A 115,343-nucleotide genomic window follows, 5' to 3' on the forward strand; every position below is an offset into this window, starting at 1 on the left:
CAGCAGAATGACCATCCGTGCCCGGGGCCGGTCTTTCCTGGCACTCATTCTCTCCCCAGAAGCCCCGCTGAAGGACTGGCTGGCCGGACTGGATGAGCATATGAGGCGCGCCGCCGGATTCTTCAACCGCCAGCCCGTCATTCTGGACCTCAGCCTGCTGGATGAAAATACGGAAGGACTGGCCGGTTTCCAGCAGGAACTGCGCCAGCGCCATATCCATCTGATCGGCATTGAGGGGGGAGATCGCCACTGGGCAGCCCTCCAGTCATGGGAGTGGCCCATCGAACTCCAGGGCGGGCGCCCGAGCGGGCCCGTGAACCTGCCCGATGGCGAAGAGCCGCAGGCGGCCGAGCCCGCCACTGCGAACCTGAGCGAACCGCTCATCATCAACCGGGTCGTACGCTCTGGCCAGTCCATCCAGAATCCCGATGGGGACGTCATCGTGCTGGGGGCCGTCTCCTCTGGTGCGGAGATCATTGCCGGTGGGTCCATCCACGTTTACGGGCCGTTGCGCGGGCGGGCCATTGCCGGGGTGGACGGCCATCCCCAGGCCCGCATCTACACCGCCAAGATGGAGGCCGAACTGCTCGCCATTGACGGTTTCTACATGGTGGCCGAAGAAATGCCGGAAGACTCCGTGGGGAAAGCCGCACAGGTCTATCTGGAACAGGAACGGCTGAATGTGACTCCCCTTCAGGCAGGGACTGTCAAAATATGACTTTTTCCTTTTTTGAAAAAAGAAAACTGCCCACTTGTGATACAGAATGTCTTATCAATGCTTAATCATCACTGTAGAGTATGAAGCAACAAGGTAAGGTTCCCTTTTACTGAACCTTAATCATCTGCAATAATGTCCACAAATAAGGCTCATGAGCCGACTGCGGGAAAGCTGAAAATTTCATGGCAAAGATCGTTGTTGTTACATCCGGCAAAGGGGGCGTTGGCAAAACGACAACAACAGCCGCCCTTGGGGCCGCCTTGGCGCGAAGCGGACAGAATGTGGCTGTGGTCGACTTTGACGTCGGGCTCCGCAACCTGGACCTCATCATGGGGGTCGAACGGCGGGTCGTGTTCGACCTGATCAACGTCATCCAGGGGGAAGCCACACTCCATCAGGCCCTGATCCGTGACAAGCGCTGTGATACCCTGTCCATCCTGCCGGCCTCCCAGACCCGGGACAAGGACGCCCTGACAAGCGAGGGCATAGAACGGGTGATGAACGAGCTGCGGGAGCGCTTCGACTGGATCCTCTGTGACAGCCCAGCCGGCATTGAGCGCGGGGCCCAGCTGGCCATGCATCATGCCGACCACGCCGTGATCGTCACCAATCCGGAAGTCAGCTCCGTCCGTGACTCTGACCGCATCATCGGTATGCTCGACAGCCAGACAGCCCGGGCACAGAAAGGTGAGACGGTCGAGAAGCACCTGCTCCTGACACGCTATGACCCGAGCCGGGCCTCCCGTGGTGAGATGCTGAGTGTTGAAGATGTCGTGGGCATCCTCTCCCTGCCCCTGCTTGGCGTCATTCCCGAAAGCGAAGATGTCCTCAAGGCCTCCAACGTCGGGGCTCCGGTCACTTTTGCCTCCCCGGAGAGCGTCCCTGCCCTGGCCTATTTCGAAGCCGTGGCCCGCCTGGAAGGCAAGGACATCCCCGTCACCATCCCGACCGAAAAACGTGGTCTGTTCGACCGCATCTTCAAAAAGAGGGGATCATGAGTTTTCTGGACAGCTTCTTTTCCCGGAAACGCCCCGAGGCAAGCAGCAATGTAGCACGGGACCGGCTGCAGATCCTGCTGGCGCATGAGCGGCAGGCGCAGGAAGGTGGGGACTCAACCCTCCTCCGGACTCTCCATGCTGAAATCCTTGAAGTTCTGGCACGTCATGTCTCCATTGATGAAGACAATGTGCAGATCAAGATGGATCGGGGGCAGAAATGCTCCAAGCTGGAGATCGACATCCAGGTCCCGCAGAGTGGCCTGCGGGCGCAGGTTTCCACCATGACTCCCAATGAGGACCTGTAGTACTCCCTTTCCCTTGACCAGACCTTGTGCGGGGCCTGCCCCGCCACTGTCTCCCTATGCCTGACAGGGATGCTGCCAGGCCGGTTTCTGCAGTCTTCGCTGCTCCGCTCCCCAGAGGAGCTTTTTTTGTCCCATAATGAACGATTCATCATAGTTCATTATGTGTCCAGGACAGCACAGTACGGCGCCTTTCATGCAACAGGTGCCCTGTCACACCCTCTCTCCCATGGTCTTGAAGACGACTGTTCTATATCAGACAGGCGCATAGATGTTTCTATTTTTCACTATGAAGAATAGGAGTTTGCCCGGATGATCCCCCGTGTGCAAGGTCCTGCTTCACCTGCTGGAAAGTTGGTCTCTGATGCGTTCCCTGCCTCCTTCACGTCGCCTGACTACCCTCCCCTCCCTGCTTGGCATCGGGCTGGGCTGCATGACGGCTCTATCCTCCCAGGTCAAGGCGGCAACCAGAGACCAGACCGTGGCACCGGCACAGGAAAAAATATCTGCCACAGGAAAGCCCAAACCCATCACCAGGCGGCAGGCCACCACCCCGTTGCGTCAGAAACACGTCCAGCAGGTGCCCGGCGGAACGGAAACACTCATCGTCACAGGGACACGGGAGATCGGGAAAAAGGCCCGTGATTCCATTGCACCCATTGATGTCGTCTCCAGCCGGCAGCTCACCAGTACCGGCCAGCCAACCCTGAGAGATGCCATGCAGCTCCTGCTGCCATCCCTCACCGTCCCCACAGGCGGCTTTGATGCAGGCGCCCTGACGGATTCCATCAGCCTGAGGGGACTGAGCTCCAATGAGACGCTGATCCTCGTCAATGGGCACAGGCGGCACACCACGGCCAACATCTATGCCGATTCCGGGCCGCAGCAGGGCACGACCCCGACCGACATCGACATGATCCCCCTCTCTGCCATCGATCACATCGAAGTGCTGCGAGATGGTGCCTCGGCCCAGTACGGATCGGATGCCATTGCCGGGGTGGTGAACATCATCCTCAAGAAGCAGGATCACGGACTGACGATCCGGTCCAACAGCGGCATCACCAGCAAGGGAGACGGCTACCAGCAGGGCATCTTCATTGATGGCGGGGCCTCCTTCGGGGAGGACCGTGGCTTCATCCATGTCAGTGGCGACCTCGTGCATCAGGACCACAGCTTCCGCTCCGGACCGGACAGCCGGACCGGAACAACCATCAACAAGATCCTGAGCCAGCCGGAACAGACCCGGGAGTCCGTAGCCATCAATGCAGGCTATGACATCACCAACACGCTCCAGCTCTACAGCACGGCCACCTATGCCCACCGCCATGCGGAGGCCTTCCAGAATTACCGTCTGCCCTCATCCCTTGCCAGCACACCCGGTTACGCCGCCATCTACCCGGACGGCTATTCCCCCCTCCAGACGCTGGAAGAAAATGATTTTGAAATCACGGCAGGGCTGAAAGGCCGTCTGGCAGGCTGGCACTGGGACCTGTCCAGCACGTACGGGCGGGATTTCGACAATATCGGCCTGAAGAATGACGCCAACAAGGCCCTTCCCGCCTCCGCCCTGCAAACCACCTACAACAGGGTGCAGGGCTTCAATGACACGCAGTGGAACAACGAACTGAACCTGAACAGGAAGCTCAATCTGTCCTTCTGGCCCCACAGCATCAATCTCGCCGGAGGGGCCGGATACCGTTATGAAGCCTACTCCATTGCTGAAGGCTCCAGTGCCAGTACCTATGGCGGCGGCACCAGCCTGGCCCTCGCCGGAACAAGCCCCCGCAGTGCGGGCAACTCCAACCGTGACGTGGTCTCCGGTTATGTCGACATTTCCACCCATCTGACAAAGCACTGGCAGCTGGACATGGCCGGACGGTACGAACATTACACCGATGTCGGCAACACGCAGACCGGCAAGATTTCCACCCGTTATGACGTGTCAAGGAGGCTTGCCTTCCGGGGGACATTCAGCAACGGCTTCCACGCTCCCACACTGGCGCAGGAACATTATTCCGCCCTGACCCTCTCCCCGACCGTGGCCCGTGGGCTGGTGGCCGCCACCTCTCCCGGAGCCCTGGCCAGCGGGGCCCAGCGTCTGAAACCAGAGCAGAGCACGAATGTGGAAGGGGGCATCATTGCCGAACCCTTCAAAGGGCTGCATGTCACGACCGATTTCTACCAGATCGACCTGCGGGGCCGCATCCTGCCCGGGAACAACCTCTATGGTGTGGAAGCCGCCAACATTCTGGCAGCCAACGGCATCACCGACCTGCCCGCCAACATCACGAACAACAATCTGTCCACCCAGTGGTTTGCCAATGTGGCGAACACCCGCACGCAGGGCATGGACATGACCATCACCTACACCACGAAACTGCGCCACGCCGGGCGCATCAACTGGGATGCCGCCATCAACCTGAACCGCACCAGACTGCGCCATCAGGCGACCCGCAGCGACGGCACGCCGGTCCTCAACGCCCCCAGCCGGGCCTACATCACGACTGCGTATCCCCGCAGCAAGATCATCTTTGGTGGCACATGGGTATCCCCGGCGCATCGCTGGGCCGTTGCCCTGCATGAAATCCGGTACGGGCAGACAACCTCCGCCCTGACCTATTACCGGAACAACAATACCTCAACGGCCTCGACCACCAACTACCTCCAGTTCCATAACAGACCGAAATGGACGACCAATCTTTCGGTGACGTACAACATCAACAAAATCTGGAGTACAACACTGGGCGGGAACAACATCTTCGCCGCCTTCCCCAGCAAGGTGCCCCATGGCAACCGTTATCTGGGAGCCGCCAAATACTACCTGAGCACATCCCAGCTCGGCATCAATGGCGGCTACTATTATCTGGACGTGTCAGCCCACTTCTGAAAAGTGGGCCAGACGGTCACATCTCGGCCCATGTCCGCAGCAGGTTGTGATACACGTTGGTCAGCCGCAGGACCTCCGCATCCTTGGGGCCGTGGCTCTGGGTCAGGGCCATGATGCTCTGGTCAAGGTCGAACAGGATGGACCGGTGCTCCTGCGAGCGGATGACGGACTGCGCCCAGAAAAAAGACCCCCAGCGGCTGCCCCGTGTCACCGGAGTGACCGTATGCAGGGCCGTGGTGGGATAGACAATCATGTCCCCCGCAGGCAGGCGCACCCGCTTTTCCTCTGAAGGCCCATGAAGGACCAGCTCGCCCCCGTCATATTCATCAAGATCGGAAATGAAAAGCGTGCTGGACACGTCCGTACGGATGCGGTGCCCCGTACCGGGAATGGGCCGCAGGGCGTTATCGACATGCGCCCCGAAATTCATCCCCACATCATAACGGTTGAATAGCGGCGGCACGAGACGCAGGGGCAGCACGGCACTGTTATAGAGCGGGTTCGTGCCCAGCTTGCGCAGGACAAACGTGGAGAGCTCCTTCCCCAGCGGGCTGTCTGGAGCGATCTGAAGATTGTTCTTCACACTGCCAGACTGTGACCCGGCTGTTCCCCGGCCATCCACCCATTCTCCCGCGGCCAGACGGGACCGCAGGTCAGCCAGCTCTTCTGCCGAGAGAACTCCCGGAATATGCAACATCATGAGATCATGCCTTTCAGGCAGGCCAGCAGCCCCGCCACCTACAGGAAAAGGAGCAGACAGACCTGCCTACTCCATGTGAAACCTTCACACCATCATCCACCGGTTTCAAGACCGGACATGCAGAAGGCATGGCCGGCCCCGACACTCAGTAATCCATGGTCAGACGGCCAAGGAATGTCCGCCCCGGTGCGGGCGTGGCATAGCCGCTGAAGAGACTGTTGTAGTTCAGCCGATTGGCCAGATTGTACCCGTTGAGAGAGACCTGCCAGTGCCGCCCGAAATGATGGGAAATGACGGTGTCAAAATCCACATTGGCAGGCACTTTGGAGGTGTTGTCATTATCCAGATACACTTTCTGACGCCATGTCAGACCACCACCGATGGTGAAGTTCCACGGCGTACCGGGGAAGGCCTCATAGGCGGACCAGAGGGTCGCCTGATTGTGCGGCACGTACTGGATCTGGTTATGCATCCGCCCGCCACCATTGGAGGACGTCTTCGGGTCATACAGGGCGTAAGTGGCCGTGATGTTCCAGCCCGGCAGGATCATGCCACCAAGGGAGAGTTCCATGCCCTGGTTGCGCTGCTGGGCACCCGTGTTGATGGTGGAGTTGGAGACCGGGTCTGTCGTCAGGGCATTGCTCTTGTCCAGACGGAAAAGCGAGATGGTGGCCCCCAGGCGGTCATGCAGCAGACTGAACTTGCTGCCGACCTCATACAGGCGGGCACGCTGCGGGCGTGTATCCACGGTTCCCTTTGATCCCGGCCGGACCGGCACGGCCCCGCTGGTCACATACATGCCCGTCGGTGTGGTGGAGCTGGCATAGGTGAAATAGACCGTCTGCCACTTCGTCGGTGTCAGCACAAGGCTGGCCGTCGGGTTGAAGGTATTTGTCGTCTGCGGGAAGCTCCTGTCCGGGTTGTTCGGCAGTTCGGACAGGCCGGACGTCCGGTAGTTGCTCTGCCAACGGTCCCAGCGGAACCCGCCCTTGATGGACGCCCAGTTCGTCAGCCATATCTGGTCATACAGGAAAATGCCCGTGTCGAACCCATACCCGCGGCTGTTCGGCTTCTTGCCGATACCGGCAATATTGGGCATGGAATTGGCCTGTGCGGAGACACGGCGCACCATCGCATCCGGCACATTGTGCGGGTCTGGATACAGCATGTTGGCGGTCGGCACCGCCTTGGTGAGGGAAGCCCCCTCATAGGTGTCCTGATGACGGGAATCATGGACATATTCCATGTCAAACCCTGTCACGACCTGATGCCTCAGAAAACCTGTCTTGAAGTCGGCCTGCAAGGAGGCGACGTCCTGGAAGGACCAGCTGTTCTGCTTGTAGGGCAGCGGCACGCTCCCGTTGGTGTTGCGGGTGATCACACCGGCACCGTAATTGCCACTGTTCAGCGCATTGACGCACTTCGTGCCGCACTGCACCTTGGAGGCCTCAAAGTCACGGCTGTACTCACCGAAGCGCAGATCATTGTGGAATGTCAGATGATCGTTGAAGATGTGCTTCAGGCGCAGCGTCTCCATCGTGTCATCGGTATGATTATGGTCCTGCTGCTTGCCGTACCAGTTCTGCCGGGGCACGCCATATTCCGAGATCGGCCGCCCATAGGCGGACCCACGGGCCTTGACGACCGGCATCCCGTAATCCGGGATGCTGTTGTCCGTCTCATGCATCACCTGAAGCACGACGGTCGTCTTCGTCCCCAGTCCGAAGGCCACGGATGGCGCAATGCCCCAGCGATGATCCCAGACATGGTCCCGCCCGACCACATTGTTGGACGCCCCCAGCCCTTCCAGACGGAAGGCCGTGGTGTCGTTGATCCGCTTGTTCACATCCACCGTGCCACGGAAATAATCCGCTGACCCGCCACTGAAATCCACGTTGTAATGGTCGTTGACCGTCGGCGTCTTCGTCACGACATTGATAGCACCACCGGTCGTTCCGTTACCGAAAACCTGTGAGGACGGCCCCTTGATGACATTGACGGAATCATAGTTGAAGCTGTCACGGGAATAGACGCCGAAGTCCCGCAGGCCATCTTCGTAGATGTCATTCTGTGCCGGGAACCCACGGATGAGAAACTGGTCCCCGTTGAGACCACCGGCCCCTTCCCCGACGGAAGCCGTGATGCCGGGGACGTTGCGCAGGGCCTCATCCAGAGACTTCGCATTCTGCTGCTTGATCAGTTCCCGGGGAACGACATCAATGGTCTGCGGCGTGTGCATGACATCCTGCGGCATACGCCCCATGTCGTTGCCTGCATGCATCGTGTTGAACGGATGACCGATGACATGGATACGCTCCACCTGCGTTGCCTGCACACCATCCTGTGCCGCCCGGGATGCAGATGTTCCGGCTGTTGTCTGTTCCGCATGTGTTCCATCTGATGTGGCAACGCCATCCTGATGCAGGGCTGTTGTGTCAGCAGCATAGGCCCCCCCAGCGACACCACCCAGTGTCAGGACAGCCGAAGCCGGCTTGAGGCATTGATGGATAAAACGACTCATACAAAGGTGCTCCACATCAGGGTAATACGACCTCCACCAAGGAGAGACACCTTCCATAGATGATAATTATTCTCAGTTTCAAACCATAAAAATCATACCAAATCGTTTACAGATAAGATTGTGTCTTAATTGCCACAATATGACACACCATTACCATAATGGCTGTTTCCTGCTGTTTTTCAGCATGTTGCTACCTCCACCCCCATGTCGTGAACAGGTATTCCCGATTATTTCTTAGAACTGACAGGATAAACCGAACACAAAAACAAGAGCCCGTTGCCCAGCCCCAATGCGGAGCCATACCTTCAGGCCGGACAGTATGTCCGGCCTGAAAAAACAGCTCAGTAATCCATGGTCAGACGGCCAAGGAATGTCCGCCCCGGTGCAGGGGTAGAATAGCCACTGAAGAGCGTGTTGTAGTTCAGCCGGTTGGCCAGATTGTATCCGTTGAGAGAGACCTGCCAGTGCCGCCCGAAATGATGGGAAATGACGGTGTCAAAATCCACGTTGGCGGGCACCTTGGAGGTATTGTTGTTATCCAGATACACACCCTGCCGCCATGTCAGCCCCCCACCGATCGTGAAGTTCCATGGCAGGTTGGGGAAGGCCTCATAAGCGGACCAGAGAGTCGCCTGATTATGCGGCACGTACTGGATCTGATTATGCATGGGCCCGCCATTGTTGGAAGATGTTTTCGGATCATACAGCGCATAAGTGGCTGTGATGTTCCAACCCGTCAGGATCATCCCCCCGAGGGAGAGTTCCATGCCCTGGTTGCGCTGCTGGGCCCCCGTGTTGATGGTGGAGTTGGAGACCGGGTCTGTCGTCAGGGCATTGTCCTTGTCCAGACGGAAGAGCGAGATGGTGGCCCCCAGGCGGTCATGCAACAGGCTGAACTTGCTGCCGACCTCATACAGGCGGGCATGCTGTGGCCGGTTATCCACCGTTCCTCCATTCTTGCCCGGCCGGACCGGCACGGCCCCGCTGGTCACATACATGCCCGTTGGTGTGGTGGAGCTGGCATAGGTGAAATAGATCGTCTGCCAGCTGGTCGGTGTCAGCACGAGGCTGGCCGTCGGGTTGAAGGTATTCTTCGTCTGCGGGAAACGCTTGTCCTCATTCGGGACGGGGCGGTTTTTCTCATTCAGGGTCGTCTCTGGCCCACCTGTTACGGTGTACCCACTCTGCCAGCGGTCCCAACGGAACCCGCCCTTGATGGACGCCCAGTTTGTCAGCCAGATCTGGTCATACAGGAAGATGCCCGTATCAAACCCATAACCATGATTGTCCGGCTTTCTGCCCAGCCCGGCAATGTACGGCATGCTCTTCGGATTCTCCCCTCCCGGCACACGACGGGCCTGTGCATCCGTTACCTCATGCGGATTGGGATAGAGCAGATTGGCCGCAGGAATGGTCCCGGCATAGACGTCCTGATGACGGGAATCATGGACATATTCCATGTCAAACCCTGTCACGACCTGATGCCGGAGAGACCATGTCTTGAAGTCGGCCTGCAGGGACGCAACGTCCTGGAAGGACCAGCTGTTCTGCTTGTAGGGCAGCGGCACACTGTTGCCCGGCGTCGTGCGATTGACCAGCCCCTTGCCAAAATCACCGCCATTGATCGCATCAATACAGCCAGCCCGGCACACGACCTTCGAAGCTTCAAAATTACGGCTGTATTCACCGAAGCGCAGATCATTGTGGAAGGTGAAATGCCGATTGAAAACATGCTTCAGCCGCAATGTTTCCATCGTGTCGTCGGTGTGATTATGGTCCTGCTGCTTGCCAAAGAAATTGTGCCGCGGCACGCCATATTCAGACAAAGGCCGCCCATAAGCCGACCACTTTGTCTTGATGACCGGCATCCCGAAATCTGGCACGCTGTTATCTGTCTGGTGCATCACCTGAAGAACAACGGTCGTCTTCGTCCCCAGCCCGAAGGCCACGGAAGGCGCAATGCCCCAGCGATGATCCCAGACATGGTCCCGACCCACCACATTGTTGGACGCTCCCATGCCTTCCAGACGGAAGGCCGTCCTGTTATTGATGGTCTTGTTCACATCCACCGTGCCACGGAAATAATCCGCTGACCCGCCACTGAAATCCACGTTGTAATGGTCATTGGCCATCGGCGTCTTCGTCACGACATTGATGGCACCGCCAGTCGTTCCGTTACCGAAAACCTGTGAAGACGGCCCCTTGATGACATTGACGGAATCATAATTGAAGCTGTCACGAGCGTAGACACCGAAGTCCCGCAGGCCATCTTCGTAGATGTCATTCTGTGCCGGGAACCCACGGATGAGAAACTGGTCCCCATTCAGGCCGCCAGCCCCTTCCCCGACGGAAGCCGTGATGCCGGGGACGTTGCGCAGGGCCTCATCCAGAGACTTCACGTTCTGCTGCTTGATCAGTTCCCGAGGGACGACATCAATGGTCTGCGGCGTGTGCATGACATCCTGCGGCAGACGCCCCATGTCGTTGCCTGCATGCATCGTGTTGAACGGATGACCGATGACATGGATGCGCTCCACCTGCGTCGCCTGCACGCCCTGCGTCTGGGCATCATTGACAGAAGGCGCTGGTGTCGTCGTTTCCTGCCCTGTTGGCGTGCTTTCTTCCTGATGGGAGGCAGAAGCAGCTAAAGCCCCCCCTGCCATGCTCCCTAAAGTCAGCACCGCTGAGACCGGTTTTAGACATTGATGGATAAAACGACTCATGGAAACAACCTTTGTCCTGAAAGGGTCACGCACATCCCCAGCGGGATAGCCGCTCATAAATGCGACTAATTCTTAATTTTAACTTTAAGAAATTGTTGTCCTTTGCAGAAATTTGATAAATGTGTCGTAAAAAACACATTTATTTTAATCTTTTGTTTATTATCTATAAGACAGACACAGTTCCTCTCATGATTTTTGTTAATATTTAAACAATTAAATATTAACCATTGCGATCTCCCATAAAAAAAACTGCGCCTTCCCAAACGGGAAAGGCGCAGAATCCAGCAGATGATCCGTGTCTGAAGGGTAGATCAGTAATCCATGCTCAACCGCCCAAGGAAGGCCCGCCCCGGAGCCGGTGTTACCCGGTTCGTGAAGAGTGAGTTGTAGTTGAGACGGTTGGACAGGTTGTAGGCATTCAACGACACGACCCAGTGCCGGTTGATGCGGTGCGAGATGTAGGAATCGAACTCCACGTTGGCGGGCACCTTCGCCGTGTTGGCAAGGTCCAGATACACGCCCTGCCGCCATGTCAGCCCCCCACCGATGGTGAAGTTCCAGAGCTTGCCGGGAAAGGCTTCATAAGCAGACCACAGCGTCGCCTGATTGTGCGGCACGTACTGGATGTTCCGGCCATGATTGGGACCGGACATCACCCGCGGGTCATACAGGGCATATGTGGCCGTCACGTTCCAGCCCGGCAGGATCATGCCTCCCAGGGACAGTTCCAGCCCCTGGTTGCGTTCCTTCACACCCGTGGCCAGTACCTGCCCGGCGACCGGGTCCGTCGTCAGGGCATTGCTCTTGTCCAGCCGGAAGAGCGAGATCGTGGCCCCGAGACGGTCATGCAGCAGGCTCATCTTGGACCCCACCTCATAGAGCTGGGAGCGTTCAGGCTGGGTGGCCACCTGCCCGTTCACGGGGCGGATCGGCAGGGCACCGTTGGTCACATACATGCCCATCGGCGTCGTGGAGCTTGCATAGGTGAAGTAGAAGGTCTGCCAGCTATTGGGCGTGATCAGCAGGCTGGCCGTCGGATTGATGACGCCCTTCGTGTCATGATAATCCAACGCCGCAGACGGCGCCTTGCCCAACGGGCCACGGGCCGCCGCACTCTCCTGCCCGTCCGCTCCCCATGTCCTGTACATGGTCTGCCAGCGGTCCCAGCGCAGCCCACCCTTGGCGGACAGCCACTTGGTGAACCAGATCTGGTCATACAGGAAAAGACCCGTATCGAATCCATAGCCACGGGAATCCGGCCGCCCCAGACTGTAATTGGTGTTCTTCCAGCAGTTTCCGGAATCCGCCCGGCAGGTCGCATAACCATAATCGTCACGCTGCGGATGGTAGGTGTTCTGCCACGGAATGGCCCGGTGGGCACCCACGGCATCATACGCATACTGGCGGCGGGAATCCTGCACATATTCCATGTCGAATCCCGTCACGACCTGATGGCGCAGGAATCCCGTATTGAAGTCCGCCTGCAGGGAGGCCACGTCCTGAAAGGACCAGCTGGACTGCTTGTACGGCATCGGCCCGCCATTGAGGCCCACACCGGCAGCCGGATCGACCTTCTTGTACCCCGGATTGTATATCTGCATCTCGGAGCAGGACGCGTTGACACATTGCGGCGTGGAGGCCGCAAAGTCCCGGCTGTATTCACCGAAGCGCAGGTCATTGTGAAACGTGAAATGACGGTTGAAGACATGCTTCAGCCGCAATGTCTCCATCGTGTCATCGCTGTTGTCATGGTCCTGCGTCTTGCCGTACCAGTTGCCCCGGCGCACACCGAGAGACGACTGCTCCGTGATGGGATGGCCCTTGACGACCGGCACGCCATAATCCGGCACGTTGCGGGAGGTCTGGTGCATCACCTGCAACACAACCGTCGTTTTCGTGCCGATACCAAAAGCGATGGACGGTGCAATACCCCAGCGGTGGGAATAGGCGTAATCACGTCCCACCACGTCATTGGAATTTCCCATGCCCTCCAGACGGAAGGCCGAAGTATTCCCGATGCGTTTGTTCACATCCACCGTGCCACGGTAGAAATTCCCCGACCCACCACTGAAATCGGCTCCGTAATGATCCTTCAGTGTCGGGGTTTTAGTGATGATATTGATGGCCCCACCTGTCGTTCCGTTACCGAACACCTCGGAGGACGGCCCCTTGATGACATTGACGGAATCCTGAAAGAAACTGTCACGGGTATAAACCCCAAAATCCCGCAAACCATCTTCATAAATGTCATTTTGCGCCGGGAAGCCACGGATGAGGAACTGGTCGCCACTCATTCCTCCAGCCCCTTCCCCCACGGAAGAGGTGATACCGGGAACATTCTTCAGGGCTTCCTCAAGCGATTTTGCATTCTGCTGCTTGATGAGCTCCCGGGGGATGACATCGATCGTCTGGGCCGTGTGCATGACATCCTGCGGCATCCGGCCCATGTCGTTGCTGGCATGCATCGTGTTGAACGGGTGGCCGATGACATGAATCTGCTCAACCCCCTTGGCCTGAATTCCTCTGGAATCATCTGTTCCATCTGCAGGAGACGTTACATCCTGGGCAACCCTGTTTGCCGCTCCCGGCTCTGCATGGGCACTCCCTACAACACCCCCCATTGTCAGAACTGCAGATAACGGCCTGAGACCACTACGGATGAAACGACTCATATATACCACCAGAAAAACAACATTATTCAGAAGCCGTTCTAGGTGATAATAATTATTATTATATAATAAAGTTTAATTTAAAGATCGGACACACACCCTTCCTCACCAACAGAAGAATGGCAGGAAACTCATGTTTTTTCTAAAAAAAAGCAGATGGGAACAGTCAATGAAACCAGTCACATAGGCACAGTGAAAGGTATATCCTATTATAGGAATTAATTTATTTTATTCCCGATCAAAAGAACGGGGATGACACAGCCTGACAAGGTGACGGCGACAGAGCAGATCATCCGGGGCCCCGCTCTGCTTGCAGGCCAGCTCCAGCTCCTGCGTTGCCTCCGCTGCCTGGGAGAGAGCAACCTGAGACCAGCGCCTCATGCCCGCCAGAAAAGCATCCTTGTGACGAAAAAAGACAGGTGGCTTCAGGGCAGCCATGGCCTCCTGCCGGGACTGTCCCTCCTGCACCAGAAAAAACGCCCGCTGGAAGCGCTCCAGCACGGACAGTGTCACACGGGCAAAAGCAACAGGGCTGGCCCCATCCCCCATGGCCCGCTCAAACGCCCGGTCAGCCTCCAGCCGGTTCCCCGCCAGGGCCGCATACACCGCATCATCAAGGGACGCCTGCCCCGAATCCCCCACGCAGGCCTGGACGTCATCAACGGTCAGGGTGCTACCCGGCTCACCGTAAAGACGCAGTTTTTCCACTTCACTACGGACCAGCGTCCGATCATGCCCCAGATGACCGAGCAGCCACGCCATGCCATCACGATCCAGCCGGATATCATCTTCCGCCAGAATATCGCTCACCGTCCGGGCAAGGTTGCGCCCTTCCTCCGGATAACACCCGATGGACGCCACCTGCCTGTGTTTTTCTGCAAACTGCCGCAGCTTGGAGCGACTTCCCAATCCCGGCCCTTCCAGAACGACCAATGTATCGCTCTGATGCTCCAGAAGGGATTTCAGCTGGCCAAGAGCGCCATCCTGCACACCACGCAACCAGACAGCACGCCGCCCCCCTGTCAGGGACAGGGCCAGAGCCTCCTCCTCCAGCCTGTCCTGCTCTTCCGCTTCCAGCCGGGCCAGACGAAACGGGTCATCCAGATCATCCAGTATGGTCTGGACAGCCTCCCTCGCCCGCTCACGGATCAACCCGCCATCATCTCCGTGGAGAAGAATCACACGCCAGCTGCCAGCCTCCTTCAGAGTCTGCCTGGCAGCCTGCGTCTTGATCTTCACAGACCGTTATCCTCTTCGTCCTCCAGATTCCGGCTGTCCTCACCCGTCCATGTGGAGGCGTTGTTGCTGCTGCGCCCCGTTGCATTGGCTGGGAAGCCATCAACACCAATATAGCGCATGTCCGTCCGCTGCGTGCCGGGCAGACGGTCCAGATAGGGATCACGCCCCGGACGGATGGACTTCTCCTCTCCCAGAGACTGATGCGCCCGGAACCAGACAGCCACCTGCATGGTGATGTCATGCGCCAGGCTTTCCCCGATCCGTTTGTAAAGCGTTTCGTTATTGAGCGTCTGGGCAAAATACTGCTCAATATTCATGTTGAAGCCGTCCAGAGTGCGGGCATAGCCCCGTGCCAGCACCTTGCTGGTATCCCCGACACGATAAAGCCGCCAGTCAGCCCAGCCAACACCACGGGTACGACCCGAGGTATTGTCCTGATGGATATCGATCGACTCCAGAGAAGCCGTGGCATTCACACGCAGGATGTACCCCTCCGGCCGTTCGGGCCCATCCCCCGCCATTTCCTTTTGCAGGCCAAGGCGCAGCTCCTGCCCGAAACGGGTCGGAATGTTCGCTACATAAACATCCTTCAGCTGGGCATTGACGGCAGCATCCTTCTGCCCAGCCTGCCTGCCATAAAGTGGCTGGAAACCACACGCTCCCAGACTGGCAAGCCCGACCCCGGCCAGCAGGATGCCAAGGCCCCGGCGAGCCACTTTCTTCATCCGGGAGTTTCCGTTCATCCAGCCTCTCCCGCTCAGCCCGCTACCACAAAATTGACGATCCGGTTCGGCACATGGATCTCCTTGACGACCCGTCTGCCTTCCAGCGCTTTCGCCACATTCGGCTCGGCCCTGGCCTGTGCCAGCACAGTCTCCTTCGCCTCATCAGGGGCGCAGGTGATCGTACCACGCAGCTTGCCCAGCACCTGCACGGCAATGGTCACCTTCTTCACCGCCAGCAGGCTCTCATCCGCTTCCGGCCAGCTCCGCTCCACCACCATCGGGCCTTCCGGCTCCAGCAGCAGCATCAGCTCCTCGGCCAGATGCGGCATCATGGGAGAGACCAGCATGGCCAGAACATGGGCGGCCTCACGGCGGGCGGCAGGCAGGCCCTCACCATCCCGGCCCTCAGCCTCACCCAGCGCAGAGGACAGCTCATGCAAACGGGCCACGGCCACATTCGGCGTGAACCCTTCCAGAGCCTCCGTCACGGCGGCAATGGTGCGGTGCGTCACCTGCCGCAGCTCCTCCCCGGCAGCCCCGTGGGCGGCATCCGCTCCATCCCTTGCCGCAACGGTCTGAACCTGCCGGTAGAGACGCTGCATGAAGCGCCCGGACGCTGCCACACCAGCTGCTGTCCATTCCATGTCACGCTCCGGCGGGCTGTCGGACAGGACAAACCAGCGGGCCGTGTCGGCACCGTAACGTTCAATGATCTCCACCGGAGACACCGTGTTGCGCTTGGACTTGGACATCTTCTCCGAACGTCCGACCGTCACGGGATTGCCGTTGTCCTTGCGGACCACCTGATCCCCACGCTGCTCGACCTCATCCGGGTACAGCCACTGGGTACCATCCCGGTAGCTCTCATGCGTGACCATGCCCTGCGTGAACAGCCCGGCAAATGGCTCGCTGACATCCAGATGTCCCGTCTTCTTCATCGCCCGGGTGAAGAACCGGGCATAAAGCAGATGGAGGATGGCGTGCTCGATACCGCCGATATACTGGTCCACGGCCAACCAGCCATCAGCCGCCTTGCGATCAGTTGGCGTTGCGGCCTTTGGTGCCGTGAAACGGGCGAAATACCATGAGCTGTCCACGAACGTGTCGCAGGTATCGGTCTCACGCCGTGCAGCTGCACCGCATTTCGGGCAGGAGACGTGCTTCCATGTCGGATGGTGGTCGAGCGGATTGCCCGGCCTGTCAAACGTGACATCCTCCGGCAGCGTCACCGGCAACTGATCTTCCGGCACAGGGACAGCACCGCAGGACTCGCAATAAATGATGGGAATCGGGCAGCCCCAATACCGCTGACGGGAAATGCCCCAGTCCCGCAGGCGCCAGTTGGTCACGCCACGGCCAACGCCCAACTCTTCCACCCGCTCGATGGCAGCCCGGATGGCCTCTTTCGTACTCTTCCCGCTCAGGAAGCCGGAATTGTAGAGCGTGGCCTCACCCGTAACGGCCTTCTTGCCGACGCTGAAGCTGGCTTCCTCTTCCCCTGCAGGCAGCAGGACGGAAGGAACGTCCAGTCCATATTTGCGGGCAAAGTCCAGATCGCGCTGGTCGCCACAGGGGCAGCCGAACACCGCACCCGTGCCATATTCCGTCAGCACGAAATTGGCGATCCAGACCGGAGCCGTCTGTTCCGGGTTCAGCGGATTCACCACACGCAGCCCGGTATCGAAACCACGCTTCTCCATCGTGCTCAGGGCTTCTTCAGACGTGCCAACACGCTGACATTCTTCAATGAAGCCCTGCGCTTCCGGGTTGTCCGCCGCAATCCTGCGGGCCAGCGGATGATCCGCCGCAATACCGATGAAGCTCAGACCGAACAGCGTGTCAGGCCGTGTGGTGAAGACCTCGATGGAATCCTCATCCACGTCATAACCCTGCGGCGGGTTATGCAGGCTGAAACGGACCCGGGCCCCCTCGGAACGGCCAATCCAGCGCTCCTGCATGGTGCGGACACGCTCCGGCCACTTGTCCAGCTCCTTCAGCCCCTCCAGCAGAGGCTCGGCAAAATCAGTGATCTTGAGGAACCACTGGGAGAGCGTCTTCTTCTCCACCAGCGCACCGGACCGCCAGCCACGGCCATCGACCACCTGCTCGTTGGCCAGCACGGTCTGGTCCACCGGGTCCCAGTTGACAGACGAATCACGTCGTTCCACCAGCCCGGCAGCCAGCATGTCGAGGAACAGCTTCTGCTGCTGGCCGTAATAGTCTGGCAGACAGGTCGCAATCTCACGCTTCCAGTCCAGCGAGAAACCGAGCCGCTGGAGCGTCCCCCGCATGGTGGCGATGTTCTGGAGGGTCCATTTGCCCGGATGCACGCCCCGCTCCCGTGCGGCATTTTCTGCCGGCAGGCCGAAAGCATCCCAGCCCATCGGGTGCAGCACGGCATAGCCACGGGCACGCTTGTACCGGGCCACCACATCGCCCAGCGTGTAATTGCGCACATGCCCGACATGCAGCTGCCCAGACGGATAGGGGAACATCTCCAGCACGTAATATTTCGGTCTGTCGGCCGGGGGCACGTCCGGCACATGGAAGATGTCGGCCTCCGCCCACCGGGCCTGCCAGTGGGGCTCACGGGCGTGGAAGTCGAAACTGGAGGAGTCAGAAACGTTGCTGGCTGTCATGTCACTCATCGGATTATGTTATTTCCCACCGCCGTTTTCGGCACGCAGCTGCCGGGCCCTCTCCAGAATACGGGCCGTGATATCCGCCGCCGTATTGGGAGCAGCCGGGGTATCCTGCCACTCTCCCCCATTGATGCGTGTCTGGCGGAAGACGCTCAGCCGGATGGCATCCGACCGCAGGCGACGGTCCAGCACATAGGCCGCAATCTTGAAACGCTCATCCTGCGTCCCCGGGGGCTGGTACCAGTCTGTCAGGATGACACCCCCTTGGGCATCGGCAGAGGCCATGGGCATGAAAGAAAGCGTATCGATCGCCCCCCGCCAGAGATAGGCATTCACCCCACCACGGAGCTGGTCATCACCACCCTGTGCGCCACGGTCCACACCCAGCAGATGGTTGCGGGGCAGCGTCAGCGAGGACGGATCCCTTGGCTTGCCACCACAGCCCGCCAGCCCCCCGACAGCCATCACCGCCAGCAGCGACAGTACCATGGGGCGGCGCAGGCTGCACCGGAGAATGGAAGAACGGGATACTGGGCGGGATGATGAAAGGAACATGGGCAAACCTGCAAAGGCCGTGCCAGGGCCGGTCTTGAACAAGGCTTCCAGCATGGCAGGGGTGGAAGCATCAACTGTCAGAACAGGTCCTTCATATCGTGTTCACCCTCACAGGCCAAGGGACATGGTACGATGACAGGCTTGCGAAACCGTAAAAAAAGCGCTAGCTAAGCGTTGCGTGTCCGCGTAGCTCAGCAGGATAGAGCACAGGATTCCTAAGATAATTGGGCACCGGGATGGCAAACCGCCCGGTGAATTCGCTCAAATTCGGGGAACGCTAACGCCCTCATCAGGCCAGGCCAATCCCGAGCCAAGCCTGCCCATACGGGCAGGAAGGTGTAGAGACTGTACGGGCGACACCATGGCAGGCATAAGCCTGTGGTGAAGAGACAGTCCAGACCACGAACGGCCCTGGTACGGGTTCCGGCGGCGAAAGCCGAAGTGGCATGAATCCTGGGGTCGAGGGTTCGAATCCCCCCGCGGACACCACGCAGCACCGATAACAACCGTACTGCCGATGGAATGACAGCAGGGAAAACCCCATGACCCAGAGAGACCTCGAGGCCCTGCGGACTTTCCAGGAATGGTTTGTCTCTCTTGCCGGCCCGGGCCTGATGCGTGTTCCCCTTCATCAGCCCACCTGCCAGAGAGACGGAATGGTCGCCATTACCCTGTACCGGCGCAATGGCTATCAGGCTGAACTGGGCTACATTCCACAAGGCAGGCGATACGCCATCTCCTTCCCTGAGGGGCAATATGCCCTCCTGTCCTTTCTTGGTGGATCGTTTGACTGTGATCCCTCCACCGTACCGGGTTTCCCAGACCCGGCTGGCCGGGCCTACCTGCCAGACAGGTTTCTGGAGCAGACAGGGCCTGATACCCACGCCCCGCAGATGGAACAGGTACACCCATGCCTGTCACTATCCACAGACATACGCACCATTGCCCTGACCAACGGTGCGCCCAGCCGGGTCGTGTTTTCATCACCCGAGGGAGATGGCGTTGTCCTTCTCTTCAGTTTTTACAAAGAAGGAGAGATGGCCAGCACTATCCGGCAACTGCACATGATCGCGGAAAAAGGACCCTGATTCTTCTGGCATTTCGTAACATGATGATTTATAATTGGTTAAAATTACCCGCCGCCAACAGACGCTGAGGGGCACTATCCGCCATGGCCACCTACTCCTATAACTCCAGCTACGACAATCTGAAAGCCATCGGAACCAACCAGGTTACTGGAAAAAGGAACTGGACCTTTATCCTGGGCGGCAACACGACCAGCACCACACAGGCACAGAGCAAACTCAACAATATTTACGTAGCCGGGACCGGTGGTCTTGGAAACAACATCTCGAACTCCCTCGCCTATGTCTATCAGAATACCCTGAACAACGGTATCGCCGTAAATGGCGGCTCTCTGGCTGCCGTCGGAAAAGTCGGTATCCTCTCGGGCGCCACAGCCCTTTCCGGAGCGTCCATCGAAGCTGTGGGGCAGGGAACCGTTCTGAATGGCATTGTCGGCTCGTCAGGGGCCGTCTTCGCAGGGGCTGTCACTCTCGCCCGCACCGACCCGAATGCGCCTTACGTCAACGGACCCGGCACGGCCATCAATCCCAGCGTCGGCTCTGGTGGATATGCGCTCGTAGGCGGTGGGGCCGCCGACTTCATCGTCAAAGGCTTCCAGGTCAACGGATCGGGTGGCCTCATGGTTGGCGGGACATTCAATCCTGGCAGCCTCTACGGAATTGGTAATGGGGGAACGGGAACCGGAGGCACCATCTTCGGCAGTCAGTCCGTTTTCTCCAACGGGCTCTCACAAAACCAGATCTTTGTCGGTAACAATGCTTTGCAGACAGTTGTCAGCAATGGTCTTTCCTCCAAAGCGACCATCATAGGCGGGACGCTTCTCAATTCCGGTGGAACCACATCCGGTGCCACGATCAGCAGTGGCGGGCAGATACGCATCACCGGCGGAACCTACGTCACCTGGCTGAATGCAGGCTATCAGAGCGTGACTGGCAGTTACGGGCTGGGGACCTCCTATGACGACACCATCACCTCCGGTGGCACGGAGGTGGTCGGCAGTGACGGAACCGTGTACCGCTCCGTCCTTTCCTCCGGGGCGGTCGGGACCATCCTCGGTGGAGGGACCTCCCTCTCTGCCAACATCGCCGGGGGAACGGAGACTGTCAGTTCCGGTGGTATCCTCAGCACAGGAACTGTCAGCAATAACGGTTCCATTTTTGTCTCTTCAGGGGGCTATGCCTCCAGCGTGGACATCAGCCAGGGTTATGCTGAGGTCACATCCGGAGGCATCGGCTCCGAATTCTCTGCCAGCAATGGCGGCACCATCCAGATTGATGGTGGCGCTTCAGTCAGCCATCCTGTCGTAAATAGCGGTGGTACCCTGACCATTGCCTCTGGTGCCGTCATTTCCAACGGGGCAACCATCAATGCCAGCCCCGATACCAGCATCGTTTTCCCTTCCGGGGCGACAGCGGACTATGTCGTGACCAACAATGGCACGACCCTCATCACTCCCGGGGCCACAATCCTCAACAATGTCGTGTACGCTACCGGTAGTGGTACAACCCTCCTTTCGGGCTCCGGTGCCACCATCGGGACGGCCCTTGCCGGGTTCAACCCCAACAGCAGCCTGGCCAGCCGCGGGACCATCGCTGTCAGCAACGGAGGTGTTCTCTCTGCTGCCACGGTCCAGCTGGGTGGGGCTGTCATTCTCGGCTCTGGCGGGACAGTTGGTGGTACTCTCAGCCTCCTCGGGGGGACGGGCTCGTTCCTCTCCGGCGGCAAGATGGATACCACCACGCCGTTGCAGGTTTCAGGCATCAGCACTTCCGTGCCCATGGGGACATGGGTTGGAGCACCGCTCAACACAGTAACATTTGGTGCCGCCCTTTATGTCGACTCCGGCTACAATTTCACGGAGATTGACGTTGGCAGCAAAGCCACAGCCACCATCAACGGAGGTACTGTCGGTACCTTCACGATCGGCAGCGGTGGGACCGACACCATTACAGGCGGGGCATCTGTCACGTCTCTTGCGGCTACAAGCGGGCTGAGCACCATCTCCGGCGGAACTGTCGACAGTTTCACGGCCACAGGAGGGACCAACAATCTCGCCGCCGGGGCCTCCATCAATACGTTCAACGTCACAGGCGGTGTCAACAGCATTGGTTCTGGCGTGCTGGTCAACACGCTCAGCGCTGGCCCGGGGGCATCCCTCGCCCTCGCCAGTGGGGCGTCCGTCTCCAATGTCACGCTCAATGGCGTCAACCTCACCGTCCCTCAGGACGGAGCAGGGATCACGCTTCTTTCTGCCCTCAATGGGGCTACGAGCATCATCAGTTCCGGCGCCCGGATCGACAGCGTCTTCCTCTCATCCGGTAAGGCAACTGTCACCTCCGGGGCCTTCATCAGCCGCCTGACCATCATGAGTGGCGCCTCTGGCGTTCTGAACTCGGGAGCTTCCGTCCAGCATGTCGAGGTAGCCAATGGCGGCTGGGTCAGCGGGGCCCGCATCGCCAACAACAGTGAACTGGCTGTTTCCTCCGGCGGGACAGCTCTTCAGACACTTGTCACCTTCGATGCCGGTACGGGGCAGCATTCTGGCGCCTCCTATACCATGGTCCAATCCGGCGGGACCCTCTCCGGGGCCTCCATTATCGGGGCTTCCGGGGCCAGCAGCAGCAACAATCTGGGGGGACTGCTGACTGTGGCCTCCGGGGCGGTGCTTCTCAACACGTCCATGGGCTATAACGCCCGCATCAAGGTGGATGGGCTGAAATACAGCAATTCCGGGAAGGTGACCATCAGGAATGGTACTCTGACAGTTACAGAAAATGGGCAGACCTGGGCGGTCGGTCTCCAGGGCAATTATGACGCCACCGGATTCGTTCTGAATGACGATGGACAGGGCAACACCATCATCGCCTATCAGAAATGCTTCCTGGCAGGCAGCATGATCCGCACCCCCAAAGGCGAAAAAGCCGTGGAGCGCCTGCGCAAGGGCGAACAGATCAATGTCTTTGTGGATGGCCGGGAAGAGATCCGTGACATCACGGCTGTCATCCAGCGTCGTGCCCGTGTCAACACATCCAGACCTGAAGACATGGCTGGCTGGTCTGTTCTCATCGCCAAGGATGCCTTTGGTGAGGGGCTGCCCAACAAGGACCTTTCCGTCACGCCAGAGCACTGCTTCTACTTTGAGGGCCGCTTTGTCCCTGCCCGTATGCTCGTCAACGGCACGTCCATCCGGTATGATCACAGTCAGGTTGAATACGATTATTACCACGTGCAGACGGAACCGCACTCTGTCATCTGGGCCAATGGTGTCCTGACGGAAAGCTGGCTGGATACGGATGAAGAAGATCTGTACAAACCGGAAGACGATTCCTCGGAAGATACCCTGAAGCTGGCAGAGCGTCATCAGCTCAACTGGGACGACCACGCCGCTGCGCCGCTGGATGTCTCCCAGACTTTCGTAAAGCCGCTACATGACAGATTTGCCGCACGGGCCGTTGAACTCGGCATTGCCAAGGCCGGGACGTCGCACGGTACGCCGCATGACGGCATGACAGCCGATCCTGCTCCCTATATCCGTCTGCCAGACGGGCGGACCATCCGGCCTCAGCGGCATGAAGCCGGGCGCTACCTCTTTGCCCTCCCGGCACATGCCCGCCAGGTCACGCTGGGCTCCCGGACATTCCGGCCCTCTGAGAGTATCGGCCCACACGTGGATGACCGACGTGAGCTCGGTATTCTGGTCGGGCAGGTCTCCCTCTGGGTTGGCGAGAAGGAGCACATCATCACCCGCCATCTGACAGAAAAGAACCTGAAAGGCTGGGATGTCATTGAAGCCGGTCCCCATCGCTGGACGCAGGGTGAAGCAGAGCTTCTCCTGCATGATGCCCCCGCTGCCAGTGTTGGCCAGAACATGCTCAGCATTGAAGTACAGGCTGGCGGCCCCTACCGGCAGGTCTGACCACACCCCGGGGAAGCAGGATGGTTTCCCCGGGCTCCAAAACGTCATAGGCTGTTTCATCGCTTTCCAACGCAGGACTTGATGGCAGCCCATGACAACAGGCCTTTTCCTGACAATCATAGAAGCCATCCTGCCCATACTGGTCACGCTCGGGCTGGGTTATCTGGCAGCATGGCGGCGGGATTTTGATTCCCATCAGGCGGGTGTCCTCATCCGCCTTGTCATGCTTTATGCCCTGCCGCTGGCCCTCTTGGCCTCCATTCTCAGCACTCCACGGGAGCGGGTCCTCTCTGCGGGCCCGCTGGCTGGGCTGATCCTTGTTGCCATGCTGGGCGTGTATGTCGTCCTCTTTGCCATCCTGCGCTGGGGGCTGGGACGCCGACAGGGAGAAGCAGCCCTGATCACCATGACCGTGACAGGCCCTTCTGTTCCCTTCATCGGGATTCCTGTTCTTGGGCAGCTCTTTGGCCCAACCAGCGCCGTTCCCATTTCCGTCGCTTCGCTCATCATGAATCTCTGCCAGATTCCGCTGACACTGATCCTGATGAATCACGACCAGCAGCGCCAACAACGGCAGCAACAGGATGCCGAAACAAACCCCACATGGCAGACCACGCTACGAGAGCTGGGGGGCCATCTGCTCCATTCCTGCCGGGAACCCGTCGTCTGGGCGCCGATGCTGGCCTTCCTGATGGTTCTGGCCAATATTCACCTGCCCCTCCCCCTCAAAAGTTCACTCCAGCTGCTGGGACACGCCACGGGCGGCACGGCGCTGTTTGCCTCCGGGGTTGTCCTCTGCGCCCGGCAGGTCCGCTTCAGCCTGCCTGTAGGACTCATGGTGCTGGGCCGAAATGTCCTTATCCCTCTTGGTGTCTGCATGCTGGCCTTTGTCTGGCACCTTCCCTCTCTGACCTTGCAGGAAGGTGTCCTCGCCATGGCCATGCCCAGCGCTGCCATGAATGTCATTCTCGCCATGCGCTATCACATGATGGAGCGTGAAATCGCCTCGGTCCTTTTTTTCGGTACGATCAGCTCCATATTGACTCTGGCATTCTTCATATGGCTGACAAACGCATGACAGATTCATCCTCCTTTCCTTCATTTCTTTTTGTCTGCACCGGCAATATCTGCCGTTCTCCTCTGGCAGAGCTGGCCATGCGCCGGGAGGCGGAACAGCGCGGCCTGATGGTCGACATTGATTCCGCTGGCACGGGGAACTGGCATGAAGGCGACCGGCCTGACCCCCGTGCCCGTGCCACGGCACGGCGCCATGGTCTGGATGGCAACCAGCTCCGGGCCCGCCAGGTCAGGACCGTGGATTTTGACCGCTTCGACCATATCATCGCACTGGACCGGTCCCACCTTGCTGCCCTGAAAAAGCTTCAGCCTGCTGGTAGCAAGGCCCATGTCAGCCTTCTGCTGGATCATGTTTCCGGTCGGCAGGGGGATGATGTGGTCGACCCCTATTACGGTCCTGAAGAAAGCTTTGAAACTACGTGGCGGGATGTTGAAGCGGGCTGCAAGGCTCTGGCTGCCCGCTTTCTGGACAGACCTTCCACCTGCTAGGCAGCGGTCAGGTTGGACCTGATCCCCGCCTGCTCCCCACCTCTTGAAAGTGCGCATCATGACGGCAACACCAAAGACACAGCAGCATCTTCTCCTGCTGGAACCGCTCCCGGAACCCACACTGGCAACGCTGGGGGAACATTTCGTCATCCATCACTTCAGCACCATGGATGAACTAAAAAAAATCGCACCGGAAATCCGGGCCATTGCCACGGGCGGGTCCTATGGTGTGGCACCGGAGGTCATGGCCGCCCTCCCCCACCTGGAGATCATCGCCGTCAATGGCGTCGGGCTGGACAGGATTGACCTTGCAGAAGCCAGGAGGCGGCATATCCGGGTTACCGTCACCACGGACATTTCCACCAATGACGTGGCCGACATGGCCATGCTCCTCCTGCTGTCCCTGAAGCGGAATCTCAGAAGCAATGAGCAGTTCCTGCTGAATGGCAGCTGGGCGGCTGGGAAACTGCCCCCTCTGGCTCATTCTCTCAATGGTCGGAAACTGGGAATCGCCGGTTTCGGTCGCATCGGTCAGGCCGTAGCCCGGCGGGCACAGGCCAGCAACATGGAGGTCGCCTACTTCAACCCCCACCCCCGTGAAGGCAGCCCTCTGACTTTTGAACCCAGCCTTGAAAAACTGGCCGCATGGGCGGATGTGCTCGTCATCACCCTTCCTGCCACTGCTGCCACAAAACATATCGTCAATGCCGACATACTGGCAGCACTTGGCAAGGATGGTGTGTTGGTCAACACAGCCCGGGGCAGCGTGATTGATGAAGAAGCCCTGCTGGCCGCCCTGAAGGACAGGACGATCGCCGGGGCGGGGCTGGATGTCTTCCAGAATGAACCGACCATCAATCCGGCTTTTTCCACGCTGGACAATGTCGTGCTCCAGCCCCATCAGGCCTCCGCCACCATCGAGACACGGCTGGCCATGGGGCAGAACATCATCGACAACCTGCTGGCTCACTTCAGCGGGAAACCCCTGCTTACACCAGCCTGCTGACCCCTACGAAACATTACAGCCCGGGCCCCGTCAGACGGGTACCCGGGCTGCAAAATTCACCCTGCTGGAGCAGGCAGGCTCAGAACCATTCCTTGCGGTTCTGTACATAGATCCGATAAAAATCTTCATCAGATTTTGTCAGGTAAATCACTCCCTCGATGAAGGCGATCAACCCGATGATGACGGGAGGGAGCACCAGAATACACCCCAGAACCGACACCAGCAGCATGATCAGACCTGCCCGGGTGTATCCCAGATAAAATTTGTGGATGCCCAGCCCACCCAGAAAGAGGGCCAGAATTCCGGCAGCCGTTTTGGACTTGCCACCCACCTCTTCAAAGAGATTTCCTGCTGGCGTCTGGCCAGACCCGGGCACGATGAAAATGGACAGGGCCTCATCACCCTGCACATCAAAATCGACAACTGCACCATTCTTCAGGAAGGCACCTTCAGAGCCGAAGCTGGCCCCCTTGAAAGAGTAACGTTTTTCATCGTTCCCGCTAATGATGCCCTCACCATTGCGTATATCGTAGTTCAGGATCGTCCCGCGCATCTCATGTCTCCATCTTTACTGATTGGCCAAAACATTAAAATGAATTCGATCAGACATAAAGGAACATTTCTGTCAGAATTCCTCCCCAGACAGAAAATTGCTCCACTGGTATTTAAAAAGTAATGATTTATTCAGCAAACTGTTCCGCAATGATCCGTTCGGACAGGCTGTGATCAGGATCGAAAAGAAGCGTCACCTTCTTTTCATCGTCCAGCCTGACGATGACCTCACTCACGTCACGGATCTCCTCAGGCCCGGCCACAGCCGAAGCGGGACGTTTGTCCGTGTCATAAAGCGTAAAACGGACTGTCACGCCTGCAGGCAGGAGAGCCCCCCGCCAGTGCCGGGGCTGGAACGGAGAAATGGGCGTGAGAGACAGCAGCTCCGCCCCCAGGGGAATGATGGGCCCATGGGCCGACCGGTTATACGCTGTTGAACCAGCCGGCGTAGCCAGAATGATGCCATCACAGATCAGACGGGACATCCGCACCCGGCCATCAATCTCAATGCCTATATGAACCGTCTGACGGGTCTCCCGATACAGAAACACGTCATTGAAACCAACACCTTCATGCAGCTCGCCAGACTTTGTCCGGGCCCACATGTGCAGGGGAGCAATCTCCGTATGCTGGGCATAAGCCAGCCGCTGGGGCAGGTGATCCTCCGCCGGGCTGTTCATGAGGAAACCGATTGTCCCATAATTCATGCCAAAGACGGGAATATCACTGCCACAGATATGCAGCAGCGTCTCCAGCATGAAGCCATCCCCCCCCAGACACACCAGCACCTCGGCCTGGTCCAGCGGGACATTGCCATAACGCTCAGTAAAACGCTCCAAGGCTTCCTGTGCAGCCTCGGTGGAAGCAGCAACAAAGGCAATGTTCATGGAACGGCTCAGGGAGACCCGCCACCCTGATGCTCGATCACATCATAGGCAGCTGAACCGGGGTAGGCCCCTTTGCGGACATCCAAGACCGAAGGACAGACCAGCCTGTCCTTGTCGTACAGGGCCAGTACCCAGATTTTCCGCCCATCGAGACTGACCAGCCCATGCACCTTCACCTCATTGGCCAGACGCACGAACGGCAGCAGGGATTCCGGCATGACAACATCCCGCCCATCAGCGAACAGGACCCCATCACCCGTAATGCGACTGACCGTACCGGTGAAGACCGGAACGGGCTTCACGTCATACTGGCAGTCGGCTGCCTGAGCCACCACAGGAAGCCCGCCCAGCAGGCTCCCCATCAGGACGAAAAGAGCAGAAAATCGGGTGATCATCATGGAACCTCAATGTCTGAAGTGGCGCATCCCCGTGAAGACCATGGCAATCCCGGCAGCATCGGCTGCGTCAATCACTTCCTGGTCCCGGATGGACCCGCCGGGCTGGATGACAGCCGTGGCCCCTGCGGCAACCACACTCTCCAGCCCGTCCGCAAAGGGGAAGAACGCATCGGAAGCAGCAACGGACCCTTTTGTCAGAGCCTCGGACTCCCCGGCTGCATGCGCGGCATCCTCACTCTTGCGGGCGGCGATCCGGGCACTGTCCACGCGGGACATCTGCCCGGCACCGATACCCACCGTAGCCTGATTCTTCACATAGATCACGGCGTTGGATTTCACATGTTTGGCAACACGGAAGGAGAAGAGAAGATCCGCCATTTCCTGCGCTGTCGGCTTGCGTTTGGTCACGACCTTCAGCATGTCCTCCGTGACATGCCCGTTATCCCGGCTCTGGGCAAGGAACCCGCCAGAAACGGACCGGAAGGACAGGCCCGGAGCCTGTGCATCCGGCACACCACCGGTCAGCAGCAGGCGCAGGTTCTTCTTCTTCGCCAGAATGGTTTTCGCCCCCTCATCAGCATCAGGAGCCACAATCACCTCGGTAAAGATCGCACTGATCTGCTCCGCCGTAGCCTCATCCAGCGTGCGGTTCAGGGCCACGATTCCACCAAAGGCTGAAACCGGATCGCAGCGCAGCGCAGCCTTCCATGCCTCAACCAGCGTGGCGGCAGAAGCCACACCACACGGATTGGCATGTTTGACGATCACCACCGTCGGCTCGTCAAACTCGGCCACAGCCTCGAAGGCAGCATCCGTGTCATTCAGGTTGTTGTAGCTCAGAGCCTTGCCCTGAATCTGCTTTGCCGTGGCCAGACCGGGCCGAGCACTGCCATCCCGATAGAAGGCCGCTGCCTGATGGGGATTCTCACCATAGCGCAGCAGCTCGTCACGCTGGCCGGAGAGTGTCAGGACCGGCGGCAGGGCGACCTTGCCCTCTTCATCACCCTGGCGGGTAAACCAGGCGGAGATCATGCCATCATAAGCTGCCGTATGGGTGTAGGCCGCAGCGGCCCAGTCCCGGCGTTCGGCCAGCGTCGTGCCGCCCTGCTCCAGAGCCGCCAGAAAGCCCGCATACTGGGCCGGGCTTGTCAGGATGGCCACGGAGGCAAAATTCTTGGCGGCAGCCCGCACCATGGCCGGACCACCAATATCGATATTCTCCACGCACTGCTCTGCATCCGCACCGGATGCCACCGTGGCCGCAAAAGGATACAGATTGACGCAGACCAGATCGATCGGCGCAATGCCATGTTCCTGCATCTGCGCCTTATGCTCTTCCTTGTCCCGCCGCCCAAGGATACCGCCATGAATCCACGGTACCAGCGTCTTGACCCGGCCATCCAGAATCTCGGGGAAGCCCGTATGCTCGGAGACTTCCTTTACCGGCAGGCCAGCCTCACGCAGCGTGCGGGCCGATCCACCCGTGGAGAGGATTTCAACATTCCGGGCCACGAGGGCACGGGCCAGATCAACCAGCCCTGTCTTGTCGGAAACGGACAGAAGGGCACGACGGGGAGAAAAGCGTGTATCAGTCATGCTTGTGGCATATCCCTCACCTTCCGGCTGTGCAAGACAGATTCACATCACGACCTCGCAAAAAAGCCACGTTTCTGTCTCCCCAGCCCTACCGGACCGATCTTTCCCCGCTCCTTCCTCCAGCCTCTGCCGTCATGCGCTGCTCGGTGGCAGCCAGCACGGGCTGCCAGCCCCCACCCAGTGCCCGATAAAGACTGACAGCGGCCAGTGTCGTCTCCATCCGCAGATCCGCCAACGTCACCTGACTGGAGAGCAACATGGACTCCGCCCGGTCCACTTCCAGAAAAGGTACGGCCCCATCCTCATATTGCAGGCGGGCAGCCCGGTAAGCCTTCCGGTTCTGCGCCACAAGTTCCGTGACATGCTGATAGCGGAGCTGAATCTGGGCCAGCCTCGTGATGGCATCATCCACATCCCGCCACGCATTCAGGACCGTCTGCCGATACGCCAGAGCAGCTTCCTGCTGCTCGGCCTTCTTCAGGGACAGCGTGCCCCGCAGGCGCCCCCCCTCAAAGATCGGCACGTTCACGGTCGGGCCAAGCGTGAAATACTTGGCCGCAGGCATGAAGAAGTCCCCGGCCGAAAGGCTCTGCGTCCCCAGATTGCCCGCCAGATTGATATCCGGATAGAAGGCCGCCTTCGCTGCCCCGACCTCCGCCGTGGCCGCATGGAGGCGGGCATCCGCCACCATGATGTCCGGCCTGCGCTGCGCCAGACTGGAGGGCACATCCACCCCGACAGAAACGGGCACATCCAGCTGGGGCTGGACCGGCAGAAGGTCCTCCTCCAGCGCACGGGGCGGAAGGTCCAGCATGACCCCCATCGTGTTGATCAGGGCGGCCTGCATGTCCCGCAGGGGCGGCAGGGCACTGTCTGTCTGCTCCACCTGCCCACGGGCCTGCGCCACTTCCAGATCATTGGCCGCCCCCTCCTTCTGGCGGGCCAGCACGAGGGCCAGATCATGCCGCACGAGGGCCTGATGCCGTTCTGTCAGGCCTATCTGGGCCTGAACCGCCCGCAGGCGCAGATAGGCCTCCACGAAATCGGCCAGACGGGCCAGCGCAATGCCACGGGCATAGGCCTGCTGCTCGTCCACACGGGCCTTTCCGGCTTCCACAAGGCGACGGATGCGGCCAAACACATCCATGTCCCACGAGGCCGAGCCGATATTGGCATACTGCTCATATTGCAGGTTGGAGCCCGGAGCTGGCTGGGCGAGCGTCAGGAAGCCCTTCCGGCTCTGCTGTGTCCATGTATAGGACCCGGCCCAGTTCAGGCTGGGAACACCTTCCGCCGCCACGACCTTCAGCTGCCCCCGGGCCTGAAGCACACGGGTGGCGGCCTGCCGGATATCCAGATTCTCCCGGGAGAGCCGCTCCACAAGCCGGTTCAGGACAGGGTCATGCCATTGCTGCCACCAGCTGACATCCACCGTGGCCGGACTGGTGAAACCACGGCTCCGCCTCTCCCGCACATCCGCCGCCTTCTGCCAGGCGGCAGGCTGATCGTTCTCCTTCGGGGTATGATAGTCCGGCCCCATCCGCACACATCCACCCAGAGAGACCAGCCCCAGCATGGCCCATCTGGCCACTTTCCCCCGACCGCAGACAGACAGACCCTTCATGCTCATTTGTCCGTCACCGCCCGGTCCGTCCGGGTCTGCGCCCTGACCACGGAACTCAGCCCCGTATCCACGGTCGTCTCGACAGAGAAACCCATCCGCAGCAGGCGGGCCAGAGGCTGCCCCGGCACCAGCGTGATCTTGACGGGCAGACGCTGGACGATCTTGGTGAAGTTGCCGGTCGCATTCTCCGGGGCCAGAGGCGCAAAGGCCGCACCGGAGGCCGGAGGCACGCTGTCCACAACACCATCAAGGTCGATGTCGTACGCATCCACATGGATGTGGGCCTTCTGGCCGGGGCGCATGTGCTGGAGGGCCAGCTCCCGATAGTTCGCCTCGATCCAGAGCTGGTCCATCGGCACGACCACCATCAGGGCTGCGCCATCAGGCACATAGTTGCCGCTCTGCACCGTGCGCTCCCCGACCATGCCATCAAAGGGCGCACGGATGGCCGTATAGGACAGGTTCAGCTCGGCCTGATGCACCCGTGCCCGGTCCACGTCCACCTGACGGCGGCTGGAATCCTGCCGGGCCTCCAGCACACGGAGCTGCGCCTCGGCGGCATCCCTCTGGGCCTCCGCTGCCTGAAGGGACGCCGTCAGATCATCCAGACTGGCCCGGGTCCGCTCACCCTCTTCCCGGCTGCCTGCACCATTGAGGGCCAGATGGGCATAGCGGCTGGCATTCTGCCGTGCGAACAGGAGCTGGGCGGAAAGCTGGGCCACCCGTGCCTTTGCCTCGGCAATGATGGCGGGCTGGCGGGCCACGCTGGCAGCGGCATCCATCACGAGGGCACGGTCATGGGCTTCCACCGCCCGGGCCTGGTCTAGGGCCGTCTGATAGTCCCGTGGGTCCAGCTGCACCAGAATGTCCCCGGCATGGACGGTCTGGTTGTCATCCACCGGGACGGACACGACCTGCCCCGGCACACGGGGAGCAATGACGCTGTAATGGGCCGTCACATAGGCATCATTCGTCCAGACATGCGCTGCGGGCACAAAAACAATGACCAGCACGCTGATGATGAAGGCAAGGATGATCCCCCCGGCCAGCAGGAACGGCCAGCGTCGCCGTCTTTCCCGTGCCAGAGCAGCCCCGTCACTCGGAACCGTTCTGGTGACACTGGCCTGCGGGCGGGCATCTCCGGCCTGTTTGTCTGATTTCTGCGTCATCCCCATCTCCCCCGCCTTGTCATGCCCATCATCCCGTGTCTCTGCTCTTCCCTCATGCCCTGATTGTCTCCTTGTGATGAGCTGCCGGATGGTCAGGGGATTTCCTTGCTCCACGGGGAGCGAACACGACCCATGGCGGATAGGTCCGCACGGGGACAAGCAGGATGAAAACCATCAATAGCCCCAGCAGGGCGGCCAGAACGCAGAACAGGTCCGACAGGGTCAGAACGGCTGTCTGATGATGGAACTGCTCCTTGAGGTACCCCATGCTTCCCCGATAGCGGGGCCGTCCGTCTGGCAGGAGCGGTGTCGGACTCTGGATGAGCGGGCTGCTGCCCTGCACCAGCGCATAACGATACTGCCCCAGATGATCCGCCAGCCTGTCCGAATGAAGCCCGCCCCGCCAGCGGCCCACAAGCTCCATCAGCCATGTACCACCAACCATCATGAAGGCCCGTGGCATGTTCACCAGAGCCACGGCAAAGGGCGATTCTTCCGCCACCACAGCATTGGTGGACATCAGCAGAAGGGAGGACAGCACCATCACACCGCCAATCCCCTGAAGAAACTGCCAGAGATAGAATTCCGGCCTCTGCCACACGGAAGTGACCAGTGAATCTCCACAACAGGCGATGAACATGCAGACCATGCCGAAGAAGCCGACAATCCGGCAATCCACATCCCGCCGGTTGAGCAGGTAACCCACCAGCGGGGCTATGGCGATCTCCACGGCGGCGACTTCCAGCGTCACGAGATAGCTCTGCTCGGGCCGGTACCCCACAACCTTCGTCAGAAACTGCAAGGGCACGGCGGAGGCCGAAAGGGACACCACCACGAACAGGCTGATCCCCCCGACCCCGTAAATGTAATTGTTCCGGCTGAGCAGCTGAAAACGGAAAAACGGCAGAGGATGCTTCCATTCATTCCAGATCAGCAGTGGCACGGCTGCCAGCCCGATGGCGCCCAGCACACAGACCAGCGGTGAATTGAACCAGTCCAGCCAGTCCCCAAGGGAGAGGACGGTCGTCAGGCACCAGGCCGCCACGGCAAAGAACAGAAGGCCATACCCGTTGAAAATCTGGAGCCGATGATGCTGTGGCTCCATGACGGGCATCCCGTACCAGATGAGTAGCCCTGCCAATGCTCCCAGCGGAATGGCCTGAAGGAAGATCCACTGCCAGCTGAGCAGGTCCGTCCATAATCCGGCAAGCATTGTCCCAAGATAGGGGAAACAGGTGGAAACCAGCGTGTAGGCCACCAGGCCATAGGCCCGGAGGTTGAAGGGCAGTATCTTGAGAATGGAAAACATGAGCAGCGGGATGGCGAAACCACCGGCCAGCCCCTGCACACTCCGCAGGATGTAAAGCAGGAGCGGCGTCTGGCAGAACGCCGTGGGCACGATGCTGCACACCGCCAGTCCCAGCACGAAAAAGGCCCACCGCCGCAGGCTGAAAGTAATGGCCATCCACGGCGAAAGTCCGGCCCCGATGACCTGTGCTGACGTATAGAGACTGACAAACCAGCGGGACGGATCATGGCTCAGCCCCATCCCGCCCATGATGTCATTGAGACCCTGCGCCGAGACCTGTTCGTTCAGTGTCGTCATGATGGCCGTCAGCAGCACACCGGACAGGCCGATGATTGACGTCATATGAGTACGAACAGCCTGCAACAATCCCTCCTGACTGACTGGTCAGAGTTGTATCAGGGAACGGGATACATTTTAACTGAAAGATCACTTTTTCATGATTATCCGACCAGTCTGTTACCTGAATACAACAGGCACCCCGTCCACACTCTTTCCTGTAGCGAGATACAAAAATGGCGGGGTACAGCCATGCCGTACAGCCCGCCATCTTTCAGACCGGGGGAACTCCCCCCGGTTCATGCAGCGCCAGTCTTAGCGCAGGCCCAGAGCCTTGGTCCGCTTGGCGACTTCCTCAGGAGACGCATCGCCAGCTGTCAGCCAGGAACCACCGACACAGCCAACGGTCGGCAGGGCCAGCCAGTCCTTGTAGGTAGCCTCGGTGATGCCGCCTGTCGGGCAGAAACGCACGCCAAGGTTGCCAAACACGGCGGACAGACCCTTGAGGGCCGGGATGCCACCGTTGGTCATGGCCGGGAAGAACTTGAAGCGGCGCAGCCCCAGGTCCAGACCCATCATGATGTCGCTGGCATTGGCCGTGCCGGGCAGGAACGGAATGTCACGCTCCAGCGCACCCTTGGCCAGAGCCGGCGTGATGCCGGGGCTGACGATGAACTTCGCACCGGCCTTGATGGCTTTGTCCATCTGCTCGGTATTCAGCACCGTACCGGCACCGACCAGAGCTCCCTCAACCTTGGACATCTCAGAGATGACATCCAGAGCAGCCGGTGTACGCAGTGTCACTTCCAGAGTGGAGATGCCACCAGCGACCAGAGCCTCGGCGATCGGACGGGCCTTGGCCACATCCTCAACCACCAGAACAGGCATAATCGGGCTGCGGTCCATCACCGCATCCAGTCTCTCGATGTAGCTCATACCTCGGTTCCTTTCTCAACATCGTCACCGATTTCTTCAAGTTCACGATCCATCATGAACAGCATCGGTGAAGCACCCTCTTCGGCGGACGGAGCCACCTCACGCATGAGGGCGAACAGTTCACGCCCCGTACCGGCTGTCGCACGGTGCGGCTTGGTCGGCGTGCGGGCGGCCCATTCCTTCTCATCCACCAGAGCTTCCAGCTTGCCGGTGCGGGCACAGACACGGATGACATCGCCATCACGCACCTTGGCGAGCGGTCCGTCCACCTGGGCTTCTGGACCAACATGCACCACGGCCGGAACCTTGCCGCTGGCACCGGAGAGACGGCCATCCGTCACCAGAGCCACCTTGAAACCCTGGTCCAGCTCGACGCCGAGGGACGGGATCAGGTTATGCAGCTCGGGCATCCCGTTGCCGCGGGGCCCCTGGCCGATGACGACCACAACGACATCACGATGCAGCTCGCCAGCCTTCTGGGCTTCCTTCACGGCGGTCTGGGACTGGAAGACACGGGCCGGAGCCTCGATGGTCAGCAGGTTGTCTGCCACGGCGCTGGACTTGTACACGCCACGGCCCAGATTGCCCTGAAGCAGCTGGATGCCCCCCACCGGGTGGAACGGCTCCTTCGCACCACGCAGGATTTCCGGATCGCTGGAAGGCTTGGCCGGCGTGTAGACGACGTTCTTGTCATTCCCCATCAGGGCACGCTTGGCGTAGTCCTCAAGGCCGTTTTCGGAGATGGTCGGAGCATCACGGTGCAGCAGACCTGCATCGGACAGCTCGGCGATGACCGTCGGCAGGCCACCAACCTCGTTGAACTTGTTCACATCGGACGGACCGCTCGGATAGACCTTGCAGAGTGTCGGCACGACGGCGGAGAGATCGGAGAAATCTTCCCAGTTCACGATGATGCCAGCAGCACGGGCCACGGCCGGGATATGGATGGTATGGTTCGTGGAACCACCTGTTGCCATCAGGCCGACAATCGCATTGACGATGGCCTTCTCATTGACAACTTCCGCCATCGGGCGGGGATCCTTGCCCTTGTTGCTGATCTCGACCAGACGATGCACACCGGCACGTGTCATGGCCTGACGCAGTGGCGTATCAACCGGAATGAAGGAGGAATCCGGCATCATCAGCCCAAGGAACTCCGCCATCATCTGGTTGGTATTGGCCGTACCATAGAAAGTACAGGTCCCTTCGCTGTGATAGGAAGCCATTTCGGCTTTCATCAGCTCATCCTTGCCGATCTTGCCCTGCACATAGAGCTGACGGACACGGACCTTTTCCTTGTTCGGCAGGCCGGAGGTCATCGGGCCGGAGGGGATCAGCATACCCGGCAGGTGGCCGAAGCGCAGCGCACCCATCAGCAGGCCCGGCACGATCTTGTCGCAGATGCCAAGCAGAGCAACACCATCATACATGGCATGGCTGAGACCGACAGCCGTGGACTGGGCGATCACATCACGGGAGAACAGGGAGAGGTCCATCCCCTCCTGCCCCTGCGTAACGCCGTCACACATGGCCGGAGCCCCACCAGCAACCTGAGCCGTGGCACCAACCTCACGCGCAAAAACCTTCATCTGCTCTGGATAACGGCCATAGGGCTCGTGTGCGGAGAGCATGTCATTATAGGTCGTAATGATCCCCAGATTGGGACGCTGCTCAAACACCAGCTCCTGCTTGTCAGCAGCGCTGGAGGCAGCGACGGCGTGAGCCAGGTTGCCACAGGTCAGCCGGGACCTGTCTGCACCTTTTTCACGATTACGCTCCATAAGAGTGAGGTAACGACGGCGGGACGTCTTGGACCGCTCAATAATTCTGGACGTTACACTCTCAACAACGGAATTCAGAGACATTGAAGCACTCGCTGTTCGGCTGGACACCCCACAGACAGACGGATAATTCCCCCTGAGAGACACGGTATCATATTATCATCGCTCGCTTTCCACTCTCATCGAGGAAAGCACGCATCGCCTTTTTTAGGGAAAGACGTCTCACCGGGCAAGCGGGCCACCCATGCACATCTCAGTCATCATCATCTCGCCTACGGCAAGTCCATTTTACGAAAAAGGGCAGTTTCCGGTGGGTTTTTAAAGAAAAACCCAGCTGGAGCCTCATGCTGCCATGCATGAAACTCCAGTCTGGGCTTTGTGAAACGAACCCCTCGGCATGCCGGATCAGAGCTCAGCTGGGCGAGTCACGCCCCTGCTCCTCCTCACGGAAGCTCGGCCACTGGCCATCAGCCAGAGAAACGAGAGACGGCGTGGCCACATGGAGACGGCGGCCATATACCCAGTCATTGGTCAGAACATTACGTACATACTGGCGCGTTTCCGGACTGGGCAGACACTCTATGAACATCAGCGGGTCCTGAAGACCCTTCTGGCCGCTTTCCCATCGGAGAATGGCCTGCGGTCCCGCATTGTAGGAGGCCAGAACTTTCAGCAGCGACGCCCCATCACTCTGTTCCCCCTGGGCAAGGCTGTGGGCCAGATAAAGCATATAGAGCTGCCCGACCTCCAGATTATAGCCCGGCTCCCGCAGGCGGCGCTGCATTTCCTGATTGAAATCATCACTGGAGGCCGCTGCAACCGTCTGAGGCAGGTGGTACTGCTCACTTACGAAGCTGGCCGTCGTCGGCCTCACCTGCATCATCCCGTACGCCCCGGCAGCCGATGATGCCGTGGCGTCAAAATTGGATTCCATCCGGGCCACCGCATAAACGAGCGCCGACGACAGACGGAAACCATGATGGGGCCGCAGGTCGGGCAATGGCCCCAGAGCATCCTTGAACTCTTCTTTATGATCCAGTTTTGCCAGCGCCTGCTCCATCTGGTCAGCCAGAGCACGCATCCCGGCCTTTCTGACGACGAGCTGGAGCGAATGTGCCCGAACAGGGTCAGCCAGCGCATCCTGCCACATCTGGCGGGCCAGCATCTCGGCACGCCCCTGCTCACCGAGCTGGATCAGGGCGAAAAGATGCTCCCCCTCCCCCATGGAGGCCACGACATTAATGTCCACCTCACTCAGGGATGCCTGCTTCGCACCAGCCCGCCCGATCGTGGAAAGGGCGCCGGAAACGGCAGCGGCCTGTGATTTCTCGGAATGCAGCAGGCGCCCGGCCAGCAGGCCATAGAAACTCTCACTCTGCACGGATGTCCGGCGCAGCCATGTACGATACAGGGCTGTCTTGCCGTGCCGCTCCGCCACACGTCCGGCCCAGAAAGACGCCGCAGCCTGCACGTCACCATCTGTCTGCTCGGCATTGGCCGCCGTCTCGAACAGGCTGTAGGCCGCATCAAGCTGGCCCTCCCGCCAGGCAGCCAGACCAGCTGCAAAAGCAGGAAGCCCAACCCGGTACTGCCCTTTCTCCAGTCCGGCAGAACCAACACGCAGCGCTGTCCGTGTATCACCCTGGCTCAGAGCCTGCATGGCAATCTCGCCATACAGCTGGGCAGCATAAGCCGGAGACATCCCCGGTGTGACACGCAGCTGGGCCAGTGCCCTGCGGACACCTTCCTCCCCGGAGGAGGCCTTGTCCATGAGGTCCCGCTCCAGAAAACCATTGCGGACCAGTGTCTGGGAAAAGGACGTCGCCCGGTCGGACTGCTGGATATCCGCAACATTCCGGTACCCGGCAGACGGGGCAGCAGCAGACACCCCCCGACGCAGCTCTTCCTGCTTCTGCCTGAGCAGCGGGGCATCAGGAAGAGCCGGATAACGACGGAGCCAGCTGTCCAGCTCGGACTCGGAAGGAGTGAAATATATACTCAGGTACCGCTCGGCCAGATAATCCGGCAGCAGGAGCTGTCCCGCCGTGCCATCCGTCCCCGGGCCATGGGTCAATTCCCCGAGACGGGCCGCATCACCTGAGCGGACTGCCGCAAAAAGCGCCCTGTAGTGTCCGGCCACCGTGGCCGGCAAAGGATGAGGCAGGGAAACCCCCACCATGGAAGAAGGTGGTGCATCGTGGCCCTCACCGTCTGAATACTCCGGCACGTGGGACGGAAAAGAAAGAGCCTGCCCCTGCGCCGGAAAAACAGTGTTTCCCGCCAGAATGGCAGCACCGAGAACGGCACCACGCCACACTGCGGGAGACCCACATGGCAATATCCATCGCATAATGCCGAGGGACGTAACCCGCTTTTATTTTTCTGGCAACCCTTGACGTCAAGCCAGACAATTCCAGTGTGCCTTTCATAGTAACGGCTCCCTAGCCAGGAATCCAGAATATTCTTCTGATTTTACACGCTGTTAGCTTTTTTTCTGTATCTGGTCAGCGATAGAATTAAGAAATTATGAAATTCACTCCCATTCCGGCCCTCAGCCTCCTGCATCAACACCTGTTCCCGACTACGAATCGGCAGCCTGCGCTGCTTCCTGTGAGAGAGTCGCATCCAGCAGGAGCATGTCAGCCCACAGCGCCTTCCGTCGTCCCGCCGTTTCCCCCAGCTGGGCCGGGTGCCAGAGAGGTAACAGAGGCACACCCCCCTCCAGCCCCGGCACATGAGCCTCATGCCAGCGCCCCCGCAACTGACTCAGCCGGGAGGTATTCTGTAAGAGCATGGCAGCGGGCGTACTGCCCATCGTCACAATCCGGCGAGGTCGTGCCAGTGCCACTGCCCTGTGCAGAATGGGCAGGCAGGCTTCCACATCACGCTGTGAGGCACGCTGCCCTCCCGGCGGGCGCCAGGGGATGGCCGGCGCCATGGAAAGCTGGGACCGCTTCAACCCTATGGAGGCCAATATCCTGTCCAACAGGGCCCCCATGGGACCAGCGAAAAGAGTTCCATGCCGGTCCTCATCCTCATTTGGCACATCCCCCACCAGCAGAAATGGGGCTCCCTCCACGATGACAGGTGCCAGATGATGCTTGGCCGTCCGCATCAGGCCAACGCCCGGCAGCTGCTGGCTGGCCTTCAGCAGGGCGGCAACATCCCGGGCCGCAGCGATATCAGCCAACACCTCGTCCCGCCCCCTGACAACACGACGGGACGCGGAAGGTTTCTCCACTGGAGCAGCAGCCTTCTGGCGGGCCCGCACACGATCCGGCAGAACAGGGCTCTCACCCCAGACATCCCACGGCATGTCCTCCATGACAGCATCCACACCCCATTCCTGATGCAGACGGAGGGCAGCAAGAGCATCCTGAGCAGAGCAGGCCGGGAAAGATGCCATGATGAGCGAGATCTCTTCTCTACAGTTCCACGGGATGAAGGGGCGGCTGCACCCCCTCATGGTCTTTGAGCTTTCAATTTGTTACATAGCCTCATCGGAAATGAACACCCCTCCCCCGGACATGGTGCCAGAGCAGATCAGTCTCCCGCCTTGCCCGGCCTCTTCTGCAAGGATGCCCTGCCATGGCGCTGCATCAGGATATGGCTCACGCCAAGATCAATCTGTTCCTCCACGTCACCGGGCGCCGTGAAGACGGATACCACCTGCTGGACAGTCTGGCTGTCTTTGCTGGAGCGGGTGACCATCTCCACCTCTCCACCGGACCACAGGGTCAGGCAGACAGCCTCACGCTACAGGGTCCTTTCGCAAAAGGGCTGGAAGCGGATGAAAACAACCTTGTCCTGAAGGCCGCCCGGGCCCTGCGCCAGACCCGGGGGGAGGAAGCAGCCAGACAGCCCGCCGCTGCCCTCACGCTGGAAAAACGGCTACCGGTGGCATCCGGCATTGGCGGGGGCTCTGCCGATGCCGCCTGCGCCCTGCGCCTGCTGACCCGTCACTGGAGCCTCCCAATGGAAGCGGCCGCCCATGTCGCCCCAACACTGGGGGCGGATGTCCCAGTCTGTCTGGCACAAAAAGCCACACGCATGGAAGGGATTGGTGACATCCTGACAGCAGCCCCGCCCCTGCCAGAGATGGGGATGCTTCTGGTCAATCCGGGGGTCGGTGTCTCCACCCCGAGCATTTTCCGACGTCTGGCAGAAACAGGCGGCATCACCCCCCGCCCGCCACTTGCCTTCCCGGAAGCAGGCTGGCCCACGCTGGACGCTCTCATCGCCTTTCTGGCGCAGACGGAAAACGACCTCCAACCCCATGCCATCGCTCAGGCGCCCGTCATTGCGACCGTACTGGAAACTCTGGCAACCCTACCGCAGGTGCGGTTCCATCGCATGAGTGGGTCAGGAGCGACCTGTTTCGCCCTGTTCGAGACAGCTGACCAAGCCATCAGGGCCGCAGACCATCTGATGGACAGGGACATAGCCCAGGCATGGTGGCACTGGGCAGGACCGGTCCTGCCCTGAACCCACCGGCATTCAGAATGCCCTGCAACAGAAAAGGCCCGCTGCGGAAGAGCGGCCTTTTTCCATATCAGGAACAACCGGAACCAGCTTACTGTGCTGCACTCTTCAGCCGGGTGTTGCATTCGGAGTAATAACCGCCACCCTTCTGGATCCATTTCAGGCTGCCATTACGCCCGCTGCTTTTATTGGCATTATACTGTGCCAGGCAGGTCTTCATACGCGCCTTGCCCGGTGAGAGAGACGCAAACTCCGGCGAAACACGAGCCGGGAACAGGACATTCCCGCTGGCAACCGGAGCAGCTGCAGCTGGCGCAGCCGGCTTGCCTGTCTCAGCCGGGGCAGAAGCGACCGGCGTGGAGGCAGCAGGAGACTGGGACTGAGCCGCCGCAGCGCTGCCCGTGCAATGGTCCAGCTTGAAATCGGCATACTTCTGACCATTCAGCGTACCGGCCTTCTTCGCATCGCTGAAAGCCTGACGACAGGCCGCCGCAGACATCTTGCCCGCTGGAGACGGAGCAGCCAGAGCGCCCTGAACACCCAGTACGGAACAGGCCACCATGGGCAGGCACAGACGCAACAGTTTCATAGTCTCACCCCTTTTTCATCGTTCGTGATAGCGCAGCCACAGGGGCAGAACGCCACAGTCAGCCGGGCGGATAGCCCGGCCTCACCGTACTGCCTACCAGCCTTATAGGGCTGCCCTGCCTCCGGCAAGAGACAAAACAGCCCTGCCAGTGCCTCAGTTCAGTCGCTCGCCATGCTGGGTCAGGTCCAGACCCATCTGCTCTTCCTCGGCAGAGACACGCATACCGATCAGCCTGTCCACAACCCAGAAAATGAGGGCCGTCAGCACGACAGACCAGACAATCGTGACACCGACAGCCTCAGCCTGCCGGAGAAGCTGGCTCCATCCGCCGCTCACACCGGCAGGACTGGCTGCCGTCGCTGAAAGCGGCCCATAAGCAAACACACCTGTCAGAAGGGCTCCGACAATGCCACCAACACCATGCACACCAAAGGCATCCAGACTGTCATCATAGCCCAGCCTGTTCTTCAGCACGGCAGCGCTGTAGAAGCAGACGCCACCGGCTATCAGCCCGATGGCCAGAGCCCCACCGGGCAGCACATAGCCAGCAGCCGGGGTCACAGCCACAAGGCCCGCCACCGCACCGGAGATGATGCCCAGCGCCGTCGGCTTGCCATGCCGCCACCATTCCACCACCATCCAGCCAACACCACCACCAGCAGCGGCGATCTGCGTTGTCAGCATGGCCATGCCGGCACGGCCATTCGCACCGAGTGCCGACCCGGCATTGAAGCCGAACCAGCCCACCCAGAGCAGGGAAGCCCCGATGATGGCATAGGCCAGATTGTGCGGGGACATATCATCCCGCTTCAGCCCATACCGACGGCCGATCATGATGGCACAGACAAGACCAGCCACCCCGGAATTGATATGCACGACCGTTCCACCCGCAAAATCCACGGCACCAAGACCAGCCACCCAGCCCAGCGGACTCCAGACCCAATGGGCAATGGGAGAATAGACCAGCAGGGACCAGAGGATCGTGAACACGCAAAGTGCCGCAAAGCGGATTCGCCCGGCAAAAGCGCCTGTCAGCAGGGCTGGCGTGATGATGGCGAAGGTCATCTGATACATCAGATAGACACTTTCCGGGATGGTCATGGGGGTTTCAGCCGAAGTCCCGGCGCCCAGCGTGAAGGCTCCGTCCGCACCCTGATGGATATGCTCTGCCACACCCCCCAGGAAGAAACGGGACAGATCACCAATCCAGGGTGTGCCCGTCGTGAAGGCCAGACTGTAGCCCAGCACCATCCAGACAATGCTCACAATACAGCATATGCCAAAAGACTGGATCATGGTGGACAACACGTTTTTGCGCCGCACCATCCCGGCATAGAAAAGAGCCAGACCAGGAATGGTCATCAACAGGACCAGCGCCGTGCTGACCAGCATCCAGGCGGTATCACCCGTATCAATCGCACGCATCACAGAGCTCCCTCGCCGGTTTCCCCAGTACGGATGCGCACCATCTGTTCCACATTGGTAACCATGATCTTCCCATCACCGATGCGGCCTGTCCGGGCCGTCTCCGTGATGGCCTGGATGATGTCTGGCACGCGCTCATCCGCCACGACTGTCTCCACCCTGATCTTGGCAATGAAGCTGACCGTATATTCCGCCCCACGGTAAATTTCCGTCTGGCCTTTCTGGCGCCCAAAGCCCCGTACCTCCGTCACTGTCAGGCCATGCACGCCAAGCTCGGCAAGAGCCTCCCGCACATCGTCCAGTTTGAACGGTTTGATGATCGCCGTTACAAGTTTCATCCCTTGCGGCCCTCTCCCATGGCTCTTCTGCTGCATGAAGACAAAATCGTGCCACCTTCATAACGATTTCTGCAAGACTTTCTTTTCCGCAAGGATAGGGCTAGACACGATAGACCTGCTCCTTTGACGGAAAGTACCGCCATGACGGGAGCATCCTGCCATTCACCGGGCCGGAAGGAACATCTGCCATGGGCACGGATTACGACCTCTGCATAAATGGTGGTGGCCCCATCGGGGCGACACTGGCCTGCCTGCTTGCGCAGAAAGGGCTGCGCATCCTCCTTCTGGAGCGGGCTCCCCTCTCTCCCACCCCGGCGCAGAATCCCGATGGCCGGGCGTATGCCCTTGCTGAAGGCGTCCGCCCCCTGCTGGAAGAAGCGGGAATCTGGCAGGCCCTGCCCCTGTCTCCCCAACCCATCACCACCATCCATGTCACCGATAGTCAGGGGCGCATTCCCTCGGCATCCCGCAGCAGCATTGCAGACGGGCTGAGCTTTACCGGTGATGATGCCCCAGAAGGCCGCCCCTTCGGCTGGATGGTGGAAGCCCACAACCTTCTGGCAGCCATCGCCCGTACCCTGATGGCCCAGCCAGGGCTGGATGTCCGGGCACCAGCAACGGGCCGCTTCACCTTCTCGCCCGACAGCGCCCGGATCACCCTAGATACGGGGGACACCGTTACGGCCTCCCTTGTCATTGCCGCAGACGGGCGACGCTCTCTCCTCCGCGAGCAGGCCGGCATCGGGCTGACCCGCATTCCCTATCACAAGGTTGCCCTGGTCAACGTTCTGGCCCATGAGAAACCCCATCATGGCAGTGCTCTGGAAAACTTCCTGCCGCAGGGGCCTTTCGCCCGGCTCCCTCTTCCTGCCACCGAAGCCCACCCTCACCGCTCCGCCATCGTCTGGACAGACCGGCCCGAGCGCATCGACCATTTCACCCGGCTTGATGCCCGCAGCTTTGCCCGGCTGGTTCAGGACCGTCTCTGTGGGGAAGACCTTGGTGCGCTGGAGCAGGCGGGCACCCACTGGACGTACCCTCTGGCATCGCAATATGCCCATCGCTATTGCGCCACACGGCTGCTTCTGGCCGGGGATGCAGCGCACGGGCTGCACCCCGTGGCGGGTCAGGGCATGAATCTCGGCTTCCGTGATGTCCGCACCCTGAATGACCTTCTGGGAGACGCCCATGCGCAGGGACAGGATCTAGGAGACCCTGCACTGCTGAGACGCTATCAGCGTCTCAGCCGTCCGGGCAATCTCGCCATGCTGGCAGGCTGCGACATGATGGAGCGGCTCTTCAGCACCGACATGCCCCTCATCCGTCATGCTCGCCATGCGGGACTCATGGCCCTGAAGCGCCTGCCATCCCTGCGTCATGGTTTTGTCCAACGTGCCATGGGGCTATAAGAAAACAGCTATGGCCACTTTTCTCGACAGGTTTCCACACTCCTCATCAGAGCCCGGATTTCTGGAAGAATTCTGGACCACCATGCGGGCGCAGGCCTGCGGCTGTTCCGATGCTCTGATCCAGGGGCTTTTTGCAGTGAATATCTGCAACCATGCGGATTTTGCCTCTGCCCTGACATCACTGATCAGCGCCAAGCTGACAGACCGGGCCATGTCGGAAGCCGCCCTGATGCACCTTGTCGCCTCCACGCTGGAGGCCAGTCCCGACATCGTCCGGGCTGCAGCATCAGATATCGTGGCGACCTTCCAGCGGGACCCCGCCTGCCCGGACCTTGCTACGCCGTTCCTGTTCTTCAAGGGGTTTCATGCCCTGCAATCCTACCGTATTGCCCATCATCTCTGGCTGGCTGGCCGCAGACCACTGGCCTATCACTTCCAGAGCCGTGTGAACGAGAAATTCGGTATAGACATCCACCCTGCCGCCCGCATCGGCCAGCGCATCACAATCGATCACGGCACAGGTATCGTCATCGGGGAAACCACCATCATTGAGGATGACGTCTCCCTCTTTCAGGGGGTCACGCTCGGGGGAACCGGCAAAAACAGCGGGCAGCGCCATCCTGTCATCCGGCAGGGCTGCATGATTGGCGCTGGTGCCAAAATACTGGGCCATCTGGAAATCGGTGCCCATGCCCGTGTCGGAGCCGCTTCTGTCGTGCTGGGCAATGTCCCGCCCCGTTCCACCGCCGTGGGCAACCCCGCCCGTATCGTCCGTTTTGGCGACATGGACCAGGACTTCACGAATTATCAGATATGACCGGCACGCCCCGACTTATCCCCAGTTCAGGGGACAGGTTGGGGCATCATCCTGTGTGCCGGGACGGGAAGAATGTGGATGGAATCAGGCGACTCCTGAGAAAACCGCCCTCTTCTACTGTTGATGATCTGTTCCGGCCCTCTTTTCAGCTCACCACAAAGCCGGAATACCCACCAATGAAAAAGCCGGACCGATGCATGACTGCACCGGCCCGGCTCCTTTCCCAGGATTCAGCTCCTGAAAGCCTCAGCCCTTACTGGCGGGAAAAATGGAAGCTCATCCCGTAATCATAGGTCTGACCCGGCTTCAGCTCGATGCTCGGGAAACTCGGCATGTTCGGGCTGTTCGGGAAGAATTCAGGTTCGAAAGCCAGAGATTCCCATTTGCCATAGGGGCGGCCAGACGGACCCTGATAATTGCCATACAGATGGTTGCCAGAATAGAACTGCATCCCCGGCATGTTGGTGGCAACTTCCATCACACGGCCGGAACGGGGATCCGTCACACGGGCCACGACACGCTCCGTATTGCCCGGCTGGGATGGGCCGATGAGGACCATGCACTTGTCATAGCCACCCTGCGGAGCCATCTGCGGGTCTGCACTGCCCAGGCCTTCACCCACCGTGCGGGGCTGACGGAAATCGAACGGCGTCCCCTCAACAGAGGCCAGCTCACCCGTCGGAATGGAGTGCTCGTCTGTCCTCAGGAAACGGTCAGCATAGATCTGCACCACTTCCGGAGCAATGCTCCCGGAACCCTCGCCATTGAGGTTCCAGTAGTTGTGCGTGGACAGGTTCACGACCGTCGGAGCCTTGGTCGTCGCATTGAACTTCAGGCTCAGCGTGTCGTTGCCGCTCAGACGATAGGTAACCTGCGTCTTCAGCTCACCCGGGAAGCCCTGATCACCATCGGGGCTGACCATCTTCAGCACAACATAGGCCCCCTGGGAGTCCACGCCCTTGCGAACGATCTTCCAGAGTTTGCGGTCAAAGCTCTCAGCACCGCCATGGAGGGTGTTCGGCCCCTCATTGACGCTCGTATGATACTTCTCACCTTCCAGAGTGAAGACACCACCGGAAATACGGTTGGCCACACGCCCCAGCACGGCACCGAAGTGCGGGTCGGAGTTATGGTTTTCGTACCCGGCAATGTTCGGAAAGCCCAGAACAACGTTCCCCAGACGGCCATTGCGGTCCGGCACGTCCATCTCATGGATGATGGCGCCATAGGTCAGCACGACAACCTTCACCCCATGATCATTGGTCAGGGTGATTGCCTGCACCTTCTTGCCAGTGGAAAGACGACCCCAGTCCTTTGTCTGGACCGTTGGCGCTGCGGCAGCCATGCCAGACAGGGCCACACTGGCAACCAAAGCGCTGGCAGACAGAAGCCAGCTGCGACTCTTCAGAAAAGACATAAAATCTCTCGCACTCCACGAAATACAGGACCCGCCAGGACGACGGGCTGCGCTCCTCCCGGGAGGGGGCAGGAAGCGTCCCCTTCAGGGCTGGTGTCCATCAGAAAACCTAACGATGCAAAAATGCAATACTTCTTTTTCTTAACATGCCTGATATTCGAAAGGGGTAGGCAGCATGGAGCAAGTACCATATGCTTGAGTTCACTGGTCTTCATGACTTGCGCATGTGGAATCAGACGTATGTTACGGCCCGTTCCCGTTAAAGGTATGCCGCTGCCATCTCCTGGTGGATGACGTGGCAAGCCGCATAGCCGGGCCTTGAAGAAAGAAAAAAACAGGAGCGGCAGCAGCATGGCGTGCACAGGCAGCACAAAACAGCATCATCGAGGCAGACTCACTGCACTTTCCGCACTGGTCGGCTGCCTGGCCCTGCTGTCGCTCGGCGGGTGTGGTTCCCTCCACGCCAAGCCGCCGACCGACCCGGACGATCTGGCGGATTACAAGGCGGTCAACGACCCTTACGAGCCTTTCAACCGCAAGATGTTCAGCCTCAACATGTGGGTCTATCACAAGGCCCTGCGGCCGGTAGGACGGTTCTGGAAAAACAACATTCCCCAGCCCATCCGCACCTCTGTCGCCACGCTGAACGAGACATGGCGCCAACCCGCCGTCTTCTTCTCCGATGTGGGGGCAGGGCGCCCGCGGCGTGCGGGGGATTCCTTCATGCGTTTCCTGCTGAACATGACGACGGCTGGCTTCTATGACGTTGCCCAGCATCTTGGCTACAAGCAGCATGAGACAGACCCTGGCATGGTCATGGCGCTGTGGGGGGTCAAATCCGGGCCTTACATTTTCCTGCCCGGGCTTGGTCCTACCAATTTCCGTGATGCCGCAGGCTATGCCATCGGCCAGGGGCTGACACCCATCAACTACGTGCCCAGAGGGTATGGCCTCATCAGCTTCAACTGGGGCTACAACATTCTCGGCACCTTCAATACCTTTGCAGACAGTACAGACCAGCTGGACCAGCTGGAACACCAAAGTCTCGACCCTTATGCTTTCATGCGAAGTGCATGGCAGCAGCAGCGTCAGAGCCAGATCGATACCCTCAAGGCTGATCACCGCGCCACCACCCCCGACTGGTACTGACCATTCCGTCCCCATGAGGACAGCCTTTATTGGAAGGATCCCTAAACATGATGCTCCGTCAGCTTACACGCCGCACCATTCTGGGAGCTGCCAGCCTGTTCGCTCTCATTCCCACGCTGGCCTTCGCCACTCCCTCCAGTGATGAAGCAAAGGCGTTTGTCAATGATTTTGGCGGGAAACTGGTGGCCGTCCTGAACAGCGACACTTCGCTGGCCAAAAAGCGCGAAGCCCTTCTGCCCCTCCTGCGGGCCAATGTGGACGTACCAGGAATCGGCCGCTACTGCCTGGGCCGCTACTGGCGGATCGCCACGCCGGAACAGCAGAAGCTTTATCTTGAGCTGTTTCAGGACGTACTGCTGAATGCTGTCACGGCCCGCGTGGGGGAATATCAGAACATTTCCGTCCGCCTGGTGGACAGTGTGCCCTCCCCGGCAGGCCAGAAGGTGACCCTTCAGATTTCCCGTCCGCATCAGCCCCCCATCCTGATGACGGCCGTCATTGATGGCGAACCGCCCAAGGTGGTGGACCTGTATGGTGAGGGTGCCAGCATGCGCCTGACACAGCGCAGCGACTACACGACCTACCTCACCCGCCATGGCGGGCAGGTGCAGACATTGATCGACGCCCTCAAGCATCAGCTGGGTCGTCACTGATCTCTCCATTCACAACGGATCAGCAACGTGGAGGGGGCCATAAGCCCCCTTTTCGCTGACTGGCCTGTTTCTCCAACCATGTCCCCGGAATGACTGACGACCTCTCCCTCTTCGATTTCACGCTCCCTCGTGACCATATCGCCACAGAACCTGCCCGCCCCCGTGACATGGCACAGCTCCTGCATGTCGTCCCACCGGCCCTTGCAGGAACTGATGATGCAACCCTCTCCCTCCATCGCATCCGCAATCTTCCCGAACTGCTGAAGGAAGGCGACCTGCTCGTCGCCAATGATACGGAAGTCATCCGGGCAAAAATGGAGGCCCGACGGGGTGACGCAAAAATCGGCATCACGCTGGACCGCATCCTGCCGGAAGGGCAGTGGCATGCTCTCGCCCGCAATGCCCGCAAGCTCCGCCCCGGCGACCGGCTCCACTTCGAGGATGATCCCGTCACGGCGGACGTCCTGACCAATGAGGGCGATGGGGCCGTGACCCTCCGCTTCTCGGTCGAAGGCGATGAGTTCGATGACTTTCTGGAACGCCGGGCCGCCCTGGCCCTGCCGCCTTACATTGCCCGCCCCAATGGTCCGACTGAAGCCGACAACAGCGACTACCGCACCATTTTCTCCCGCTTTCGTGGGGCCGTGGCAGCACCGACAGCGGGACTGCATTTCACGGAAGAACTGCTGGAGGCCCTTGCGGCCAGAGGCATACAAAAACAGACCCTCACCCTGCATGTCGGAGCCGGGACGTTCCTGCCCGTCCGCAGCACCATTGCCGAACATAAAATGCATGCGGAATGGGGCCATATTGATGAGGAAACGGCCCGTCTCATCAACGGGACCCGTGCCAATGGCGGCCGTGTCGTTGCCGTAGGCACCACCAGCCTGCGCCTGCTGGAAAGTGCGGCGGATGAACAGGGTATCGTTCATCCATGGACAGGCGAAACCTCCATCTTCATCCGGCCGGGCTACCGCTTCCGGGCGGTGGACGCCCTGCTGACCAACTTCCACCTGCCCCGCTCCACCCTTTTCATGCTGGTCTGTGCCTTTGCCGGTACGGAGACCATGCGCCATGCCTATCATCACGCCATTGCCGAAGGGCTGCGCTTCTATTCCTACGGTGATGCCTGCCTTCTGGAACGTGCCCCATGACGACCGAGTCCATCCGCCCCAACCTTACCCCATCCGACCGCATGCACTGGCAGAAAGACGCCCAGTGTGGGCGGGCCCGGGCAGGCTGGCTGCATACCCGTCATGGCAGCGTACCGACACCGACCTTCATGCCGGTCGGAACCGTCGGGACCGTCAAGGGCATCACGATGGACAATGTGCGGGCCACCGGGGCGGGCATCGTGCTGGGCAACACCTATCACCTCATGCTGCGCCCCACGGCAGAGCGGGTCCAGCGTCTCGGCGGGCTGCACCGCATGATGGACTGGCCCGGCCCCATCCTGACAGATTCCGGCGGATTCCAGGTCATGTCTCTGGGGCCGCTGCGGAAGATGGATGAAGATGGCGTCACCTTCCGTTCCCACATTGATGGCAGCTCCCACCGTCTGACGCCTGAAAGCTCGACGGACATCCAGTACAAACTGGATGCCACCATCACCATGGCCTTTGATGAATGTCCGGCCCTGCCCGCCACGAAGGACGTGCTGGAAGCCTCCATGGAGCGGTCCATGCGATGGGCCGCCCGCTCCCGTGAAGCCTTCATCGCCCGCCCCGGCTATGGGCAGTTCGGCATCGTGCAGGGCGGCACGGAACAGGACCTGCGGGAACGCTCCGCCCTTGCCCTGCGGGAGATCGGCTTCGAGGGCTACGCCATCGGGGGGCTTGCCGTAGGCGAAGGGCAGGAGCTGATGTTCTCCACGCTGGATTACACGACTCCCATGCTGCCCGAGGACCAGCCCCGCTATCTGATGGGCGTCGGCACGCCAGATGACCTGCTGGGTGCCGTCATGCGGGGCTGCGACATGTTCGACTGCGTCATGCCGTCCCGTGCAGGCCGTACTGCCCGGGCCTATACGGAGCGGGGCACGCTAAATCTCCGCAATGCCCGCTTCGCCGAGGACACCCGCCCCATCTCCCCCGAAGATGACAGCCCGATGGCAGGCCGGTACAGCCGGGCCTATCTGCACCACCTCTTCCGGGCCAACGAGATGCTCGGGCCGATGCTCCTGACCCTCCACAATCTCGCCTATTATCAGCGGCTCATGCGCCAGATACGGGCCGCCATCGTGGCAGGAACGCTGGAACAGACCGCCACCCAGCTCCGCCAGAACTGGGCCAGGGGCGACTGGAGCGAGGATGAATGGCCCATGCCCCGCTACCAGCAGGGCTAGGTCGTTCCTTCAGGGCACCTGTCCTTCATAGCTCCCCCAATGGGTGGCCAGCTCCCGCACGATTGGGCTGGCCACCTGATAGGCCGCACTGGTGGAGGCATAAAGGCCCGGCAGGTTTTCCTCATGCGCTGCATTGGCCAGCATGGTGGCCGGTGCCACGCCGTTGGGCGGCATGTCGAAATTGCTGGTCGTCCGCAGGATAAGGAGGCGCCGGTCATCCACACGTCCTGCTCTGGCCTGCAACGCCAGTGCCTGACAGAGGCCAATGTCCTCCTCTGCCGTCGTGACCATCTCGCCCTGATGGTCCGTCCAGTAAGCGACCCAGCGTTCCGCCCACCGGTTCATGAGTGCTCCAAGCCAGTATGTCTCACCGGAGATCGTATCACCCATCATCACATGCGGCGGCTTCAGTGCCTCGGGGAAACCCTGATAGGCCCGGCGATGGGCCTGAAGTTTTTCATTGTCCGGCAGAGCGATATGGCGTGTCCTTTCATAAGCCCAGCGCACAAGGGAAGGTCGCAACGTATAGGCCATGTCCCCAGCGATGGAATGGAGCGGTGGCCGTGGCTGCTCATCCGGTACATGGCCCTGCAACGGCGTAAAACCATCCGGCCAATCGGACGGAATTTCACGTGAATCAATCAGATGGGCTGCCCCGCCATTCACGACATGCAGCGCCCAGGCGGCAGACCCGATGCTGCCCTTATTGGGATTCACACCGGCAATCCCTGCCAGAACGAAATAGGCATGGCGGAGGTCAAACCGGGGGTCCAGCGCCAGAGCGGTAATGGCCGCTGCCATATGGCCCGGTCCCTCACCACTGACCAGCCCAAGCACATGGTCTTGCGCATTATAGCGAAGGACACCGTGCTCCATCCCCGGTGCGGGCAGTGTTTGTTCCAGCGGGTACTGTTCCACCCAGTGCTGGAACTCTCCCGGCATGTCGCCACTATCCTGCCCCAGCTCGAAGGTTGTCACCACCACGACGTGTACCTCCAGCGGGGCAGCCTGTGCCGGACGGGCAGACCCCGCCCCCGCTGCCACCAGCCCGACCAGAAGACCAAGACCATACATCCAGCCCGCCTTCACTGCCTGTCTCATCACATGCCTTTCCTTCCCATCGTTCTCTCCGGCCTGTCTCAGGGCACGGACCGCAGCAGGGGATTCTTCATCACATCCTGCCCGAAAGCCTGAAAACGGGCCTCCAGCTGCCATTGCAGCCGTGCCTTCATATTGTCCTTCAGAAACCGTTCGCAGGCCGGAGCGGCGCTTCCACCCGGCACCATGCCCGAACAGGCCGGCACAGCCTGCCCCAGATGATGCCCGGCCCAGAGGCTCTGCCCCGGCATGAACCCATATTCCAGCCCCGTACGGGACAGCTGGACAAGTGTCGGATAATCCAGATGGTAGGCCAATACGGCCCGCATGTATTCCTGCGTCAGATCGCTACGGGATACACCTTCATCATCTGTCGAGAGCGCCACGGGCACACCGGCCTGCCTGTAAAGCGAAAAAGGATGCCGCCCATCCCTGATACCCAGAATCTCATCATTGCTGGTCAGATTGATCTCCACCAGAATGGAGCGCCGTGCCATCTCTTCCAGCAGAGAGGCCGGGTCATGCTCCCACAGAACATCCACACCATGGCCGATCCGCTTGGCCCCCGCCACGTCAATCGCCGCCCGGATATGATGGTCCAGATCGCCCAGCGGCACGAGAGACGGTGTCACCTCCCCCGCATGAAGGCTCAGATTCGTCCCCGGATACAGCCGGTTCAGAGTACGGAACATCTGCATGTGCAGGTCATAGTCCCGCAGGGCCACCGGATCATCTTCCGGCGCCACGATGTTGACGCCGACCAGCCGGGTATCCTGGCGAGCACTCTCATACGCCGCCACGAGCTGTACCCAGACAAACGGTGCCGGAAATGTCCGCAGGGCGGAATACTGATAGCGCACCGTCACCCCACACCCTGCGGAAGCCTGCGCTGTGCCGCACTTCATGATGGTTCGGGCACGGGCCTCCATCTCATCAATGGCCGCATGGGACAGGGCTGCCATCTGCCCCAGGGCGGGCTTCAGAGCCTCATAAGCCCGACTGAAATCAGCTTCCGTCCTCAAGGGAGGCAGGGCAGCAGCCTTCATCATCTCCCCCAATGCATCAAAGGTAATGGGAGCGATCTGCAATTCCAGATACTGCACATTGTCACGGGCAGCCCGCTCGGCAGCCTCGGCCAGCATGTCCCCCTGATGCCTTGGCTCCACCACCATGAACCGCAGAAAGGTCGCAAAGAAATGATCATGGCCGGAGCGGTCATGTTCCGTAGGAATGAAATTGCGCATGGACAACGCATTGACCATCTCATTCCAGCCGGTTTCATTCCCTGGCAGACCATCTGCCGGGACCTGCCCCTCCCCCGGCTTTGGGCAATGACTGGCCAGAATGGTCCGCTCCTTCAGCGAAACGCAGAGGCCATCCCCCGCTGCCCATTTGAGGAAACTCTCGGCATAGACCGCCCCGGAAAGATGGTTGTGCAGGTCCGCTCCCTTGGGGAAGGCCCTAAGGAACAGCTCCAGCCGGACAGGGTCGGTCTTCACCCTTTCGAACAGGGTCACCACGGAAGGCGGGGCCGCCACCGGGTCAGCAGACACCCGACCTGTCTGGCCAGCAAGAAAGACAAAAAAGGCAAAAACAGCAGAACAAAAGAATCTCATGCCTCATGATGGCGGCCTGCGCCGGAGCTGACAAGAAAATCCCTTTCCACACACAATGCCAGCTGCCACACTTCCCCCATGCACGCTCCTCCTCCACCCCCACCACAGTTGCAGAAGCGCAGCCTCAGCCTGTACGGGCACAGAACCTCCATCGCTCTGGAAGCCGAATTCTGGCAGGTTCTGGAGACCATGGCCCGTGCCGAACAGCTTGCCCTGGCAGCCTTCATCGCCCGGCTGGACAGGCATCGCCCCCCGGAACAGACGCTGGCCTCCCTGCTTCGCCTCACGGCACTACGCTTTGCCCTGAACCAGGCCCCGTCAGCCCCCGTGTGACCCGTCTTGGAAAGACCGCATATTCCTGTTCCGCCCTCCCCTGTCCCCGTGATAGAGTTTACAACCATGTGAACAGGGAGGGCATCGATGGCTTTCTGGGGGAAAATGTTTGGTGGTATTGCCGGTTTTGCCGCCGGGGGGCCGGTCGGCGGTCTTCTCGGGGCCATTCTGGGCCATATGAGCGATACGGACAGACTGTTGACCCCGCTCTCCGGCACATGGGGCGACCGTTTCCCCGCACGGGGGCAGCCCGACCCGCATAATGCCGCCTTCTTCACCGCCGCAAAACTCTCTGCCCTGCTGGGAAAGACGGATCAGCTCTACGGCCTTGGTGTCGTCACGCTCTCCGCCAAGCTGGCCAAAATCGATGGCCCCGTGAACCGGGCCGAGATTGAAGCCTTCAAGACGGCCTTCCGGTTCCCTGAAGACAACCAGAAAGAGGTTGGCCTGCTTTTTGATCGGGCCCGGAACCGGACGGACGATTTCGAACTTTATGCCCGTGAGCTGGGGCGTGCCTTTGCCGACAAGCCGGAGCCGCTGGAAACACTGCTCAGCGTCCTCTTCCGCATTGCCAGGGCAGACCTGCCTGCCGGGGCCCCGCTGCATCCGGCAGAAATGGACTATCTCCGCCGGACGCACAAAGCCTTCCGCCTTTCAGAACGGGCCTGGGAGCGGGCCGAGGACGGCCAGCCCCGGGCTGCCTCCACATCATCAACGGCAGAGTGCTATCGTGTGCTGGGCATCAGTGCAACGGCAACGGATGGCGAAGTCCGGACACGCTGGCGTGTGCTGATCCGTGAACATCACCCGGACCGTCTTGCCCAGCGCCCCATGAGCGATGCTCAACGGAAAGCAGCACAGGAGCGTGTGGCCCGCATCAATGCCGCATGGGACCAGATAAAGCGGGACCGTGGCCTGTAAGGCGGGTCTGCTCCATCACGGCTGGGGTTGCTGTCCCCCCAATGGCACAGCCACCCAGCGCAGCCCCTCACCATCCTGCACCAACAGAAGAATATCCGTCCGCTTCAGCTCACGGGCACGGTCCAGCGCAGCCTGCAGGGCCTCCGGTGTATTGACCTCCTGCTGCCCGACCTGAAGCACCAGATTCCCTTCCGTCAACCCACGGCTGGCAGCGGGGCTACCCTCATAGACACGCATCACCAGCACACCCCTCTGGCTGTCAGTCAGGCCATACTGCGTCCGGGCCGCTTCATCGACCACGCCCAGCTTCACCCCCAGTTCTTTCAGGGTCTTTACCGGATGTTCCGGCGGGTGCGTGTCGGAAGGAAGGGGATCCTTCTCATCGGGGTTGCGCCCCAGGGTCAGATCCAGCGTCTGATAGCTGCCACGCCGCCAAAGGGTGAAATGCACCGTCTCTCCCGGTTGATACCCCGCCACGAGCCGGGGCAGGGTCTGGCCTGTCACCGGCTGACCATTCAGGGCTGTCAGAATGTCCCCAACCTGCAAACCTGCCTTCCGGGCCGGCCCATCCTTGCTGACCTCGGCAACGATGGCCCCCGTTCCCCGTTCTTTTCCGGGCACATCCGCTTTCCAGAAATCAAGGTCTTCTGCCATGTTGCGGGTGACATCCTGATAGCGCACACCCAACCAGCCACGCCGGACATGGCCTGTCTGCCGCAACTGGTTGATGATGCCTCGGGCATCATCCGAAGGAATGGCAAAGCCGATGCCGATGGAATCCCCACCAGACCCGCCATAAATCAACGTATTGATCCCGATGACCTCACCCTTCAGATTGAAGAGCGGGCCACCTGAATTACCGTGATTGATGGCTGCGTCCGTCTGGATGAAGTCGTCATACAAACCGTGATCGACATTCCGCTTGCGGGACGAAATGATGCCAGCTGTCACCGTGCCACTCAGACCGAACGGATTGCCGATGGCCAGCACCCAGTCTCCGATGCGGGCATCGTCACTATGCCCCAGCGGGACGGACGGCAGGGGCCGGTCTGCCTTCACCTGAAGGACGGCAAGGTCCTCCTTGCTATCCCGCCCGACAATCCGTGCCGGATATTCCGTCCCATCCGACAGGGTCACGCTCACCTGCTGGGCATTGTCAATGACGTGATTGTTCGTCACCACCACGCCAGAAGGATCGATGATGAAGCCGGACCCCAGCGCCTGTACCTGACGGGCAGGGTGACCATCGGCATGACGGCGGTGGAGATAGTCATGGAAAAACTTCTCGAGCGGTGACCCTGGCGGGAAAGGGGATGATTGCGGCCCGGACGGTGTACTGCCATCCGGCCCGTCCGGCTGCTGTTCATCAGGGTGGATCACGCTGGAGACGGAAATATTCACCACAGCAGGCAGGAGCCGCTCCACCAGTGCCGCAAAACCGGGCATCATGGCCGCCTCATGCGCAGCACGGGTTGTCACGCTCCCCCCCTGCGGCAGCTCTTCCCCCGGCAGGGTCGGCATCGGCACATCATCCTGCGCCCAGGCTCCACCGGACTGGCCAAGAATACCAGAAAGCACGAAACAGGACAGCCAGCGGGCCACCCTCATGCGGGAGGAAGACAGAAGAGAAGAAGACATGAATCGGCTCATGCTGTAGAATCTACTCCACGGCGGACCGGACGTCATCCTTCCAGCCTGCAAGTTTGTGTTTTTTTGCCTCATGAGGGGCGTTGCATGAGAGGTCCTGCCCCATGACAGCCACCGACATCTCTTCCCTGAAAGACCTCATCTCCGACTTTCTCACAGCAGAAGAGCCTGCACGTCAGACCAGCATAGAAGCCCTGACACTGGAAAAGGGCCATCTCCACCTCATTCTGCGGACAACAGCTAAAGGTGCGGCGTTCCTCCAGGACGCTCAGACGACACTGGAGGACAGGCTCAGGCAGCACCCCGCCGTCAGCAGTCTGACCCTGTCCCTCACAGCTCATCGCCCGGCAGGCCCCGCCCCCCGCAAGGTCGGTGCAGAAAGCGGGCACCGGCCTCTGGCTCTCGGGAAGCGACTCACAGGCCGCTCCGCCCCCCCGGAAGCCTGCTTGCCCGATGTGCGGGCCGTCATTGCCGTGGCGTCCGGCAAGGGAGGCGTGGGGAAGTCCACCACAGCCGTCAATCTGGCATGCAGCCTGGCCCGGCTGGACCTTCGGACCGGCCTGCTGGATGCTGACATTTACGGCCCCTCTCTTCCCCACATGCTGGGTGAAACCCAGAAACCTGTTGTCGAGAATGGCAGGCTGCGCCCACTGGAACGCTGGGGCATGGAGACGATGTCCATCGGCTATCTGGTTGACAAGGAACAGGCCATGATCTGGCGTGGTCCCATGGTCATGGGCGCCCTGACCCAGCTCATGAGTGATGTGTCCTGGGGGGCGCTGGATGTACTGGTGGTCGATCTGCCACCCGGCACCGGAGATGCCCAGCTGACCCTGACCCGCAAGCTTTCGGACAAGCTGAAGGCCGGTGGGGCCGTCATCGTCTCCACCCCGCAGGACATTGCCCTGCTTGATGCCCGCCGGGGTGTCACGCTGTTTGAGAAGACCGAAACGCCCGTGCTGGGGCTGATCGAGAACATGTCCTATTTCTGCTGCCCGCACTGTCAGGAACGGACTGACCTCTTCGGCCATGGTGGGGCCCGCAAGGAAGCCGAGGCCCTCAACATTCCTTTCCTTGGGGAAATTCCCCTGCTGCGGGATATAAGATGCAGTGCTGATGAAGGAACCCCTCTTGTCCTGCGTGACCCGGATCATCCTGCATCACAGGCTTACAAAGCCATTGCCCGCACCCTGAAGGATAGACTGTTTCCCTCTTCGTGCTGACCGGCAATCCTGCCCACCTCTTTGACCAACCCACGGAAGCCCATGCCGACTTTCTGCCATCCCCGTTTCTTCCTCCTGACAGGCCTTGTGCTCTCCCTGCTCAACATGGGGGGCTGTAACAGACCCAACCAGGCCATCGGCCATCGTGGCCTTTCTTCTGATGGCTATGGCTTTGTACAGGATGGCCCTGTCCTTGCGCCCCCAGCCCATCTCATGCAGCACCAGGAGCCCGCCACCACGGGCCGCTGACCTGCCCGGCTGTTTCCTGGCCGGGATTTTTTCCCCACTCCCCTGATTTTCCACTTGATTTCTGGAGGGAAAAATGAGATGTACGCCCCCGTTGCCGGATTAGCACAGTGGTAGTGCAGCGGTTTTGTAAACCGAAGGCCGGGAGTTCGAATCTCTCATCCGGCACCACGATTTTCCCTTAAATTATACCCACTCCGCTGGCTCTCTGAGAGAAAGAGCTTTATGGAGTATTATGCTCGCCAAGCTGCTTGTACCACGACCTGTTTCAACTCTGTATTCCATTAGGGCAATGCTATGTTTTTTTGTATCCCCTGTCATGATTGTATGTTTAATGAACTAAAAGAGAAAAATATTTCTTACATCTCAGAGACAGTAAACAATGACATAATAAAAAAAGATCCAAGGTTCTATACCGAAGGTTTCAATGATGAAGGTTTTTTTCATTTCACATGCATCCATGGACACGAAAACCTAACTATATTACAAAACAGCAAATTCGAAATACTATCACAAATGGCTCTATATTCACTTGCAAAAGGTTTTTATAGGGAGTCCATATTCTCGTTTTCCACGTGCCTTGAAAGGTTATTCGAATACTTTATCCGATTTTATGCCCACAAAAATTCAATAGATGAAAAGCAAATTGAAAAGTCTTGGAAGAATGTCCGCAATCAATCAGAAAGGCAAATCGGTGCTTTTGTATTTATGTATCTCCTCCAAAAAAAAGAAACACCTCTCCTGTTGGACACAAACATCACCAAAATCAGAAATGATGCTGTCCACAAAGGAAAATTCCCCACCAAAGAAGAAGCTATGGTTTTTGCTGAAAAAGTAATAAAAGTTGCCCACCCTATTATGGATTCCATGGTGAATGATGGAATTAACATCAACAGCCCTCCCTCTCCTGATTTTACAGAAAGACTTAAGAAGGCCATAGCAAGACATAAAAAAATACGCCCAGCTTTCATTGGAATCTCGACCCTTCTTTCACTGAACAATTATCGTACGCAGTATAATATTTTTACTGACACCAGAAATGAATTAGAACGGAGGATGAAACATATGTTGACTTATGGTAGATAATTCTCAAATTCCCAATACATACTGCAAAAGAATATTGAAAAATCATTAGCACCCACATCAAAGGCATCCCCTACTCCATGAAAAGCACCCTGCCCGGCTTCGTCACACTGTCCCGCTTGTTCGACATGTTTGAAGGAGCGGCCATGCTGGTCCTGTCCATCTGCATCACGCTGGTGGCCTGCCTGGGGCTGCTGCATGTCGTGGTGGCAGTGGCAAAGCTCATCATCCATGCCGGCCTCAGCCCCACGGAGCCTGCCATATTGCAGGAAGTCTTCGGGCTGTTCTTCACCGTCCTGATCGCCTTGGAATTCCGCCACTCCATCCTCGTTCTTCCCGGTTCGGAATCACAGGGAATGATCCGCATGAGGTCCGTCCTGCTCATCGGCATGATGGCAGCCGTACGCAAGTTCATCGTGCTGGACCTGAATGGCGTGAATGTCCGTGAACTTCTGGCGCTTTCAGCCGCTGTTCTGTCACTCTCCGCCGCTTACTGGCTCGTCCGTGGCAAAGCCATGACCCGCACGGACCCTACGCCTCAGCCTCCTCCATCCAACCAGTAAGCCCATAAAAAAACCCCTTTCCGGCCTGTGGCTGGAAAGGGGCCCGAGCCTCCTGCTTCCCCTCTGCATCGGGAAGCAGGAAGCGTCATCAGAAGAGCTGGATGTGGGACTTGAAGCCCAGCATGGCGGCATCCTTCAGGACACGCTGCATCCCCGGATGGAAGTAATACTGGAAATCCGGCGCAAAGGTCACACCCCGCATGACATGGATGCGGTAGGTGGCCTCCAGCGTGCTGCCCCAGCGCTGCACACCATAAGACCCCCACAGGAGCGGCGCCCCGCCACTCGCATAATAGGCGGTCGCCCCCTCCGGAGCCATCCCATGATCCACCTGGAACCGCTGCGCAGCACGGGTATAGCTGCTGGAACCGGTATAGGAGAAGGAAACACCCACCGTATCCAGCGGGCGGGCTGGCCAGAAGCCCGTATCCACAAGACCGAATGCATACAGCTTGCCACGCATGGCTGTGGCTGGCTTGTTCCAGTATGCATCAAAGAAGGCCACCAGTCCCCCTTCTGGCGTGTCCTGTGTCTTGTTCTTCATGATCATCTGGTCCGCGAGGAACCACATGCTCCAGTTGAAATTACGACGGATACCCGTACCGGGAACCTCATCGCCCACCCCCTGACAGGTCGGGCAGTTGGGAATGGTCATCCGGGTCCGCCATGCATTGCGCCGATTGGGAGGACTATACACACCAAGATAATGGTCGGACGTATCCGGGGAGAACCCAAATTTGTAGTGACCCGGCAGCTGCTGTTTACCAAACTCAGGCTCCCAGCCAACCTCGATCGGGGTCACGACCCCGCTGATGGTCCCGCCATTGAACTTGAACCCGCTGCGATTCTGCTGCACGCCATAAATACCGCGCTCGGGAAAATAGACACCGACCTGGATGTAGGTACTGTCTGTAGGACGGCCACGAATACGGGCCCCCCAGCTTGACCCCGGATAGGATGACCGTGTGTACGTATCCGTAACGGCCTTGGGGTTTCCGCAGAAAGCGTTGTTCATGAAGTTACAGTAGATCGGGCTGATGGCGAAGTCCGAATCCATGGACATGCGGCCTGCTGCGATATTCAGCCGTCCACCCCAGAGAGTCTCTTCCCCGTAGAAATAGACGAGATGGAACGCCACGTTACCACCACCACCATAGATTTCCTGGCTGGGGTTCACATTGTCGCCAAACATCCTGCTGGCTGGAATACCGTAACGGCCTACACCGATGACATGGGTCTGGAACCCGGGGATCCCGGCCAGCTTGTACCAGTCAATGTCATTCTCGAAACCATACTGTCCCGTATTGGAGGACCCCTGCCTCAACCCCAGCCCTTTCCTCGGAGAGGTGATGGCACCAGAAAATTCGTTGGTGTTGTCCAGCAGGACGACCACACCACGGTCCCGCAGCCACTCATTCCAACGCATTTTCTGGAAGAGTGCTTCTGGCCGGGGCAGCGGCGGCCCATCATTATTGGTCGGATCCCCTTCATGCAAAGGAATGTTCACGCGCTCGAGCAGCTCACGCCCGTTCTCACCGAACACACCGAATTCTTCCGTCGGATAATTGGAATATGGCCGACGCCGCAACCCCATGTCATGGATATAATGGGCCGCCGTCTTCTCGGCATCCACTACCTTCGGTTTCTGCACCACGGATACCTGCTGGACAGGTTTTCCGTCCCGTGTAAGGATAACCTGTCGCTCTGGTGCTTTCTCTGTCTGCTTTACGACGGCAGGTGTCTGCATGGCATGAGACAGGGCACCCTGGGCCGAATAGAGCAGAGGCTGACCTGCCCGGCTGCCATCAGCGGCCATCGAAGGCGAAGCCCCAAAAGACATTGCCGCCACGGATGGCAGCAGAACAGAGCAGGCCCCCACACGGGACCTGTTTAAAAAAATACGCAGAATAGTCAGCATGGAAAACGCTGCCATATTCCCACTTCTCCCCAACAACTGGCCCGATTGCACAAAACACACCGCAAAAGTGGCCCCGTCACTTCTTATAGGGAAAATCTGACGAAAAAAAGTAGCTCATACAGCCTGCTTGCTCTGAAAGAAATCAAGTGACCTGCTGAGCACATCACGGCACACCCGCTCGGGACAGCCGGCTGTCTTGAGGATATGTTCCTCCGGACAGAAGGCAAGCATGCGCGCCACCCTGCCCATCATGCCAGGGTACAGCCCCATATAGGCCTCCACCAGACATTTCTTTGGCAGAACCGCCGTACTGCTACAGGCCGGGGCTGAAGGGCCAAGCTTCAGCAGTGCCAGATTTTCCATGACGATGCCACAGATGGCCAGACGCATCTTCTGCAACGCCCGGGCTGACAGGACGTCCATTCCGTACAGCCACGTCACCAGAACATTGACCCAGACACCCAGGGAAAGCGCTTTGACATCCAGCTTCGTCAGCTCATAAAAGCCGCTGCTGGTCTGACCGGGCAAGGTATCCACAAACCATGAAGCAAGGTCAAAACAGGCTGCCAGCCGCCCGATGTTCAACGCTTCTCCTATGGAACAACGCTGGAACATGCTGGCAGGGATGAAAGAAATGACAATCTCATCCACCTCCCGCACCAAAGGAGGGTGATGACGCAGGATCGAATCATAGACACTGTCATTGCCGCTGCCATCTCCCTGGCCGACAAGACACCGTTTCTCCTGCCCCAGTCCGCCCGTGCCGGGAAATGGCCATTGCCCCTCGAGAAGGACAGGGAGCATCTGTACACCCATCCCCACAAGCCCTGCGGATTCATGATACCCGGCCAGAAAACGTCTGGCCGGCCCCGCAACGTGGCCATGCGGCTGAAAAACGGCACCCCGGGCGGTTTCGGCAATGACGCCAATAAGATTCGCCCCCTGTTCCCTCCCTGCCATCAGCTCTCTCCAGATGCTCCGATGCGGCCAGCCACAGCTTGCGGTACCACACCGGATAACCTTGCCCTACTTGGCACATAGAACATAGGTCAGGGTCAGAACAAGGTAAAATTGCCCCTGTCTTCTTTCAGGTCCGCCGTCTGGCCATACCGCAGCATATCCCTTATCTGCGAAAGCTTTACACCCGCCAGAACGGTACCCATCCCATAACGGGGATTGCCGATCTCCGGAGCCGCCTGTTCCACCTGCTCCAGCACGGTACGGACGGCTTCAACCTCCTGTGTCAGGGCATCAAGACTCTGGAGCCGTTCCATCTGCCCGGCATCCAGCTCTCCCGTGCCGACATAATCTGAAACGACATCCTGAACATCCGAGAGCCGACCACAGACATCATCCAGAATGGCCCCCAGCCTCTTCATCAGCACCGAGGCCCTTATGCTGTCTGCCTCCCCGACAGGCTGGGTTCCTGTATCTTTGGGCATCATCTTTCTCTCTCCATACCGGCCTCTCCCATCATCACGACCGGTCGCCGGTCAGCACAGGTTCTGAAGAACTTTTCCTGTCGTTGGCCAGAAACGGATACGCCGCACCTGGTTGCCACCAAAACTGTAAGACACACAGCGGATCTCCTCCCGCCGGAAATAATCCAGAAGAAAACCGACATTCTCCTGACCAATGTCACTGGCAATGGACAGCACGGCCGCTCCACCAAACGCCTTGCACTGGAAACGCTCCCGCACGCCCCCTGCCTTCATGAGCCCGGTTTCCAGCCCTTTCATGGCGTTTACCCCGTACAGATAGGCAGCTGCATCCATGCTCCCCATGCAGTCCTCTCCGGGCAGAAGGAAATGGTTCATACCCCCTACCCCTGCCTGAAGATCATACATGCAGACTGAAATGCACGACCCCAGCAACGTGCCGAACACCACGCCGGGGTCATCCGAAATGGCGATTTCGCCCTGGATAACAGTCGTGATCTTCAGCAGGTCCGTCACCTGATAGGCCCGAAAACTTTCTCCAGGGTTTCCTTCAGCTTGGCGACCGTATAGGGCTTGGCCAGAAAATTGTTGACCCCCGCCGCAACGGCCTTCTGCACCAGCCCGGCATTTGCCTCACCTGTCAGAATGATGAACGCCAGTTTGGCTGTCTTCGGGTTGGAGCGCACGGCCTCCAGCAGGGCCAGCCCATCCATGCCCGGCATGTTGAAATCTGAAATCACGAGATGGATGGGGTTGGCCTCCAGATATTCCAGAGCCTCCTTCCCATCCTTACGCTGCACGACCCCTTTGAAGCCGAGCGCCGCCATGTGGCTGGCCAGAACCTGCCGGATGGAGGCCTGATCATCTACAATTAAAGCGCGAATCTGAGATGCGGACGGCATTTATGAACCTTTCTGCCTTCTGATAATCACTCTTTGTCAGGATGGCCTGACATCAGGAACGCCACGTCAGGCGTTCATCTTTCCTAGTGCAGGCCCATGGCCAGGCCGGGAATGTCCATCAGGGAGCCAACCTTTTCCACAGCTCCCAGCTCGGCAGCGACACGGGGCATACCATAGACGACCGAGGAGGCCCTGTCCTGCCCTATGGTCCGTGCCCCGGCCCGCCGCATGGCCAGCAACCCTTCTGCACCATCCTGCCCCATGCCTGTCAGGATGATCCCCAGTGAGGTCCTGCCTGCCGTCTGGGCAATGGAATGGAAGAGCCTGTCCACCGATGGCCGATGACCACCAACAGGCTCCCCAGACCGCAACCTTGTGAAAAGCCGTGGGGCATGTCCCTCCAGCACGAGATGGGCCTCCCCACCGGGAGCAATACGGACCATGCCGGGAGCCAGCATCTCCCCATCCTGCGCCTCGGCAACGGAAAGCTGCGGGATCAGGCTATCCAGACGGGCAGCAAAACTGGACGTATAAAGCGAAGGCATATGCTGGCATATGACGATGGGCGGACTCTTGGCCGGGAAGTCTTTTATCACCTCTTCAACAGCTTCCACCCCACCGGTGGAAGAGCCAATCCCCACCACATCGAACGGTGTCCGCCACGACGCCGTACCGCTGCCTGCGACAGGCTCTGTCCGTACAGGCCGGGGGCCCGGGGTCGCCTGCCGGTGGCCGGGCTGATAGCGGGCGGCTTCCAGCACGATCTGCCCCAACCCGGCAAAGGCTTCCCCGGCCCCGCCCTGCTTGGGAAAACATTCAAAAGCTCCCATCTGGAGAGCCGTGATGGCCGTATTGGCCCCCCGTGTGGTCATGCTGGACACCATCACCACCGGGATCGGCCGCAGCCGCATGATCTTTTCCAGAAACTGGAGCCCGTTCATGCCCGGCATCTCGATATCCAGCGTGATGACATCAGGCTGGTCGGCGATGATGAGGTCCCGTGCCTCGATGGGGTTCGATGCCATGCCAATGACATCAATCTCGGGATATTTGAGAAAAGAGCGCCTTATCAGCTCTCTGGCGGTTCTTGAATCATCCACTACAAGAACCTTGACCCGTTCTTTCATGGCCTCAACCCTTTTTCATGTAGATTGTCGGCGCCACAGCCTCGAGATGGCACTCCCTGATGCAGTCCACCCGCTCGGAATGACCCACATAGAGAAATCCGCCCGGCACCAGCCGTTCGGCAAGCCGCTTCCACAAGGCATTGCGGGTTTCGTCATCGAAATAGATCACGACATTCCGGCAGAAAATGACATCAAACTGACCTTTGAAAGGCCAGTCCCGATTCAGGTTGAGCTGCCGGAACGTGACAAGGCGCCGTATCTCCCGTGCCATGCTGAACTGCGCCATCTCCACGGGTTCCATGTAGGCATCCCGCCAGCGCTGCGGCACACTCTGCACCTCCTCGCCGGGGTACTGGCCAATGCGCCCTGTCTCCACCACTGCGTGGTTGATGTCCGTTGCCAGAATCTTGAGATCCATCCGCAAGGCATCCGGCAGCTCCGCCATGATGGACATGGCCATGCTCCATGGCTCCTGCCCTGTCGAACAGGCTGCCGACCAGAAACGCCCCCGCCCTCCGGCACGCAGTTTCTGCCCCAGCTGGGGCAGGACATGCGTCTCCAGATGTTCAAAATGACTTTTCTCCCGGAAGAACTGCGTCACATTGGTTGTCAGAACACAGATGAGCTCCTTCAGCTCCTCCTGCCCCTCCCTCATGCTGACGTAATCCAGATAATCACGGAAGGACGCCCGCCCGGTAGCACGGATGCGCCGGGACACACGGGAAAACACGAGACTGCGCTTGGAGATGGGCAGACTGATTCCTGCTTCCTGCCGGGCGATCTCCTGCACACGCCGGAAATCAGCCTCCGAGTAGGAGAAACCGCCCTGTGGCTCCATGTTTATCATCGGCCTGCCCTCATCCTGCGGCCGTACCGACGGCCCCATCTCCCAGCAGGCGGGTCAGAACAGTATCCAGCCGCAGGATGCGGATGACACGCTCCCCAATGCTGACAAGACCACTCAGCTCAGCTGCACCACCATCAACGGAAATGGGCTGTATCTCATCCAGGGCAATCTCCGTGATGCCGATCACACTGTCCACAAGCAGCCCGCATGTAGCACGGTTCTGGCCATCCTCAATGATGATGACCACACGCCGCTCATTGTCGGCCTCCGGCACGGCCCCCAGATAGTTGGCAAGATTGACGACCGTTACGATATTGCCGCGGATATTGATGGCCCCTTCCACATAGGCAGGGCAATGCGGCAGGTAGGTCGGGTCTTCGAACTCCCTGATTTCCTTGATGCTCAGGATGGGAATGCAGTATCGCTGGTCCCCTACGGTGAAGATGATCATCTGCTCCCGTCCCCCGGAGGGAAGGGCCGAAGCCCCGTTCACCTGTCCGTCTGTCTGTTTCTTTTCTTCCAGAGACATAAGATCCATGACTTTCTTTCCTGACCTGCCTGTTATGCTGCCCGCTCTGCGATGGCTTCCAGCGCGCGGGTATCAACACGTTTCGTTGCGGAAACAATCAGTGTTGAAACATCAAGAATGAGAGACACGCTGCCATCCCCAAGAATGGTTGCAGCCGAAACACCCTTGATCTGGCGGTAATTCTTCTCGATGCTTTTGATGACAACCTGAGCCTGGTCGCGGACACCATCCACCACCAGCGCTGCCCGGGCACCAGCCTCGTTCTCCACGACAAGGACAATCAGCTGCCCCTCTTCCCCGGCGCGACCCATGTGATGGGTCTCTTCCTGCACACTCTCAACCTCCGGGAGGGTCAGCTCATCTCCCAGATAGATCAGCGGGATGCAGCGCCCCCGCACGGAAACGACATGACTGCCATCCGGAATGGTGTACACATCATCCTTCAGCTGCACCGTGACAAGTTCCACAACGGATGATACCGGCACAACCATGGTGGACCCACGGCACTCGATGAGCATCCCATCCAGCACGGCGAGGGTCAGCGGCAGGCTGAGGGTGAAGAGTGTCCCCTTGCCCTGCGTGCTCTTGATGTTCACACGCCCACCAAGATTCTGGATGGCCTGCTTGACCACATCCATCCCGACACCCCGCCCCGAAAGGTCGGATACGGTTTCAGCGGTGGAAAAGCCCGGAGCGAAGATCAGCTCGTTGATCTCATTTTCCCCGAGCGATGCCCCGGAGGGGACAATCCCCCGTTTGATGGCTGTCTGAAGGACACGCTGGGTATTGATCCCACCGCCATCATCCCTGATCTCGATGAGAATGCGCCCGGAACGGTGACGGGCGGAGAGCCATATCGTACCCTGAGCCGGTTTCCCTGCCGCAAGACGGGCCTGCGGGGTCTCAATCCCGTGGTCCACCGCATTGCGCAGCATATGGGTCAGCGGATCCGTCAGGTTTTCGATAAGGGTCCGGTCAACCTCTGTCTCCTCCCCTTCCAGCACGAGCGCCACATCCTTGTCCGCCAGGCTGCTGGCCTCCCGCACTACACGCTGCATCCGCTGGAACACGTTGCGGACAGGCTGTGCACGGATCGCCATGACGGCTTCCTGAATATCCCGTGTCAGTGTCTTGATGACAGCCAGCCGCTTGAGCAGTTCCGGGTCATACAAGGCTCCCTCCCGTGTCAGGGCTGATTCAAGAGAGGCCTGGCCAATGACCATCTCCCCGACCATGTCCATCAACATGCCGATCCGCCCGATATCAACACGGATGGAAGCGTTCTGCTCCCGCTTGCGCCCCGATTTTGCCGGAGCAGCAGGAGCGGCGGCCTGTGCCTCACTTTCCACGGTCTCGGCAGGCACGGGAACCGCCGGAGCCATCTCCTGGACAGCCGGACTTTCCACAGCATCCGCCTCGACCGTATCGTCAGTCTGCTCCTCACGGGCAATCTGAAAATCGCAGACATCACCAACCCAGTCGAAGACGGCCTGGATATCATCCTCGGCCGTGCCGCCCGGGGGTTCCGGCAGACGGACCGTCCAGCCCAGGCAAGCCTCCTCAGGCGCCAGCTCTGACAGCACGGGCAGGTCCTGCGTGTTGCAGGTTACATCCATGGCCCCGGCATCTTCGGCCGGCAGCAGCTCCTTCAGCCCCAGCAGAAGATTCCGGGCGTCATCGCCACGGCTATATAGTTCAGCCTGTGGCCGGAAGGTCACGACCAGCTTCGGCCGGGAAGATTCACCGCTCTCTTCGGCTGGCTCATCAAAATCGAAGCCACCCAGATCTACCGTCACGGGGGTAAAATCTTCCGGAACAGGGGTTTCCCCCACGTCAGAAGCAGCGGGGGCATCCCCCCCTTGACCGATGATCGCCTCCAGCTTGCGGACAGTCTCGTCTATCCGCCCGCCATCAACCTCATCCCCGGCCTGTTTCGCCTCGGCCACCAGATCACTGAGAAGGTCCATCGCCAGAAAGAACGTCTTGATGATGGCCGGGTCCGGCTCCACCTGACCGGACCGCAGACCATCCAACGCACTTTCATAGACATGGGCAAAACGGACGAGACGGTCCAGACCGAAGGACGCCGCTCCACCCTTGATGGAATGTACCGCCCGGAAAATGGCATTGATGGTTTCCTGACTGGACTCCTCTGCAGAAAGTTCACCCAGCCCGCTTTCCAGCTCGGGGAGCAGCTCATCACATTCCTCAAAGAATATCTTGAGAATATCATCCATGACGTCGCCCATATCCACGCTCCCTTACGCTGTAACCCGCCGGATGGCCCATACGAGCTTCTCGGCATTGAAGGGCTTGGCTATCCACCCCGTAGCCCCGAGGGATCTGGCCCGGTTCTTCTTCTCCTCATCCGTTTCGGTCGTCAGGCAGATGATGGGAATACTGGAGAAAGCCTCCAGTTTCCGCACCGCCTCGATGAACTGGAAACCGTCCATCCGGGGCATGTTGATGTCCGTGATGATGGCCTGCGGCATGGGGTCCGCCTGCTGCAGCACCTCCAGCCCTTCAACACCATCACCCCCCTGGATGACATCATAACCGGCCTCACTGAGGGCCTTGCGCAGGACACCCTGCATGGTGCGGGAGTCATCAACCGTCAGGACTCTCACCTTCGGTTCATCCGTCATGGCGGCTCTCCTTCTCATCCATCGATTCCAGAAGCTGCTGCTGGACACCAAACAGCGTGAAGGCTTCCGCTGCCTTGTCAGAACACGGGCCAACTTTCAGCCCGCTGGCCAGAAGGAGCTGAAGGCACAGCCCCCCGACATAATCGACCCCGGAAGCATCCAGCAGTGGCGTCGTCCCGTCTGCCGCCCCGATCTCCTCCAGCAGAAGAGCCTTCAGCCCCGCCGCCGCACCGGTATCCAGACGCTGCGGCAGAGAAATGAGGGGGATTCCCTCCTGTACTGCCGCCGCCATCAGAAATGATCCCAGCCTGCTTCATCATCAGAGTGGGTCGGCAATATCTTGCCATCCTGCTGGATCTCACCACGCTGGCTGCTCAGCATTGGCGTGCTGCTCTTCGGCTGTGTCTGGGCAGCTGTCTCATTGGGAAGGGCCGGACGCTCATGAGAAAGCTTCAGGCTCTGGCTGGAACCAATGGTGAAAGTTGCCAGTGTCTGACGCAGCTTGACGGTCTGGGTGGTCAGGTTATGGCTGGCTGCCGTGGATTCTTCGACCATCGCCGCATTCTGCTGGGTCATGCCATCCATGCTGCTCACAGCATCGGAGACTTCTGCCAGGCTGCGGGCCTGTTCCTCAGTCGCCTTGGAGACAACCTCCACCCGATCCGCCAGGGCTTCCGTCCCTTCTTCCACATCCTTGAGCAGACCGCTGGTCCGGGCCACAAGGCGGACACCCTCCTGCACATGGGCTGTGGCGGTTTCCAGCACGTCACGGATCATGTCAGCCGCCTTGGCGGACTGCTCTGCCAGGGACTGGACCTCCTTGGCGACCACGGCAAAACCACGTCCGGCTTCACCGGCACGGGCCGCCTCCACACTGGCATTGAGTGCCAGCACGTTGGTCTTGAACGCAATGTCACTGACAGAGCGTGTGATCTGCACGATATCATCAGACGAGGTCTTGATGGAGTTCATCGCCACGCTGGTCTGTTCCATCCCGTTAGAGGCCGTCTTGACCTTTTCCAGCGTTGCCTTGGTCTCGCTGCTGGCATGGGAACAGTTGCTGGCCGTGACCTTGAAGCCGGAAGCGATCGATTTGACAGAAGCCGTTACCTGGCCAAGGCTTGCGGCCTGACGCTCCGTACGCTTTGCCAGATCATCTGATGCCGTGGAGATTTCACTGGCCCCGTTGGCGATCATGTTGGAGCTTTCCGCCACGACGGACAAAGCGCCGCCAAGGCCTGTCAGGGATTCATTGAAAGCCTCCCGCACGGGACCGAATTCACCATCAAACAGGGCACTGGTAATGCGGATGGACAGATTGCCCTGTGCCAGAAGCTGCATGACACGGTTCAGCTCTTCCACGACGGCATGTGTGCGGGCCTCACGCTCCTTGAGCTTTTCCGTCGTTTCCAGCGCCTTGTTCACAGCCTCGCTGTGCGCCTTTTCTGCTGCCTTCTGCTCCTGGAGGCTCAGGGCGAAAGAGGCCAGCATCCGGCCAACGCGTCCAACACAGTTTGTCCTGTTCTCATACAGGCTGAGATCAGGACTTTCACCACGGCTCAGGCCCATACCCATTGCCGTCAGCTTTTCAATGGGTTCGGTCAGGGCCTTGGTAAGGAAAAACCATACGGTCCAGACAAGCACCATCCCAAAGAGAAGTGTTGCCATATTGATGATGGAAACACGGCTGAAGATGCCACTCTGAACATAACCGACACCCTCCACGAGAAGCTGCACGGCGAGATAGAGCTCGATGGCCAGCATTGCCACCCGTACCTGCACGCGGAACGGGGCTGACTTATACAACCAGTTGAACATGAAAACGTCCCATCCCTCTAGAAATTTCATTCCTTCCGTCAACATGACCAAAGGCTTGGCTGATGACAGAGACTCAAGACATGAATTCTAAAAAAGACCATGCAAATGCATGGTTTAGACTTGATTATGCCCAAAACATGATGAAATTTTTAACGGAATAAAAGACATTTTTTTGAAAACAATGAATAAACTATCAAAACTTAACCTGTTTTAAGGGTAAATCTGTATTTTATTTACTATCGACAGCTGTAAGATCACATGACTCCGGTCATGATCCCACAGCTTCAGATTGCTGAATTGGCACACCTCCCCGAGGAACTGTAAAATCGTGCGGACGTATTTTCTGCAGAACACCATCACAACTGCTTTATGACCTGATGTTGTTCAGAATTTTACGATATGGGATCAGCCTTTCACCAATCCATCTTTTGAGACCAGCATGAAAAAACAGAAAAAGTGCCTCCCCAAACCCCTCTGCACCATTCTGGCCCTTGCGCTGCTGCTCCTGCCCGGCGCAGGCCGTGCAGGGTCCACAATTCAGGATGTCCGTGATACGGTCCGGGTCATTCCCATCAAGCTGGACACGGAAGCGCAGGTTCCCATCCAGAAAGGGGAAGTCCTGAAACTTCTCAAGCTCTATCACGACAATGCCAATGCGTGGTCATGGAACGAATATCTCGCCTTTGAACCCTGCCCCCGCGAAGCAGCCCTTCTCTGTGCCGTGCCTTTCCGGGACACGCAGGGAAAGGAGTACAGCCTGAGAGATGCACCACATGACGGTGAAGATGCCCTGACCACCGTTGGTTTCTACACAGTGCAGAGCGCACAGGGACGATGGAACCTGTTCATGATCCGCATGGAACGGCCTCTGGGGGATTCAACCTACGCAAAAACGGAAACAACAGCCCATGTCAGCCTCTTCAGGCTGGCTCCCCATGACACAGACGGGGCCACGCCGGAAAATAACTACTTCGAGGAAATTGCTACCCTGCCCATGGGCGGATACTGCAACAGCACGGTAGCTCTGGCCTCCTTCCTCAAACAGCCTCTCCCCCCCCGGCACAGCACCCGATGGCTGCATGCAGGGCCAGTAAGACACATCACAGCTCCCTCCCAATGATCACGGAGGGAGCGAACCTCACGGTGCGATGTTGGAATCGATCGGACTGTTCATACGGTTGATCGTATCGGGACTGAGCTTGCGGATGCCCGCCAGATACTGGGAAAGAATATTGGCACGGTCGGGCTGCATGTTGCCAATAACATCCGAAATCCGGCGGGGAATCATGTGCTGGGCCACAGGGACCAGCACCCGCATATCCAGAATATTGAACATGGCCGCCGCATCACGTGGAGGCATCTGCTCATAGATATGGGCCAGCCGAGCAATGCTCTGCTCGACATCCTGCCGGCGCTGCTCCTGCTGGGCAGAAAGTTCGGAAGCATTCCGGCCCAGTGCCTGTAATTTTTCGTCCAGCTCCTTCTGCTCCTGCTCGAGAGCCTTCTGCTGGTGCTGGAAACGTTCCGCCTCTCCCTGCATGGCCTGCCGATGCGAGGCAAGGTCGTCATTCAGCCCCCGTTCAGCCAGACGGACACGGGAATCAGGCTGTTCCTCATCAACCTGCCCGGTGGCAGGATCATCATCCGCAAGACCATTGGCTGGCGTCCAGCCCTGGAGGTGGTTCAGAAACAGGCGCTGCCTGCTGGGCCGCACTGTCTCTGGCGCTTTCACACCCGCAGGCGGCGGTGCAGGTACCGCCTTTGCAGCCTTGCCCTGCGGGGCGGCCTCCCCCGACTTTCCATGAGCTGTCTCGGTCTGGGCAGAAGAACTGCTGATCTGTGCCGCAAGGGAATGAAGATTCAACGCCAGCAGCACCGTCATCAGGCAGGAGGCAAGATTGGTGATCCTGCTCAGGGAGAATCCCTTTTTTCTCATGGATCTGACATTCCCTCTCATGGCGTTCTTCCTCAATCCTTCATCAGATTGATGGCCCGTGCCAGCATGGACCGGGTCACCTGCATCGTATTGAGATTGGCCTCGTAAGAGTGCTGGGCATCGTGACTGTCCATGATCTCCACGATGGAGCTGACATTTGGCATCTTCACATAGCCCTGTTCATTGGCCGCCGGATGGGCCGGGTCATACCGCATCTGGAAGTCGGACTGATCCTCCCCGACAGAACGGATCGACACACTGGAAACACCACTCGCACGGTCCAGTGCTTCCCGGAATGTCACTGTCTTGCGGCGATACGGGTCAGCCCCGGGCGATGCGCCCGTCGTCTCCGCATTGGCAAGATTCTCGGCAGCAACCCGCAGGCGGGCTGTCTGTGCTCTCATCCCGGCCGCTGAAACACCAATCGTGTCGGAAAAATCCATCCTCTCCTCCTCTCTCCTTTACCGCACCACGACTTACTGGCCACTACCGCCAAGGGCCATGCCGTAAAGCCCCATGTACCGGCCATATACGGTAGTGGCGAAACGCTGCTGATCACTCGTCTGGGCGATTTTCCCCAGCTCGTCCTCCAGCACCACACGGTTGCCATCCAGCGAGGCCCGACCGCCCTGCCTGCGGGCATGTGTTTCCCCCGCAGGCCCCAGCATGTGCCCCGGCTGTGTACGCGTCAGCGCCACGGCATGGGCAGTCTCCAGAACACCCTGAAACGGCGAAACATCCTTCGGGCTGTAATGAGGCGTGTTGGCATTGGCGACGTTGCCCGCCAGCACGGATTCACGATTCTGGAGCCAGCTCATCCGCCGCTCGGCCAGGTTCAGAAGGTCCGTCCCGCCCGTATGTGTCACACTCATCCCACGTCACTCCTTCCTCATGCGCTCACTGTGCCTGCTGGGCCGATACAAGAAGACGGAACATCCGTCCGGCATCACCCTCAAAAGGCCGATCCCCCACACGATTGCGTATCCACTCCAGCGCACCTGCATCTCCGGCCCGGGAAGCATCCGATGCCAGCCGCAGGGCAAGAAGCTGCTGAGACACCGTCATATCTCCCTGCGGTGGCAGAAGCTGCATCACCATGCTGCGCAGATCCGCCACGGCAGGAGACCATTCTTCCCGATTCTCATGGATATGGGCCCGTATGTCCGCTGCCTGCGGGTCCTGATCCGCTCCCAGAAGATACAGGGCGACCTCCGGCTTGCCCGAGGCAGCCGCCATGCTGGCCATGAGACGGGTCCGGCGTGCCGTTTCCTGTGGGGGCAGGGACGCCCCACCCGTATCCGCCAATGTGGCCGAGGCCTTGTCCAGCTGCCCCCGTCTGATCTCATTCTCGGCCAAGGCATCCCCGGCAGCAGCCCGGTCCTGCGGGTCTGTCATCATGGGAATGGCCGTGTTCATGGCATTCCCGGCCTGTTCCTCCAGCCCCAGCCGGCCAAGCAGCCGCCCATAGGCCAACAGCAGGTTGCCCTTCTTTGCGCTGGCCGGGAGATCCTGCATGTGCGCCTTCAGCAGGGCGGCTTCATGCAGCAGGGTGGCCTCATTCTGCGACCCACCACCATCAGGCCCGGGCAGCCCCTGAACAACGCCCGACAGCGCTGCGGACAGCAGGGCCTGCATCCTTGCTTCATCATGAGGCGGTGCTGCCTGACGGGCCTGATCCAGCGCCTGAAGAGCAGCTTCCCACTGATGGGCCCGTATATCGGCCCCAGCCCGCAGCATGTTGACAATCCCATCACGACCAGACAGCCGGGCATCTGGCAAAAGCGACGCATATTGCCGGGCCGCTTTTTCTGCCGGGAGGTGCCCGTCCCGCAGGCTCAGGGCCACACCCTCTTCCATCGCCTTCTCGGCAATGACAGGGTCATGATCCACAGAGAGGGCCTCCAGCAGGCTGGTGGCCTTCTTCTCATCCCCATCCCGCAGAGCACGCACGGCCTGAATGAAACGGAATTCACTGCCCTCTGGCAGGGAATCCAGCGCCTTGCGGTCCGCTGGCGTGCCACGGCGGGCAATGAGTTCCGCCGCCATGGGCAGCAGAGACGCCCGCAACGGCTCCGGATAATTCAGCAGACGTGGCATGTCCCGGGCCAGCAGCCGGGCCGCCTCGGCGTCATTCCCCCCGGCGGCGGCCTCATACAGGCCCTGCCACAGTTTTGTGGCCCGCATGGCCTGCTCCGGCCATTCCTGCATCAGCTGGGCCGCACCTTTCATCCGGCCTGCAAGCAGGTCAGTCGCCGCCAGAAAAAATCTTACATCCGGCCGGAAAGCTTCTTCCGGGTCATCTTCCAGAGCGACATCCATGATGGCCCGTGCATCGGGGAAGGCACCAACACCCAGAGCAGCACGGGCTGCGTCCAGCCGTTTGCCAAAACGTTCACCAGGGGATGAATCCGCTGCCGCCACAAGAGCCTGACGATAACGCTCCTGCGCCTGTGGAGCGGCAAGATGTTTCAGGCCAAGCCAGTTCAGGTCCACATCACTGGCGTAAACGGCCCGGTCCATATCAGCCAGAGGGCGGTCATCAGCCCGCTGGAGCAGGTCTCCCTGCATGATGGCCCGCATGACCACCTGCGGCGGCTCATGCTGGGCAATCACCACGCCTTCCATGGAAGGCCAGACATCATAATCCCTGCCCTTGCGCAGGGAGAGCAGGCCGCCATCATCCAGTGTCGTGGTCCCCACGACCAGAGACGTGCCTGATGCCGGGTCCTTGATGGAAAAGACACGTCCCGGCCGCCGCATGGGGAACAGGAGGCCATCCCCCCGTAACCGGGGCGTGATCTCCGGCCTGTCCGTATAATCCATGCCCGGCGGTGGCTGATCCCCTAGCACCCATCCATCACTCTGCTGGGAAAGGTAAAGCTGGCGCGTATCAGGCACTGGCAGGCTGATCATTGTCAGGTCAGGCAGGGTTGTCACACCCAGGCGGCTGAACATGCCATCCCCACGCAGGGCAGAGACATCCATGGGCTGACGGGCATCCACCAGAATGATGAAGCGGTCTCCACTCTGATAAGCCGCAATGCCCATCTGCCCGGGCACGGGAATCAGAATCCTGTTGCGGGACGGCGCAGATACAGCCGGTTCGTTTCCCGCTGGCTGGGAAGACACAGCCAGCCCCGGTTTTGCAGCATCTGCCTCACGCCCCTCCGCCTGTAAAAATTGATGAAGGGACTGATCCCTGTGCTCCGCCCTGTGATCAGCTGAAGGCGCCTCTGGAGGTGTTTTCTGCGGGGGCGGCCCACCCTGGGCAGCGCCAACACCAAGCACATGCGCCCCCCACCCCGCAGGAACCCCCTGCAAAAGCGGATCGCCTGCTTTCACATGGTCCTGCACCTGCAGGGGCGGCGGCACGGCAGGGCGCCCCCGCACCTGATGATGCGGAGAAACGGGACGGGGATGGCCATGATGGGGATTCGCCTGGGACTGCCTGTGCTCCGATGCTGGCTGAGAGTGTGACGGACCAGCTCCAGCCGAGGCCTCATCCATGAAGGGTGAAGACGTCCTGGCGGGCCCCTGCGCAGCCAGCGCCGTACCCGACAGCCACATCTGGCTGCCCACCACAGGCCCACCCAGCATGATGAGACCGGCAACACCACAGCCGGCCCTGCGCCAGATTCCATCGCCTGCCATGGCTTTAGAGACAGCCTTATGAACAGCGCATAGCATGGTGCTGCACCCCTTCATGCTCCTTGATCCGTTCCCGCATCCCCTATTTTCACGCAGAGCGGAGACCGCCCCGCATGACATGACCGGCCATCAGGCCAGAAGATTGACGAAGCTGGCCGTGGCAGAGTTTTTACGGACTCCTTTGGCACTGGGCACGACCTGACCCGTAGCATCGAACTGCATGGAGGCCTCCGCCCCATTGCTGCGCTGGGAAGAAACCTGCACACGGCCTGCCTTCTCCGACATGGCAGCTTTACGCATCTCATTGGCCTGCTGGGCTGTCTTGACCCGCATGGCTGAAGCGATTTCGGAAGCCACTGATGCGTCTGACATGATTCTTTTCTCCCTGATATTTCATTCTGCAACACTCAGATGGCCATTCTGATACCGAATACAGAAGGAAAAACAAAGCCATTTGCAGACGTATATATGAAAATAACCTTACATAAACCTTCTGTTAAAAGAAAAAACATGGCGTTATGCCGAAATGGCTATTACAAACAGGCCACCATCATACCCATGACGGAAAGGAGGCCATAACCAGCCCATGTCCCTATCCAGCATTGCCAGTTCCGCAGCACAGAGCTTCGATGCCGGGCAGGCCTATGGCCGGGCACAGCAGCTCAGCCAGACCAGCAGCCCCGCCAGCGCAGGCCCTGCCGACGAAACAGAAAGCACCGATGCCGTTTCCAGCTTCAGCCACGTGCTGGACAACGCCATCCGGGGTGCCATCAACACAGGCAAAGTCGCCGAGAGCCAGACCGCCCAGGCACTTTCCGGCAAAGGCAACATGTCCGATGTCGTCGCCTCTGTCGAAGAAGCCAAACTGACACTCCAGACGGTCACCACCCTGCGGGACCGCTTTGTCAGCGCCTATCAGGATGTCATGCGGATGTCCGTCTGACCGGCACGGCAGGAAACAGGAGGACACCCATGGGTCACGCTGTTGATGTTCAGGAGATCCTGCGTCAGACACTGCTGGTTGCTGTCAAGCTGGGAGCTCCTTCTCTTCTGGCGTCCCTCCTGGCCGGGCTCTGTGTTTCACTGTTCCAGGCCATGACACAGGTCAGTGAGGCCACGCTGTCCTTCGTGCCGAAATTCATCGCCGCCATGGCCACGCTGATCCTGACAGCTTCCTTCATGCATGCCACCATCCATGCCTATGCGGAAATGATCTTCGACCAGCTCATCAAGGCCGGGGGAGTGTGAATGCTGTCCCTCTCCGACTTTTTCGGCTCGCCTGACCTCGCTGCCCCTCACGGATCGCTGGCCGTACTGACGGGCATGTTTGCCATCATTCTCTGCCGTGTCAGTGCGGTTGTCATGCTGGCACCAGGGCTGGGTGAAAGCGGAGCACCAGCACGGGTACGGGCCGGCCTCTGCCTGGTAATCACGCTGGCGCTTCTGCCCGTCCTCCAGCAGCGCCTGGTAGCCGTGTCAGGGGAGGCCCTGCGGATGCCCGCCATGGCTCTCCGACTGATTGCCGGGGAGCTCCTCTGTGGCTTCTTCCTCGGGATGCTGGCCCGGCTGCTGACCATGTCGCTGGCCATCGCCGGGCAGATCATTGCCGTCTTCACCGGCATGGCCAGTGTCATCCAGACAGACAGCCAGCTTGGGGCCTCCAGCACAGCCGTCAGCCACATGACAAGCGCTCTGGCGCCCATCATTCTCTTTTCCACCGGTCTGTACGCCCTGCCCCTGCTGGCGCTGTCCGGTTCCTACACGCTTTTCCCGGCGGGGCATGTCACAGCCATGATCGTCGGAGACATGGCCACCGACATGACACGGGCTGTCAGCACCAGCTTTCTCATTGCCATGCAGCTGGCAGCCCCCTATCTGCTGTTGGGCACCCTCTGGCCAGCCATGCTGGGCGTGCTGAACCGCCTCATGCCCTCCATACAGGTCTATTCCCTGGCCATTCCGGCCCAGATTCTGGGAGGCATCCTGCTCCTGGCCCTGCTGATCCAGATTCTGACAGGCACATGGGCCGAAAAGATGCAGCTCCACCTCTCCACCCTGCCAGGTCTCATCGCTCCCGCCAGTCCTCCGGTCTGACCTCCCATGGCGGAAGAGAATGGCAGTGGCGGTGGTGAAAAGTCACAAGCCCCAACAGAAAAGCGCCTCCAGAAAGCCCGTGAGGAAGGCAATGTTGCCCAGTCCAAGGAACTGCTGATCCTTGTGGCCCTGGGGACGTTTCTCCTCGTATTCGCCCTGAGCATTCCGGCCTCGGCACGCCAGTTCATGCATGAGATGAACGGCCTTCTTCTCAATTTCGGCCTTGTCCCCGACGACCCGGCTGCCCTGTATGGTTTCACCCTCCACGCCATCATGGCGGGTCTGCACCTCATCGCCCCGCTCATGGGCACAGGGGCCTGCGCCATCCTGATGGGCGGCGTGCTCCAGACAGGGTTCCTCTTCCGCCCCGCCGCCCTGAAGCCGGATATCAGCCGTCTTTCTCCCCTGAAAGGCATCAAGCGGATTGTCGGCCTCAATAATCTGATCGAGCTGCTCAAGACCATTGCCAAGATCACCGTATTCAGCCTGATTCTCTACAAGGTTGCCCTTCAGACCGTGTCTCTGGCCCCACAGACAGAACGATGGACAACCTGGCAGCTCGTCAACGCCATGAAGTCATGGTTCATCTACGCAGGTTTCATGGTGCTGGCCATACAGTGCATCATCACCGGGCTGGATGAGGTCTGGTCCCGCTATCACCGCTTTTCCAAACTGCGGATGAGCCTTCAGGACATCAAGGATGAGATGAAGCAGAGCGAGGGTGACCCGCAGATGAAAGCCCGCCTCCGGCAGCTCCGGCTGAGCCGCTCCCGCCGCCACATGAAAAAAGCCGTGCAGGATGCCACGGTCATCGTGGTCAACCCGACCCATTATGCAGTTGCCATACGCTATGACCAGCATGACGGGACGGCTCCGCAGATCGTTGCCAAGGGAACGGACGAACTGGCGTTCCGCATCCGTGACATCGCCCGGGAGGCGAAGATTCCTGTCATGTCCAACCCGCCACTGGCACGGGCCCTGCATGCCTTGCCGCTGGACAGTGAAATCCCCGAAGAATTCTGGAAACCTGTCGCCACCATCATTGCCTACGTCGTACGGCTCAAAACCCCTGGTGCCCGTGCAGCACGCCCTGCAGAAGCAGGTCCTTCCTGACTTTAACAGCCTGTTCATGAAATAAGCAGGTTATATTTGCTTTTATAAAAAGCGTTTTCTAGGGTTTGCCTACAAATAGCCTTAATCATCAGGTCACAGACAAGGATAGAATCATGTCCGGTGTGTTCAATGCACTTACGACGGCTGTCAGCGGCATCAATGCCCAGTCAGACGCCTTTACCAACCTGAGCAACAACATCGCCAACAGCCAGACCGTCGGCTACAAGGCCGACACGACATCCTTTGCCGACTTCGTGGCCGGCAACATCACCGGCAATTCCGCCTCGCAGGCGGAATCCAACACTGTCCAGGCCATTACTGTCCAGCATGTCGACAATTCCGGCACGGCCACCAGCAGCACCAATGGTCTGGCCATGGACATTTCCGGCAGTGGGATGTTCGTCACCTCCAAGCCGACAGGCGCCGGGACGGCCAATGCCGGTGTCACCAACTTCTCCGAACAGAAATTCTACACGAGGAATGGCGACTTCCAGCAGGACAAGAAAGGCTATCTGGTCAACACATCAGGCTATTACCTTGATGGCTACATGGCAGATTCCACCGGTACGCTGAACAATACCCTCACACCCATCAATGTCAGCAACATCGGCTTCAAGCCCACGGCCACAACAACCATGACACTGAATGCGGCCGTCGGGAAGCTGCCGGCCGATTCCACAAACTACACGCCGCAGAGCTATACCACCGCTCCCACCACGACATACGACTCCAGCTCCAATCCACACAAGATCGCCGTGCAGTGGCAGGAGAGCGACACCAATCCGCTCATCTGGACCGTCTCTGCCTATGATGCTGATGGCAACGGGACCGTCTCTCCGAACAGCTACCAGGTCGCTTTCGACCATTCCGGCTCCCTGGCCTCCATCACCGACATGCAGACAGGCAAGGCCGTTGGCTCCACCACGGCGGGATCCGCTGCGGAAATCCCCGTCACCGCCCATTACGCCAACAATGAAGAGCAGACCATGACGCTCTCTCTCGGCACGATTGGCGGAACCAGCGGTACGACCATGGTGACATCCAACAATTCGGCTGCAACCAACCAGGCCAACCCCCTCACCCTTTCCGGCACGAAACTCACCATGCCGGCCACCACGCTCGGCACCACCACCGACAGCCGACAGAGCTACATGAGCTCCCCCCTGACGGTAAGCAGCACGGACAAGAACGGCACGGCCACCAACACGCCTGTTGCCGTGAAATGGACACAGACAGCCGCCTCCCCGCCCACATGGTCCGTGCAGGCTGTAAATCCCTATGACGGCTCCGCCTCCTCTGCCGTGCAGATGGACAAAGCCCATTCCGTCATCTTCAACAAGGATGGCACGATGCAGAGCTTTGATGGCCAGCCTGTCAGCAAGGGCAGCCCGGTCACGGCAAATCTGACCATCAATGGCAGCAGCTACAGCCTGGACCTTTCCAACGCTTCTCTGACAACCGGCACTTCCACCGGAGCCGATACCAGTGCCCTGAGCAACGACAGCATCACCTCCGGGACCTACAAGGGTGCGGAGATTGAAAGCGATGGTTCTGTCATGGCGCAGTTCGACAACGGTTACAGCCAGCTGATCGGCAAGGTGGCTCTGACGAATTTCAACAACGTCAACGGGCTTCAGGCCGTCGATGGTCAGGCCTATCTGGCCACGGCACGGTCTGGCACACCCAAGACCGGTTTTGTTGGCGAAAATGGAACGGGCTCACTCGCCGTCGGGTATGTGGAATCCTCCACAACAAACCTGACAGGCGATCTTTCTGCCCTCATCGTGGCGCAGGAAGCCTACAGTGCCAATACAAAAACCGTCACGACGGCAGACAATCTGCTCCAGCAGACCATCGCCATGAAGCAGTAACATCTGCAAGACTTCACACAGGAAAAGGGCGCAGAAGGGTCATCCCCCTGCGCCCTTTCTGCATGGCCCTGGCGTGGCATCCTCATGCCTTGATGCGGGAGCGGCCTTTCTTCTTGCGGTCATAATGGCCAAGACCGGTCCTGGAGGCCTCCAGCTTCTTCATGGCCGAATAGCTCTCACAGGCCATGGGATAATCCGGGGACAGCCCCCAATAGACACGATAGCCATCCGGACTCTGGCGATGCTGCCGCTCGATATGGCGCTTCAGCATGCTGAAGGCCCCACCACAATGCAGACAGATGATCTCGTCACTGAAAATGGATTCTTCCGGGGCACAGTAAGGTTCATCACGGCTTGCGATCCACTGGCCGGGCTTTTCTTTCACTTCCGGGGACATGCCCTGCACGAAATGACCGCCAAACCCGTTCACACCGTGGCCTTCATGCTGTGCAGCCAGAGCGGAAAAACCGGCAAAAGAATGGCTGCCTTCCCGCTTCTCCGACGCCAGCCCTGCCTCCATCTTGCGGGCAATGATAGCAATCTCATCTGCGGCACTGGCCATGTCATGGATGATACCGACATCTGCAAGGCCAGAAAGGACATGCAGCACGGCACCCGCCCGGTCCGGATAATGGTGGGACAGTTCCAGCAAGGTTTCTGTCATCCCACGCAGACGCTCTGCCTGCCCAACAATATCGCTTAATGTCTGGGAAGGAGAAAACTCCTGCTGAAACCGTGACAGCAGGCGCCCAATCCCTTTTTCAATAAACGTACTGGCTGGTTGTGATGTCATATCCCACTCCCTTCTCCGGCCTATTCCTTAACGCCACATTAAATGATTGTTGCAGCCTTGCCTACAAGACCTTTCATAAGGCCATCACATTAATAAGATCAATACGATCCTATTTCAAACAGACAATGCCCATCAATCGGACAGTCATGACCATACTGCCGGAAAAAGCCAAAAAAATGGCCATATGAACATTTTCCGAAAATGGCCTTTAAAAAAATAAGACCTGCCGGAACAATCCACCGGCAGGTCTCCCCGTAACAGATTGAAAAAAGTAGCCTCCCATGACCATTCACCCCCAAACAGGGATGATGCCACTCACAAAGGCAAATACAAGGTCATCCCCCCATGCCATCCACACTGAAGGCCACCATGCCTGCCAGCCCCAGCCCAGCATCCAGAGCCCGCTCATAAAGGCCCCTGTCCTGCTCATACCCTGCAACACACATGGCCGGAGGGCCGCAGCGTCTCAGCCTTCTGCCCTGCCGGTCAGCTGAATCCACCATGCTCCCTTCAGCAAGCGCACGTATATCGGCAAGAAAATCCTTCATACGTCCCTCGGTTTCCGCAGGACAGGAAGAACCAGCTATACGAGGCATCAGGTAATCCTTCTCCAAAGTTTTGTCATGGCAGACCTTGTCCTCATATCACGTTGCCAAGAACACGGTACATAGGTCGATCATGTCACAGAAATCAGCAAAACCAGCCAGAAGTCTTTGCGTGCAAAGATAACCGGAGCGCCCATATACATTACTATCGTTAAATATATATTAAACAGCACTCACAGTAAGCATCACATAACCATCACAAAAGGCCAGAACAAAAATAACACCATGATTTCCCAGCATTTAATACTTTCTAAGCTATCATGACATGAGAAGGTCATAGACTGGCTGCCAGCAAAGTGGCCACATGATGCAGGAACCGTGAGATGACCCGTTTGCACTGTCCATCCATTGCCATCATTCTTCTTGCCCTGGCCGGCGGGGGCATCCTGCCTGCCAGAGCCCAGGGATTCTACGGCGGCAGTGAATACCTGCTCAGCCCGCCCCCTCCTCCACCGCCGCCCACCGGGGAATTCACCCATCTGCCACCGCCCCCACCGCCGCCGCCATCCTTTTCCGGCACATGGCAGCAGGACCAGTACCGCCAGCAGGGCATACCGGCACCGTGGGCAGCGCCGCTCTGGGGAACGTACCAGACACCCCGTTACTCCCGCCAGAATGGCTGGGACGAACCCGGCTTCATGCCATGGAACACCTACATCCAGACCCAGGCCCCCTATCCCGGCCTGCCCTATCCACCAGCCCCACCAAGCCGGAGCTGCATAGACCAGAACTGTACTGGCCCCTGAGACCAGCCTGCCATGCATTTCTGTATCGTCGGTGCCGGATTCAGCGGGGCGGTCACGGCCCGTCATCTGGCTGAGCGAGGCCACCGCATCACTGTCATTGATGAACGCCCACACAATGGTGGCAACTGCCATACAGCCCGGGACCCGCAGACGGGCATCATGCTTCACCATTATGGGCCCCATATCTTCCATACCGCACAGGAAACGGTCTGGCAGTATGTGCAGCGCTTCGGACGGTTTGCCCCCTACATCAATCGGGTCAAGGCCATCAGCCAGGGGCGGGTTTACACCCTTCCCATCACCCTGCTGACCATCAACCAGTTTTTCGGCAAGACCATGCAGCCCGCAGAAGCCCGGGAATTCATCCGGCAGCAGGCCGTGCAGGACATGGCTTCCCCCCGCAATTTCGAGGAGCAGGCCCTGCACATGATCGGCCCTGCCCTCTATGAGGCCTTCTTCAAAGGTTACACGACCAAACAGTGGGGCCTGCCCCCGGCGGACCTTCCCGCCGCCATCCTGAAGAGACTGCCGGTACGCTTCAATTACGATGACAACTATTTCAGTCATCCCTATCAGGGCATTCCGGTGGAAGGCTATACCACCCTGATCGAAACGATTCTCACCCATCCCCGCATCACCGTACGGCTGAACACGTCTTTCGAAACATTCCAGTCCTGCAACAGCATGGACCATACACTCTATACTGGCCCGCTGGACCGCTATTTCAGCTTCTGCCATGGCCGTCTTGGCTATCGCACGCTGAATTTTGAACGAATCGATGCGAAAGGTGACTATCAGGGGACGGCGGTCATCAATTACTGCGACGAATCCATCCCCTATACCCGCATCAGCGAGCACAAGCACTTCGCCCCTTGGGAGGCCGCACGCTTCAGCAGGACAGTCTGCTTCCGTGAATATAGCCGCCTGGCCGGGCCGGAAGATGCCCCCTATTACCCCATAAGGCTGGCAGGCGAGACAGCCATGCTGGACCGCTATGTCCGCACGGCCATGACTGCCCGAAACGTCTCTTTCCTCGGGCGGCTGGGGACCTACCGTTATCTGGACATGGATGTCACCATTGGTGAGGCTCTTGCGGCCTGCCAGATCATGGACGACCATCTCGCCGAGGGCAGGCCACTGCCAGTCTTTTTCACCAATCCGCTCTGAAGGGCGGGAAGGCGTTTCAGCCCTCCTGAATGGCCATTTCCAGCCCGTCCAGCACGTTGCGGGCTGTCTCTATGAGGGGAGCAAGGCTGAGCGTGGGGTCCAGCATGGCCCGTATGCCATACTTCTGGGCCTGATCGGCCATCCGGGCAAAAAGAAGCCTGTCTTCCGTCTCGACCATGCCAGCTTCCACCGCATTGGCACGCTGGATGAGCGACCAGAGACGCTGATTCTTCGCGATGACCTGATTCCGCGTGATGACATCCGTCTCATGGGCCACGCTTTCCAGCATGGCAATCAGCCTGCGGAAACATTCCGCATCCGCTTCCCTGTCCGACAGAGACGAACTGGCCGCCATACGATAAGCATTCATGGCGTTGTTCTGATACATGCTCCCTCACAACCTCCCGTTCCATCCGGCAGGCAGCCAATACGTCGTGGCTGCCTGCCCTGTTCATGCATCATCAGGCGCGATTCAGCTTGTGGCCTGCACGCTGGAGAGCGGAACCTCAGCCCCACCCATCATGACATTCATGCCCGTGCTGGTCTTCTTCATCCCCGTGACCGTGCCACGCACGGCAAAGGGCACGTCAGCCGTATTGCCCCGGCTGTCCACACTCTTCACCGCCACGCTATAGGCCCCATCACTGAGGGTCGTGCCATTGTCGTCCTTGCCATCCCAGTTCCAGGATGTCTGGCCGCCATCCGCCCGCACCACGTCGTGATAGACCACCTGCCCGGCACTGTTGGCCACGGAAATGCCAACCATCTGGCCCGCTCCTGCCTGGAAGGACAGACCAGCCGAACCGGACTGCAGGGGCAGCGTGGACCCGAAAGCACTGACCTGCCGCCCGACCAGCCCCTTGTCCTGCGTCAACTGGGCTGTCTCATTCAGAGAAATGAGGGTGTTGAGGTTGCTGTTTGTCTGGACCTGCTGCTCCACACTGGAGAACTGCGCCAACTGGGCTGCCATGTTCTCCGTATTCATCGGGCTGCTGGGGTCCTGATGCTTCAGCTGGGCTGTCAGAAGGGTCAGGAAGTTGTTTTCATTCTTTGCCATCGAGGCAAAGGCACCTTCCGTGGTCCCTGCGGATGACCCGCTCTGCCCGGCGCCGGAGAGAGACGCTGCCCCACTGCGGGCGGCGCTGTCTGTCGCCTGCTGCAAGGCCAGAAGATTGTTGGAAGACAGTGAATTCACCATGTGGTTCTCCTTCCGAGATGATGCATGTCAGACTGAAATATTGAGATGGCCCATCCGTGCGGGCCTGACCGTGGCGGGGGTGACGGCGCTCTCCTCGGCCTGAAGAGACGGTTCCTGCCGGGCTGGAGCAGGCACATCATCTCCCGAGCGGGAGCGCTGTTCCTGGGAGCTGCCGCCTTCCCCTCCAGAGAAAAAGGCACCGGCCTGCTGCCCTGAAGACTGATGCCCCCCCTGCCACTGATGCTGCGGCATGTTCTGCTCCTGGCCTCCGGCCATATGGCCGGCATCGGCAGGCAGGACATCAATCTTCATCAGGCTGGCATGAAGGCCTGCCTCATCCAGCTCTCTGGCCAGAACATGATGTGTTTTCTGAAGGGCCTCGGTCGTGCCATCATCCTGCCCCTGCAAGGAAAGGGCCGACAGACCTGCTGCGGAGCGGTCCAGCTGCACATGAACCGGCGTTGAATCCGCTGTCATGACGGTCATGGTCAGCGTCCCAGCCTGCCCGGCAGTCGCCCGCCCTGCCAGCACACCAGCTGCAGAACCACCTGTCTGAAGGGCAGAAAGACCTGTTTCTGCAGCGGCCTGCCGTGCTTCATGCGATGTCACGCCCGCTGTCACGCCACGGGTTTCCGGCTGGATGATGTGCCCCTCGGAGGATGTCACAAGGCCAGCGAAGGACGACAGGCTGCCCTGCACCTCCTGCCCGCCATCCCCACCAGAGCCTCCCGTCACCCCGGCACTCTCATGCCCGGGCATGTCCTGCCCCTCACCGGAAGCGCCCTGGTCGCCATGACCAGCAGAAAACGCCTCCGATTCTCCAGACGAAGCCTTCACCATAAGGCTGAACAGACTGTCTGTTGTCTGGCCCTCAGGCCCGCTGCGCAAATCCCCCTGCCGGGAGGCAGTCACCGTGTTTCCTGCCATGGAAGACGGACCGGACAGGACACCCGCCATGCCGGACTGGAAATTCATCGCCTGCACAGCCGACAGTGCCCTGTCTTTCGGGCCCTGTGTGGCGGCATTCACCATTGTGGGAACCTGTGTGGACTGCCGGGCCAGCAGGGCTGCATCCATCATCCGTCCGGCGGCAGCATGACGGGACGACACGTCATCACGCACCCCGGTATCCTGCCCATGAGAAGACGCCGTATCACCGGACCTGCTGACGAGGCGCATCAGATCCGATGTCGAAACCATGGCAGAACTTCCAGCAGTACCCGCCGCAGCAGAAGCCTGGGAAAGATGCTCCATGGATGAGAAAGAGGAAATGGCTGTGGCACTGGCCGTAGCATGAGCTGACGCCATGGAAGCCTCACCACCAGCCGGAACCGTACCCAGCCCCGCAAGCGCTGCCACTCCGGCATCACTCCGCCCGCCGGTCATCTGCCCAAGGCTGGAAGACGGCATGGCCGTGGCCGTCCCACCACCCGCCGGGCCAGACTGGGGCTGTCCCGCTTCCATCGTGACCATAGACACCTGAGGGGACGCCATGAGCGCTGCCAGAGACAGACTCTGCGTGGCCAGCCCCTCTGGCGCTACCCCATCATGGGACGACTGATCCCCTGTCATCTGCCGGTCAGCATGAGGCGCTGCCTTTGCGGATGTATCGGCCTTCTGCGACCCGTCCGCTCCGTCCCCCCTGTCGGCGGGAGAAGAAGCCGTCTGATCATCGTGAGCCCCGGCGGCCGGAGCAGATGACCTGCCCTGCGACCTGTCTCCACGATCTGTCCCATCCGTCCCGCCTGTATGAGGGGCGGCCGCCTTGGGCTGGTCCTGATCAGAAGGCGGCACATCCGCCCCGTCATGATCGGACGGTGTCTGCCCTGCCAGAACTCCGGCAAAGCCTTTCCCGCCCGATGAAGAGCGCACGGCGCCCCTCCCAGCGGACATGGCCGCCGAAGACCGGCTGCCACCAGCAGAAGGCAGGGGAAGGCTGGAGAGTGAAGGACGGGGCATTACCATGGCGTTCTCACATTCATTCAGGCAGCATCATGTCTGTCAGGTCAGCTCACTCAACATGCTGTCGACTTCTGCAAAGCCGGGCATGAATTCTTCCGGGATGTCCTTGCGGCCAATCTCGATGCACACCTGCGGCGGCTGCCCCTGCAGGTACGCCACCAGCACGGTGCGGATCGTTTCATAATAACGATTGTCCATCTTCACGATGGCCTGCATCCGCGAGGCCAGCGGCCCGACCACACCATAGGCCAGCAGCACCCCGAGAAAGGTTCCCACAAGGGCACCGGCAATCATTTCCCCCAGCACGGCAGGCGGCTTGCTGATGGCAGCCATGGTCTTCACCACACCCAGCACGGCCGCCACAATGCCAAGAGCAGGCAGGGCATCGGAAATGCCGGAAAGTGATTCGGCAACGTGAAGATCCTCATGCAGGTTCTTCTTCAGCTCCCTGCCCATGATCTCGTCCAGCTGGTGGCTTTCATCCAGATTCATGCTGATGAGCCGCAGGTAGTCGCAGATCATGTCACGGGTCTTCTCATCCTGCTTGATGCGTGGAGACGTGGCAAAAATGCTGCTTTCCTGCGGCTCTTCAAAATCGTTTTCCAGAGAGGCGATGCCTTTCATGTTGGCCTGCCGCAGCAGGCGGTACATGAGGGCCAGAAGGTCCATGTAGCTCTGCTGACTGTGCCGGGGACCTTTCACGACCAGCATCAGGTAGCCGAAAACCGACTTCAGCGCTGCCATGCTGTTGCTCATGACAAACACGCCCACGGCAGCCCCCAGGATGGTCAGCAGCTCAAACGGCATGGATGCCAGAAGTGGAGCCAGTGCCCCGCCCGAAGCCGCAAAGGAACCAAACACGCAGAGCAACGCAAAAATCAGCCCACCGATATACAGCATCCTATTGTTCCCCTCTCAAAACGGCTCTGACATCATGATCCATCATCTCTTCCTGCCTGTTCATCGTGCTGCCCCCTGCGGCGGGGCCTGCTGTGTACCGGCCTGAAAGGATGCCGGCAGCGGATGCAGACGATGGATGAGCAGAACAATCCGCCGGTTCTCCGGTGCCTCCGGGTGGGCGGGGTTAGCCAGACTGCGGTCCGCACGCCCTTCCACGCTCCTGATCCGCCGGTCTGGATAACCCGCCCGGACCAGAAGCTCCCTCACACGGTCGGCCCGCATCTCGGAGAGTGTCCAGTTGGACAGGCCATGTGGATTGACCTGCCGCAGATGGTACGGAACACCATCCGTCTCCCCGATGATGGAGATATCTTCCGGCAGGCTGCCAAGCCAGGAACCGATCTGCCCGAGCAGGGCCATGCCTTCCCTGTTGGGCATGGTCTCGCCATTGTCGAACATCGGCCTGTGGGCCGTATCCTGCACCTCGATGCGGATTTCATCCGCCCCCATCCTGAAGCCGAGATTATCCTTCAGCTCATTCAGTCCGGCCTGATGGGCCAGGCTGGCCTTCAGCCCTTCCACGGTCTGACGGAGATGGGCATCCTCCTGGGCGGCCTGATGCAGACCTGCCGCCACGCCTTCCGTACCAGCTTCATGGCTGCTCTCATGGTCGGCAGAAGCCCCGGTGGACTGGGCGGCAGAGGCTGGTCCCCCGGCACTGCCATCAGCAGCGGCATTGCCCTGGCCAACCTGGCCAACATTCTCTGCCGCCCCACTCTTCGGCCCTCCGAGAGGAATGATCTCGGGACGGCCGACACTGGCTTCATCCTCATCCGGACGGTCCGCCATACCGGGCGGAAGGATGCTGACGCCACTGGCGGTCAGGATACCCTCACTTGCCCGGCCGCCTCTTGAGCCCTGATCCTCTGGGTGAGTCTCCGAGGAATCCGGCTTCGGCGGCGGCTCATGATCGGAATTGTGCACCGTACGCAGGGAGGAAGGTGCCGAAAGGGGCGAGGTTTCCAGCAGCGCCTGGTCTGATGTCGCCTTGCCCGTCCTGTCCGCCATCGGATTGAAGAACAGGGCAATGCCACGCTTCTGCTCATCCGTGGTGATGTTCAGCAGCCACATGAGCAGGAAGAATGCCATCATGGCTGTCATGAAGTCGGCATAAGCGACCTTCCAGGCACCGCCATGATGCCCTGCCTCCACAACCTCTTCCCGCTTGATGATGATGGGTCGGGCATTCTTCCGGTCAGCCATGGCAGCACCACCACGCCCCCGGGCCACCCATCACCGGCAGGCCACCAACGGTCCTGGCCATCATCAACGGCCCCTGTTATGGGCGATGCCCACACGTACGGACGGCATGCCGGAGAAAGACGCCGTGCCGGTGTGGGTCAACTCAATGGACGTATCCAGCCAGACCTCTCCACCAATCTCCCGCCAGCGTTTGCAGAACGTGTAATCTTCACTGAGATAGGTACCGCTCTCGGTATCCACGCTGCCCTCGAACAGGGCAAACCGTCGGCCATCCTCACCCTCGGGGGCATCAATGCGCCTGTATTCCAGCTCGGGATAGGCCTTGATCATGCGGCTGACCGCATGACGGCTGATCATCATGAATCCCGTCCCGGCATAGGCGGTCTGCAACAGCGGGCCACGTTCATAGGTCTCATGCATGGCCGCCGTCTCGCCCACATAACGCAAAGAGGCTGTCTGCTGGCGTTCCCCGGCAAGAATGTTGTGTTTTGTTTCTTCGTCCCAGAACCGCTCACGCAGTGGGTACATCCCGGCCACCACATCTTTCCCTGTTTCAAACAGACGTGTCGGGGCATTGGCGGGGAAGCTGATGTCAGCATCGACAAAAAGGATGTGCGAACAGTCTGACCGGAAATAGAAATTGGAAAGCAGTGTATTGCGTGCCCGTGTCACGAGGGCATCATCACCGACATGCATGACCGTCATGGGGATGCTCTGACCGCTGGAGGCATAACCGATGACGGACAGCATGTAGCCTGTCGTCACCATCCCGCCAAAGCAGGGCGTCGCCAGCATGATCTTGCCTGAAGGCGTGGTCCCCATCTGCATCGTTGCGATTCCCTCCATGAAGTATGCCCATGCGAAAAGGACATGAAAAAAATAAGTTTAATCATGGAAATACCGCAGCGAATTGTTGAGTCTCAAGGATTTTATAAGGAATAATATTAAATGATTGCCAAAACCACGCCCATGTAATCCTGATGGAACCAGATGGAAGCCTTTTCGTCATGGGAAGGAAATGTTCTGTTTACAGTTCCAGCTCTTCCAACATCTTCTGATGCTGCGCCCGTTCATCAAGAGCCACCTGTTCCTGCTGTCGCAGCCTGTCTGCCTGCTCCAGCCTGTCCTGCCGCAGCAGGCCATCCGTCGCCTCCTGTGCACGCACGCAGTCCATCACCCGGCCACGGGCTGCAGTACTTACCGCCCTGGCATTGTCCAGCGCCTGTTCCAGACGGTCCATCTCTTCCTGTGCGATGGGCAGCCAGTACCGGTATCCGTTCCACAGGGTCAGGTCCTGCGCTTCTTCCTCCCGGGCCTGACTGACAAGAATCCGGTTCTCCTGCATCTGGGCCTTCAGCTCGCTTATGCTGTTCTCAAGGCGTTTTTCCTCGGCCAGACAGTGGGCCAGCTCTGTACGGGCCAAAGTCGTGTTACGCTTCTGGAGGGTAAGCAGAGATGTCAGGGCCTTGAGCCGTGCCGGTTTCATGACGTTCCCTCCTCACACGTCAGGCGGGGTGCGCTTCTACACGCTCACCCTGTGAGAGAAGCTCCCGCAGACCGGCAAAAGAGTCCTCAAGGGAGACACGCTCCGTCTTTTTCTGGATGAGGAATTCTTCCAGCTGCGGGCCAAGCTGTACAGCCAGATCGGCTTCCGGATCATTCCCAGCCTTGTAGGCGCCCAGCCGGACAAGGTCCCGCACCTCATCCCACTGGGCCAGAAGACGCCGTGCCCGGACTGTCAGCTCATTTTCACTCTCGCTGTTGCAACCCGGTACGGAACGGGACAATGACCGCAGAACGTTGATGGCCGGATACCGGCCCGATTCAGCAATGGAGCGTTCCAGCACCACATGACCATCAAGAATCCCCCGTACCGTGTCCGTCACCGGTTCGTTCTGGTCATCCCCTTCCACGAGAACGGAGAAGAAAGCCGTCATCTGGCCTGCCTGGCCCTGTTCATCCAATGCACCGGGGCCAGCACGCTCCAGCAGGCGAGGCAGAGTTGCAAACACGCTGGGCGGATAACCACGGGTAGCAGGCACCTCTCCGGCTGAAAGACCTATCTCCCGCAGGGCCTGACAGAAGCGGGTCACACTGTCCATCAACAGCAGGACGGACTTGCCCTGATTGCGGAAATGCTCCGCCACGGCCATGGCGCTATAGGCAGCCTCCCGCCGCATGAGGGCGGAACTGTCCGAAGTAGCGACAACAAGCACGGACTTGGCCAACCCCTCCGGCCCCAGGTCATCCTCCATGAACTCCCGGACTTCCCGGCCCCGTTCCCCCACGAGAGAAATGACCGTGACATCGCAGGCCGTCTCCCGGGCCAGCATCCCCATGAGCGTGGATTTGCCCACACCGGAGCCCGCAAAAAGCCCCAGGCGCTGCCCCTGCCGACAGGTCGTGAAAAGGTTCAGGGCCTTGATTCCCAGATCAATCCTTGCCCCCAGCCGGGCCCGTCCGGCGGCTTCCGGCGGGCGAGCATGACGCTGCTGCCGGGCTGCCGATGGCAGAAGAGGCCCTCTACCGTCCAGCGGCTGCCCCATCGGGTCCACAACACGGCCAATCCATGATTCATTGACCGCCAGCCCGCCAGACAGACCCTGCCGCCCCTGGCCGTGAAGTTCATGAAAGACCGGACAGCCGGCTCCGATTCCTTCTATGGATTCGTAGGTCATCGCCAGTGCCTGACCATGGCGGAAGGCAATGATTTCCGCCAGAATGTCCCGGCCATCCAGCGTCCTGATGCGTATCTGGTCCCCTACGGCCGTAAAGGATGCCAGACCATCCACCGTCACGCACAAGCCAGAGACATCCACCACATGCCCGGTCAGCTCCCCTATGGGGGCATCCTCCGCAGCGGGGCGGATGGTCCCTGTCAGGGTCTCCATGAGATCCTTCTGCCGGGCAAGCTGGACGGAGAGCATCACATGGCGTTCCCGCACGGCCCGGCACTGGATTTCAATATCCGGCAGGGTGAGGGCTCCGGGCATCAGAAGAGACCGGAGGACGAAGTCCCGCCATCACCGCTACCCCCAAACAGAGCGAGGATGCCGTCTCCACCATCATCCCCACCAAAAAGATCGATCATGCTGGCCGGCTTGTCATCACTGTTATAGCTGGGGTGAATCTGCAACTGCGTCAGGTACCGTTCGGCATAGCGCTGGACATTCTCCGGCTGAGAGAAGGTCTTCATGTCAACCTTGTTGCTGATGATGCGCTTCTGCTGGTCGAAATCCAGCGCCCCGAACTGGTCCGGATCATACCCGCTGACAACCTCTGCCACACGCAGCAGGGTCGGGTCCGCCATGAGGTCATCCACCGTCTTGATCTTGCCGGACTGCATCCTCCGGGTGAAATAGAGCGCATCCCCCACGCCATTCTTCTGCTGGGCATCGCTTGTCTCATACTGGCGCTGCTCGTAGGCACTCACCGTCGATGCCATCATGTCTGAAGTAAAAGGCGTTGCACTGGCCGTGCCATGCCCCGCCCCCATGCTGGCGAAGGCATCAGCAAAGGCCAGCCAGCTGGCATTCCGGGAGGTCTGGGCCAGAGAAGAGGAGGAGGTGGGGTCCTGCGTCAGCAGGGCCTTTTCCACAGCCTGCTGCCCGCTGAGGGAACTGAGATTGTAGGCCTTCAGCACCACCTGATTGGCAGAGTAGTTGCTCATGAGCTGCTTGGCCGTGGTGATGGATGGTGCCTTGTCCTGGAAGTCCGACACCATGCGTTTGGCCGTATTGTCGCCCTTCACGCTGTCAGCTGCTGTCTGGACCTCATTTTTCTGGGCCATAAGAAACTGTGCCACGGGTGAAATGCCACCAAGCCCCATAAGCCGCCTCCTCCATAAAACCATAAGGCTGGCACGACATCTGCCAGCATCTGGCCTCACATTAAAACACGAATGATTAATGCAAGGCTAAAATGATCATGTTTTAACCATAACAGATATGGCATGACCTGGAAACATGCCATATCTTCGCAACACGACATGAAACAGGCCTGTCATGACAAGAAGGATATTCATGAAACATTACGTCATCAGCCTCGCCCGAACACCAGACCGGCTTGAGAGGTTCCGGCGGGTCAACCGGCATGGCCCTGACATCACTCATGCGCCCGGCATTGATGGCAAAACGCTGGACAAACAGGATGCCATACAGGCCGGCCTTCTGGCACAGGACTGCCACTTCACGGCCGGAGCCATTGGCTCGGGGCTGACCCATGTTGCCCTGTGGGGAACAGTCGCCCAGAGCGGAGAGCCTGCCAACATCTTTGAAGATGACGCTTTTCTCTGCCAGAATTTTGAACAGAAGAGCCAGCAGATCATCCAGCAGCTGCCGGAAGACTGGGAGATCATCCTGTGGGGACAGAATTCGGATGCCCCTCTCCATTATGAGGTTCTGCCGGGGCAGACAGACTGTTTCGCCTATTTCAACCAGGATGATGTTCGCTGCGGCATTGAGGAATTCCGGCACCAGACGGTCGAGACACTTCCTTTCCGCCTGAAGCAGGCCTTTGGCATCTGTGGTTACGCCCTGTCTCCCCGTGGGGCCGTCTCCCTCATGAAACGCTGCCTGCCCATGACCACGCTGCCCATCAATTACCCTTCACTGGGCAACAGGACCCTGATGAGCACCAGTGTCGACCATCTCATGAACCGCCATTATGCCGACATGAAGGCCTATTGCTGTGTGCCGCCCCTGGTTCTGACGGACAATCAGACAGCCAAAAGCCTGAACCGGGAGTGACAACCATGGCCCTGACCATCCCCTCACCCTCTGCCATGGCGAGACATGCCTGCACGGCCCTGCTCGGCCTGGCTCTGGCTGGCTGCGTACGACCGGCCGCCCCCTATCTGGAGAAAGGCAGCCTGCTCAGCCATGCCGGATTTGTCGCCCACCCAGCCAACACGACCGCCCGTTTTGCCCTCATGAACAGCCTGCCACCTGGTAGCCTGACCTACCGCATGGCCCCGAGCGGGCAGCGCATCTACCTCTATGCTGACCCACTGGCCTGTGGCTGTGTGTATATGGGGGATGAAACCGCCTATGGCACCCTTCAGGCCCACATGCAGGCCATCATGCAGCGCAAACACGCCCATCATCCACCGCAGGACCCGCCCCTGCCCGCCATGACGGCTGAAAATTACCGGGATACAACCTCATGGGACTGGACCGTCTGGAGCCCGGCCGCAGACCCGGACAACAACCAGCCACGCCACATGATCGGCGGATACTGGTAAAAGAGACGCAACGGGCCTTTGGCCCGTTGCTCAGGCCCGGTCATTCAGTGAAAGTGACCCGCAGGACGTATCAGATCCCACCTCGCCCGTCCGGCCATAGCCATGACGGTTGGCCTCCACCGCACTTTCAATGAGCAGCTTCATCACGGCCTCCTGCGTGACAAGAGCCTGCTGCAACAGCTCCCCATTCTGGGCAGCAATTTCAGTAAAACGCCTCTGCACCTGCCGAAAGGCAGGAGAAAGATTCTCCACCCGTACATCATGCTTCCGTGCCCTGGCCACAAGGGCTGTCAGCTCTTCCATGGTCGCTGTCTTTTCAGGCAGAAGTGCTGCAGCAGCTGACACGTCATTATCCTGAAGAAAGCGGTTTTCCTGCGCCATGATGTCCGCGGCCCGGGCAAAACTGCCCATCAGATGGGGCAGGAAAGAGCCGTCCAGTTCATCCTCGTCCCGTCTGGAAAAATGCCCGGCAAGCCGACGTGCGGCTTTGCCAAGCCTCTGCAATGTCACGGTCTGTATCCTCCTGTCCTGTTGCTGGGATGTATGCTGCTGGCCTGGGCGGCCTGCTCCTGCATGGCCTTCATCCGGCCATAAACCTGATGGGCAATCCCTATCCCCCCGCTACGGGCAACCTCCTTGCCCAGTTCCAGCACCTGCATGGAGCGGAACTGCTTCTCGGCATTGCCTCCCCCAAAGGGCGCTGCGGAATTGTCCACCGTATCGAACATGGGCTGAAGCATTTCTCCCAGCGCCATGGCCTCAAAATCCCGGGCCGTTTTACGGACCCTGTTTTCATCCTGCGGAGACATGGGATGGCTCCGGTCTGCCTGCTTTCCGGCAGACGGGGCCGCCACATGCGCAGACGCCGCATGTGAGACTGACGAAATACTCATGAACCGGTATTTTCTCCTGTAAACGACAGACAGTCAGACTGGATTCATCCCTGCGATCAGCGCACTTCCAGCTCAGCCTGCAAGGCACCGTCCGCCTTGATGGCCTGGAGAATACTGATCATGTCTCTGGGGCCAACCCCAAGGGCATTCAGGCCCGTTACAAGATTGGCCAGGGAGGGGCCATCAGAAAGAATGCCCATCCTGTGTTCACGATCGGTCGTGGCATTGATCTGCGTCCTGGGCACGACAGCAGTCTGCCCTGCACCAAAGGCGTTGGGCTGGACAACTTCAGGGCTGTTGGTCACCTGCACGGTCAGGTTCCCCTGGGCAATAGCCACCGTGGTGATACGGACATTATCCCCGATGACGATGGTCCCAGCGGCTTCATCCACGATGACCTTGGCCATCGTGTCCGGCGTGACGGTCAGATCCCCGATCTCATACAGGGCCTCGGAGACGTTGCGCCCGGCCAGGTTGACGGCCACCGTCCTGGGATCATCCACCCGAGCTGTCCCCCGGCCCATGTGCCGGTTGATGACATCGGCAATGCGAACCGCCGTCGTGTAATTCGAATTCTTGAGAGACAGATGGATCACCCCACCAGCCCCCAGCAGAACGGGCACTTCCCGCTCCACCACGGCACCATTGGCGATGTGCCCACTGGTTGGCACATTACGGGTGGCGACGGCCCCCGGCCCTCTGGCCGTGAAGGCGTTCGTCACCAGCGACCCCTGCGCCACGGCATAAACCTCACCATCTGCAGCCTGAAGAGGCGTCACGATCAGCGTACCGCCTGTCAGGCTCTGGGCATCACCCACGGCAGAAACCGTTACGTCAATCCGGCTGCCACCATGCGAGAACGGCGGCAGACTGGCTGTCACCATGACAGCGGCCGTGTTGTGTGTCTGCAGCTGGATGGCCTTGTCCCGGATATTGACACCAAGACGGTTGAGCATGCCGACCAGGGTTTCACGGGTAAAAAGCGTATTGGTCAGCCGGTCCCCGGTGCCGTTCAGACCGACAACAAGCCCATAACCGACGAGCTGGTTGTCCCGGATTCCTTCATAATCCACAATATCCTTGATACGGACCGCAGAGGCATGGGCTGAGCCACCCGAAAACATGCCAGACAGCACGCATCCGAAGATCGCCAGCATCATACAGCGACAGGCAGGCCGAATCCCATCCAGACTTCGGGACAGCCAGGCGCAACAGCTCTTCAAAAACATCAAGCATAGTCTCCTACGCTCCAACTTAACCTTATATATGGATTATACAAGGAAAATTATTTAATGGTATTCCTTGGTTACCCTGAAAGTCCGTCAAAAGAAAGCCTTGAGAGACCCATGACCTCCATCTTTCAGCATGACAAACCCGGGCGCTGGCTCCACCTCGCCCTCTGGCGGGTCCCGGGGCTTCTTCTGGGCATGTTCCTGACCCCGCCTGCCATGGCCCAGATTTCACTCCCCCCCATGGACCCCACCCAGTCCCGCCTCTGCCGCACTGCCACGGAGCAGGTAGAACGGGCCCTGCGACTGCCGGATGGTTTCCTTTCGGCCATCAGCCGGGTGGAAACAGGCCGCCCGGATGGCAATGGCACCCTCACCCCATGGCCATGGAGCATCAATGTTGCCGGGACAGGTCACTATTATGCCTCACGCCAGGAAGCGGTAGAGGCTGTAAAAGCCTTCCAGCAGCGGGGCATACAGTCCATTGATGTCGGCTGCCTTCAGGTCAATCTCCTCCACCATCCAACAGCCTTCCCCTCTCTGGATACAGCCTTCGACCCCTACAGCAATGCCCGCTATGCTGGCCTGTTTCTCCAGAAAATGAAGGACCAGACCGGCAGCTGGCCACGGGCCGCTGCTGCTTATCATTCACAGACAGGCACCCTGGGCACGACCTACCTGCAACAGGTTCTCCAGCAATGGGCCACACCGCTGGACACTCCTCTGCCACACCCCCCTCTTTCCACATCGCCACATCCCGCTGTGGCGGCTGTCATGACGGGCGATCATTCTGGCGCTGGTCAGAACCACCCGGTGCAGACGACCAGGCCGTACCGGCCCTTCGTCATCAGGCCGGCATCAGCCTCCCCATCAGGGACCGGCATAACCCACGCCACTACAGGGCCCGCCAGTTTTCTGGCCGCTCTCCGCCATCAGGAAACAACACGCCCCCTACCCCCTGTGGCGCAGCCTGCTGCTGCGGCCACACCGGGACAGGCTCCCTCACAGGGGCATCGTCCTTTCCGTCCCTTCCGGGGTTATTTCCGCCCTGCCATGCCACCACCACCGCACCAGCGAATGAAAAGCTCACAGAATGGCCGGAGTCTTGCCGCCTACCGGGCCATGCCTGTCCACGCTGCCAGCAATGTCCCTTACGCCACGGCCTACTGACCATTCCGACAGGAGTGGCCCTCAGCGCCTGATATGACCAAGCAGCTCCACCATCACCTGTGACAGGCTGGCAAAGCCCTCCTGAAGCTGTGCCACCTGCCGGGACAGCTGCCCAAGCTGGGAACGCCCCAGATGATTCCCCTGGATGAAACCGGCCTGCATCTGTCTCAGGCGGTCTCCCCCCTGCATGGCCTTCCGGATGATGCCGTTCTTGTAGGCCAGCTCGTAATCATAGGTCACCTCATGCTGGCTGGCATCATTGGCGTCACCAGTCGCAAGACGGTGATGGTATGAACAAAGGCACTCTTCCAGAATCCCGACCTCACCCGCCATCATGACACGCAGGAAGAGATCGTGGTCCTCGACGTAATCCAGCCGCGTTTCCACTCCACCCGCCACCGCCAGGGCCGTCCGGCGGAACAGGAAGGTGATCGGCATGATGACATACATGTGGGAGAGATACAGGCCGTAATCCACCAGCGAGCCACTCTTGCGGCCAAACTGGTCCGTTTTCCTGTCCGTGATGATCCGTCCATCCTCGATACGTTCATACACGTCATAATTGCTGGTCGTGACACCAGCATAGAAACCCGTCCCGTCCCGCTCCAGAAAGGCGACCGTCTCGGCCAGGAAAGAAGGCTCCAGCGTGTCATCATCATCATGGATGAGAATATAAGGCTCGCCGGACACGGCCAAGGCAAGGGCCAGTGCCTTGCTGCGTCCGACAGACCGGGGCAGGTCCACGCAGGAAAGGCGCTCCCCCCATGATGGGCCACACTCTGCAACGCAGGCCCGCAGGGCGGCCATGTCTCCCCCGTCATTGATGATATGGATACGGAAGTCCTGAAAGCTCTGCGCCCTCAGTGTTTCCAGAGCCCGACGCAGAAAAACGGGACGGTTTTTCGTGCGCAGCAGGATGGCTACCTTATAAGATGACATGGCTCAGCCCTCCGCAATCCGCCGTCTCAGGGAGACGGCCACGTCCTTCAGAACAGGGGCAAGAGACAGCTCCTGCGCCCGGAAAATATGCATGGTCGGGTACCACGGGGTGCGGTCACCTTCATCACCCCACCGCCAGCAGGCATCCCATCGACTGACCAGCCAGACTTCCCGGCCCAGTGCCCCAGCCAGATGCAGCGGGGCCGTATCAACGGAAATGACAAGGTCCAGACTTTCCATCAGGGCAGCCGTATCCGCCATGTCCTGCACGTGTCCCATCAGATCATGCACGACCGCTCCCTGCCCCTCCACTGGCTCCAGCTCTCCCCGCCGGTCACCATACTGAAGGCTGAACAGATCAGCCTCCACCGGCCCGAGGGCCTCCATCATCTCCGCAAAACTGCTGGAACGCCGCCTGTCTGCAGCCACATCCTGTGCGCTGGACCGAGAATCCCCTGCCCAGACGAGCCCTACACGCAGGCGCCGCCCGGCGGGGCTGTGCCCCCCTGCCCGGCCACCCTGTGCCACGGCCTGCTCCACAAGTCGGGCAAAATGCTCCCGCCGCCGCACCGGAACTTCCAGATAGGGACTGAAAGCCGGAATATCAGCCACGTGCCTGAGATGACAGAGATAGGGAAGGTCCGGTATCGGGCAGGAAAAATCATACTCTGCCACACGCTCCGGATGGTCCAGAAGCTCCGTGATAAGGCAAACCTGCACCATGGGGTAGCTTTCCCTCAGCAGCCGGGCCAACGATGGCAGAACGGCCAGCGTGACCCGCCCTGCCCGGCGGACGATCTCCGGCAGGAAGCGAATGAACTGGATCGTATCGCCAAGCCCCTGCTCCTGATAGAAAAGAAGGTGGCGCCCTTCCAGCGGAACATCGTTCGTCAGTCTGGGCAGGTCCTGATAGAACCAGCAGTTCAGGCTCGGAATACGGGGCACACGCCTTACATAGCGGGCAAAGCCCTCCTCATACTCACCGGCTTTCAACAGGGCGATGGCATAACCGAAGGAAACAGCCTCATGCCGGGAGGACAGCTCCATTCCCCGGCGATAATAGGCCAGGGCATCCCGGGAGCGGTTCAGCCGTCCCAGAGCGCAACCCATGTTGTTGTACAGCGAGACGGAGGGCGGTCCATCCGCAAGCCAGGCCAACAGCACCTGCTCAGCCTGATCCGCCAGCCCCGCCTCCAGCAGGGCCATTGAAAGATGCTCCCCGACAAGCACCCGATGTTCTGGCAGAGTCCGGGCAACATCCATGAAGAGGGCCATGGCCTCTTCCCGTTCGCCCGCCACCATGAGCGCCCCTGCCAGAAAAATCTTCACCTCGCCCCGCATGGAGGCCATGGCGGGTTCCGCCTCCGGCATCAAAAGCAGAGCCTTGCGGAAGACGGCAATCACCACCTCATGCCGGGGGGTGAAACGGACAAGAAAAAGGCCCGCCGCAAGAATGAGCGCCACATCCTGCGTCCCCTGGGCAATCTGTATGGCCAGACTGACAGCCTGGTCTCCCTCACCACGGGCAACAAGCTGCTGGCAGCAGGCTGTCACTTCCTGCGGGGTCAGTGCACTCTGACCAGCCTCATGACTGCCATCTTCCACCCTGCCATGCTGCTCTGCTCCTGCCATCATGCTGCCTTTCTTCATGCCTTGAACCATCAATGACCTGACAGGTCATGTTCATGGCAAAACAACATGTCCCCATAAACCTTGATGGGCAAGACTTTAATGGCTAAATTGCAAACTCATAGATAACAGGCCTTAATAAACCTTGTTGCCACCTTCCCTACCCGTCACCCAAGCCGGGGAAGGCAGCACATCATCAGTCAGGATGACAATGCCCGCTCCTTCTTCTTCCCCGCAACGGTCAGGTTCTCCCGCCCCCAAGGCGGCTCCCGGTGCAGGGGGAGCTGGCGGACTGGGCGGAAGGCTGGGCACGCTGATACGGAACCCGGCAGACCTCTTCACACCCAACGGAGCGGCCTCCCGTCTTGCCGCCCGCCTGCCCGGCACCGACATCCTGCTGGCGCTGGGCGTGATCCTGCTCATCTCCATCCTCATCGTACCGCTCCCCACGCTGATCCTGGATGTCGGGCTTTCACTGTCCATCACCTCATCCGTGCTGATCCTCATGGTGGCGCTGTTTCTGGAACGGCCTCTGGACTTCACGTCTTTCCCCACATTGCTGCTGCTGACGACCATGTTCCGTCTCTCGCTGGAAGTGGCGACAACACGGCTCATCCTCAGCCATGGCAATGAAGGTGCCTATGCAGCCGGGCATGTTGTCGCCTCCTTTGGCGGCTTTCTCATGGGCAATGATGTGGTGATCGGCGGGATCGTCTTCTGCATCCTGCTGGTGGTGAACTTCATGGTCATCACCAAGGGGTCGGGCCGCATTGCGGAGGTCTCGGCCCGCTTCTTCCTCGATGCCATGCCCGGCAAACAGATGGCCATTGATGCCGACCTCGCCTCAGGGGCCATCAATGAGCGTGGTGCCCGCTCCAAACGCAAGGAACTGGAAGAGGAAAGCTCCTTCTACGGAGCCATGGATGGTGCTGCCAAATTTGTCCGCAATGATGCCATTGCCGGAATCCTCATCACCGCCATCAACATTCTGGGCGGTCTGACCATCGGCGTGCTGCGCCATGGCATGCCCATCAGTGAGGCGGCACAGACCTTCACCACCCTGACCATCGGTGATGGTCTCGTCTCCCAGATTCCCGCCCTGCTGGTCTCGCTGGCCGCCGGTATCGTCGTCACGAAGGGCGGTACGGATGGCTCGGCGGACGTAACACTCTTCCGCCAGCTGGCGGGCAATGCCAAGCCGCTGGCCATTGCTGCCACCCTGTCAGCCCTGTTTGCCGTCATGCCCGGCCTGCCGGCTTTCCCCTTCCTCATGATTGCCGCCGTGGCCGGGATCGGGGCGTGGATCCGCTACAGGACTCCCCGGCAGGATGAAGGTGAGGAAGCCCTCACCCAGCCCGCCGCTCCCACCACGCAACCCATTTCCGACCTTCTGAAAATCGACCTCCTGCGGCTGGAAATCGGTTATGGCCTGCTCCCGCTGGCCAGCGGGGACAATGCCCAGATCACCAAACAGATCAAGGCCCTGCGCCGCAAGATGGCAGCGGACATGGGCTTCATTACGCCATCCGTGCGGATTCAGGACAACATCCAGCTGCCGACGGACCGTTACGTCATCAAGCTCAAGGAAATCGACATTGCCTCGGGTGAGGTCAGGCCCAACCACCTACTGGCCATATGCCCGTCCCACAAGAATGGACAGGCCCCCCTGCCGGGTGAGAAGACAACCGAACCCTCCTTCAACCTGCCTGCCATATGGATTGATCCCGACCTGAAGAAACAGGCCACAGACCAGGGATACACAGTGGTGGACCCGGTCACTGTCATCATCACCCACCTGACGGAATCCATCAGCCAGAATCTGGGCGATCTGCTGACCTATGCCGCCACGCAGTCCCTGCTGGATGATCTGCCGCAGGAAGAGCAGAAGCTCGTCAACGACCTCATCCCCTCACAGGTGTCCCTCAGCACGGTCCAGCGTGTTCTCCAGTCCCTGTTGCAGGAGCGCATCTCCATCCGTGACCTGCCCACCATTCTTGAAAGCATACAGGAAGGCCACGCCCTGGCCGCCAAGGGCATCAAGGCCCTGACAGCCCATGTCCGCATCCGCCTCGCCCGACAGATATGCAACAGCTATGTCGGGCCCTCTGGCTGCATTTCCATGATCACCCTCTCTGCAGACTGGGAGAGCAACATCCTCAACAACACGGTCGGACAGGGGGATGACCGCACGCTGGCCATGCCCCCAGCCATGCTGGACCGCTTCGTCACGGCCCTGCGCCGTGCCTTCGACCAGACAGCCACACTGGGGGAAATGCCCGTCATTGTCACGACCTCCGCCACACGGGATTCCGTGCGTATGATCGTGGACCGAATCCGCCCTTCGGTTGCCGTCATGGCACAGGCGGAAATCTATCCCCGGACCCGCATCCGTACCGTCGCCACAGTGAACTGACTGGCCCCGACAGACTGAAACCCCTCCAACACCGGACCTGACCCATGACCAGCTTTTCCTCCACCCAGACATCTCCCCAGCATCACACCGCCACAGGTGCTTCCGGCATGGCTGGCGGAGATGTCGCCCTGCCCGCCAATGCCCTGAGCATACCGGAGATTCTGGCGTGGCATTCCATCCCGCAGGAACTGATCAATGCCATGGCAGGCAGCAGCCTGGCGGCAGGGCTGGAACGTGTGATCAACTTTTCCCCTTTCCCGCTACGGCTGGGCGTGCCCATGGCACTGGGCGGGGCCTCTGGCTCTGGCAAGTCCCTGACACTGGCCAAACTGGCCGCCCGCTATGCCCGACAGGCCCGGCAGTCCGGCGGGAGGATCAGACGGCCGCTCGTCCTGGCCTGCGACAGCACGCCGGGCAGCTACATCAAGCTGGCCTCCATCCTGCGAGGCTGCGACATTGATCTGATGAAAGCCTATGGCGGCATCAACCCCCGCTTCATCGACAGCTACAACCGCATCATTCTGGTAGATCTGCCGGGGCTCTGCGTCTATTCCCCCAAGGCCATGAGCGAAATGAAGGATGTCGTGGCCCGTACGGAGGCCAGCCTGTCTCTCGTCATCCCCGCAGGGATGGACCCGGAGGAAAGCACGGATATTGCTGCCGCCTTCCTGCAATGTGGTGCAAAATCCATGATTGCCAGCCGCATGGAACAGTCCGGACGGATCGGCAGCATCATCACCGCCGCCGCCTGCGGCCTGCCACTGACCTATGGCAGCTATTCCGGCAGCATCAATGAAGGCTTCACCCAGCTGACACCGACCATTCTGGCCCGCAGGCTTCTGGTCCTGCCGGGATGAAATAAAAAGATCCAGCTCGTGTAAAAAAGACTACTAACCCATTCATCCCTGTGAGACCTCATGAGCAGATCATATTAATTATTCCAAAATTCAAGTATTCTCCTCTGCGAGAGAGAATTTTTCAACCTCAATATCTCTACAAAAAAAATAATTACATCTTATTAACTTGCGCAATAAACGACGGGTGATATTCTTTACGCTAAAGAAAAAGTCGGTCTCTATCTCAAGAGGTGAAATTATGATTAATTTGTCGAACCTGCACAATATATATACTCAAGCCCTTGACAATCACCATCCAACAATTGCCTTCGAATTAAGGGAAGGTGGAGGCGTCTTTGTACTCATGATGTTCTTCTCGGAAGAAGATGAATCAAGAGATCAACTTTTCATCCTCCTGAAACGAACACAAAGGATGATAAAGTATAAAATGTATGGAAACCATAGAAAAGGTGATTTCGACATTTACCCAAACCCTAGGTATGATAACTGGATAAAAGAAGAGTTAGGCATTATCGGGGGGCAGACAGCCTACGAGCAGGAAAAAATTTTAGAAAAACTAAATAAGAATATCCCGCAAAACCTTCCACTCACCAGCACTATTAAGACAATCCACAACAACCGCAACATGGTAAGCAGGACGGTCAACCTAGTAGATGAAGAGGACAAAATATACCTTCTAGGCCCTCGCAAACTGTCAGAAGACAGACATCCAAGGGAAAAAACTATCCGTAAGCTGTACCTGTACGTCGAGGCAGAACCAGAGCTTATTAAAAATTTTATAGAACATTTACGCAAAAACAATATGACTCTAGCATGGACGCGTGATCCCAACCGGGCAAATTACAACCTCGCAGAGATGATGCGATAGCGTTTAGTATAAAAACCCTAATCTTTACTTTAATTCCAGTACAGTTAGGATAAATTTTATTAAAAGAATAACATCATAGTTTTCACAGTATTTTTGATGTTGTCGAAATATGCATACCCAGTACTAGCCCCCGCCAAAGCTACGGACCAGCCCGCCCGACACCATCTGGAACCCATCCACCAGTACAAAGAAAATCAGCTTGAAAGGCAGGGAAATGGTCGGGGGTGGCAGCATCATCATCCCCAGGCTCATCAGGACGCTGGAGGTGACAAGGTCGATCACCAGAAACGGCAGGTAGAGCAGGAAGCCCATCTCGAACCCACGGCTCAGCTCACCGACCATGAAGGCCGGAACAATGACCCGCCATGGTGGAGCCGGAGCAGCTGCTCCATTGGCTGGTGCAGGCTGGGGCTTCAGCCCTGCCAGATGGTAAAAGATGGCCACGTCATTCGGACGGGCATTATGGACCATGAAATCACGGAATGGCTCAGCCGCCGCCTGGAGACCTGCCATCTCCTCCACCCGACCATCCATCAGGGGTTCAATACCCTGCTGCCATGAGCGCTCCAGCGTCGGCTGCATGACAAACAGGGTCAGGATCAGCGCAAGGGCCACCAGAACCATGTTGGGCGGTGTCCCCTGCGCCCCGATGGCGCTCCGCAACAATGAGAGCGTGATGATGATACGGGTGAAGGCCGTCATCATCACCAGCAGGCTTGGTGCCAGGGACAGAAACGCCACAAGGGCCGTCAGCTGGATCAGACGGCTTGTTGTTCCGGCCTCACCAATTCCACCCCCCTTGCCCATATCCAGCGTGATGGACTGGGCTGTGGCCGAATGGGAAAGTACACACAGCAGCGTTATGCCAGCAGCCAGACAGCACAGCCCCACCGCTCCCAGAACCATGGCGCGCCGCAGGCGTTTCCAGCAGGCTGACATGTCTGCCACCATTCCGGTACCCGAACGGCCTTTCATGATACGATCTGCCCTCATGTCATTTCCTGCCTCTCTTCCGCACCTGTCCGCACTGTTTCGCCGGCATGGAGGCAGCACCGGCCCCCAGCCAGCCCACGCACAGGTCGGACGGCCCACCTGTCAGAATGATGGCTGTTGCCTGCCGCCCCTCTGCATCCCTGACAGCCACAGAAAAAAGGGTCCGCTTGCCACCGAGCGGTATGGCGTCCTGCACCTTCAGGGCACGATCTTTCAGGCCCTCATCCCGCAACAGGGCTGGCATCCGGTGTTTCAGCCGCCGCAGGCACCAGGGCGTGACAAAGATCAGCCCCACGACCAGCAGAAGAGCCAGAAGCGGATTCATGTGCAGGCCCGTGACAGCCTGCATCATGGCATCCGGGCCGTGCCTCTCTCCCACAGAAGGTGCCATCATGTACTGGCAGAGGAGGACATGATCTCCGTCATCGTCACGGCAATGTTGTCATCCTCAATGATGGTGATCTCGCCACGGGCGATCAGCCTGTCATTGGCGTAAATATCGATGGAAGACCCAAGCTTGCGGTTCAGCGGCACAACGGCACCACGGCCAAGACGGACCAGGTCCCGCACGGGCATCTTCACATCTCCCACCACAGCGGTGATCTTGACCGGGACATCCAGAATCGCTTCCCGCTCCCGTTCCCTGTCCTGCCGACCATCATGCTGGGTGGCGCCCTCCTCCGGCACCTCCGAGGAGAAATCGGCCAGATCGACCTCCGGCGTACTGGTCTGCTGTGTTTCTGGTGCTGTCTCCGGCGTGTTCATATCCTCTGCCATCGTCACTCTCCTTCATGCTGTGCTGTCTGTTCACCCTGGGGCTGGTCGGTAGCGGGATCAGCCTCCGGGGCCGGTGGACGGGTCAGGGCCACCATGGCATCGGCCACCCGCTGGCGGACCGTTTCCGCCCATTTTCCCTGGTCCAGAACAATCCGTGTCCTGTCTGCGGCAATCGTGAGATGCCCGGCCTGCTGCGCCGCCTCCACATGCAGGGAGACGGCCGCCATCCCGGACAGGGCGTGGCGCAGAGAGGCCTCATCCGCCGCAGCGCAGGTCAGACTGACCGGACCACTACAGTGCCGGACCAAGGCCGCCGCATCCTCTGCCAGGTCCTGCCCCAGTGTTGTCCGGGACAGATCGCCCGCCACCAGCTCTTCCACCGTCTGGCACACACCCTGCACGAAGAGATCGGCCATCCGGCTCACGATGTCATGGCGCCGGTTTTCCTCCTCCTCCATGAAAGCAAGCACCTGCTTCACAGAAGCGGCCATCTGGCTGGAAAGCTGCTGCCCGGCTAACATTTCCCCCTGCTCATGGCCCTGCTGCCAGGCCTCCTGCTTCAGTCTTTCCAGCTCATCAGGATGCAGCGTGACAACTGGCTCTGGAGCGGGGCTTTCATCCGCCGCATCCTCGTCAGCCACCGGCTCCGCTCCAGCGGCCAGAGACGGGTCATGAGCGGCAAAATCTTCCAGGCTTTCACTGAAGGCCTGACTTCCAGACCGGGAAGACGCCTGCGCTGCCCTATGCTGCACATCCTGTCCCATTGGCGTCACTCAATGATCTCATCGTCAGAAGAAGAAGGTGAAATATCGATCTCGCCATCATTGGCCATGGTCTTGATGAGCGTGATCAGCTCCATCTGGGCTGCTTCGGCGTCCCGCAGACGCACGGCACCCAGCCCCCGGATTTCATCCTCCAGCAAACCCGCCGCACGTTTGGAAACACAACCGAAGAAGAGCTGCCGGATGCTCTCGTTGCTGCCCTTGAGAGCCAGGGGCAGCCTGCTCTTGGCCTCACCATCACGATTGATGGCTGCCATGACACGCATCATGTCATCCGGTGTCAGACGCTTGATGTCATCGAAGGTGAATTTCAGCTTGTTCACCTTCTCCATGTCTTCCTCACTCCGGCGGCCAAGATGCTCTGTCAGCATGGCCTCGGTCTTGCGGTCGAAATTGTTGTAGACCTCCGCCACGAAAGCATAGCTGTCCCGCTTCGTGGAGCGGCCAAAGGCGGTGATGAACTCCTTGCGCAGGGTTGTCTCCAGGCTCTCAAGCACATCCTTGCTCACCGGGCTCATATGCAGGATGCGCATGATGACATCCGTAGCAAAATCTTCCGGGAAGAGAGACAGGACACGGGCGACATGCGCCGGTGAGATGTAACTGAGAATGACGGCCACTGTCTGTGGCTGCTCGTTGCGCAGATAGTTTGCCAGAGCGGTCTCCGGCATGTTGCCCATTTTTGCCCAGACGCTGCGCCCGGAGGGCCCCCTGATATCCTCCATGATCTTCTCGACCATTTCGGCAGGGAGGGCCTTCTTCAGATAATCTTCCGTTGTTTCGTAACTGCCGACGAAACCCTCTGCACTGGCGAATTTCTGCGAAAATTCATTGCAGACAGCCTCCACCACGGAAGCCTTGACCAACCCCAGGGAAGACATTGCCCGTGAAATGTCACGCACCTCATCCTCCTGGAGAGACCGGAAAATGCGGGCGGAATGTTCCTGCCCTATGGCGAGCATCAGGATGGCGGCCTTCCGGCTGCCACTCATCCCGGCCGTCAGGCTGGACGGAACCATGCCGGATGATGACGCTTCATTGCCTGCTGTCTCAGCGGAGATGTCCTGTTCTGCCATGATTGCGTCTCCTCAGCCTTCTGCTGTCTGCTTGGGGGGCTCCGGTTCTGCCAGCCAGTTGCGGACGACAGCGATGGCATCATCAGGATTTTCTTCAACACGCTGCGTCACACGGGCCAGAGCCTCACGGCGCATTTCCCCTTCCACACCATCCACACTGATGCGATCACTCCGACCTGCCTCACCACCTTCAGCAGAGCTGCCATCAGCTGCAGCTTCGGCCCCGGCAACAGCCCCTTCTGCCCCGGCCCCTTTGCGGGCACGCCGCAGGATGGGCCCAAGCAGCATGGCCGCCGCCCCCAGAAGAAGAAGAATGGGAACAATCCATTCCGCCAGATAAATGATCATCTCCCGGGTGAAGAAAGGCGTATCCTGATGAGGCATATCTGCCCCACCATCCACACGGAACGGCATGGACACCACATTGACCTCATCTCCGCGGGTCTTGTCATACCCGATGGCCGTCTGCACGAGCTGGGTCAGACGTTTGACCTCAGCTTCATCCAGCGGTTTCCACGAAGGTTTGCCAGCATGGTCTGTCGTGACGGTCCCATCGACCATGACAGCGAGACTGATGCGAGAGACACGGGGCCGGGTCTGGTTGATGACACGGGTCCGTTTGCCGATCTCATAATTGTTTGTTTCGTCCGTCCGCTCTTCGCTGGAGCCAGTACGATTGTTCTGCCCTGCATTGGCATTGGGCAGATTGTTGCCAACGCTGGTGTTCTGGTTCGCCTCGCTGTTGGCGCTCTTGTCCGTGCTTGTGCTCTGGGAACGCAGGACCTGCTGGTTGGGATCGTAGGATTCATCCGTTTCATGGATGATGTCCGTATTCATCGTCACGGCAGCACGGGCCCGCACATGACCCAGGCCCAGCGTGGGGGTCAGGATATCTTCCACCGCCTGGGCAAGGCGCTGCTCTTCGGAATGACGCTGCTTCTCCAGCGAGGATTCCTGCCCTGCCAGACTGTCTGGGTCCCCCGGACGGGCCAGAACATCGCCCCGTGTGTCGACAATGGAAATCCCATGCGTGCGCAGCCCCGGTACGGCAGCTGATACCAGATTCTGGATGGCCGCAATGGCATCCTCGGACACGGCACCAGAGCGGCCAACATCCAGAATGACACTGGCTTGCGAAGGATTCGTCTCCGTAGAAAACAGGTCCCTATGTGGCAGGACAAGGTGGACCCGCACATTCCGCACACCATGGATCAGACGGATGGAACGCTCCAGCTCACCTTCCAGCGCTCTGGTCTCATCAATGCCCTGTTCAAACTGGGTACTGGTCAGCGTGCCGCTCTTGTCGAACAGTTCATAGCCAACGGCCCCTCCCCCGGGCAGACCAGCCTTGGCCAGCAGAAGACGGGCCTGGGCCACATCATTCCCCGGAACATAAAGGCTGCGACCATCCGGCCCTGTTGTCGTGGGGATGTGAGCCTTGGCCAGATCATCCACCATCTCCGCCGCTTCATTCAGCTCCAGGTCCCCATAGAGCAGCGCCATGGGTTCTGACCGGTTGTGAAAGGCGATCACGCCGAGAGAGAGCAGCAGCAGCACGCCGACAACCCCGAGAGCCACAAGCCGCATGCGGCCCAGACTCTTCAGCCCTTCCATGATATTTGGCAAACGGAGCTTATCAAACTGCATATGAAGGGTATCTACCTGCTGCTTTCACCCCGGACGTCAGACATGCTGGTTCCGGTCATTCACCATACTCTGCCCTGCTCGGAAGAGGACAACCGACCGGCCATCAATTAACCTTGAGAAGAGCGTGTGTAAAGCCAATAACAAGGTTAATTGATGGCCCTATTTCATAACAATTTCATCATGGTGCATAATACTGGCTGGAGGGAGGAACTTTAGCTTCCGGCATCATGAGGCGGTTGGCATTCTGCTGGGTCGTCAGGCCACGGGGACCTTCATAGACTTCATGGGCCATGTTCGGGGTCAACTCAGGACGGGCCCAGCAATCCACGCCATTCCAGCTCTGGGTGCAGTAAGGCTGTGGAGGCAGAACACGTTCCGGTGGATTGCACCAGTCTTCCCCCTCCTCCAGATAACCGGCCTGGCAGTCCCGCCCTGTCAGCTTGCTGGCAATATAATCCGGGGCACAGGCTGACAGTCCCGCAAGAACAGGCAACAGAACCAGCATGTGCCGCCACGGGACCTGAACGGGAAAAGACCGCCTCATCATTCGTTTCTCTTTCATGCCAGCCCCATTACTGCCGCGAGGGCAACAGGGGCCCGTGCTGGGACATGGTCTCGTAGTGCAGATGTTCCACTGACGTATCAGTCGGCACATCATCCTGCCCGGTCGGAAGAACCACACCAGAGCCCCCCAGTGCCACGGGAACGGACAGAACAGCATGATGGAAATGCCGCACTCCCCCCAGATATTGCGACACCAGATTGACCCGGTCCGGCGACATGTGAGCCATGATGCCAGAGAGCTTGCGGATATTCATGGAAGCTGCGATGGCGATCAGCACGTGCGGGTCCATCACGTTGAAAACCGCTGCGGCCTCACGGGGGCGCATGGCCTCATAAATGCCCACCAGCCGGGCTGCTGCCTCCTGCGGGACAAGCTTGTGATTGTCCACATGGTCCGACAGTACAGCCATGGACTGGTTCAGCAGATGGAAGCGCATTTCCAGCGCCTTGCGGGCAGACCCCAGAATGCGCTGCTGCTCCTGCATCTGCTGGGCCATACCCTCATCAGGCATGGCCACGTCCTCCGCCACAGCCGCAGGACAGCCAACCTGTACCCCGCAAAACAGGGCAAGCGACAGAAAAAGGGCGAACCAGCCGTCATGCTGATGGAAGCATCTCCTGAGCATCAGCCCCCCAGCGGAATGTCGGCATCCTGATCAGCCTCACTGATGTCCGGCGTCTGGGCCGGCCAATGCAGGTCTGGCTCATCATCTCCAGCCGGGATATTGGCCTGTGGCGTGCCAGAACTGGTGCTGTTCGTTCTGCTGGAACCACTGCCGGAAGCAGAGCCCCCAGCCCCGCCCTTGCGGGACACGGAAATGCGTACATCCCCTTCAAAACAGGCATCTTCGTGAATGGCGCAGCCAGTCGGGCTGCCCATCTCGATCACACAGTCCGAAATACGGGCCCCGGCACCGGCAGAAAGCCGTGGCGTCGTGAAAGTCACCCCGGACACGCTGCCATCAATGACGATGGAGTCCGCCTCCACCTGACCATCTTTCATCACGCCTGTCTCCGTGACACAGAGATGCCCGGCCTGAAGCTCGACATTTTCCACCTCACCGGCGATGGTCAGCGCACCCTCCAGCGTACCGCAGAGATGGTCGATGACCAGGCCGCCAGGAATGAAGCCTTCCGGCTGTTTTGAATCAGACATTCACTACCCCCTCACTTTTACACCGCCACAATGGCCATCGTAGCACAGGCACCACAAGGCTATTTTCAAGATAAAATCTTCATAACCTGAAAACATTCAATGTTCAAACCATGCTTCCATGACAACTCAGAATGGAAGAACACTGTCCAGCACTTTCTGCCCATAACGGGGCTGCTGATACTGCGAGAGCTGCCCCCGTCCGCCATAGGAAATCCGGGCCTCCGCAATGCGGTCATGTGTGACGATGTTGTCTTCCGAAATATCCTGCGGCCGCACAACACCACTGACCATGATCTGCCTCAGCTCGCCATTCACCCTGACCTCCTGCCGTGCGACGACAACAAAATTGCCATTGGGCAGAACCTGCGTGATGACACCTGCCAGCGTCAGCGTGACCGTATCGATACGCCTGATGGTCCCGGCCCCGTTATTGGAGCTGGAACTGTTGGTCTGAAGGGCATCAGCACTGGTCAGATGGGAGATGAAGCGGCCCTTGAAGCCGAAAAAACTTGGAATCCCGAAAGCCTCGGCACCACTGCCGGAGGCTGTCGTGTTATTGGTCACGTTGGCCGTATCTGCCACCTGGATTTTCACTGTCAGAAGGTCACCCGCCTGCGCAGCCCGCTGGTCCTTGAAGAACGCCCGACTACCCGGCCGCCAGAGGCTGCCCACTTCAGTCGGCGGAGCCTGAAGGGGCGGGGTTGGCATCGTCACGGGGCGGTAATCCGGGGCCAGGGTGGGGTCGGCCGTCCGTGTCATGCGGGGTGGATGTCCCAGCTCACTGAGCGTACCAGCGCCCATGCATCCTGCCAGCCCGGTCAGGACCACAACGAGCCCCGCCATGCAGACACTCCTGTGAAGAAGATGGATCATGGATGGCTCCCGTCACCAAGCATCAGGCTGTTGATCCCCAGACGTTTCACTTCCTCCGAATCCGGCGGAATGGCTGTGGAAGAGGCATCAACCCGCACCTCGCCCGAAGCCGTGACCTTGCCGATGAGGACCATCCGGCTTCCCAGATTCAGGGCATGGACGAACTGCCCGCTTCCACCATCCTCCAGCGCCCGGCCTGTGGCTGTCAGCCGGATGCCGGTGCTGTTGTAGCTGAGCAGGACAGGGTCCCCCCGATGCACGAGCACGGCCCGCCGCAGGTCCGTACCCTGCACGGGCTGTCCGGCCCCGACAGTGCGGACAAGTGCCATGCCGATCATCCGCTCCGGCTCTGGCAGAGAACGGGCAAGCGGTGGCACCGTACCTGAAAAAGCGGGGTCGATATGCATGTCGTCCGGCTGGATGATGTGACCGGACGGCAGGGCATGGTCATACACCATCACCGGCTGCACGGGACGGATGCTGCCCCGCAGCGGGAACCTGTCCGCCCCGGCGTCTCCTGCTGCATGAGCAGGCTGTACAGTTGCCGAGAAAAGACCGGTCTTATGATCCCAGTTCAGATTCAGGAGGGTTGCCGGGTCCTGTTCATTCTCACCGGCAACGAGAGGAGTAAAGCTGGTGACATCCACCACGACACTGCCCGTCTCACCATCCTGCGAAATGGCCTTGCGGACAAGAGCGGCATATTCGTCCCGGCCCAGCACATGCCCGGCCCGGGTCAGCGACAGACTGGTGGATGATGACTGGTCATCCCAGTCCACACCGTACTGGTCCGCCAGTGCAATGAGCTGACTGCCCCCGATGGTGATGGTCTTGCCCGGCGCAGGAGCCGGGCCAAGCAGCCGGTCCTGTCCGGCATCCAGCCCATCAAAAACATCGGACAGATAGACCGATGCACCATGCACCACACCGGAAGGTCGCAAAGTCGCCGCCATGGCCGTACTGGCAGCGGGCTCTCCAGCCAGCACAAACCCGACCGCCAGCCAGAAGCAGGCTGGCAGGAAGCTACGCCCGGTACCCCGGTATCCAATGCCAAGAAGTGCCATGCCGCCCGCCTTCAGCGCAGGTTGGTCAGGGTCTGGAGCATCTCATCAGAGGCGGTGATGCTTTTGCTGTTCATCTCATAGGCACGCTGCGCCGTGATGAGATCCGTGATTTCCGTCACCGCATTGACGGCTGATTCCTCGACAAACCCCTGACGAATGGTCCCGAAACCTGTTGTCTCCGGGTTGCCGATGATCGGGTCACCCGAGGACGTGGTCTCCGTAAACAGGTTCTGCCCCATGGCTGCCAGACCATTCTCGTTCTGGAAGGTCGTCAGCTGGATCTGCCCGGCCACCTGGGAGTTGGGCTGACCGGAGAGCGTGTACTGCACCTGCCCGGTCTGATCGATGGTGATGTTTTCGGCATTGTTCGGGATGGAGATGTTCGGTGTCAGCGGGTACCCGTCTGCCGTCACGATCGTACCATCCTGCGAGAGGGAGAATGTCCCGTCGCGGGTATAGGCATATTCCCCGTTGGGCAGCAGGATGCGAAAATAACCGCGGCCTTCCACGGCGAGG

107 protein-coding genes and 1 tRNA gene (1 of these 108 cut by a window edge) are annotated in these 115,343 nt (G+C 59.4%); 37 read left to right on the forward strand and 71 right to left on the reverse strand.

Translation table 11 applies throughout. The features are described from left to right. The first annotated feature begins 7 nt into the window (after positions 1-7). The 4 genes from minC to ASO19_RS01220 all read left to right on the forward strand — a co-directional run bounded on the left by minC (position 8) and on the right by ASO19_RS01220 (position 4,905). Positions 8-718, forward strand: coding sequence for a septum site-determining protein MinC (minC, locus tag ASO19_RS01205; RefSeq protein ID WP_103765221.1), 711 nt, complete (start codon positions 8-10; stop codon positions 716-718). A 182-nt stretch (positions 719-900) separates the two neighbouring features. Beyond that, entirely contained in the window at positions 901-1,716 is an 816-nt protein-coding gene (minD, locus tag ASO19_RS01210) for a septum site-determining protein MinD (RefSeq protein ID WP_081562853.1), read from the forward strand. After that, positions 1,713-2,021, forward strand: a complete 309-nt coding sequence (gene minE / locus ASO19_RS01215) for a cell division topological specificity factor MinE (protein ID WP_043557807.1) — start codon at positions 1,713-1,715, stop codon at positions 2,019-2,021. The genes minD and minE overlap by 4 nt, the downstream gene beginning before the upstream one ends. A gap of 361 nt (positions 2,022-2,382) precedes the next feature. Beyond that, entirely contained in the window at positions 2,383-4,905 is a 2,523-nt protein-coding gene (locus tag ASO19_RS01220; RefSeq protein WP_258036053.1) for a TonB-dependent receptor plug domain-containing protein, read from the forward strand. 16 nt (positions 4,906-4,921) lie between these two features. On the opposite strand, the gene ASO19_RS01225 is transcribed toward ASO19_RS01220, so the two are convergent. The 8 genes from ASO19_RS01225 to ASO19_RS01260 all read right to left on the reverse strand — a co-directional run bounded on the left by ASO19_RS01225 (position 4,922) and on the right by ASO19_RS01260 (position 18,679). Further along, a complete protein-coding gene (locus tag ASO19_RS01225) occupies positions 4,922-5,605 on the reverse strand; it encodes a Fe2+-dependent dioxygenase (protein WP_043558305.1) in 684 nt (227 codons plus the stop codon). A gap of 145 nt (positions 5,606-5,750) precedes the next feature. Continuing rightward, positions 5,751-8,126 carry a TonB-dependent receptor gene (locus tag ASO19_RS01230; protein WP_103765222.1) on the reverse strand — a complete coding sequence of 792 codons (2,376 nt, stop codon included), beginning with the start codon at positions 8,124-8,126 and terminating at the stop codon, positions 5,751-5,753. A 341-nt stretch (positions 8,127-8,467) separates the two neighbouring features. Continuing rightward, positions 8,468-10,789 carry a TonB-dependent receptor gene (locus tag ASO19_RS01235; protein WP_248460985.1) on the reverse strand — a complete coding sequence of 774 codons (2,322 nt, stop codon included), beginning with the start codon at positions 10,787-10,789 and terminating at the stop codon, positions 8,468-8,470. Between the two features lie 371 nt (positions 10,790-11,160). Beyond that, a complete protein-coding gene (locus ASO19_RS01240; protein ID WP_103765223.1) occupies positions 11,161-13,521 on the reverse strand; it encodes a TonB-dependent receptor in 2,361 nt (786 codons plus the stop codon). A 225-nt stretch (positions 13,522-13,746) separates the two neighbouring features. After that, on the reverse strand, positions 13,747-14,757 hold the full coding sequence (gene holA / locus ASO19_RS01245; protein ID WP_081562687.1) for a DNA polymerase III subunit delta: 1,011 nt from the start codon (positions 14,755-14,757) through the stop codon (positions 13,747-13,749). After that, positions 14,754-15,500, reverse strand: a complete 747-nt coding sequence (locus ASO19_RS01250) for a hypothetical protein (protein ID WP_227431506.1) — start codon at positions 15,498-15,500, stop codon at positions 14,754-14,756. The genes holA and ASO19_RS01250 overlap by 4 nt, the downstream gene beginning before the upstream one ends. 14 nt (positions 15,501-15,514) lie before the next feature. Next, positions 15,515-18,130 carry a leucine--tRNA ligase gene (gene leuS, locus ASO19_RS01255; protein WP_043558300.1) on the reverse strand — a complete coding sequence of 872 codons (2,616 nt, stop codon included), beginning with the start codon at positions 18,128-18,130 and terminating at the stop codon, positions 15,515-15,517. A 9-nt stretch (positions 18,131-18,139) separates the two neighbouring features. Continuing rightward, positions 18,140-18,679 carry a DUF3576 domain-containing protein gene (locus ASO19_RS01260; RefSeq protein WP_043558583.1) on the reverse strand — a complete coding sequence of 180 codons (540 nt, stop codon included), beginning with the start codon at positions 18,677-18,679 and terminating at the stop codon, positions 18,140-18,142. 542 nt (positions 18,680-19,221) lie between these two features. On the opposite strand from ASO19_RS01260, the gene ASO19_RS01265 reads away from it, so the two are divergent. From ASO19_RS01265 to ASO19_RS01285, 5 genes are all read left to right on the forward strand, one after another. Next, a complete protein-coding gene (locus ASO19_RS01265; RefSeq protein ID WP_103765224.1) occupies positions 19,222-19,767 on the forward strand; it encodes a hypothetical protein in 546 nt (181 codons plus the stop codon). Positions 19,768-19,850: 83 nt separating this feature from the next. Beyond that, complete coding sequence (locus ASO19_RS01270) at positions 19,851-23,681, forward strand: Hint domain-containing protein (protein WP_103765225.1); 3,831 nt, start codon at positions 19,851-19,853, stop codon at positions 23,679-23,681. Positions 23,682-23,772: 91 nt separating this feature from the next. Further along, on the forward strand, positions 23,773-24,759 hold the full coding sequence (locus ASO19_RS01275) for an AEC family transporter (RefSeq protein WP_086442070.1): 987 nt from the start codon (positions 23,773-23,775) through the stop codon (positions 24,757-24,759). Continuing rightward, positions 24,756-25,247 (forward strand): low molecular weight protein-tyrosine-phosphatase, encoded by a 492-nt coding sequence (locus tag ASO19_RS01280; protein WP_103765284.1) that lies wholly within the window; start codon positions 24,756-24,758, stop codon positions 25,245-25,247. Before ASO19_RS01275 ends, ASO19_RS01280 begins: the two co-directional genes overlap by 4 nt. 58 nt (positions 25,248-25,305) lie before the next feature. Then, the gene (locus ASO19_RS01285; protein ID WP_103765226.1) at positions 25,306-26,253 is read left to right on the forward strand and encodes a 2-hydroxyacid dehydrogenase; all 948 of its coding nucleotides are present in this window, start codon (positions 25,306-25,308) and stop codon (positions 26,251-26,253) included. Positions 26,254-26,332: 79 nt separating this feature from the next. Here the strand turns inward: ASO19_RS01285 and ASO19_RS01290 are convergent, their stop codons facing one another. The 11 genes from ASO19_RS01290 to ASO19_RS01340 all read right to left on the reverse strand — a co-directional run bounded on the left by ASO19_RS01290 (position 26,333) and on the right by ASO19_RS01340 (position 40,187). After that, the gene (locus ASO19_RS01290; RefSeq protein ID WP_043558287.1) at positions 26,333-26,806 is read right to left on the reverse strand and encodes a TM2 domain-containing protein; all 474 of its coding nucleotides are present in this window, start codon (positions 26,804-26,806) and stop codon (positions 26,333-26,335) included. Between the two features lie 127 nt (positions 26,807-26,933). Then, positions 26,934-27,692 carry an NAD kinase gene (locus ASO19_RS01295; RefSeq protein ID WP_043558284.1) on the reverse strand — a complete coding sequence of 253 codons (759 nt, stop codon included), beginning with the start codon at positions 27,690-27,692 and terminating at the stop codon, positions 26,934-26,936. 8 nt (positions 27,693-27,700) lie between these two features. After that, positions 27,701-28,090: a hypothetical protein gene (locus ASO19_RS01300; protein WP_081562697.1), complete on the reverse strand. Its 390-nt coding sequence runs from the start codon at positions 28,088-28,090 to the stop codon at positions 27,701-27,703. A gap of 6 nt (positions 28,091-28,096) precedes the next feature. Then, the gene (gene purH / locus ASO19_RS01305) at positions 28,097-29,686 is read right to left on the reverse strand and encodes a bifunctional phosphoribosylaminoimidazolecarboxamide formyltransferase/IMP cyclohydrolase (RefSeq protein WP_103765228.1); all 1,590 of its coding nucleotides are present in this window, start codon (positions 29,684-29,686) and stop codon (positions 28,097-28,099) included. 88 nt (positions 29,687-29,774) lie between these two features. Next, positions 29,775-31,310, reverse strand: a complete 1,536-nt coding sequence (locus ASO19_RS01310) for an efflux transporter outer membrane subunit (RefSeq protein WP_227449677.1) — start codon at positions 31,308-31,310, stop codon at positions 29,775-29,777. Positions 31,311-31,312: 2 nt separating this feature from the next. Continuing rightward, entirely contained in the window at positions 31,313-32,479 is a 1,167-nt protein-coding gene (locus ASO19_RS01315; RefSeq protein WP_081562703.1) for an HlyD family secretion protein, read from the reverse strand. Positions 32,480-32,531: 52 nt separating this feature from the next. Continuing rightward, complete coding sequence (locus tag ASO19_RS01320) at positions 32,532-34,130, reverse strand: MFS transporter (protein WP_103765229.1); 1,599 nt, start codon at positions 34,128-34,130, stop codon at positions 32,532-32,534. 249 nt (positions 34,131-34,379) lie between these two features. Then, positions 34,380-35,000 (reverse strand): bifunctional 4-hydroxy-2-oxoglutarate aldolase/2-dehydro-3-deoxy-phosphogluconate aldolase, encoded by a 621-nt coding sequence (gene eda / locus ASO19_RS01325; protein WP_043558277.1) that lies wholly within the window; start codon positions 34,998-35,000, stop codon positions 34,380-34,382. Continuing rightward, the gene (gene edd, locus ASO19_RS01330) at positions 34,997-36,865 is read right to left on the reverse strand and encodes a phosphogluconate dehydratase (RefSeq protein ID WP_103765230.1); all 1,869 of its coding nucleotides are present in this window, start codon (positions 36,863-36,865) and stop codon (positions 34,997-34,999) included. Before edd ends, eda begins: the two co-directional genes overlap by 4 nt. Positions 36,866-37,193: 328 nt before the next feature. Next, positions 37,194-38,960, reverse strand: coding sequence for a transglycosylase SLT domain-containing protein (locus ASO19_RS01335; RefSeq protein WP_181005176.1), 1,767 nt, complete (start codon positions 38,958-38,960; stop codon positions 37,194-37,196). A 402-nt stretch (positions 38,961-39,362) separates the two neighbouring features. Further along, positions 39,363-40,187, reverse strand: a complete 825-nt coding sequence (locus ASO19_RS01340) for a uracil-DNA glycosylase (RefSeq protein WP_181005177.1) — start codon at positions 40,185-40,187, stop codon at positions 39,363-39,365. Between the two features lie 182 nt (positions 40,188-40,369). Here ASO19_RS01340 and ASO19_RS01345 point away from each other — a divergent pair, with 182 nt between their 5' ends. Further along, positions 40,370-41,266, forward strand: coding sequence for a 4-(cytidine 5'-diphospho)-2-C-methyl-D-erythritol kinase (locus ASO19_RS01345; RefSeq protein WP_103765232.1), 897 nt, complete (start codon positions 40,370-40,372; stop codon positions 41,264-41,266). 88 nt (positions 41,267-41,354) lie between these two features. Here ASO19_RS01345 and ASO19_RS01350 read toward each other — a convergent pair whose 3' ends face one another. From ASO19_RS01350 to ASO19_RS01360, 3 genes are all read right to left on the reverse strand, one after another. Further along, positions 41,355-41,852 (reverse strand): hypothetical protein, encoded by a 498-nt coding sequence (locus tag ASO19_RS01350; protein ID WP_081562712.1) that lies wholly within the window; start codon positions 41,850-41,852, stop codon positions 41,355-41,357. Positions 41,853-42,005: 153 nt separating this feature from the next. Continuing rightward, positions 42,006-43,277 carry an ammonium transporter gene (locus tag ASO19_RS01355; protein ID WP_043558267.1) on the reverse strand — a complete coding sequence of 424 codons (1,272 nt, stop codon included), beginning with the start codon at positions 43,275-43,277 and terminating at the stop codon, positions 42,006-42,008. Next, positions 43,277-43,615 (reverse strand): P-II family nitrogen regulator, encoded by a 339-nt coding sequence (locus ASO19_RS01360; protein ID WP_043558265.1) that lies wholly within the window; start codon positions 43,613-43,615, stop codon positions 43,277-43,279. Before ASO19_RS01360 ends, ASO19_RS01355 begins: the two co-directional genes overlap by 1 nt. Before the next feature lie 188 nt (positions 43,616-43,803). On the opposite strand from ASO19_RS01360, the gene ASO19_RS01365 reads away from it, so the two are divergent. Continuing rightward, complete coding sequence (locus tag ASO19_RS01365) at positions 43,804-45,024, forward strand: FAD-dependent monooxygenase (protein ID WP_103765233.1); 1,221 nt, start codon at positions 43,804-43,806, stop codon at positions 45,022-45,024. 82 nt (positions 45,025-45,106) lie between these two features. After that, a complete protein-coding gene (gene cysE / locus ASO19_RS01370) occupies positions 45,107-45,841 on the forward strand; it encodes a serine O-acetyltransferase (RefSeq protein WP_227449693.1) in 735 nt (244 codons plus the stop codon). Positions 45,842-46,094: 253 nt separating this feature from the next. Here the strand turns inward: cysE and ASO19_RS01375 are convergent, their stop codons facing one another. Then, positions 46,095-47,258: an aldose epimerase family protein gene (locus ASO19_RS01375; protein ID WP_081562714.1), complete on the reverse strand. Its 1,164-nt coding sequence runs from the start codon at positions 47,256-47,258 to the stop codon at positions 46,095-46,097. Between the two features lie 351 nt (positions 47,259-47,609). Here ASO19_RS01375 and ASO19_RS01380 point away from each other — a divergent pair, with 351 nt between their 5' ends. The 4 genes from ASO19_RS01380 (at position 47,610) to tgt (ending at position 51,404) form a co-directional block, all read left to right on the forward strand. Further along, on the forward strand, positions 47,610-48,407 hold the full coding sequence (locus ASO19_RS01380; protein ID WP_081563399.1) for an MlaA family lipoprotein: 798 nt from the start codon (positions 47,610-47,612) through the stop codon (positions 48,405-48,407). Between the two features lie 47 nt (positions 48,408-48,454). Beyond that, positions 48,455-49,060: an MlaC/ttg2D family ABC transporter substrate-binding protein gene (locus tag ASO19_RS01385; RefSeq protein ID WP_227656505.1), complete on the forward strand. Its 606-nt coding sequence runs from the start codon at positions 48,455-48,457 to the stop codon at positions 49,058-49,060. Positions 49,061-49,149: 89 nt separating this feature from the next. Continuing rightward, positions 49,150-50,214, forward strand: coding sequence for a tRNA preQ1(34) S-adenosylmethionine ribosyltransferase-isomerase QueA (queA, locus tag ASO19_RS01390; protein WP_081562715.1), 1,065 nt, complete (start codon positions 49,150-49,152; stop codon positions 50,212-50,214). A 41-nt stretch (positions 50,215-50,255) separates the two neighbouring features. Further along, on the forward strand, positions 50,256-51,404 hold the full coding sequence (gene tgt, locus ASO19_RS01395) for a tRNA guanosine(34) transglycosylase Tgt (protein WP_086442121.1): 1,149 nt from the start codon (positions 50,256-50,258) through the stop codon (positions 51,402-51,404). Positions 51,405-51,413: 9 nt separating this feature from the next. On the opposite strand, the gene ASO19_RS01400 is transcribed toward tgt, so the two are convergent. Both ASO19_RS01400 and ASO19_RS01405 read right to left on the reverse strand, forming a co-directional pair. Next, the gene (locus ASO19_RS01400; RefSeq protein WP_103765285.1) at positions 51,414-52,505 is read right to left on the reverse strand and encodes a purine nucleoside permease; all 1,092 of its coding nucleotides are present in this window, start codon (positions 52,503-52,505) and stop codon (positions 51,414-51,416) included. A 38-nt stretch (positions 52,506-52,543) separates the two neighbouring features. After that, positions 52,544-54,118 carry an adenosine deaminase family protein gene (locus ASO19_RS01405; protein ID WP_258036052.1) on the reverse strand — a complete coding sequence of 525 codons (1,575 nt, stop codon included), beginning with the start codon at positions 54,116-54,118 and terminating at the stop codon, positions 52,544-52,546. A 78-nt stretch (positions 54,119-54,196) separates the two neighbouring features. Between ASO19_RS01405 and ASO19_RS01410 the strand changes: the two genes are divergently transcribed. Beyond that, entirely contained in the window at positions 54,197-54,451 is a 255-nt protein-coding gene (locus ASO19_RS01410) for a ribbon-helix-helix domain-containing protein (protein WP_043558252.1), read from the forward strand. An 87-nt stretch (positions 54,452-54,538) separates the two neighbouring features. Continuing rightward, positions 54,539-55,372, forward strand: coding sequence for a TerB family tellurite resistance protein (locus ASO19_RS01415; RefSeq protein WP_043558249.1), 834 nt, complete (start codon positions 54,539-54,541; stop codon positions 55,370-55,372). A 15-nt stretch (positions 55,373-55,387) separates the two neighbouring features. Here the strand turns inward: ASO19_RS01415 and ASO19_RS01420 are convergent, their stop codons facing one another. Next, positions 55,388-57,010, reverse strand: coding sequence for a Do family serine endopeptidase (locus ASO19_RS01420; RefSeq protein ID WP_227449680.1), 1,623 nt, complete (start codon positions 57,008-57,010; stop codon positions 55,388-55,390). Between the two features lie 113 nt (positions 57,011-57,123). Between ASO19_RS01420 and ASO19_RS01425 the strand changes: the two genes are divergently transcribed. From ASO19_RS01425 to ASO19_RS01445, 5 genes are all read left to right on the forward strand, one after another. Continuing rightward, positions 57,124-58,242, forward strand: a complete 1,119-nt coding sequence (locus ASO19_RS01425) for an Mrp/NBP35 family ATP-binding protein (RefSeq protein WP_103765234.1) — start codon at positions 57,124-57,126, stop codon at positions 58,240-58,242. A 42-nt stretch (positions 58,243-58,284) separates the two neighbouring features. Next, on the forward strand, positions 58,285-58,491 hold the full coding sequence (locus ASO19_RS01430; protein WP_103765235.1) for a hypothetical protein: 207 nt from the start codon (positions 58,285-58,287) through the stop codon (positions 58,489-58,491). A gap of 93 nt (positions 58,492-58,584) precedes the next feature. After that, a tRNA-Thr gene (locus tag ASO19_RS01435) sits at positions 58,585-58,659 on the forward strand. 156 nt (positions 58,660-58,815) lie between these two features. Continuing rightward, positions 58,816-59,574 carry a hypothetical protein gene (locus ASO19_RS01440; RefSeq protein ID WP_103765236.1) on the forward strand — a complete coding sequence of 253 codons (759 nt, stop codon included), beginning with the start codon at positions 58,816-58,818 and terminating at the stop codon, positions 59,572-59,574. Positions 59,575-59,651: 77 nt separating this feature from the next. Continuing rightward, the gene (locus ASO19_RS01445; RefSeq protein ID WP_086431285.1) at positions 59,652-60,134 is read left to right on the forward strand and encodes a phosphate-starvation-inducible PsiE family protein; all 483 of its coding nucleotides are present in this window, start codon (positions 59,652-59,654) and stop codon (positions 60,132-60,134) included. Positions 60,135-60,222: 88 nt separating this feature from the next. On the opposite strand, the gene ASO19_RS01450 is transcribed toward ASO19_RS01445, so the two are convergent. The 12 genes from ASO19_RS01450 to ASO19_RS01505 all read right to left on the reverse strand — a co-directional run bounded on the left by ASO19_RS01450 (position 60,223) and on the right by ASO19_RS01505 (position 71,359). Continuing rightward, positions 60,223-62,067 carry a carbohydrate porin gene (locus ASO19_RS01450; RefSeq protein WP_248630644.1) on the reverse strand — a complete coding sequence of 615 codons (1,845 nt, stop codon included), beginning with the start codon at positions 62,065-62,067 and terminating at the stop codon, positions 60,223-60,225. Between the two features lie 99 nt (positions 62,068-62,166). Then, on the reverse strand, positions 62,167-63,012 hold the full coding sequence (locus tag ASO19_RS01455) for a hypothetical protein (RefSeq protein WP_043558241.1): 846 nt from the start codon (positions 63,010-63,012) through the stop codon (positions 62,167-62,169). Positions 63,013-63,107: 95 nt separating this feature from the next. Then, the gene (locus ASO19_RS01460) at positions 63,108-63,497 is read right to left on the reverse strand and encodes a hypothetical protein (RefSeq protein ID WP_043558238.1); all 390 of its coding nucleotides are present in this window, start codon (positions 63,495-63,497) and stop codon (positions 63,108-63,110) included. Positions 63,498-63,545: 48 nt separating this feature from the next. Beyond that, complete coding sequence (locus ASO19_RS01465) at positions 63,546-64,007, reverse strand: chemotaxis protein CheD (protein ID WP_043558235.1); 462 nt, start codon at positions 64,005-64,007, stop codon at positions 63,546-63,548. Continuing rightward, positions 64,004-64,393, reverse strand: a complete 390-nt coding sequence (locus ASO19_RS01470; RefSeq protein WP_043558231.1) for a response regulator — start codon at positions 64,391-64,393, stop codon at positions 64,004-64,006. Before ASO19_RS01470 ends, ASO19_RS01465 begins: the two co-directional genes overlap by 4 nt. A gap of 83 nt (positions 64,394-64,476) precedes the next feature. After that, positions 64,477-65,520, reverse strand: coding sequence for a protein-glutamate methylesterase/protein-glutamine glutaminase (locus tag ASO19_RS01475; protein ID WP_043558228.1), 1,044 nt, complete (start codon positions 65,518-65,520; stop codon positions 64,477-64,479). 4 nt (positions 65,521-65,524) lie between these two features. Next, entirely contained in the window at positions 65,525-66,367 is an 843-nt protein-coding gene (locus ASO19_RS01480) for a CheR family methyltransferase (RefSeq protein WP_103765237.1), read from the reverse strand. A gap of 10 nt (positions 66,368-66,377) precedes the next feature. Next, positions 66,378-66,905, reverse strand: a complete 528-nt coding sequence (locus ASO19_RS01485) for a chemotaxis protein CheW (RefSeq protein ID WP_227431512.1) — start codon at positions 66,903-66,905, stop codon at positions 66,378-66,380. 23 nt (positions 66,906-66,928) lie between these two features. Next, positions 66,929-69,145: a chemotaxis protein CheA gene (locus ASO19_RS01490; RefSeq protein WP_103765238.1), complete on the reverse strand. Its 2,217-nt coding sequence runs from the start codon at positions 69,143-69,145 to the stop codon at positions 66,929-66,931. A gap of 12 nt (positions 69,146-69,157) precedes the next feature. Further along, positions 69,158-69,541 carry a response regulator gene (locus ASO19_RS01495; protein ID WP_043558224.1) on the reverse strand — a complete coding sequence of 128 codons (384 nt, stop codon included), beginning with the start codon at positions 69,539-69,541 and terminating at the stop codon, positions 69,158-69,160. After that, positions 69,531-69,833, reverse strand: a complete 303-nt coding sequence (locus ASO19_RS01500; RefSeq protein WP_086431288.1) for a hypothetical protein — start codon at positions 69,831-69,833, stop codon at positions 69,531-69,533. The genes ASO19_RS01495 and ASO19_RS01500 overlap by 11 nt, the downstream gene beginning before the upstream one ends. Then, positions 69,833-71,359 carry a methyl-accepting chemotaxis protein gene (locus tag ASO19_RS01505; protein WP_043558218.1) on the reverse strand — a complete coding sequence of 509 codons (1,527 nt, stop codon included), beginning with the start codon at positions 71,357-71,359 and terminating at the stop codon, positions 69,833-69,835. Before ASO19_RS01505 ends, ASO19_RS01500 begins: the two co-directional genes overlap by 1 nt. 439 nt (positions 71,360-71,798) lie before the next feature. Between ASO19_RS01505 and ASO19_RS01510 the strand changes: the two genes are divergently transcribed. Next, on the forward strand, positions 71,799-72,479 hold the full coding sequence (locus tag ASO19_RS01510) for a hypothetical protein (RefSeq protein WP_103765239.1): 681 nt from the start codon (positions 71,799-71,801) through the stop codon (positions 72,477-72,479). Positions 72,480-72,497: 18 nt separating this feature from the next. Here the strand turns inward: ASO19_RS01510 and ASO19_RS01515 are convergent, their stop codons facing one another. The 5 genes from ASO19_RS01515 to ASO19_RS01535 form a co-directional block, all read right to left on the reverse strand. Next, positions 72,498-73,295 carry a MotE family protein gene (locus ASO19_RS01515; RefSeq protein ID WP_081562775.1) on the reverse strand — a complete coding sequence of 266 codons (798 nt, stop codon included), beginning with the start codon at positions 73,293-73,295 and terminating at the stop codon, positions 72,498-72,500. A gap of 32 nt (positions 73,296-73,327) precedes the next feature. After that, the gene (gene flgC, locus ASO19_RS01520; protein WP_043558212.1) at positions 73,328-73,738 is read right to left on the reverse strand and encodes a flagellar basal body rod protein FlgC; all 411 of its coding nucleotides are present in this window, start codon (positions 73,736-73,738) and stop codon (positions 73,328-73,330) included. A gap of 33 nt (positions 73,739-73,771) precedes the next feature. Continuing rightward, the gene (locus ASO19_RS01525; RefSeq protein ID WP_043558209.1) at positions 73,772-74,167 is read right to left on the reverse strand and encodes a flagellar basal body rod protein FlgB; all 396 of its coding nucleotides are present in this window, start codon (positions 74,165-74,167) and stop codon (positions 73,772-73,774) included. 25 nt (positions 74,168-74,192) lie between these two features. Then, positions 74,193-76,946 carry a hypothetical protein gene (locus tag ASO19_RS01530; RefSeq protein WP_103765241.1) on the reverse strand — a complete coding sequence of 918 codons (2,754 nt, stop codon included), beginning with the start codon at positions 76,944-76,946 and terminating at the stop codon, positions 74,193-74,195. A 126-nt stretch (positions 76,947-77,072) separates the two neighbouring features. Next, complete coding sequence (locus ASO19_RS01535; RefSeq protein WP_081562777.1) at positions 77,073-77,315, reverse strand: hypothetical protein; 243 nt, start codon at positions 77,313-77,315, stop codon at positions 77,073-77,075. Between the two features lie 214 nt (positions 77,316-77,529). Between ASO19_RS01535 and fliE the strand changes: the two genes are divergently transcribed. The 5 genes from fliE to ASO19_RS01560 all read left to right on the forward strand — a co-directional run bounded on the left by fliE (position 77,530) and on the right by ASO19_RS01560 (position 82,021). Next, complete coding sequence (gene fliE, locus ASO19_RS01540; protein WP_043558205.1) at positions 77,530-77,886, forward strand: flagellar hook-basal body complex protein FliE; 357 nt, start codon at positions 77,530-77,532, stop codon at positions 77,884-77,886. 29 nt (positions 77,887-77,915) lie between these two features. After that, complete coding sequence (locus tag ASO19_RS01545; RefSeq protein WP_043558202.1) at positions 77,916-78,191, forward strand: EscS/YscS/HrcS family type III secretion system export apparatus protein; 276 nt, start codon at positions 77,916-77,918, stop codon at positions 78,189-78,191. Beyond that, entirely contained in the window at positions 78,192-79,037 is an 846-nt protein-coding gene (locus tag ASO19_RS01550; protein WP_227449682.1) for a flagellar biosynthetic protein FliR, read from the forward strand. Positions 79,038-79,043: 6 nt separating this feature from the next. Then, positions 79,044-80,150 (forward strand): EscU/YscU/HrcU family type III secretion system export apparatus switch protein, encoded by a 1,107-nt coding sequence (locus ASO19_RS01555; RefSeq protein ID WP_103765242.1) that lies wholly within the window; start codon positions 79,044-79,046, stop codon positions 80,148-80,150. 113 nt (positions 80,151-80,263) lie between these two features. Then, positions 80,264-82,021, forward strand: coding sequence for a flagellar hook-basal body complex protein (locus tag ASO19_RS01560; protein WP_043558197.1), 1,758 nt, complete (start codon positions 80,264-80,266; stop codon positions 82,019-82,021). Positions 82,022-82,103: 82 nt separating this feature from the next. Here ASO19_RS01560 and ASO19_RS01565 read toward each other — a convergent pair whose 3' ends face one another. Both ASO19_RS01565 and ASO19_RS01570 read right to left on the reverse strand, forming a co-directional pair. Further along, positions 82,104-82,814 (reverse strand): MucR family transcriptional regulator, encoded by a 711-nt coding sequence (locus ASO19_RS01565; RefSeq protein WP_103765243.1) that lies wholly within the window; start codon positions 82,812-82,814, stop codon positions 82,104-82,106. 335 nt (positions 82,815-83,149) lie between these two features. Continuing rightward, complete coding sequence (locus tag ASO19_RS01570; RefSeq protein WP_143539915.1) at positions 83,150-83,410, reverse strand: hypothetical protein; 261 nt, start codon at positions 83,408-83,410, stop codon at positions 83,150-83,152. A 332-nt stretch (positions 83,411-83,742) separates the two neighbouring features. Here ASO19_RS01570 and ASO19_RS01575 point away from each other — a divergent pair, with 332 nt between their 5' ends. After that, complete coding sequence (locus ASO19_RS01575) at positions 83,743-84,165, forward strand: hypothetical protein (protein WP_043558192.1); 423 nt, start codon at positions 83,743-83,745, stop codon at positions 84,163-84,165. 12 nt (positions 84,166-84,177) lie between these two features. After that, positions 84,178-85,332 carry a UDP-galactopyranose mutase gene (gene glf / locus ASO19_RS01580; protein ID WP_081562782.1) on the forward strand — a complete coding sequence of 385 codons (1,155 nt, stop codon included), beginning with the start codon at positions 84,178-84,180 and terminating at the stop codon, positions 85,330-85,332. Positions 85,333-85,348: 16 nt separating this feature from the next. Here glf and ASO19_RS01585 read toward each other — a convergent pair whose 3' ends face one another. From ASO19_RS01585 to ASO19_RS01625, 9 genes are all read right to left on the reverse strand, one after another. Beyond that, on the reverse strand, positions 85,349-85,702 hold the full coding sequence (locus ASO19_RS01585; RefSeq protein ID WP_052348933.1) for a flagellar biosynthesis regulator FlaF: 354 nt from the start codon (positions 85,700-85,702) through the stop codon (positions 85,349-85,351). A 102-nt stretch (positions 85,703-85,804) separates the two neighbouring features. Further along, positions 85,805-86,530: a flagellar hook assembly protein FlgD gene (locus ASO19_RS01590; protein WP_103765244.1), complete on the reverse strand. Its 726-nt coding sequence runs from the start codon at positions 86,528-86,530 to the stop codon at positions 85,805-85,807. Positions 86,531-86,557: 27 nt separating this feature from the next. Further along, entirely contained in the window at positions 86,558-88,495 is a 1,938-nt protein-coding gene (locus ASO19_RS01595) for a hypothetical protein (protein ID WP_146046899.1), read from the reverse strand. Positions 88,496-88,531: 36 nt separating this feature from the next. After that, on the reverse strand, positions 88,532-89,392 hold the full coding sequence (gene motA / locus ASO19_RS01600; RefSeq protein ID WP_043558177.1) for a flagellar motor stator protein MotA: 861 nt from the start codon (positions 89,390-89,392) through the stop codon (positions 88,532-88,534). A 60-nt stretch (positions 89,393-89,452) separates the two neighbouring features. Next, complete coding sequence (locus ASO19_RS01605) at positions 89,453-90,655, reverse strand: flagellar motor protein MotB (RefSeq protein ID WP_143539865.1); 1,203 nt, start codon at positions 90,653-90,655, stop codon at positions 89,453-89,455. Between the two features lie 63 nt (positions 90,656-90,718). Further along, the gene (locus tag ASO19_RS01610; RefSeq protein ID WP_227449683.1) at positions 90,719-91,501 is read right to left on the reverse strand and encodes a glycosyltransferase family protein; all 783 of its coding nucleotides are present in this window, start codon (positions 91,499-91,501) and stop codon (positions 90,719-90,721) included. Between the two features lie 181 nt (positions 91,502-91,682). After that, positions 91,683-92,141 (reverse strand): hypothetical protein, encoded by a 459-nt coding sequence (locus ASO19_RS01615; RefSeq protein ID WP_043558171.1) that lies wholly within the window; start codon positions 92,139-92,141, stop codon positions 91,683-91,685. 19 nt (positions 92,142-92,160) lie between these two features. Further along, positions 92,161-93,546, reverse strand: coding sequence for a flagellar protein export ATPase FliI (gene fliI, locus ASO19_RS01620; RefSeq protein ID WP_103765287.1), 1,386 nt, complete (start codon positions 93,544-93,546; stop codon positions 92,161-92,163). Between the two features lie 101 nt (positions 93,547-93,647). After that, the gene (locus tag ASO19_RS01625) at positions 93,648-94,460 is read right to left on the reverse strand and encodes a DUF1217 domain-containing protein (RefSeq protein WP_227449684.1); all 813 of its coding nucleotides are present in this window, start codon (positions 94,458-94,460) and stop codon (positions 93,648-93,650) included. Between the two features lie 217 nt (positions 94,461-94,677). Here ASO19_RS01625 and ASO19_RS01630 point away from each other — a divergent pair, with 217 nt between their 5' ends. Then, complete coding sequence (locus ASO19_RS01630) at positions 94,678-95,403, forward strand: glycosyltransferase family 25 protein (protein ID WP_043558168.1); 726 nt, start codon at positions 94,678-94,680, stop codon at positions 95,401-95,403. A gap of 5 nt (positions 95,404-95,408) precedes the next feature. Continuing rightward, positions 95,409-95,897 carry a hypothetical protein gene (locus ASO19_RS01635; RefSeq protein WP_086431294.1) on the forward strand — a complete coding sequence of 163 codons (489 nt, stop codon included), beginning with the start codon at positions 95,409-95,411 and terminating at the stop codon, positions 95,895-95,897. 30 nt (positions 95,898-95,927) lie between these two features. Here the strand turns inward: ASO19_RS01635 and ASO19_RS01640 are convergent, their stop codons facing one another. From ASO19_RS01640 to ASO19_RS01650, 3 genes are read right to left on the reverse strand one after another with little or no spacing between them, the layout of a single operon-like run. After that, entirely contained in the window at positions 95,928-96,407 is a 480-nt protein-coding gene (locus ASO19_RS01640) for a hypothetical protein (protein ID WP_143539866.1), read from the reverse strand. Continuing rightward, positions 96,404-96,790, reverse strand: coding sequence for a rod-binding protein (locus ASO19_RS01645; protein WP_081562786.1), 387 nt, complete (start codon positions 96,788-96,790; stop codon positions 96,404-96,406). Before ASO19_RS01645 ends, ASO19_RS01640 begins: the two co-directional genes overlap by 4 nt. Positions 96,791-96,846: 56 nt before the next feature. Continuing rightward, complete coding sequence (locus ASO19_RS01650; RefSeq protein WP_052348903.1) at positions 96,847-97,950, reverse strand: flagellar basal body P-ring protein FlgI; 1,104 nt, start codon at positions 97,948-97,950, stop codon at positions 96,847-96,849. Between the two features lie 186 nt (positions 97,951-98,136). Between ASO19_RS01650 and ASO19_RS01655 the strand changes: the two genes are divergently transcribed. Next, the gene (locus ASO19_RS01655) at positions 98,137-99,189 is read left to right on the forward strand and encodes a transglycosylase SLT domain-containing protein (RefSeq protein ID WP_103765246.1); all 1,053 of its coding nucleotides are present in this window, start codon (positions 98,137-98,139) and stop codon (positions 99,187-99,189) included. Positions 99,190-99,210: 21 nt separating this feature from the next. Here the strand turns inward: ASO19_RS01655 and ASO19_RS01660 are convergent, their stop codons facing one another. Next, the gene (locus ASO19_RS01660; RefSeq protein WP_103765247.1) at positions 99,211-100,128 is read right to left on the reverse strand and encodes a glycosyltransferase family 2 protein; all 918 of its coding nucleotides are present in this window, start codon (positions 100,126-100,128) and stop codon (positions 99,211-99,213) included. Positions 100,129-100,131: 3 nt separating this feature from the next. Continuing rightward, positions 100,132-101,763, reverse strand: coding sequence for a tetratricopeptide repeat protein (locus ASO19_RS01665; RefSeq protein ID WP_181005178.1), 1,632 nt, complete (start codon positions 101,761-101,763; stop codon positions 100,132-100,134). A gap of 205 nt (positions 101,764-101,968) precedes the next feature. Between ASO19_RS01665 and flhA the strand changes: the two genes are divergently transcribed. The 3 genes from flhA (at position 101,969) to ASO19_RS01680 (ending at position 105,895) form a co-directional block, all read left to right on the forward strand. Further along, a complete protein-coding gene (flhA, locus tag ASO19_RS01670; RefSeq protein WP_081847639.1) occupies positions 101,969-104,170 on the forward strand; it encodes a flagellar biosynthesis protein FlhA in 2,202 nt (733 codons plus the stop codon). A 44-nt stretch (positions 104,171-104,214) separates the two neighbouring features. Beyond that, positions 104,215-105,027, forward strand: coding sequence for a hypothetical protein (locus ASO19_RS01675; protein ID WP_043558159.1), 813 nt, complete (start codon positions 104,215-104,217; stop codon positions 105,025-105,027). Between the two features lie 238 nt (positions 105,028-105,265). After that, entirely contained in the window at positions 105,266-105,895 is a 630-nt protein-coding gene (locus ASO19_RS01680) for a hypothetical protein (protein WP_103765249.1), read from the forward strand. A 123-nt stretch (positions 105,896-106,018) separates the two neighbouring features. On the opposite strand, the gene fliP is transcribed toward ASO19_RS01680, so the two are convergent. From fliP to flgG, 12 genes are all read right to left on the reverse strand, one after another. Next, complete coding sequence (gene fliP / locus ASO19_RS01685; RefSeq protein ID WP_086431366.1) at positions 106,019-106,801, reverse strand: flagellar type III secretion system pore protein FliP; 783 nt, start codon at positions 106,799-106,801, stop codon at positions 106,019-106,021. Between the two features lie 88 nt (positions 106,802-106,889). Next, a complete protein-coding gene (locus ASO19_RS01690) occupies positions 106,890-107,282 on the reverse strand; it encodes a hypothetical protein (protein ID WP_103765250.1) in 393 nt (130 codons plus the stop codon). Then, complete coding sequence (gene fliN / locus ASO19_RS01695; protein ID WP_227431519.1) at positions 107,279-107,665, reverse strand: flagellar motor switch protein FliN; 387 nt, start codon at positions 107,663-107,665, stop codon at positions 107,279-107,281. The genes ASO19_RS01690 and fliN overlap by 4 nt, the downstream gene beginning before the upstream one ends. Before the next feature lie 2 nt (positions 107,666-107,667). Then, positions 107,668-108,429 carry a FliH/SctL family protein gene (locus tag ASO19_RS01700; protein ID WP_103765251.1) on the reverse strand — a complete coding sequence of 254 codons (762 nt, stop codon included), beginning with the start codon at positions 108,427-108,429 and terminating at the stop codon, positions 107,668-107,670. A 5-nt stretch (positions 108,430-108,434) separates the two neighbouring features. Further along, complete coding sequence (locus ASO19_RS01705) at positions 108,435-109,523, reverse strand: flagellar motor switch protein FliG (RefSeq protein ID WP_181005179.1); 1,089 nt, start codon at positions 109,521-109,523, stop codon at positions 108,435-108,437. A gap of 12 nt (positions 109,524-109,535) precedes the next feature. After that, the gene (gene fliF / locus ASO19_RS01710) at positions 109,536-111,170 is read right to left on the reverse strand and encodes a flagellar basal-body MS-ring/collar protein FliF (RefSeq protein WP_258036085.1); all 1,635 of its coding nucleotides are present in this window, start codon (positions 111,168-111,170) and stop codon (positions 109,536-109,538) included. Positions 111,171-111,348: 178 nt separating this feature from the next. After that, the gene (locus tag ASO19_RS01715) at positions 111,349-111,732 is read right to left on the reverse strand and encodes a hypothetical protein (RefSeq protein ID WP_227449686.1); all 384 of its coding nucleotides are present in this window, start codon (positions 111,730-111,732) and stop codon (positions 111,349-111,351) included. A gap of 10 nt (positions 111,733-111,742) precedes the next feature. Further along, positions 111,743-112,360 (reverse strand): MotE family protein, encoded by a 618-nt coding sequence (locus ASO19_RS01720; protein ID WP_086442139.1) that lies wholly within the window; start codon positions 112,358-112,360, stop codon positions 111,743-111,745. Then, positions 112,360-112,890 carry a bactofilin family protein gene (locus ASO19_RS01725; RefSeq protein WP_103765252.1) on the reverse strand — a complete coding sequence of 177 codons (531 nt, stop codon included), beginning with the start codon at positions 112,888-112,890 and terminating at the stop codon, positions 112,360-112,362. The genes ASO19_RS01720 and ASO19_RS01725 overlap by 1 nt, the downstream gene beginning before the upstream one ends. Before the next feature lie 126 nt (positions 112,891-113,016). Further along, the gene (flgH, locus tag ASO19_RS01730) at positions 113,017-113,733 is read right to left on the reverse strand and encodes a flagellar basal body L-ring protein FlgH (protein ID WP_227431522.1); all 717 of its coding nucleotides are present in this window, start codon (positions 113,731-113,733) and stop codon (positions 113,017-113,019) included. A 26-nt stretch (positions 113,734-113,759) separates the two neighbouring features. After that, on the reverse strand, positions 113,760-114,827 hold the full coding sequence (gene flgA, locus ASO19_RS01735; RefSeq protein WP_052348899.1) for a flagellar basal body P-ring formation chaperone FlgA: 1,068 nt from the start codon (positions 114,825-114,827) through the stop codon (positions 113,760-113,762). An 11-nt stretch (positions 114,828-114,838) separates the two neighbouring features. Beyond that, positions 114,839-115,343: the 3' portion of a flagellar basal-body rod protein FlgG gene (gene flgG, locus ASO19_RS01740; RefSeq protein WP_043558144.1), read on the reverse strand. Its footprint extends 284 nt past the window's final position; 505 of the gene's 789 nt are visible here — the last part of the coding sequence; its start codon lies beyond the right edge, outside the window; the stop codon is at positions 114,839-114,841.

The organism is Parasaccharibacter apium (assembly GCF_002917995.1).
Lineage (GTDB): Bacteria > Pseudomonadota > Alphaproteobacteria > Acetobacterales > Acetobacteraceae > Bombella > Bombella apis.

Excerpts from the sequence above, each read along its gene's own strand:
- ASO19_RS01545 (WP_043558202.1), top strand. The coding sequence starts at position 77,916 with ATGGGTCACGCTGTTGATGTTCAGGAGATCCTGCGTCAGACACTGCTG.
- ASO19_RS01610 (WP_227449683.1), bottom strand. The coding sequence starts at position 91,501 with ATGGAGGGAATCGCAACGATGCAGATGGGGACCACGCCTTCAGGCAAG.
- ASO19_RS01470 (WP_043558231.1), bottom strand. The coding sequence starts at position 64,393 with ATGCCGTCCGCATCTCAGATTCGCGCTTTAATTGTAGATGATCAGGCC.
- ASO19_RS01480 (WP_103765237.1), bottom strand. The coding sequence starts at position 66,367 with ATGATAAACATGGAGCCACAGGGCGGTTTCTCCTACTCGGAGGCTGAT.
- glf (WP_081562782.1), top strand. The coding sequence starts at position 84,178 with ATGCATTTCTGTATCGTCGGTGCCGGATTCAGCGGGGCGGTCACGGCC.
- ASO19_RS01285 (WP_103765226.1), top strand. The coding sequence starts at position 25,306 with ATGACGGCAACACCAAAGACACAGCAGCATCTTCTCCTGCTGGAACCG.
- ASO19_RS01455 (WP_043558241.1), bottom strand. The coding sequence starts at position 63,012 with ATGGCAGGGAGGGAACAGGGGGCGAATCTTATTGGCGTCATTGCCGAA.
- ASO19_RS01485 (WP_227431512.1), bottom strand. The coding sequence starts at position 66,905 with ATGGATCTTATGTCTCTGGAAGAAAAGAAACAGACAGACGGACAGGTG.
- flgH (WP_227431522.1), bottom strand. The coding sequence starts at position 113,733 with ATGGCGGGGCTCGTTGTGGTCCTGACCGGGCTGGCAGGATGCATGGGC.
- minE (WP_043557807.1), top strand. The coding sequence starts at position 1,713 with ATGAGTTTTCTGGACAGCTTCTTTTCCCGGAAACGCCCCGAGGCAAGC.
- ASO19_RS01575 (WP_043558192.1), top strand. The coding sequence starts at position 83,743 with ATGACCCGTTTGCACTGTCCATCCATTGCCATCATTCTTCTTGCCCTG.
- ASO19_RS01415 (WP_043558249.1), top strand. The coding sequence starts at position 54,539 with ATGGCTTTCTGGGGGAAAATGTTTGGTGGTATTGCCGGTTTTGCCGCC.
- ASO19_RS01345 (WP_103765232.1), top strand. The coding sequence starts at position 40,370 with ATGGCGCTGCATCAGGATATGGCTCACGCCAAGATCAATCTGTTCCTC.
- ASO19_RS01360 (WP_043558265.1), bottom strand. The coding sequence starts at position 43,615 with ATGAAACTTGTAACGGCGATCATCAAACCGTTCAAACTGGACGATGTG.
- ASO19_RS01725 (WP_103765252.1), bottom strand. The coding sequence starts at position 112,890 with ATGTCTGATTCAAAACAGCCGGAAGGCTTCATTCCTGGCGGCCTGGTC.
- fliI (WP_103765287.1), bottom strand. The coding sequence starts at position 93,546 with ATGGAGACCCTGACAGGGACCATCCGCCCCGCTGCGGAGGATGCCCCC.
- ASO19_RS01220 (WP_258036053.1), top strand. The coding sequence starts at position 2,383 with ATGCGTTCCCTGCCTCCTTCACGTCGCCTGACTACCCTCCCCTCCCTG.
- ASO19_RS01720 (WP_086442139.1), bottom strand. The coding sequence starts at position 112,360 with ATGCTCAGGAGATGCTTCCATCAGCATGACGGCTGGTTCGCCCTTTTT.
- ASO19_RS01335 (WP_181005176.1), bottom strand. The coding sequence starts at position 38,960 with ATGGTGGGGGTTTCCCTGCCTCATCCTTTGCCGGCCACGGTGGCCGGA.
- queA (WP_081562715.1), top strand. The coding sequence starts at position 49,150 with ATGACTGACGACCTCTCCCTCTTCGATTTCACGCTCCCTCGTGACCAT.
- purH (WP_103765228.1), bottom strand. The coding sequence starts at position 29,686 with ATGACTGATACACGCTTTTCTCCCCGTCGTGCCCTTCTGTCCGTTTCC.
- minC (WP_103765221.1), top strand. The coding sequence starts at position 8 with ATGACCATCCGTGCCCGGGGCCGGTCTTTCCTGGCACTCATTCTCTCC.
- ASO19_RS01420 (WP_227449680.1), bottom strand. The coding sequence starts at position 57,010 with ATGTCTTCTTCTCTTCTGTCTTCCTCCCGCATGAGGGTGGCCCGCTGG.
- ASO19_RS01535 (WP_081562777.1), bottom strand. The coding sequence starts at position 77,315 with ATGTCAGACGCATCAGTGGCTTCCGAAATCGCTTCAGCCATGCGGGTC.
- ASO19_RS01265 (WP_103765224.1), top strand. The coding sequence starts at position 19,222 with ATGACCCAGAGAGACCTCGAGGCCCTGCGGACTTTCCAGGAATGGTTT.
- ASO19_RS01385 (WP_227656505.1), top strand. The coding sequence starts at position 48,455 with ATGATGCTCCGTCAGCTTACACGCCGCACCATTCTGGGAGCTGCCAGC.
- ASO19_RS01380 (WP_081563399.1), top strand. The coding sequence starts at position 47,610 with ATGGCGTGCACAGGCAGCACAAAACAGCATCATCGAGGCAGACTCACT.
- ASO19_RS01280 (WP_103765284.1), top strand. The coding sequence starts at position 24,756 with ATGACAGATTCATCCTCCTTTCCTTCATTTCTTTTTGTCTGCACCGGC.
- ASO19_RS01665 (WP_181005178.1), bottom strand. The coding sequence starts at position 101,763 with ATGATGGCAGGAGCAGAGCAGCATGGCAGGGTGGAAGATGGCAGTCAT.
- ASO19_RS01440 (WP_103765236.1), top strand. The coding sequence starts at position 58,816 with ATGTTTAATGAACTAAAAGAGAAAAATATTTCTTACATCTCAGAGACA.
- ASO19_RS01300 (WP_081562697.1), bottom strand. The coding sequence starts at position 28,090 with ATGATGATCACCCGATTTTCTGCTCTTTTCGTCCTGATGGGGAGCCTG.
- ASO19_RS01510 (WP_103765239.1), top strand. The coding sequence starts at position 71,799 with ATGAAAAAACAGAAAAAGTGCCTCCCCAAACCCCTCTGCACCATTCTG.
- flgA (WP_052348899.1), bottom strand. The coding sequence starts at position 114,827 with ATGGCACTTCTTGGCATTGGATACCGGGGTACCGGGCGTAGCTTCCTG.
- fliP (WP_086431366.1), bottom strand. The coding sequence starts at position 106,801 with ATGGTTCTGGGAGCGGTGGGGCTGTGCTGTCTGGCTGCTGGCATAACG.
- ASO19_RS01660 (WP_103765247.1), bottom strand. The coding sequence starts at position 100,128 with ATGTCATCTTATAAGGTAGCCATCCTGCTGCGCACGAAAAACCGTCCC.
- ASO19_RS01235 (WP_248460985.1), bottom strand. The coding sequence starts at position 10,789 with ATGGCAGGGGGGGCTTTAGCTGCTTCTGCCTCCCATCAGGAAGAAAGC.
- ASO19_RS01225 (WP_043558305.1), bottom strand. The coding sequence starts at position 5,605 with ATGATGTTGCATATTCCGGGAGTTCTCTCGGCAGAAGAGCTGGCTGAC.
- eda (WP_043558277.1), bottom strand. The coding sequence starts at position 35,000 with ATGAGCTACATCGAGAGACTGGATGCGGTGATGGACCGCAGCCCGATT.
- ASO19_RS01645 (WP_081562786.1), bottom strand. The coding sequence starts at position 96,790 with ATGAGTATTTCGTCAGTCTCACATGCGGCGTCTGCGCATGTGGCGGCC.
- ASO19_RS01410 (WP_043558252.1), top strand. The coding sequence starts at position 54,197 with ATGCACGCTCCTCCTCCACCCCCACCACAGTTGCAGAAGCGCAGCCTC.
- ASO19_RS01615 (WP_043558171.1), bottom strand. The coding sequence starts at position 92,141 with ATGAAACCGGCACGGCTCAAGGCCCTGACATCTCTGCTTACCCTCCAG.
- ASO19_RS01500 (WP_086431288.1), bottom strand. The coding sequence starts at position 69,833 with ATGGCGGCGGCAGTACAGGAGGGAATCCCCCTCATTTCTCTGCCGCAG.
- ASO19_RS01650 (WP_052348903.1), bottom strand. The coding sequence starts at position 97,950 with ATGATGCTGGCGATCTTCGGATGCGTGCTGTCTGGCATGTTTTCGGGT.
- ASO19_RS01310 (WP_227449677.1), bottom strand. The coding sequence starts at position 31,310 with ATGAAGGGTCTGTCTGTCTGCGGTCGGGGGAAAGTGGCCAGATGGGCC.
- ASO19_RS01530 (WP_103765241.1), bottom strand. The coding sequence starts at position 76,946 with ATGGCAGGCGATGGAATCTGGCGCAGGGCCGGCTGTGGTGTTGCCGGT.
- ASO19_RS01425 (WP_103765234.1), top strand. The coding sequence starts at position 57,124 with ATGACAGCCACCGACATCTCTTCCCTGAAAGACCTCATCTCCGACTTT.
- ASO19_RS01430 (WP_103765235.1), top strand. The coding sequence starts at position 58,285 with ATGCCGACTTTCTGCCATCCCCGTTTCTTCCTCCTGACAGGCCTTGTG.
- ASO19_RS01350 (WP_081562712.1), bottom strand. The coding sequence starts at position 41,852 with ATGAAACTGTTGCGTCTGTGCCTGCCCATGGTGGCCTGTTCCGTACTG.
- tgt (WP_086442121.1), top strand. The coding sequence starts at position 50,256 with ATGCACTGGCAGAAAGACGCCCAGTGTGGGCGGGCCCGGGCAGGCTGG.
- ASO19_RS01550 (WP_227449682.1), top strand. The coding sequence starts at position 78,192 with ATGCTGTCCCTCTCCGACTTTTTCGGCTCGCCTGACCTCGCTGCCCCT.
- cysE (WP_227449693.1), top strand. The coding sequence starts at position 45,107 with ATGCGGGCGCAGGCCTGCGGCTGTTCCGATGCTCTGATCCAGGGGCTT.
- ASO19_RS01365 (WP_103765233.1), top strand. The coding sequence starts at position 43,804 with ATGGGCACGGATTACGACCTCTGCATAAATGGTGGTGGCCCCATCGGG.
- ASO19_RS01400 (WP_103765285.1), bottom strand. The coding sequence starts at position 52,505 with ATGAGACAGGCAGTGAAGGCGGGCTGGATGTATGGTCTTGGTCTTCTG.
- ASO19_RS01460 (WP_043558238.1), bottom strand. The coding sequence starts at position 63,497 with ATGATGCCCAAAGATACAGGAACCCAGCCTGTCGGGGAGGCAGACAGC.
- ASO19_RS01505 (WP_043558218.1), bottom strand. The coding sequence starts at position 71,359 with ATGTTCAACTGGTTGTATAAGTCAGCCCCGTTCCGCGTGCAGGTACGG.
- ASO19_RS01560 (WP_043558197.1), top strand. The coding sequence starts at position 80,264 with ATGTCCGGTGTGTTCAATGCACTTACGACGGCTGTCAGCGGCATCAAT.
- ASO19_RS01260 (WP_043558583.1), bottom strand. The coding sequence starts at position 18,679 with ATGTTCCTTTCATCATCCCGCCCAGTATCCCGTTCTTCCATTCTCCGG.
- ASO19_RS01635 (WP_086431294.1), top strand. The coding sequence starts at position 95,409 with ATGGCCCTGACCATCCCCTCACCCTCTGCCATGGCGAGACATGCCTGC.
- ASO19_RS01495 (WP_043558224.1), bottom strand. The coding sequence starts at position 69,541 with ATGACGGATGAACCGAAGGTGAGAGTCCTGACGGTTGATGACTCCCGC.
- fliE (WP_043558205.1), top strand. The coding sequence starts at position 77,530 with ATGTCCCTATCCAGCATTGCCAGTTCCGCAGCACAGAGCTTCGATGCC.
- flgC (WP_043558212.1), bottom strand. The coding sequence starts at position 73,738 with ATGGATTTTTCCGACACGATTGGTGTTTCAGCGGCCGGGATGAGAGCA.
- ASO19_RS01240 (WP_103765223.1), bottom strand. The coding sequence starts at position 13,521 with ATGAGTCGTTTCATCCGTAGTGGTCTCAGGCCGTTATCTGCAGTTCTG.
- ASO19_RS01655 (WP_103765246.1), top strand. The coding sequence starts at position 98,137 with ATGACCTCCATCTTTCAGCATGACAAACCCGGGCGCTGGCTCCACCTC.
- ASO19_RS01445 (WP_086431285.1), top strand. The coding sequence starts at position 59,652 with ATGAAAAGCACCCTGCCCGGCTTCGTCACACTGTCCCGCTTGTTCGAC.
- leuS (WP_043558300.1), bottom strand. The coding sequence starts at position 18,130 with ATGAGTGACATGACAGCCAGCAACGTTTCTGACTCCTCCAGTTTCGAC.
- edd (WP_103765230.1), bottom strand. The coding sequence starts at position 36,865 with ATGTCTCTGAATTCCGTTGTTGAGAGTGTAACGTCCAGAATTATTGAG.
- ASO19_RS01270 (WP_103765225.1), top strand. The coding sequence starts at position 19,851 with ATGGCCACCTACTCCTATAACTCCAGCTACGACAATCTGAAAGCCATC.
- ASO19_RS01375 (WP_081562714.1), bottom strand. The coding sequence starts at position 47,258 with ATGTCTTTTCTGAAGAGTCGCAGCTGGCTTCTGTCTGCCAGCGCTTTG.
- ASO19_RS01230 (WP_103765222.1), bottom strand. The coding sequence starts at position 8,126 with ATGAGTCGTTTTATCCATCAATGCCTCAAGCCGGCTTCGGCTGTCCTG.
- ASO19_RS01680 (WP_103765249.1), top strand. The coding sequence starts at position 105,266 with ATGATTAATTTGTCGAACCTGCACAATATATATACTCAAGCCCTTGAC.
- motA (WP_043558177.1), bottom strand. The coding sequence starts at position 89,392 with ATGCTGTATATCGGTGGGCTGATTTTTGCGTTGCTCTGCGTGTTTGGT.
- ASO19_RS01690 (WP_103765250.1), bottom strand. The coding sequence starts at position 107,282 with ATGATGGCACCTTCTGTGGGAGAGAGGCACGGCCCGGATGCCATGATG.
- ASO19_RS01590 (WP_103765244.1), bottom strand. The coding sequence starts at position 86,530 with ATGGTGAATTCACTGTCTTCCAACAATCTTCTGGCCTTGCAGCAGGCG.
- ASO19_RS01630 (WP_043558168.1), top strand. The coding sequence starts at position 94,678 with ATGAAACATTACGTCATCAGCCTCGCCCGAACACCAGACCGGCTTGAG.
- fliF (WP_258036085.1), bottom strand. The coding sequence starts at position 111,170 with ATGCAGTTTGATAAGCTCCGTTTGCCAAATATCATGGAAGGGCTGAAG.
- ASO19_RS01675 (WP_043558159.1), top strand. The coding sequence starts at position 104,215 with ATGACCAGCTTTTCCTCCACCCAGACATCTCCCCAGCATCACACCGCC.
- ASO19_RS01525 (WP_043558209.1), bottom strand. The coding sequence starts at position 74,167 with ATGAGTGTGACACATACGGGCGGGACGGACCTTCTGAACCTGGCCGAG.
- ASO19_RS01405 (WP_258036052.1), bottom strand. The coding sequence starts at position 54,118 with ATGAGATTCTTTTGTTCTGCTGTTTTTGCCTTTTTTGTCTTTCTTGCT.
- ASO19_RS01475 (WP_043558228.1), bottom strand. The coding sequence starts at position 65,520 with ATGAAAGAACGGGTCAAGGTTCTTGTAGTGGATGATTCAAGAACCGCC.
- ASO19_RS01490 (WP_103765238.1), bottom strand. The coding sequence starts at position 69,145 with ATGGGCGACGTCATGGATGATATTCTCAAGATATTCTTTGAGGAATGT.
- ASO19_RS01340 (WP_181005177.1), bottom strand. The coding sequence starts at position 40,187 with ATGGCATCTTTCCCGGCCTGCTCTGCTCAGGATGCTCTTGCTGCCCTC.
- ASO19_RS01250 (WP_227431506.1), bottom strand. The coding sequence starts at position 15,500 with ATGAACGGAAACTCCCGGATGAAGAAAGTGGCTCGCCGGGGCCTTGGC.
- minD (WP_081562853.1), top strand. The coding sequence starts at position 901 with ATGGCAAAGATCGTTGTTGTTACATCCGGCAAAGGGGGCGTTGGCAAA.
- ASO19_RS01715 (WP_227449686.1), bottom strand. The coding sequence starts at position 111,732 with ATGAAAGAGAAACGAATGATGAGGCGGTCTTTTCCCGTTCAGGTCCCG.
- fliN (WP_227431519.1), bottom strand. The coding sequence starts at position 107,665 with ATGGCAGAGGATATGAACACGCCGGAGACAGCACCAGAAACACAGCAG.
- ASO19_RS01290 (WP_043558287.1), bottom strand. The coding sequence starts at position 26,806 with ATGCGCGGGACGATCCTGAACTACGATATACGCAATGGTGAGGGCATC.
- ASO19_RS01515 (WP_081562775.1), bottom strand. The coding sequence starts at position 73,295 with ATGAGAAAAAAGGGATTCTCCCTGAGCAGGATCACCAATCTTGCCTCC.
- ASO19_RS01700 (WP_103765251.1), bottom strand. The coding sequence starts at position 108,429 with ATGGGACAGGATGTGCAGCATAGGGCAGCGCAGGCGTCTTCCCGGTCT.
- ASO19_RS01565 (WP_103765243.1), bottom strand. The coding sequence starts at position 82,814 with ATGACATCACAACCAGCCAGTACGTTTATTGAAAAAGGGATTGGGCGC.
- ASO19_RS01295 (WP_043558284.1), bottom strand. The coding sequence starts at position 27,692 with ATGAACATTGCCTTTGTTGCTGCTTCCACCGAGGCTGCACAGGAAGCC.
- ASO19_RS01275 (WP_086442070.1), top strand. The coding sequence starts at position 23,773 with ATGACAACAGGCCTTTTCCTGACAATCATAGAAGCCATCCTGCCCATA.
- ASO19_RS01355 (WP_043558267.1), bottom strand. The coding sequence starts at position 43,277 with ATGCGTGCGATTGATACGGGTGATACCGCCTGGATGCTGGTCAGCACG.
- ASO19_RS01585 (WP_052348933.1), bottom strand. The coding sequence starts at position 85,702 with ATGAATGCTTATCGTATGGCGGCCAGTTCGTCTCTGTCGGACAGGGAA.
- flhA (WP_081847639.1), top strand. The coding sequence starts at position 101,969 with ATGCCCGCTCCTTCTTCTTCCCCGCAACGGTCAGGTTCTCCCGCCCCC.
- ASO19_RS01705 (WP_181005179.1), bottom strand. The coding sequence starts at position 109,523 with ATGGCAGAACAGGACATCTCCGCTGAGACAGCAGGCAATGAAGCGTCA.
- ASO19_RS01555 (WP_103765242.1), top strand. The coding sequence starts at position 79,044 with ATGGCGGAAGAGAATGGCAGTGGCGGTGGTGAAAAGTCACAAGCCCCA.
- ASO19_RS01595 (WP_146046899.1), bottom strand. The coding sequence starts at position 88,495 with ATGGTAATGCCCCGTCCTTCACTCTCCAGCCTTCCCCTGCCTTCTGCT.
- ASO19_RS01315 (WP_081562703.1), bottom strand. The coding sequence starts at position 32,479 with ATGACGCAGAAATCAGACAAACAGGCCGGAGATGCCCGCCCGCAGGCC.
- ASO19_RS01450 (WP_248630644.1), bottom strand. The coding sequence starts at position 62,067 with ATGGCAGCGTTTTCCATGCTGACTATTCTGCGTATTTTTTTAAACAGG.
- ASO19_RS01570 (WP_143539915.1), bottom strand. The coding sequence starts at position 83,410 with ATGCCTCGTATAGCTGGTTCTTCCTGTCCTGCGGAAACCGAGGGACGT.
- ASO19_RS01320 (WP_103765229.1), bottom strand. The coding sequence starts at position 34,130 with ATGACGTCAATCATCGGCCTGTCCGGTGTGCTGCTGACGGCCATCATG.
- ASO19_RS01605 (WP_143539865.1), bottom strand. The coding sequence starts at position 90,655 with ATGGCTGACCGGAAGAATGCCCGACCCATCATCATCAAGCGGGAAGAG.